The organism is Bacillus sp. WC2507, assembly GCF_052656125.1.
The window spans coordinates 2,512,057-2,627,399 of sequence record NZ_JBQXPN010000001.1; the positions used below are offsets into that span (position 1 = coordinate 2,512,057).

Consider the following 115,343-nt stretch of genomic DNA (forward strand, 5'->3'; position numbering starts at 1 on the left):
GCGGCAGAAGCGTCTGTTAGTCAATATGAAGGAGACGCGAAGTATGCCCTGCAGTCATTTGCTGATGGGGTGAACGCTTTTATACGCGAGGCAAAAGAGGAAAAGAAATTGCCAGTTGAGTTTACTGTATTAGGCTATGAGCCTGCTGAATGGTCAATCGTGGATTCTTTGACGATTGGAAAGTATATGGCGTTTGATTTAGGAGGACATTGGCACGGACAGGCGTTTCGATATTGGGCGCTGAAAAATCTACCGAAAGAGCAAGCAAATGAGCTATTTCCTACATATCCGAAAGATGCGCCTAGATTGCTAGCTGAACTGGAAAATACAAATGTGAATGTAGCACAAAGTTTTGCAAAAACGATCATTCCACCAGAGTTTAATGGAAGTAATAACTGGGTTATAAGCGGTGAGAAGAGTGCGTCTGGTAAGCCAATTTTAGCAGATGATCCTCATTTATCTCTTGCGACGCCTTCTATTTGGTATCAATCAAAACTTGAAATGAAAGATTTACATGTGAGTGGCGTTATTTTCGCTGGAGTACCAGGCGTTATATTGGGACACAATGACAAAATAGCATGGGGCGTTACGAATACAGGTCCTGATGTGCAAGATTTATATATTGAGAAGCGAAATCCTAATAATGAAAATGAATTTCTGTATAACGATAAGTGGGAAAAAGCTACCGTTGTTGATGAATCTATTAAAGTAAAAGGCGGGAAAACAATTCCGTATAACGTTACGGTTACGAGGCATGGGCCAGTTATTTCAGAGTTTGCGGATAAAGGGAAAGAGAAAACGAAAACAGTATTCGCTTTGAAATGGACTGCTTTGGAACCGTCCGCTGAATTAAAGGCTGTATTAAATATGAATAAGGCGAAAGATTGGAATGAGTTTGAAACTGCACTTCAAGATTTTCATACACCAACTCAAAACTTTGTGTTTGCATCAAACGACGGCACAATTGCTTATAAAGCGAATGGAAATATACCAGTGCGTAAAAAAGGAGATGGTAGTTTACCAGTGCCGGGATGGACAGATGGATATGAATGGGAAGGGTATATCCCGTTTGATCAGCTTCCAAAAGTAATAAATCCAAAACAAGGGTTTATTTCAACTGCGAATAATAAAATTGTTGATGATAATTATCCGTACCATATTAGTAATACGTGGGCGCAGCCATATAGGCAAATGCGTATTCAAGAGTTTTTACAAGAGAAGGAAAAGTATACGGTGAAAGATTTAGAAGATTTACAGATGGATCAAAAAAATTTATATGGGAAAGAGTTTGCTCCTATATTTTTAAAAGAGTTAAATAAAGCATCTTTAAATGAAGTAGAGAAAGAAGGCGTAAAACAATTAACAAAGTGGAATTTTTACGATAGTAAAGATGAAGCGGCACCATTACTATTCCATTTGTTAATGAAAGAGATCTCAAATACGTTATTTTCAAAAGAAATACCGAAAGATGTGATGGAGTTATTTGAAGGGAAGTCACAAGTTGTTGACGAATTGATTCGAAAAGAAGTAGCGGGAGAAAATAGCGCTTGGTTTACGAAGTACGGAGGTTTCACGAAAGTTGTGCATACATCGTACGAGAATGTAATGAAGAAATTACAGAAGGAATATGGACCCGATGTTGCGGAGTGGAAGTGGGGCGACTACCATCAGCTTGCTTTTACACATCCAATTTCAAAATCATCTAGTATGTTAGCACTACTTGCATTTAATCGTGAAAAACCAGTTCCAATTGGCGGAAGTCAAGTTACCGTTCAAGCAGCGAGTTACGGAGATAACGGTATTGTAAACCACGGTGCATCTTGGCGATTCGTGATTGATACGAAAGATATGTCAAACGGTTATCATATCGTAGGGCCAGGACAATCAGGACATTTTAGAAGTGATTGGTATCATGATCAAATAGATGATTGGGTAAATGGAACGTATCATATGACTACATTGAATACGAATGGGATAGAAGGGAAAGTGTTAACTTTACAGCCGAAATAATGTTAGAAGAGGCTCTTACTATAGGTAAGGGTCTCTTTTTTGTCATGTGACAAAATTTGACAAAAAAATCTGTAGAACTTTGTTATAATTTTTTTTGGAATATTTTGTTTAAGGTTTTATAGCAATAGGGATACATGTATTCTAAATTAAAGGGTTTTATAGGGGGATAAATACAAGAATGAACGACATGGAGAAATATCGTGAGAAAATTAAAGTGATTTCTTTTGATAGAGAAAAAAATCAAATGGTTGAAGTGGAAGAGAGTAAAATAACTTTTGATGATGTTGGCGGAATGGAAGATATTAAAAAGAAAATCAATATGGACTTTATTATGCCGATTAAGAATCCGGAGTATTTTCAGGCTTTTGGTAAGAAAGTAGGAGGCAGTTTATTATTTTATGGGCCACCTGGATGTGGTAAGACATTTTTAGCGCGAGCAGTTGCAGGCGAGATAAATGCTAATTTTATTCATTTAGAGCTGCAAGCAATACTCTCGATGTGGTCAGGAGAAGCAGAGAAAAATTTACATGAAGTGTTCGAAGAGGCAAGAAAAACAAAGCCTTGTATTTTATTTATAGATGAATTAGACGCATATGGCGGGAATAGACAGAAGATGGGCGCTCATCATCAAAGAACGCTAGTTAATCAATTGCTAGTGGAGATGGACGGAAGCAATTCTTTTAATGAAGGTGTTTATATAATTGGGGCAACAAATACACCATGGTATATTGATCCAGCGTTACGACGACCAGGCCGTTTTAATTCACTTGTTTTTGTGGCACCACCAAATAACGAGGAAAGACTGACAATACTAGAGCTGAAAACAAAGGATAAACCGAGAATGGAATTGCAGTTAGATTTTGTTTCGAAGTATGCAGAGCATTTTTCAGGGGCCGATTTAACGTATTTAGTGGAAGATGCTATTAATGAAGCTATTCAGCGTTCATTTGAAACAGGACAGTTACAACCATTATCTAATGAAGATTTATTAACAGCAATGAAAAAGCGACAACCGACAACTTTAGACTGGTTCTCAACCGCAAAAAATTATGCAACGTTTAGTGATGTAAATAAAGATTTTGACAAAGTATTAGAGTATATGGAAGAACACCAATTGAAGTAAATGATATTAGATTGGGGGAAAGGAATAGATGGAAGAGCAACTTAGGAGAATTTCGCACTTATTGAAGCTTGGTGATGTTGAGCTCGCAAAAGAAGAAGCGGAATGGATGATTAAAGAAGATCCAGAAGATGCTACTGGTTATATTTGTTTAAGTCATGTGTACTACTTTGGTTTTCGTCAAATTGATGAAGCGAGTAAATATTTAGAAGAAGCACTAAAAATAGATCACTTAGATGAAAATGTTTTGTTAACAGCACTAGATATTTTTTATGCGCAAGAAAATTTTGAGAGATTAAAAGAGATAGCAGAAATAGGGATAAAAAATTATCCGGAAGAAGGCGTATATTACTTTTATGTGGGCGAGGCAAAAATACATATCGAATCGCTAAATAAAGGTATTACTTACTATAACAAAGCGATAGAATTAGAACCTGAAAATGATATGTATGTAGGAAGATATGCTTTTATTCTTTTGAGTTATTATCCGAAACGAATAGAAGAGGGTATAAAGGCGGAAAAACGTGCTTTAGAGCTGAATCCGGAAAATGTAACAAATCTAGTCTCTTTTGCAAATGTAGCAAGAGAAAAAGGGAATTTTAAAAAAGCAAGAATGCTAGCTGAAACTGCAATACGATTAGAGCCGAATCATGAAGGTGCCTACAAAATTTATAGAGATACAATCGGAACGAAAAACAAGTATTGTGCTTTTATGGCAAGTTTTACGTATACATTTTGGAATGTTTTTTCTAAGTTTTGTAAAATATTTTCGTTTGCAAGTAAGAGGAATCTTAAATTGCATTATATTTTAGTTATTTTAAGCCTTTTAGGTTGGATAATCCTCCCTGTATATTTAACAGGTTGGTATGCCGGTTCCGTGTATATAGTTATTTTTATGATGTATAGCATTTCATCTATTATAAAAGGACGGATTCATAAAGAAGTAGGATTAGGAACCCCCTTTGATGCTGAATACAATGTGAAAAGAAATAAAATCATTCGAAATCGTGAAATTTCCAATATGGAGAGTACAGTTAAAAAAGAAGAGGCTACTACTATTCCGACTGCGAAACTATCAAAAGAGGAACTGGAAGCACAATTAGAAGGGTTTTGGAGTAAAGGAACTGTGTATGAGGGGCAGCAAGAGGTTGCTGCGGCAGTGAAAGAGCCCGCTTTATCATCAGCTGAACATAAAAAGATTCAATCATATTCAGATATTGAATCACCTAAATATAATAAATGGTATATTTGTTTAATTATCGTTTTATCGATCTCCTTTATATTTAAAGTTGGGAAATTGTATAACTTAAATAATACAAATGCGACGCATACGACACCGAAAATTAGCCAAGAAACGAAGGATATTATTGTGGAGCAACAAGATAAAGCTCTCAAAGATACAAAAGAATCATTCGATAAGTTAGAAGTAGTAACTGTATTATACGTATTAAGAAAAGGTGATTGGAATGGAAGTACAATCGAGGGAGCTATAGAGAAAAGTTATGTACCGGTTATGTTAGAAAAAGTAGGACAGCCAGCCGGGGAGAAGTTAAAAAAAGCAACTCCTATGAAAATATATAAAGAAGATACAAGAACGTATGTATTACTTCAAAATGGAGATAGCTCTTTTATTATTGAAATAACGTCAAGAAAGTTAACTCATATTTATGGTGAGAGCTGGAATAATGCGCAAGAAGAGATGCAAAAATATGAAGAGTTACTTGGGAAAATAGAGTCACAAGGTGTTGAAACAGGGGGGATTTAGCATGAGTATTAAAGTAATAAGGGCAACCGGAATGATGGGAGGAGCAGCAAGAGTCGCTGTAAAGGTAGATAATGAAGTAGTAATGAAACTTGAAAATAACGAAGAATATACGCTTCCTTGCGAGTTAGATGAAGCAAATATAAAAGTGAAACAATTCTTTTTTGGAAGTAAAGAAAAGAAAGTAAAGGATGGCGATGTAGTAGAAATTAAGATAAATAGTATTGCCATGCTATTACTGGTGGTGTCAATGATGGCTGTTTTATTTGGTTCGTCAATTGGTATAAATATTGTTGTTTTTGGTGTTATAGGAGCATTAGTTACGTTAATATATGGATTGAATAACTGGTTTAGTTTAGAAGTTAAATAAGTATGGTATCTGTTTTTGTATTAATTCATTTCATTTACTATATATGAAGTGTAATTATTTTTAAGAGGGAATGGGGAGGATCATTGTGAAGAAAATGATTATAGCATCTAGTTTGGCGTTAATAGTAGGTTTGACAAGTGGTTGTAGTAGTGAGAAAACGAATGTTACAAAACCAGTATCTGTACAAAAAGAAAAAGAATTAGTAGCGAAAGATATTTTTAAAAAAGCAGGTGATAAATTAAAACAAGAGGAATTTCTCACATTAACGTCTCTTATGTCAATGAAGGGGAACAGCCAATCAGAAGAGATTAAAATGAACATTCAAATGGAGCCGAAACGAAAGAATTCTAGAGCAGAAATGAAAATAAGTGGAACAGATATTATAACGTACGAAGTAGATGGAAAGGTCGCTGTTCAAGTGAAAGATCCTAATACAGGAGAGTTAGTTACGATACCAAATGATCAATTTAATGTTGATGACGTAATGGTAAGTAAAAATTTACTTAATGAGTTAGATTTACCGGAAGCTTTAGCTAAAAAAATGAAAGCAAAGAAGGATGGAGATACATATAAACTTACACTTGACTTAAAGGGGAAAGAAGCAGTAGATACATTACAGAAAATTAATGGAGATATGAAAAAATTAACGGAAGGATTTAATATGGATGCGTTAACTGTTGAATATATAATAACGAAAGATTATAAATTTGAAGAGATGCGCACAGCTATAAAACTGAGTGAACGTAATACAGATAAGAAATCTAGTGAGGATAAAGAAAAATTGGATACAGTTGTGAGCATAAAAATTGATTCATATGATAAATTTGATCCAATTAAGTTACCTGAAGGAAGTCAATAAATTCAATCATATAAGGGAAAAAAAGGAGCGGAAATACGCTCCTTTTTTATTTACCTTACTATTTTTAGGAGGTTAGTATGAATAAGGGTTGAATAAAGGATGAATAGCATTTTTATGGATGAAAATTCCCCCCTTTTTTTTATGGAATATATGTGAAACATTGTATAGAATAAGCAAGAATGCCAAAAATTATAGGGGGAAAGTTGTGAAGAAAAATAAGAGTTTAATAAGTTTTTTAGGAGTGTTTATTATGTTGCTTTCTTTTTGTTTTCAAGGAAATGTACAGGCAGATGTAAATACTGTTCAATCTGGAAAAATAAAATCAGGAAACGTAACGGTATGGGAAGTTGGAAATGTGGCGAAAGTGTTAGCTGATGTAGAGCGCTTAAATTTAAATACAGTAAATGTACCGATTCAGGTAGATATTCCGAACGTGACTTCTACGAACATGGTAATTAATCAAGAGCAAAAGCAACAGGCGATTATTTTAATTCGAGAATTATTAAAGCGTAATATTCAAGTTATTGTGGAACCGTTCCCATATATTCAGCAAGGAAATGTTGGGGAAACGGAATGGAATCCAAGTAATATTAATGATTTCTTCTGGAATTGGAAAACGGTAATTCTACAAGACATCTTTCATTCCATTACAAGTAAATACAATGTGTACGGGCTCAAGATTGCTTCTAATTTCGTTAATATGGAATATGCAGAAGGATATTGGAGCGATACGATTGATTTCGTCCGCCAGCAGTATAAAGGAAATATTTTGTATCAAATGAATTGGTGGTTAACAGCAAATTGGGATCCATCTCATGAAGCGAAGTTTGTAGAGAAAATAAACCGTCCGTATTTAAAGAAGGTAGACATTGTTAGTATCGATAGTTGGTTTGAAGTTTCAGGAAATAGAAATCCAACATACGAAGAAGTGAAGAAAAGTTTATATGCGACGACAGTATATAATCGTGGGCAAAACGTTGTTCAGCAATTGGAACAATTACATAAAGCAACAGGAAAGCCAGTTTATTTTGGTGGGTTTAACGTTCCAGCGCGTGAACTTGGACTACAAAATCCGTGGAATCCAGATGTTTCAAATGTGTTTTCAAAAGACGTACAATTAAACGGTTGGCGCGCTTACCGTGATGTATTAGAACCGAAACCGTATTTTAAAGGTTTTTCAATTTGGTTTATTGGCTCTAATGATAGTACACATGCGTATCAAATACATAGTAAAGAAGCCGAAATGGTTATTAATGGCTGGTACCAAAAATAATTTTTATTAAATAGGTAAGTTTTGAATTTCACCACATATATTTCTAGTGAAAGGCCTTTCACCATCTTATCACCTAGGGGGCAATCATAATGAAATTTTTGTCTTACCTTACAGTAATTTTGGTGATTCTTGGCGGTTTGAATTGGTTATTTGTGGCGTTAGATTACAATGTAGTTGAGAAATGGTTTGGTTCTATGCCGGCGCTTGTGGACACTATTTATTGGCTCTTTGGTCTTTCTGCTATTTATCAAATTTTTGATCGGTTCTTTACGAACAATTAGCTATTATTCTTTTATTACTAGAGTGTTAAGTACGATTATGTACTTAACACTTTTTTGTATGTTTGTGAAAAAAGTATTTGCACATGCAAGCGATTCCATTGCTTCTTGCGCCGTAATAATAGAAAACAAATTGACCGTATATTATATTTTGGGTTATAATTCAGAAAGTTTAAAAAATAATAAGAATGAGAAAGAGGGAGGTTATTAGGGTGATGGAGAGAGTATATAATTTTTCAGCTGGACCATCTATACTCCCTTTGCCAGTTTTAGAGAAAGTGCAAAAGGAGCTTGTAAATTATAACGGGACAGGCATGTCTATTATGGAAATGAGTCATCGATCTTCTTATTTTCAAAGTATTATTGATGAAGCGAGTAGCCTAATTCGTGAATTAATGAACATTCCTAATGAGTATGAGGTATTGTTTTTACAAGGCGGTGCGTCATTACAATTCTCTATGATACCGTTAAATGTAATGAATACGTATAAAAAAGCAGGATACGTATTGACTGGCTCATGGTCTAAAAAGGCGATGCAAGAAGCTGAAAAAGTAGGGGAAGTACAAGTGATTGCTTCTTCTGAAAATGCGAAGTTTACGACAATTCCTAAACTGAATGGTTTACGAAGCGATGAAAACCTAGATTATGTACATATTACAACGAACAATACAATTGAGGGGACGAAATATGTGGACATTCCACATGTAGATAAAGTACCGCTCGTTGCGGATATGTCCTCAAATATTTTATCAGAACAATATGATGTTTCGAAGTTTGGTCTTATATATGCGGGAGCGCAAAAGAATTTAGGGCCAGCGGGCTTAACGATTGCGATTATAAAAAGAGATTTAATTGGAGGAGCAGATCGCTCTTGTCCTACAATGTTAAACTATGAAACTTACAGCAAAAATAACTCCTTATATAATACACCGCCATCCTTTAGTATTTACGTAACGAAACTTGTACTAGAGTGGCTAAAAGAGCAGGGCGGGGTATCTGCGATTGAAGAACAGAATAGAATGAAATCTTCACTTCTTTACAATTTCTTAGATGAATCAAAATTGTTTACTTCACCAGTTGATCCTACGTATCGATCACTTATGAATATTCCGTTTACAACACCGTCAGAAGAGCTGAACAATGAGTTTTTACAAAAAGCGAAAGAACGCGGTCTTGTTACGCTAAAAGGACATCGCTCAGTCGGTGGTATGCGCGCTAGTATTTACAATGCGATGCCAGCACACGGCGTACAGCAATTAGTAAATTATATGAAAGAATTTGAGCTTGAGAATAGATAGGGAGATGGGGATATGTTTCGTGTTCAAACGTTAAATCAAATTGCAGAAAAAGGTTTGCAAGTGCTTAGCGGAGAGCGCTATGAAGTAGGGGAGAGAATGGACCACCCAGACGGTATTTTACTTCGCAGCTATTCTTTACATCAAGAAGAGTTTTCAAAAGATTTAAAGGCGATTGCCAGAGCTGGTGCTGGTGTAAATAATATTCCTGTAGATCGCTGTACAGAAAAAGGGATTGTAGTATTTAACACACCAGGGGCTAATGCCAATGCAGTAAAGGAACTTATTATTGCCAGCCTTATTATGTCTTCACGTAACATTATTAATGGAGTAAGCTGGACGAAAAATTTAGAAGGTGAAGAAGTACCTCAGCTTGTTGAAACAGGGAAAAAACAATTTGTTGGATCTGAAATTGCGGGGAAACGTCTAGGGGTTATCGGTCTTGGCGCAATTGGTGCTTTAGTTGCGAACGATGCGTTAGCTTTAGGAATGGACGTTGTCGGATACGATCCTTACATTTCAGTTGAAACAGCTTGGCGTCTTTCTACACATGTGCAAAGAGCATTTAGTTTAGATGAAATTTTCGCAACGTGTGATTATATTACACTGCATATTCCGCTTACGAATCAAACGAAGGGGATTATTGGTGAACACGCTATCGAGACGATGAAAAAGGGAATGCGTCTATTCAATTTCTCTAGAGGAGAACTTGTAGATGAAAAGGTTCTTCAAAAAGCGTTAGAAGAAGATATTATTACACATTACGTAACGGACTTCCCGAATGAAAATGTGATAAAGATGAAAAATGTAACAGCGACGCCACACCTTGGTGCATCTACGTCTGAATCGGAAGAAAATTGTGCAGTCATGGCAGCGCGTCAATTACGTGAATATTTAGAGACAGGAAATATTCGTAATTCAGTCAACTATCCAAACGTCGAACTGCCGTATATCGGAAAAAAACGAATTACGATTATGCATCAAAACGTTCCGAACATGGTAGGACAAATTACAGGATGTTTAGCAGAACATCATATTAATATTGCGGATATGATTAATCGTAGTAAACATTCTTGGGCGTACACGATGATTGATATTGATAACGGAATTGATGATATAATAAAAGAGAACATTGTGGAAAATATAAGCAAAATTACAGGTGTTGTAGCCGTTCGAATGATTGTGTAAAGGAGAGAGGGAAACTTGGCAAAAATCCGACCGTTTCGGGCCATTCGTCCAGTAGAAGAAAAAGCAGCACAAGTTGCAGCTTTACCGTATGACGTATTAAATAGTGAAGAAGCAAAAGAGGTTGTAAAAGGGAATCCATTTTCTTTCTTACACGTTGATAAAGCAGAAATTGATTTAGACCCGGCACTTTCACCGTATGATGATCGTGTATATGAAAAAGCGGGTGAAAATTTAAATCAATTTATACGAGAAGAAGTGTTCATTCAAGATGAAGAGCCAGCGCTATACATTTATGAATTGACGATGCAAGGAAGAACGCAGTCAGGTCTTGTCGTTTGTACATCTATTGATGAGTATGAAGATGATACAATTAAAAAACATGAAAGAACGCGTCATGAAAAAGAACTAGATCGCATTCGTCACGTAGATGTGTGTGACGCAAATACAGGTCCAATCTTTTTAACGTATCGTACAAAAGAAGAAGTGAAACGTTTCATTGCCAGCTGGAAAGAAGAACATGCGCCAATCTATACATTTACAGCAGAAGACGGCGTTAGGCATGTTGCTTGGAAAATAGCTGATGAAGAAGTAATTGCAAGTTTAGTAAACTTATTTGAAGATATTCCTAACTTGTATATTGCAGACGGACATCACCGCTCTGCCTCAGCGGCAAAAGTAGGGCTAATGCGAAGAGAACAATATCCAAATTACACAGGAGAAGAGGAGTTTAATTTCTTCTTATCGGTTTTATTCCCTCACGATGAATTATCCATTTGGGACTATAACCGAGTTGTAAAAGACTTAAACGGCTTATCAGAAGATCAGTTTTTAAAGCAAATCACGCAATACTTTTATGTAGAAGAAGCATCTGGTTCTCCGTATAAACCAAATGAGCCAAAATCATTTGGAATGTATGTAAACGAGAAATGGTATAAGCTTACTGTGAAAGAAGAAACGTTTGATGCAAATGATCTCGTGAAAGGTTTAGATGTATCTATTCTGCAGGATCATTTATTAAGCCAAGTACTTGAAATACACGATCCGCGATCTGATTCACGCATCGATTTTGTCGGAGGAATCCGCGGATTAGAAGAATTAGAACGCCTTGTGAATAGCGGTGCATATAAAGCAGCGTTCTCGTTATATCCGACATCAATGGAAGCTTTATTAGCAATCGCAGACGCCGGAGAAGTTATGCCACCAAAATCAACGTGGTTTGAACCGAAACTTCGCAGCGGGTTGTTTGTACATTCTTTAAAGTAAATATAGACTTCTTTAGATTGAAAAACCGAAATGATTTTTAGTTTCGGTTTTTCTTATTTTAAAAGTGTTTTTGAGGAGGGATAGGGATGAAATTGCAAGTAGGCGAAAAAATCACCTTTGAACGAACTTTTACGAAAGAGGATGTTGTTTTATTTACAGAAGTATCTAAAGATGAAGGTGTTCATCATGTTACTCCAGATGAGCAGGGGAGATTTGTTGTACAAGGGCTGTTAACATCAACGCTGCCTACAAAAATTGGCGGTGATTATAACGTACTAGCTCGCAAGATGGATTTTGAATTTATACGTCCTGTTTTTAGCGGTGATACAATTCGTTGTGACGTAACCATTGAACAATTTGAGCCCGATGAAAAAAATCGAACAAAAATTATTGCGATGTTTACTTGTATAAATCAAATTGAAAAAGAAGTAATGAAGGGGAGTTTTTCTGGGATTATTCTTTAGTTAGTAGGAAAAGTAATGAATAGGTGGGGGCTTCATGCCTCTCAGACTTAGAGTTTTAATTCCTCTCAGAACGAAAATTTTATGTAATATACTCTGTTCTTTTCTTAACTATTAGGAAATAGTTGAATAAGCTCGTCAACAAAAAGGACATTCCTAGTATTACAAGAAATGTCCTTTCCGCTAAAATGTAAGGTATTTTGTTAAAATTCAAACTCTAAAATTAGTTTACTAGTTTGACCTGTAAACTGATAATGATAGGATCCTCTCAGATTTTCTAAGTTACCAGTAGCTTTAATAATTGTTCCTGGGGAATCTAGATTTCCTTTATCAAATATTCCTTGCTCTATAGCTGTAAATGTCCCTTGTTGCCCCTTATAAATTCCTTCAAAGTGTAAAAATCCAGAAATTTTAGCAGTAGCCAAGTGACCATCATTTATATTTGAGTCTAAATAATATAACAAGTATTCAACAAAAGCTTTTCCTTTTAATTCACCATCAATATCATATTCAACATGGGCAATATTGATAGGGAAATCTTTTCTAGTATCATCGATTAGTTTTTCATCCCATTTACTTACTGTAAATGTTACTTCCATACACGTAATCTCCCTCCAATTATATACTTTTAAAAAGTATCAATTCACAGTCATATCTCATAGGAGTAATTTTATTTATTGGGGTCCTTTCATGTCGCTATCAAGCTAACCAAAATAAAATACTCTCTAACATGAAAAAACACGCTATTTTTTCTGTAGGATCAGGAAAATGGCTATACTTATTTAAAGTTTCCCTTTATTCCACGCCACTCTCTAAAATAGAGAAAGACCCATTTTCACAATCAATTTCTGCCATCGCACCGTAAGGTAAAATAAACTTCGGCTCGGTATGGCCAAAATTTAAATTATAAAGAATCGGCAGATCTTCTAAGTTATGTTCTTTCATAACTTGCAGTATTTCATGTTTATATTCTTCATAATACATTTCGTCTTTTGGTTTACCAAAGATGATACCCTTTGCTTTTTGTAGAATGCCTTGCGCTGCGTAATTTCGTAACCAATACTTTATATAACTTGGTTCTGGATGATCTTCAGAAGTTTCAAAGAAGAGAATACTATTCTCCCAATGTTTTTTCTCAGGCCAAAGTTCCGTTCCTTTTGCAAATTCCAATACTTCTATACAACCACCAATTAAGCGCCCTTGTACAGTAGTAGAGCCTTGAAGTAGCTCATATCCACTGTTTTGCTGCATTGTACGTCTTGTATCCTTATTTATCTCTATCCATTCTAAACGCTCACTCGTCCATTCATGAGCTGATTGAATCTCGCCAATCGTTTCATTTGAAAAGAGAGTTCGATTTACCATTTCAATTGTATATGGATCCATTTCTACATTTTCGGCAAAGTCGGTCAAAATTGCCGGACCATAAAAAGAGGAAAGACCTGCTTTATGACAAAATAAATGTGAAACGGTAACGTCAGAGTATCCCATAAAAATTTTCGGGTTTTCACGTATTACATTAAAATCTATATAAGGAAGTAAGCGAATGCTATCTTCACCGCCAATATTCGCAATAATTGCTTTCACGCGCGTATCTTTAAATGCTGTCATTAAATCTTCCGCACGAGCTTGTGGATTGTTATAAATGAATTCGCTACCTTTTAAACTATTCGGCATTGGGACAACTGTAAGACCGAAAACTTCTTCTAATCTTTTTACTCCTTGTTCATATCGCCAGCTTATTTCAGAATCACCTGCGCCTCCCCATGAAGGACTTACTGTTGCTACGATATCTCCTGCTTGTAACCTCTTTGGTTTTATTAACATGTTAACACCGCTCCTACATAATGTAATGGACTACAATTATACAAACTGTATCATTGAAAAAACATGATGCATGACATTAGTTTCTTCATCATCAATCCGTTTACCTGCTGATATGCAAGAATTTAGCAGTAGTGTTGAATATAGGAATAATCGATTTATATTAAAAAGTACAGTATGCATCATTGCATGAGAAAGATGGTTGCTATTTTTCACTAATTGTAACTATATTGGTTGCAGGTTGGTCGTAACCAATCAAAAAATATAATCATCATGAATGGAGAGGTTACAGCTTTTCCTGAATAAGAAAGCTATCGCCTTTAGGCACACTTGGGATGAAAGTGAGATTGGATACGGAGTGTCACTAAAAATCGCAACGTTCGTAGTACTTTAAGTGTCTGAGGCATAGGTAGTTTCTTCGGTTTTTTTGTTGGGATTTTTAGGGGAGTATTCTTTAATTATTAGATAGAGAGGTAAAATAAAAATACACCTAATTACTAGGTGTATTTTTTAGACTTGAAAACCACATATGTATTGGAAATTTCTCTCGGGTAGAGTGTATCACAATAGAAATCATGTATATACATAATATTCGTTACATCGAATGGTTTCCTTGTAAGTATATGAAAATGGTAATCTAAATAGATTTTAATTTTGTTAACTTACCAACCTGTACCATGTTCAGAATTAGCAGGAGCCCCACCAGTGTCACCGATGTTTAATGCAGGAGCGCCGCCAGTATGGCCCTCAGAAAAAGAAGGAGCTGGTGGAGAAGGGAAGTGAGCGTGTCCAGCTTGATTTGTGAAACCTGCATTTAATCCAAATGCAGCAATACCCGTAAATGCAATACCTAAAGCGATTTTACCAATTGTTTTTTTCATTTCTTTAACCTTCTTTCATTTGATTTTTTTGCTATTGTACTATTAAAGAAGTATAAACTTGCTTTCTCATGTTGTTGTTTGTTATAAAACGCAAGAGCTAGTTTTTCAAGATATTCAGAAACGTAACTATATAAGGATTCTCTATTGAAGTATTCAATTCCTTTTAAAACAATCGGTTCAATTTGATCTAATTCATTTTGGTTCGTGAAAACTTCTAATATAGCAAAATGATGTTTATACTCTTCATTACCAAGTTCAGAAATAAGTTGTTTCCCTATTTTAATGTAGTGGTTTGCTTTGTCTATAAGTCCTAATTTTTCATGTTCTTGTGCAAGTAAGAATATAGCTTTGTAGTGAGATGGGATTTTTTCGACGACTTGCGTCAAGTGACGGATTGCTTCTTCAGATAGATTTTGACTTGCGTATAATAGTCCTAAATTACCACGCACAAAAAGTTGTAATGATTCCTCATTTAATTTTTGGAGAATATCTAACGCTTTGTTATAACTTTCTTCAGCTTGTTCAAAATGTCCTACGTCTACATAAGAAGCACCAAGTACACTTAAACAGGAAGAAATATTTCTTTCACATCCGTGTTGCGTTTCAAAAAATTCTAATGCTTTAGAAGCATTTACAATTGCAAAACTTGGTTGTTGTTGATGGTAATGATAAGTTGCAAATCGGTAATAGAAATCAGCATGTTCAATTTGACTGTGTCCGGATAAAAGTGTTTGTGCTTTTAAGAAATATTCGTCTGCTTCCTGATATTTATTGATAGCTGTTAAGTGAATCGCCTTATAATAATGATATAGATAAGATAAGTGTTTATCTTCTGGTTTTTCCTGGTCTTCTATGATTTGAAAACTATCTTTCGTGATTGATAGTCCATCTGTCAGAGCTGTATGGCGGAACTGGAGTAATGCGTAATATAAGTGATAAAGTGGAAATGTTTCTGTTTCTTTCAAAAGCATTTCTTCATGTTCTTTTTTAGCTTCTTGAAACTGAATTTGTGCTTCCTTAACGTTTTGCGTTAAGATTGCATGGTACCAAGCTTCTAAATGTTTTGTTGTATACGTATGTCCCTTTAATGAAATGTTCATATTAGCCCCCTTGTATATTTTTCTATATAATTGTAACTATAATGGTAACATATTAAAAAGTAATTATATGGAATTTTTTCTTGATAAACAATATTCTGAATTTTCGAAGCTTGTAAAACCTGTCAATCCTTGTGTTTTTATAGTGTTTTCCATGTTTTTTGGGGGAAAGGGATCATAATTAACTATAGAATCTTAATAAAATGATGTCACATGCACAGTACTAAAATAAAAGTTGAGAAAGTATGCATGAGGTCTGAATAGGATGAAAAGATAACCCCCTAGTTATATAGCTAGGGGGTGTGTGTTAAATAGTTTCACCGTGAGCTTCTAGTTTTGGAGCAGGGAAATGTTCGTGCCCCTCAAGTTTCGGAGCAGGAGTATCGCCAATATTGAAAGCAGGAGCCCAAGTATCCCCTTTATTATATGATGAAATAGGAGGTCTTCCATGATCATAAGCAGGAGCCCATGAATCTCCATGTGAATCTAATTTAGGAGTAGGAAGATCCCCATGTCCCTCTAATTTCGGGGCAGGAAGATCAGCATGGCTCTCTAGTTTAGGAGCAGGGAAATCCCCATGTCCCTCTAATTTTGGGGCAGGGAAATCAGCATGGCTCTCTAGTTTAGGAGCAGGAACATCGCCATGCTCCGCTTTTACAACACCGCCATCCCCAATATTTACACCAAAAAGACCAAAGCTGAATACCGATAAACCTACAACAGCTGTACTAATTTTTCTTTTCAATCTATATCTCTCCTTTTGCTATGGTTTTCCATTTTGTCTAAACGTGGTAGATAAAATGAAATAAATCGTAAAAAATTACCAATTATATTACGATATACGAATAATTCTGTGTAATATTTTGTAAAACCTCCTTGAAATTTGAATTTTATGAAAATAAAATTCGACATGGTTCATTTTTCAATTCGTTGAATAGATTTTGATTGAGTTTTTATAAAGCTATTCGCTAACTTTAGGACCGAAAGCGGCTCTTAATTTCTTTATACCGTGCCCATAAGGTTATTTTAGCTTTGAATTAAATTAACTATTATAATTCGAGAATTTAGTCCTCTTGCTGCATATTTAAAAGTTACAGTATGCAACATTGCATAAGAAAGATGGTTGCTATTTTCCATAACCTGTAACTGTAATAGTTACAGGTTGGTCGATACCAATCAAAAATAAAATCATCATGAATGGAGATGTTTCATAATGGGTATGAAAAAAATAATTTTAGCAGGTGCTTTAGGGATCGCAGCATTATCAGGAACGAATTTACCAGGGTTAGAACTAACAAAAGCGAGTGCTGCTTCTATTGAATCGAATTTCTCAACATTAGAAGGACGAGTGGTAGAAGTAGATAACGGTGTAATTGTTGTAAAATCTAAGCAATACGAAGAACCTGTTAGTGTATATATGGATTCATTTTCAAATGTGAAAGTAGGGGATGAAGTAAAAGCTACTGGATCTAGGATGCGTAATTTTACAGAATATATGGTTGCAACTGCAGTTGAAAATACAACAAACAAGTTGGGCATGCATATGAAAGAAGACGGTTCTCCTGATTATGTAATTGGTGAAGTATCAAAAATAGGAACGATGGAAGATGAGGGAGACGGTGCTACTACATATGTCGTAGTTGAATATCCATCGCTAAACGGGAAGAAAGTTATTATTGATGTTTTCTTAACAAAGGGGCAAGTGTTTAAAACGGGTGAGAAAGTGAAAGTTGATATGAAGTATGTGGGCTGGGGCGGCAGTTCTATTAACTGGAACACAACGGATCATATCGAAAAGGTTTATGAGGTAAAGAGCAGTGTTGAAAATAATGATGATGTTTGGATTTGGTCTTAATTAGACTTCTGTAAATAACAAATGTATCATGCAGTATCCATCAAATGATCATGTGTATGATTATTTGATGGGTACTTTTTTGTTTTGTATTTTATTGAGAATAAGGGATTTCCGATTTGAATATGATGTTTAAATCGGAGCGAATTTAAAAAATACAATAATGAAAGAGGTGTTTATATATGGAGCGAGATGAGAATTATTTACGAGCTAAAAAAAGGGTGGAGAATTTAAAAGCGTTTTATATTCATTTAACGGTGTATATACTAGTTAACTTAATGCTTTTTTTCATAAATATAAGTTCTGATTCAAGTAAATTATGGTTTTTATATCCACTTGGAGGTTGGGGGATCGGTATCGTTATACATGGTTTGACAACTTTTCCAGTTGGGATATTCGGAAAAGAGTGGGAAGAACGAAAGATTAAAGAATATATGGAGAAAGATAAGTAAATTTATTTCTGGAATGTATGAATATAAATCTCTGGGATCAAATGTTTGATGCGAAGTCTATTCTATAGCTTCGCCTATTTGCTTTGTATTCGAAGTTTGTGCGAGTGAGTGTTCATATTCATTTTTTTAGCATCAACTGCATGTGAAATCAAAACTTTACTTGTAGTACATAATAAATACAGTTGTTTTACTTTTTAAATTACATGTGGATATAGGATAAAGTTGTTTTATCATCCTATATTAAAATAAAAATAAACCACTGTTCGATTTGAATATTCCACGATATAATAGTGAGAGTTTATGACAGAATAAATATTTACATAAGAAGTGAGGTACTGTATGAAAAAAAGAACGACAGACATTATTTTTATTATTATCGGTGCATTTCTTTTTGCGTTAGGTGTCAATTTGTTTGTTATTCCGAACGAGTTTGGTGAGGGCGGGGTAACAGGTATCACGATTATTACGTACTATTTATTTGAGTGGTCACCAGGCTTAGTTAACTTAATTTTAAATGCGATATTGTTAATAGCTGGTTATAAATTTTTGAATAAGATCACAACAATTTATACGATCATCGCTGTAGTTACGAACTCGCTATTTCTTCATTTAACAGAAGGATGGACGATTGCTTCTGATGAAATGCTCGTAAATGCCATTTTCGGTGGAATATTTATCGGATGCGGGATTGGTCTTATTATTCGCGTTGGCGGAACAACAGCAGGTACTACTATCTTAGCAAGGATGACGCATAAATATTTAGGATGGAGCATTAGCTATGGTTTACTGTTCTTCGATTTAATTGTTGCGTTTTCATCTTATTTCATCATTGGTGCAGAAAAACTGATGATAACAATTATTATGCTATATGTAGCAACGAAAGTGATGGAGTTTGTAATTGAAGGTTTAAATCCGAAGAAAGCCATTACGATTATTTCTGATAACCCGAATGAAATTGCCGGGAAGGTAACTACCTTAATGGGCAGAGGGGTTACTGTGTACTCAGGTCATGGTTATTACACGAAAACTCCGAAGGAAATTCTTTATGTTGTTATTAATAAGCAAGAAGTAGTCAAGCTAAAACGGATTGTTCAAACTACAGATCCAGCTGCGTTCATCGCTATACACGATGTTCGTGACGTATTTGGAGAAGGATTCGTTGATATTTCTAAAGCGTAGAAATTACTTTTCATTAAAATAATCTTAATACTAAAACGTGAGAATCTATTTTGAATAATCTTTTTTCAAAATAGATTCTTTTTCTTTTTCTTGCAAAAAATTCAATTGTTTCTTAATGTAGTGATGTAGAAGGATGAACGAGAGAGGGTTTAATGAAGATGATACATATTTTATTAGCTGATGATGATAAGCATATTAGAGAGTTACTACATTACCATTTACAAAAAGAGGGGTTTAAAGTTTTTGAAGCGGAAGATGGGAAGGTAGCGCAAGAAGTATTAGAGAAGGAAAACATTCATCTTGCGATAGTAGACATTATGATGCCGTTCGTTGATGGCTATACGTTATGTGAAGAAATTCGTAAGTATCATGATATCCCTGTTATTTTATTAACAGCAAAGGATCAGTTAGTCGATAAAGAAAAAGGATTCATTTCTGGTACGGACGATTATATTGTAAAGCCATTTGAACCAGCTGAAGTCATTTTCCGTATGAAAGCATTATTGCGTCGTTATCAAATGCTGAGTGCTGACATTATTACACTTCACGGAACGACAATTGATCGTAAAGGTGTTGAAGTGAAGTGTAACGGTCAAACGATTTTACTTCCGTTAAAGGAATTTGAGTTATTATCACAACTTGCTAGTTATCCTGGAAGAACATTTTCAAGAGAAGAATTAATTGAATTAGTATGGGGAATGGATTTTGAAGGAGATGAACGAACAGTTGATGTTCATGTGAAGAGACTACGAGATCGTTTCTCAAAACGAACAGACGATTTTCACATTACAACGGTGCGCGGACTCGGTTATAAGTTGGAGTTGAAATAAAATGAAATCACTATACTCTAGATTTGTATTTATGACGGTTGGGATTATGCTTCTTAGTAGTATTATCGGTTTTTTATTAACAAATGTGTACTATCAAGTGAAGTTAAAACCGTATAACAGTGAAAAGATTTTAAAGTACGCTGAGGAAGTTAAATCGTTATATGAAAAGCAAAGTGAAGAAAATAAAGAGGCGTATTTACATTCTATTGCGAAATTAGGATATGAAATTTATATTGTCGATGATCAAAAGAATGGAAAGCGTATCGGAAATGCGTTTCGTAAGACGTCTATTAGCGACGATACAGTTCATAAAGTATTACAAGGGGAAACGTTTAATGGTGTTTCCACATATCCAACGCGCTTATTTATTACAGGATTTTTCGATAATGAATTAATAAATAGTGTCGGTGTACCAGTGCAACACGGTGATAAACAGTACGCTTTATTTATTCGTCCCGACATTCAGAACCAATTTGGCGAGATGCGAATTTTCTTAGCGGTATTACTTGGATTTATCGTACTATTAAGTATTATCTTTATAGCGATTGCAGCAGGTTACATCGTTCGTCCCATTCGTAAATTTACGAAGGCTACGCAAAAAATTGCGAGTGGTAAATATGAAATTGAATTAGATGTAAAACGAAAAGATGAAATTGGTACGTTATCTACAAGCTTCCAGAAGATGACGAAGAGTATAAAAGAATTAGATGAAATGAGACAAGAATTTGTTTCGAACGTCTCGCATGAATTTCAATCGCCACTTTCTTCTATACAAGGTTTTTCGAAAACATTGCAATCAGAAAAGATGAGTGAAGAAGAAAGAAATCATTACTTACGAATTATTGAGGGCGAAAGTAAGCGAATGTCTAGTTTATGTAAACAGTTACTTACGCTCGCTTCTTTAGATAAAGAAGAGAAAGTATTACAAATAAAAGAATTCAATTTGCAGAAGCAAATTAAAGACGTCATTTTTATGCTCGAATGGAAATGGCGTGAAAAAGATATTGCTGTTGAATTTGATGTGCCGGACATTACAATACAAGGTGATGAAAACTTACTTCATCAAGTATGGAGCAATATTTTTACGAATAGCATTAAGTTTTCAAATGATGCTGGAACGATTGAATTTGTTGTAGAAGAATTAGAATCAAGTGTGATGATCTCTATATCAGATAACGGAATCGGTATGGAGCAAGAAGAAATGGATCGTATTTTTGAACGTTTTTACAAAGTAGATACAGCAAGAGCAAGAAACGTAGAAGGTAGTGGTTTAGGATTATCGATTGTGCAGAAGATTGTGGAACTGCATAATGGAAATGTTTCAGTGTATAGTACGAAAGGGGAAGGGACGACCGTTCAGGTTGAGCTTCCAAAATAGATGGAAGAGGCTGCTTCGGAAGGGCCTCTTCTTTTTGGTTTCTAGTATACGTGTAAAGTGAAAAAATGTGAGTCATTTTCATTACATAATCGGACGAGTTTGTGGAGTGAGCTCAGGAGGAAGTTTATTTAAACATGTAGAATCTCTACAGAGTTATAAGGATTTTATTGAGACTTTAACTATTTAGGGAGGAAATTACTTTGAAACGAATTGACTTGTTATTAAACGTACTAGATTCAACATTCGATAAAGAGAGTTGGTATGCACCGTTTAAACATGCTATAGAAGGACTTACAGCCGAACAGGCTATGTGGAAACCATCTGGTGAGGAAACGAATACCATTTGGGAGAACGTTAATCATCTCATTTATTACAAAGAGAGGCTTGCTGCAAACTTAGAAGGTCGTGAATGGAAACATAATCTTGACGGTAATGACACCTTTTATCTTACTAAGCAATCCAATGATGATGAGGAATGGAAGAAAGTTGTTGAACGTTCTGAAAATGCTCAGCATAATTTAAGACATGTATTGAGTGCAATTTCTGAAAAAGAGGTTGAACAAAATTCACTTGAGGGGAAATTACTAAATATCATGCTTCATGATGCTTATCATACAGGCCAAATTATTCAATTAAGGAAAATGCAGGGGTCTTGGCCATCAAATCGATAATTGAACGTTTTAGTTGGTGCTATTGTTATATTTTTAGTGAAGTATTTTTCATTCAAAATTAAATAACTATATGTTTAACCCCGTTCCAAATTTAGAACGGGGTTATGTTTGTTTCTGTTATAAAGCCGCACCTTTCCCGCACTCTTCTTTAAACCGAACCCCAAAAGTATCCGCTGTAATTTCATCAGCTTTCGGTAATGCCCGTAATTTTGGATGAAGTAGCCATACGAGAGAAATAAATAAAATCCCGATGCTAGCGAGCGCGAAAATGAGTTGGCTACTAAATACATTTGCCGTGTATCCGCCAATTAAAGAACCGAACGGCATAGCAATTGTGCCCATACTTCGCATGACTGAGTTGATACGTCCAATATATTGATTTGGAATTACAATTTGACTAATTGTCGCAAATAATATGTTGGTCGCACCAATTGGTATCCAAGCTAAGCCGAATAAGAGAATAGACAGCCATTGGAACGGTACAATGGTAGAGAGAAACCAAAAGATAGCGCCAGTCGCAAAGCTAATAATGGAGACACGGCCAACATTACGTTTGCCAACCCATGAACTGAATAAAGCACCGATGAGACTACCTGCTGATATAGCAGCTAAGAAGAAGCCATATGATTTCACGCCTCCTAAAGAGTCAGCGAAAGAAGGGAGTATGGCCATCGTCATACCGATAGAAAAATTAGCAACAACTGAACCGATTAAGAAGACACCCATTAAGGAACGAAAGACGATTGAAAAACCTTCTTTTAAATCGGAGAAATATTGCTTAGTTGAAAGTGATGTGCCCGCTTCGGTTTGCTTTGGCATTTTTAATGAAAAGAACAGAAGGGCAGTAATCGCGAATGTTAAGGAGTCGATCACATATAAAGTGATTGCGCCAAGTAGTGCTACTAATATGCCAGAAAGAGTCGTACAAATTAAATCAATGCCTTGATACGCAAATGAAAAGAGTGAATTACCTTTTAATAATTGTGTTTTATGCAGTAGAAGTGGTAAAGCTTTTGATTGTGCGGGATAGGCGAATTGTTCGATAAAGGCTACGATGGGCATAATGATGAGTAGTAGTTGAACTGTTAATAGATCGAAGTAGTGTGTAATAGGAATGATTAATATAAGGACGCATTGCAGGACTTGTGTGATGACGAGTGTGTTTTTGATTGACCATCTATCAACGAATGGCCCAGTAAGAAATTGAAGTGCAGAAGGTAATAATGTAAGGGAACCAGCCAATCCAGAATAGAAAGGATTACCACTCAGTTTATATACGAGCCACATCGCCGCTACATAGTACAAACTATCTCCTATGTTTGTAAAAATTCTCCCTAAAAATAATAAGAGGAAATTCCGGTTTTTTAATATGTCCATTTAATCTACTCCTTTATAATAAATTTATTCGGTAAAATAAAATTGACCGTTGTTGTAAAAAAAATCGTATTACGATTTTTTTAAAATGAAACTATATCGACGTTTCGACAGGGGATATCGACTTATCGACAAACACCGACAAGTTTATTCCTCTTCTTTTTTCACAAAGCGCTGCATTGCTCGCTCATCGATTTGTAGTGCAGTAGTAGAAATGTAATAAGATTTACTATTTGGATCTTTATCTGCGTCTTTTGCAATCTCATTTAATTCAGCCATTAATTCATGAAACTTTTTCACCCATACTTGAAATTGTTCTGGCGTTGCATCAAACTCCCAGCAAGACGAAACGTAATTCCACTCAGCTGGATCTTCGCTTTCTTTTCGTAATGTAAAAGCTTCTTCTGGTGCAGCGAGAATATGGCTTTTCGTTCTTTCTGTCATTTGTAAAAAGATTTGGCGACCTGATTCACTTAATATTTCTAAATGAGGTAATAGTTCAGCAGCAGGGGTAAAACCTCTAGCGACAGATTGATAAAACTTTTGAACGATGCCATTCTTTTCTTCTGTATAAACAATTTCTATAAAACCATTCTTCTCTAATTCTTTTAAATGATAATGAATTTTAGCCCTTGAAATGCCGAATTTTTCAGATAGTAGTTGTCCTGTATAAGGTCGTTCGCATAGACGCATCATCATTTCGACACGTAGTGGATCGCTTATTGCTTTTAGTTGGCTATAAGTAGTTAGTGTTAACATGGGCTTCAAAATGATCAACTCCTCAAATAAAATTACTCGGTCAATATTATTTGACTGAATTGTATCAAGGATTCAAATTATTTTCAATACTTTCTGAAAATTTAACCTTATCCTCTGTAATCTTCTGTTCATATTCCGTTCATATTTCTTTTTTATGATGAGTGCATAGAAAGAAAGAGGAAGGAGCGAGCGAAATGTTTTTAGCTCTGCGTGAATTAAAACAATCAAAATTAAGATACGGATTAATCGGACTGATTATGGTGTTATTATCATTTTTAGTTCTTGTTATTTCAGGATTAGCAAATGGATTATCATATGATAATGCTTCATCGATTCAAAATATGGAGGCAAATAAGTTCGTCTTAGCAGATGATACGGAAAATAAATTACTTCGTTCACAAATTAAGCAAGATGATGTAAATAACGTAGTAAATCAAGTAGGCGAGAAAGAGGCCGTTCCGTTCCGTGTGAAAGTTTCAACGTATGAAAAGAAAGACAGTTCGAAAAAAGTTGATGTTGCTATTTTCTCAAGTGAACGCGATTCATTTTTAGAACCGAAAATTGTAAAAGGTGAGAAATTAGGTACAGCAAACAACGAAATGGTTGCTGATGAATCAATTAAAGAAAAAGGAATCGATATTGGAGATACAATTATCGATCCTGTTTCAAAGAAAGAATTTAAAATCGTTGGATTTACGAAAGATCAAATGTTTAGCCATACACCAGTCGTTTATGTAAATGAAGACGTATGGGGTGCTATTTCACAACCAAACCAAAAAGATTATAGTGCAATTGCGCTGAATACAGATAAAGACATTAAAAATGCACATGTTATCGACAAAAAAGAAGTATTACAAAGTATTCCAGGATTTAAAGAAGAGCAAGGAACATTAACGATGATCATTGCGTTCTTACTTGTTATCGCTGCGTTACTAATCGGTGTATTCTTCTACGTCATTACACTGCAAAAAACACAGCAATTAGGTGTATTAAAAGCAATTGGTACAAAGAACTCTTATTTAGCAAATAGCTTAGTCGTACAGGCGTTATTCTTATCAGTTGTGGCGATGGTAATCAGCATTGTTCTTGTACAAGGATTAGAACAAATTTTACCAGCAGGTATGCCGTTCTTATTAACAACACCGATGATTGCACAATATGCAGCAATCTTTATCGTAATTAGTATTTTAGGAACACTTATTTCGTTATATCAAGTATTAAAAGTTGATGCATTAGAAGCAATTGGAGGCGGGATGTAATGACTTCATTATTAAAATTAGACAAAGTAAGTAAAGTGTACGGAGAAGGGAATACGGAAGTAACAGCCCTTCATCCGATGTCGCTTGATGTGAAAGCTGGAGAGTTTATCGGAATCGTCGGTCCTTCGGGATCAGGGAAAAGTACATTATTATCAATCGCGGGTGCTTTATTATCACCATCAAAAGGGGATATTTACATTCGTGAGCAAAATATTACGAAGTTATCAGAAAAGGAAATGACAGACATTCGTTTGAAAAAAATCGGTTTCATTTTCCAATTCGCAAATCTTGTTCCATACTTAAATGTAAAAGAACAATTGCTTTACATTGCAAAGCTTAAAAAAGATAACAAACAAGAGTCTGAAAAGCGTGCGGATCACTTATTAGCAGCATTTGGATTAGGAGAAAGAAAAAATCATTATCCAAACCAACTATCTGGTGGGGAAAAACAAAGGGTAGCAATCGCTCGTGCTTTCATGAACAATCCAGATTTAATATTAGCGGATGAACCAACGGCAAGCTTAGATTCAAAACGTGCACGTGAAGTCGTTGAAATGATGAAACGCGAAGTGAAAGAAAGTCAAAAAGCAGCCATTATGATTACGCATGATGAAAGAATGCTTGATGTATGTGATCGTATATTGACGCTTCGAGATGGACAATTAATATAAAGAAAAGGGCCAACCGTACATGCGGTTGGCCCTTGTATAATTGTTTTTAATAAGTATAATGGCTTTATTTTGAGAATAACGTTTTAATTTTATTTCGTGTTACTAATAAAATCCCGCCTAATACAGATAACATACCTAAAGCCATATTATTGGATTGCTCATTACCAGCGTTAGGAAGTTCTCTAGCATTATTGTTTGCGTTTGTCGTACCAGTCTTTGTCTCTGTTTGTTTCGATTGAGATACTTCATTAATTTTGTTATCTACATTTTGCTTCGTTGTATGTACCTCAGCTAATTTGTCATCAATTTTTTTCTCAGTATGTTTAAAGTCGTTGATTTTAATATCTAAGTCTTGTTTTTTCTTTGTTAAATCGTCTGAAACAGTTTGTTTCGATTGTTTCATTTCGTTAATTTTATTGATTAATTCTTCTCTAGCTTTTTGTAATTCAGCTAGTTTGTTTTTTACATCTTGTTTAGCCAGTTCTAAGTTAGCGGAAAGGCTATCTAAATTGCCTTTAATTTTCTTAAGTTCCTCTAACGTGTTACCAGTATTCGGTTTGTTTTCTTTTAGCTCAGCAAGTTTGTCCTCAGCAGTTTGTTTCGCTTTCTTTAACTCAGCTAATTTTTCATCTACCTGCTTTTTCACTTCCTTAAGTTCATTAACCTTTTGATCGATGTTCTCTTTATGTTGCTTAATTTCATTCACTTTATTATCGATATTTTGCTTATGCTCTTTTACTTCAGCAACTTTATCTTCTACTTGTTTTTTATGCTCTTTTATTTCCGCGATTTTATCTTCGGCGATTTGCTTGTCTTGCTGAAGTTTTGCATCTAACTCTTGTTTATGTTGTTTAATCTCATTGATTTTTTCATCAGCAACTTGTTTACGTTCATGTAGTTCATTCACCTTTGTATCAACATTTTCCTTAACCTTGTTAAGTTCATTCAATGTTTGATCCACGTTTTCTTTGTGTTGCTGCAATTTCGCATCTAACTCTTGTTTATGTTGCTTAATTTCAGCTAATCGATCTCCCGTACTTTGCTGGGGAGTAGCGTCAGTTACTTCTGCATGAGCAGAGTTTGCGCCAGCAATCATTGCTAAAGCTAGTGTAGAAGCTGCGATTGTTTGTTTTGTTTTCATATTTTGTACCTCTTTTCTTTCATATGCATGAGCTGTTTTGTGTAAAAATGAGCATATAGAAGTAGATTATCTTATCATTATATACCATGTTAGGCGCTTAGAGGAAGGATTTGCATAATAATCTATGATTATGTAATTCTTATAGTCTTTTATTTTTGGATAGGGGACAAATCTTTAGCTAGATGAACAACTTCTTCAATAGTAAAGTTTACATCTTGATTATTGCGAATAACAAACAAATAATCAGCCTCGTTTTCTATAGGATCTACCACATCTTCATGTAGTGATTCAGCTTGTTGTCGATCGAGTACTTCTTTGAAATTGGAATAACCACCTCTAAAAATATTGGTACTTCGCGTGCTTTGAGCTACTCTTTCGTAAAGTACATCATCTGGAATATCAAAATGAACGAGTATGCGTACATATTCATTTTGTGGAAATAATTCGTTTAGTAAATATAACCTTCCGTTTTTACTGCGATTGGAGTTGCAAATGATAAGGTGTAAACTCGTATGTTCTTTTGCATAATCAACAATGAATTTCGAAAGGCCGTGCTTAAAATTATTAGCACCTTCAGCCGGCTGTAATTTTTCGTAATGCGTGTTAATAAATTCAGCTTGGTTATCTTGATCCATAACGAAAGAGTGGGGTAACTCTTTTTCTAATGCTCTTGCAAATGTAGTTTTTCCGCTGTGTGTTTTTCCTACTGTAATAATGACGAATCGTTTCATATTGGCCTCCATATGTATGGTTATAAGCAGGAATATTCAATGTGAATCGACAATTTTCCTGCTAGAGAATATACAAAGTTTCGGAGTGATAGCAGGCTGAAAACTTGACAAAAAAACTTATTTATGCTATAATTTACCAACGTAAAAATAAAGTGTATAATAGGGTTCTCCTGGCCAGGGGAACCCTATTTTTGTTGTGAAAATGAAGGAGTGTATGTGCATGAAAAAAGGTGAATCAAGTGTAACGTCTCTAGTATCAGCTTTCGGAAGGGCGTATCATAGTGAATTTGATCGCCCTAAAATCTTTGATGATTATGTAGCTAAAGATTTCATTCCACAAAAAGAACGTAACGATATTGAAACGAATATGGTTCAAGGAATACAGTTTTTCAATACAGACATTGCACAGCAGTTTCAAGACAATCCGAAAGAAATATTAAAGTGGATTACGCAAGTTCAATTATCACCAACACCTTTAGCGCGTGCGGCATATTGTGAAAGAGTATTACTACATGAAATTACACTGGGAGCGAAACAATACGTCATACTCGGTGCAGGCTTAGACACGTTCAGCTTTAGGCACCGAGAATTAGAGAATAAAATAGAAATATTTGAAGTAGATCATCCTTCTACGCAAGCGTTTAAAATACAAAGAGTGAAAGAAGCAGAGTATGAAATGCCAAGCAATCTTCATTTTGTTTCGATGGATTTTACTAAAGATTTCTCGAAGCAAACATTAGTAAATGAAGGATTTGAAAATAAAAAGACTTTCTTTAGCCTATTAGGTGTTACGTACTATTTAACGAAAGAGGAGCTTTCTAGTTTAATAGAATACTTATTCGAGATGGTTCCAGAGGGAAGCTCTATCTTATTCGATTATCCGGATGAAAACTTATTTACGGAAAAAGGATTGTCCAATCGAGTTGAAAATATGGTAAAAATGGCTGCAGTAGGCGGAGAACCGATGAAATCATGTTTTTCTTTTACCGAAATGGAAGCACTATTAGAGAAGGCGGGCTTACTCATTTATGAGCACTTATCACCAGAGGATATTCATACATTATATTTTGAAGGACGAAACGATTATTTAAAAGCTTTTGAGACGGTGCATTATGTGCATGCGGTGAAGAAGTAGGAATTAGTAGGCACGGGGAGAAATCTCTGTGTCTTTTTTTGTGGAAAAAAAGAGGATGGGATTTATTGAGAAAGATAATGATAGATATATTGCTACATGAGTTACTACATCTAGATGAACATAAAGAAGAATTTTTTTAGAGGATTTATCAAAAAAACAGAATGTTCAACGAATATTCGTAATTATGTTATATAATGACTTTAATAAACCATATTTTAGAAATTAACCCCGATTGTGTAGAAAGTATATTTTGTTTTGGTAAGCTAAAATGTTTAGCTAAAAGAACTTGTAGTGGGGCTTGCTACAAGTTCTTTTATTTGTAAAATTTTCATTAACCAAATTATGAAAAAAAAGGGGGTGCAAGTTTGATCAGAAATTTAAAGAAAGCAGCACTTAATTCGTTAGATGGGAAATGGGGAGTAAGTATAGGGGTATCGGCGTTATACTATTTTGTACCAACTTTAAGTGCATCAGCGATCGCTAGTTTTATATATTTAATATTTGGCCTGTTTATTGGGGTAATTGGTTTGGATGTTTTCTTGATTTATTCAATTGGTGGGCAACCACAAGTAGATCCAACAGCAATAGTTTTACTTATTCTAAGTTATGTTTTTATAGGACTGATTTGTTTCTTAATTTACAGTGTCATACAAGGTATCTTTAATTATGGATATTCTGTTTTCACCTTACGCTTAGGTAAAAATGAAGATGCTAAGGTGGACGATGTATTTGTGGGGTTTAGGAAGAACAATTTGTTTAAATCAATGAAATTAGGAGTGTTGCAGGCTATTTTTCTATTTTTATGGAGCCTGTTATTAATTGTTCCAGGTATTATTAAATATTTTTCTTATTCAATGGCATATTATATTTTAATAGAGAATCCGGATTATACAGCAAGTGAAGCACTAAGGGAGAGTAAAAGAATAATGAAAGGGCAAAAGTTCAAGTTATTTGTTCTTTGGTTATCTTTTATTGGTTGGTTTTTATTAACAGCATTTATAGGTATGTTTACATTTAATCTGTCATTCATATTTATTTCTCCTTATTACAACACAACTGTCTCGCATTTTTACTTAGACTTAATTAAGAAACAGGATGCTAGAGAAGCGAAGGTAAGTATATAAAGAATATAATTAGTAAGAAAATATTTTTAATGCATATTTTCTCGATTGTGGTCATGCAATTAAGCATATCCCTTTTTAATATGATATTGAAAGAAATAAAGTAGCTGCAATTGGATATGTTTTACTTATAATAATTTGGGTAAGGATATTATAACATTGGAGGGATTTAAAATGGGGAAGAGTGAGATATTTCAGGATTTTAATTTTAAATTAGTAGTAATTGATGCTTTATTAGATAAAGAGCCATTATTTTTAAAAGAATTAAAAGACTTAATAGAAAAGTATACGAATAATTTCGAATGGTATTCAGGAGCTGGGCCAATTGTTCAAATTAGAGATTTTTTAGAAGAGTTAATTTTGGAAACAAGTGATTTGGAAAAGATTGAATCCCTTTGCTTTGATGGAGGAAATGAAATTTATCATATCTTAAAGCCAGATTGGGATGGTGAAGACAGTTTGTTTGATGTAATATCTGTTGAAGGATTTCGAAATTTAAACAATCTAAAAACAGTGGAATATATTTCAATGTGTTACCCAAAAGTATTAGAACCATTTAAACAAGCTGGAATTGAAATTGAGGATTAATGAGGGAAAAGTTATAAAATAATGGAAGTGATTCTTATTAAGAAAGAGTCACTTTTTCTTATGCAACGAACAAAGCAGAATGGAGGATATTATGATAATAATTGATAAAGATGGTGAAGGCTACTGGAGTAAAACTGTTGATTTGGGCATTTTAGGTAAATTCAATAGCATTTTTATAGATTTAGATGGATGTGATATAACAGGGGCGAAGGATAATATGACTCAAGAAGAAAAGGTAGAAAAAGCTAAAAAATATTATGGTAATAGATTCAAAGAGTTAGAAACCAATGTTGGATTTATAAATGAGCAATTTCTAATGTGGATTATAACGCATTTATGTGATATAGAATATCCATTTTGGGAATTTGGTGATGAAGATGAAAGTAGTGAAGATTATCCAGATTATATAGTAAAAGAAGAAATAAAAAAATTCGAAGATGAAAATGGACAATTGCAATATGATCCGTATAGTCCAAGTCCGATTTATAGAGAAATTCAGAAATATAATGCATATAATAATGAAGATAATTTATTAAGCTATGAAATCATAACGAAATATTTACCGGTTCTTGATTTCAAAAAACTTGTAGATACAATTAGACCTAATAGTATAGATACATTTGAAGATAACATAAACTTTCAAGTGAGTAGTGAGGTTTGTGGTGGAATGTTATTTTGTGCTACTTACGGAACAATTTATGCTAATAATGACCTAGAAGTTACGCATAATTGTTAATACAAAGATTACTGATAGGTATATGGCTACACATCTATTAACTGAAAAATATTAATTGCAATCAAGCGTAAAAAAAACTCGATTCTTATTAAAAAAATAGCGTTCTTTTACTATTCAAATATGATTACATCTGAAGTTAATGAAGATTTCTTCTGCAAAAGTAGTAGATTTTTTATTTGAATTTACTACCTCAGTTTGATTTATCATATTTCAATCTCAATAGAATAGTAAATAGGTATAAAAGATATGGAGATACATACTTTAGGTTTTAAATTACAGTAACTTTTGTGAAATCAAAATGGGAAATAGAAGATGTTGAAATTACATGTATGTACACTCTATATGTGTATATTCGCTGCCCAATAAACTACCATCTCACGTAAATTCATACCACATTTTCACTTTTATTTACAAAAAATACTATTAAATATTTTCGGATAATTGTTATAATATAATTAAATTGCTATAAAAGTTTTTTCTAGAGTATGTATTTGAAGAATTCTCATGTGAAAAGAGCAAGTTCTCAAGTAGAGAATTTGCTCTTTTTTGAAGAGAAATAGGATTAGAAGTACATAAGGGGATAGCAGAATTTTATAAAAGGACTTTCTGTATGTATCCTCAACGATGTTTAGATGTAAAGGGTTTTTAAATTTATAAAAAGATTAAGAGGCGATAGAAAATGAAAAGATATATTAGTATAAAAGGAATCGGTACATATCTTCCAAAACGAAAGGTAGATTCTTTTGAAATAGATCGTATGCTACATGTGCCAGAAGGCTGGACATTAAAAAAAGCTGGGGTAAAAACAAGATATTTTGTTGATGGGGAAACGTCTTCTTATATGGGGGCTGAAGCTGCAAAAAAAGCTGTAGAAGATGCTAAGTTAACTTGGGATGATATTGATTGTATTATTTGCGGAAGCGGAACGATTCAACAGGCAATTCCTTCTACAGCATCACTTATTCAAGAACAGCTCGGGCTACAGCATTCTGGTATTCCATGTTTTGATATCAATTCAACATGTCTAAGTTTCATAACAGCACTTGATACGATTTCTTACGCAATGGAATGCGGAAGATATAAAAATGTTGTTATCATTTCTTCTGAAATTTCTTCCGTTGGATTGAATTGGGGACAAAATGAAAGCAGCATTTTATTCGGTGACGGTGCGGCAGCTGTAGTCATAACAAAAAGCGATCATACATCTTCTATTATTGCTTCCCATATGGAAACATATAGCTCTGGTGCGCATTTATCAGAAATTCGTGGCGGTGGAACGATGATTCATCCTCGGGAGTATAGTGAGGAACGAAAAGAAGACTTCTTGTTCGATATGAATGGAAGAGCTATTTTTAAACTATCTTCTAAGTATTTGTTGAAGTTTATCGACAAGCTACTTATGGATACTGGTTATTCCCTGGCTGATATTGATTTAATTGTTCCTCACCAAGCAAGTGGACCAGCTATGAGACTCATTCGTAAAAAATTAGGGGTTGATGAAGAGCGCTTTATGACCATTTTTGAAGACTACGGTAATATGATTTCCGCATCTATTCCAGTCGCTCTTTTCGAAGCGATTAAGCAAAAGAAAGTACAACGCGGAAATAAAATATTATTACTAGGTACTTCTGCGGGACTTTCTATCGGGGGCATCCTTCTTGAATACTAAGAAAACAGTATTAATTACAGGGGCACGTGCACCAGCAACTCTGCATGTATGCAGACTGTTTCATAGCGCCGGACATACCGTTATTATTGCAGATAGTATTCCTTATCCATTAAGTAAAGTCTCATCCAGTACGGATTACTTTTATGAAATTCCTTCTCCAAAGTGGAAAACAAATGAAAGTATCCGTGCGCTACTATCCATTATTCAACGTCACAATGTGGATTTGCTTATTCCTACTTGTGAAGAAATATTTTATATATCTAAATATAGAGAAGAGTTAAGCGCGTTTTGTCATGTATTAGTAGATGATTTTCAAAAACTTTCATTACTGCATAATAAGTGGGAATTTATTCAGTTCGTAGCGAATTTAGGGTGGCAAGTACCTGCAACATATAGAATAAATAATGAAGAAGCGATACGTTCAATGATGCACAAAACACCAGCTCATACTCCTTTTGTACGAAAGCCGATTTTCTCCCGTTTCTCTGATAAGGTGGAATTTATTACAAAAGAGGATGCTCTAAAAGAAAGCATGATAGATAAGTCGAATTATATTATGCAAGAGTTTATACAAGGGACGCAGCATTGTTCCTACAGCATTGCACAATCTGGGGAAGTGTTAGCTCACTCTACTTATAAAACGGAATTCACGGCAGGCTTAGGTGCTACCATTGCGTTTAAGCATATGAATCATCCTAAAATTGACCAGTTTGTTAGACATATTGTAAAAGAGCTAAACTTCTCAGGACAAATTGCCTTTGATTTTATCGTTACAGAGGATGGAGACGCGATTCCAATTGAATGTAATCCACGTACTACTAGTGGATTACATTTATTCGATGAGGAAATATTGCCCGCTTTTTTTAATGAAACAGTAAACAATACATTCATTCCAAGACAAAATTCGGAGTGTGCAATTCGGTTAGCGATGCTTTTATATGGATTTCCTTATTTAAAAAGTAAACAAAAACGTAAGCGATGGTTAAAAGTTCTAAGTTCTTATCCAGATATCGTTTATCGTCACAATGATTGGAAACCATTTTTTTATCAGTTCTTTAGCATGTATAAATTATGGCGTGAAAGTTATAAACATGAACGGACTATTTTAGAGCAAACAACATATGACATATCGTGGGATGGTGAAGATGTATGCAAATGCTAGTAACTGGAGGAACGGGATTTCTAGGACAAAAACTCGCCTTTCGACTGAAGAATATGGGCTATGAAGTAACGGCAACGGGGAGAAATAAAACAATCGGTAAGGTATTAGAACAAAATGGAATCGAGTTTGTTCATTGTCCTCTTGAAGACAGGGATCGTGTGCTACAAGTTTGTAAAGATAAAGATTATATCTTTCATAGCGGCGCACTTTCTTCTCCTTGGGGCAAATATGAAGATTTTTATAATGCGAATGTGTTAGGAACGAAACATATTATCGAGGGAAGTCAAAAGTACGGTGTAAAACGCCTTATCCACGTATCAACACCAAGTATTTATTTCTATTATGATGAGCGACAAAATGTAATAGAAAACGCGAAACTTCCTGATACATTTGTAAATCATTATGCAACAACGAAGCACATGGCTGAACAAGCTATTGATCAAGCTTTCACACATGGATTACCAGTTATCACAATACGCCCGCGCGCTTTATTCGGACCAGGAGATAACGCGATTCTTCCGCGTCTTATTAAAGTATGTGAAAAGGGTGCCTTACCGAGAATTGGTACAGAAAATGTTCTTGTTGATATTACGTATGTTGAGAATGTTGTAGATGCTTTACTTCTTTGTATGCATTCCCCAAAATATACATTAGGACAAAAGTACAATATAACAAATGACGAACGTGTAAATTTATATGAGGTCATAGAAAATGTAATGAAGCGTCTGGATAAGGAAGTAAGATATAAAAAAATTTCCTACAAAACTGCTTTTTCACTAGCTGCTATACTAGAAGGAATCTCAAAAACTATTTTATTCGGAAAAGAACCTATTCTTACAAAGTATACTGTTAGTGTCCTTTCAAAAAGCCAGACATTAAATATTGATAAAGCTAAAGAAGAACTAGGATATGCTCCAAAAATCAGTATAGAAGAAGGAATTACAAAATTTGTAGACTGGTGGAAAATACAATGAAAATCAAATCTTTAAAGCTATATGATACAGGATATTGCACACATCCAGAAAAAATTGCATATTCCAAGGGCAGTTGGAAACAAATCCGTTTTCCGGCTACAGTAGGATTACTCCAGCATCCAGTATTAGGTTATATTTTATTTGATACTGGATACGCGGGGCATTTTAAAGAGGCGACAAAAAAATTTCCTTACTCTGTATATGCAAAACTTACGCCTGTTCATTTTACGGAAGAGCAATCTATTAAACAGCAACTTCTTCTTGATGGTATTCAGCCAGAAGAAATTAAATATATTATTCTTTCTCATTTTCATGGCGATCATACAGCTGGTTTACCTGACTTTCCAAAAGCGAAAATAGTAACCTTCGCAAAAGCTTATGAGGATATTAAAAAGAGAAGTAAATTTGGTGCTCTATTAAAAGGGTGTCTAAAAGATACACTGCCGATAGATTTAGAGAAAAGGATGTCATTCATTGATCAAACGCCATCCTTTAACTTACCTTCTACATATGGAAAGTTTGAAGAGGGGTATGATGTATTTGAGGATGGCTCATTATTTGCTGTTGACTTAACAGGACATGCAACAGGACAATTCGGTATATTCGTCCATTTACAGAGTGAAAAAATTGTCTTTCTTTGTGCAGACGCAGTGTGGCTAAGTAAAACGTATCAAAACCTTGTATTTCCTAGTAAGATTGCCAACCTTTTAACGAGCGATCCAAAATCTTACCGAAAGAATATTGAGAAGTTACACCATTTATCACAAACATCACCTGAGATTGAAATTGTACCAACTCATTGTGAACATACATGGGATAAAATTAAAGCAGGGGTGTACTATGAATAAACTACGGATTCTCAAGCAATATTTGAAAACTAAATATGGCTTGCGTTTTTCAAATCGCAAACAATTGGAACAGTTTCATAAACAACAAATAGAAAAACAACTTTTGTTCACGATAGAGGCGTCTCCTTTTTATCGCCAGTTATATACACCGTTTTTAAATGAAATTCAAAAGGGGAATTTGGCTGCACTCCCTATTATTGATAAAGAAGTAATGATGGAACATTTTGATACATTAAATACAGTCCATATTTCAAAGGAAGAAGCGTTTCATGTAGCATTTGAAGCAGAAAAGACCCGGAATTTCTCACCAACCATTCGTAATATAACTGTCGGTTTATCATCAGGCACTAGTGGAAATCGTGGGGTTTTTCTCGTTTCCGAGGAAGAACAAACGTTGTGGGCTGGCTCGATTATAGGAAAGGTGCTTCCTTCTAGCATTCTACATAAACACACGATTGCTTTTTTCTTACGTGCAAATAGCAATTTATACGAAGCGACAAAAAATAAGCGAATCTCATTTCATTTTTTGGATTTACTAGATTCGTTTCAGCAGCATATCACGCGATTAAATGAAATACAGCCATCTATTTTAATTGCACCGCCGTCTATGTTACGGAAAATCGCTTATTGGCAGCAAGAAGGACTGATTACGATTTGTCCTAAGAAAATTATCTCTGTAGCAGAAGTTCTTGAAGATATTGATAGAGACTTTATTCATGCAACTTTCAAGCAAACAGTACACCAAGTTTACCAATGTACAGAAGGTTTTCTTGCTACCACCTGTAAGCAGGGGACATTACACATGAATGAAGACCTCGTTCATATTGAAAAAGAATACTTAGATCAAGAGAAAGGGATATTTGTTCCCATTATTACTGATTTCATGAGGAAAACACAGCCTATTATACGCTATCGTCTCAATGACATATTAATTGAGAAAAAAACGCCGTGCAGCTGTGGCTCACCTTTCTTAGCATTAGAACGAATTGATGGTCGATGTGACGATATATTTATTGGAATAAGTGAATTGGATAAGAGCGAAATATTTATTTTTCCAGATTTCATTAGAAGAGCAATTTTGTTTGCATCTAGTGACATTCAAGAATTTAAAGTGATACAACACAGTGTAGACAAAATTGAAATTAAACTTAAAGCACTACCTGAAGATCTCGAATTATGTCAATCAAAGGTAATGCAAGAATTACAGACACTGTGGTCTACTAAAAAGTGTGCGATACCACATTTTTTCTTTTCGCATTACGATATTCAAGTATATGATAAAAAATTAAAAAGAATAGAAAGTCTTGTAAGGCTTGGTGAACATAAATGATTAAGTTACACGATGTTCATTCCTTGCATAGCATTGATTGGGAATCAAAAAAAGATGGAGCATATGTGCGAGATAGTTTCCTGCCTCTTTTTCAAAAGGGCGTTACAGCATTTATTGAAAATGTTAACACGCAGCTCTTTCTATTAGAAATTGATGATCTCATCTTGCCAGTTACTCTTAATAACGCAGAGTTCGAAAATTCATATGTATGTTCTCCTTATACACATTACGTATCTTATGCGTTAGAAGAGCTATGGGAGTTGAAAAAACCATGGCTAGAGAAGCTATTAACCTATCCAATTCATCTTATGGGAAGTTGGTTACGACGAACAAATATTAATAAAGTAATTGTCGTAAATAATTGGATGCTTTCAACAAACCTTTATCACTCGATCAACGAACAACAAATCGAACAAATAACGAATGTATTAGTTGAGAAATTTCCGGAGCATACAATTCTATTTCGCTCTTTAAATAACGAATTATATCCTGTAACGACAGAAGCACTATCTACGGTAGGTTACAAGAAAATTATGTCTCGTTCTATATACTTATTTGATCCGAAACACTATAAAAAAATGAATCGAAAAAAACGAAAAGACTTATTAAATGATAAAAGTTTATTAGAGAAAAGCAAGTATGAAATCATTACGAATGAAGAATTAACGAAAGAGGATATTTTACAAATTTCCCAGTTATACAACCAACTATATATTGAAAAATATTCCGCCCATAATCCAATGTTTACACCCGCTTATTTATGGAATGCTCTGCAGCATCGCTTATTTGAGATAAAGGCTATAAAAAAAGGGAATACAATTGATGGTGTCATTGCTTATTTTATTAGGGATGGAGTTATGACAACGCCGATCCTTGGCTATAATACAAACTCTGACCAGCAACAAGGTTTATACCGTATACTTTCCCTCCTTATTACAATGGATTCAATCGAAAAAGATTTAATTTGTCATTGTAGTGCTGGGGCTGGAGAGTTCAAACGAAATCGTGGTGCAACACAGCAGATTGAATACAGTTATGTATATAATGCTCATCTACCACCTAGGCAACAAAAGGTATGGAAAGTATTAACGTGGATATTAAACACATATATAGAACCGATGGCAAAAAAAAATCGCTTTTAAGCAAAAAAGTTAAGATTCGTAATATGTAGGAGCTATAAGTGTTTTATATTTATCAACAAAGATAGGAAAAATTAATAATATGAGTTAAATGTTTAATCTTGTTCTGTTAGTTGATTGAACAAAATATTTTTTTAGCAAGCTACATAAAATAATCAATCTTTTTCATAAAAATTTAAGGTGGCCAAAAGAACCTCGCACATTTTAATCAAAATGTGTGGGGTTCTTCTTTTTATAAAATGAATATTTGTAGTGTGTAATATATCCAATTGATTAACCGAACTAGTATTTTAGGGGCATTAACTGAAACCATAAATATAACCTCATGTCTATCTTGTTGATGAATTTCATTGTCCTCGGATAAAAAACAGTAAACCCTTTAAGTATGTAGTACTTTGATTTTTATTACAATTTTGTAAGGTTAAGTAATAAAAATCGATAGAACGGGATATTAGAATGGGATACTCTGATTGACGGGTAGAATATTCTGAAAAAAGGGGTAGAGCAAATGAAGAATAGACAAAAAGCATCGATAATATGCAAAAGTATTTTATGTTTAATGATTTGTATATTCATTACGAATGAAGCATGGTTTACAAATGTGGTAAGGGCAGAATCGGGCACGTTGATTGATAGGAGTATAGAGGATTTCAAAAGAAAGCTGGATGAACAGGTACCAAAATGGCAGGGGAATTATGAGGTACCAGGGGTTGCAATAGGGGTTGTACATGAGGGGCGTATTGCTTATACACTAAACTACGGTTATGTAGATAAAAAGACAAAAAAGGCGGTGAGTGATGATACATTGTTTCAAGCTGGTTCCATATCTAAAAGCCTTACAGCGTGGGGAATCCTACATCTTGTAGATGAAGGTCGTTTATCACTAGATGATCCCGTTGGAAAATATCTGACCAAATGGAAATTACCTAATTCAGAGTTTAATAATAATGAAGTCACGATAAGAAGATTATTAAGTCATACAGCAGGACTGTCTGCACATAAAGGATACCTTGGGATTGCACCAGGGAAACATCTTAATTCTATCGAGGAGTCTCTATCTGGAAAAGGATGGCTTAATGAACCAGTGGAGGTTACCAATAAACCAGGTTCAGAAATAATTTACTCTGGTGGCGGATATACAATTTTACAACTTGTAATTGAAGAGGTTACCGAAATACCGTTTGATCGTTATATGGAAGAACAAATTATGAAACCTTTAGGAATGAAATCTAGTTCATTCTTGCAACGTTCTGAAAACCATAACCTTTCAAAAGCTTATGGATATTTTGGAGAGGAGCTCCCTAGTTATCAATTTACCGAACAGGCTGCTGCAGGTCTCAAGACAAATGTTACGGATATGATGACATTGATACTTGCAAGCATGGATGCAAATAATAAAGGGAGTGGTGTCATCAAAAGTGAATGTGTTGAAGAAATGCAAAAGCCAGTATTAGGGGAGAATGGTTTAGGTATATTTGAAAAAAAACTATCTAATCAATGGAGATTACTTTATCATTCTGGTGACAATCGAGGCTGGCATTCTTTTTATGGTTTCATTCCTAATACAAAGGATGGATTGGTAATCCTTACAAATGGTGAAGGTGGTATAGACTTACGACAGGATATTTACCACGCATGGATTGAATATGAAACGGGAAATTTACCTGAAAGTTACATTTCTCTAGCTGAGCAGAGAAAAAGTAATTCCATTACATCAATTGTTATTGGAGCCATACTTAGTGTATATTTGCTGCTATTTGTAATTAGATTGTACAAAGGTAGAAGAACTTTCATTTTTAAGCAAGAGAAGAGATCCTACATTGGATTAGTAGTTAGGACATTTTTACTTATTATTACTGCTATCCTCGTTTTTTGTGCTGCCTATTTGTGGAGAGTTTTCAGCTTGAATTCCGGTAATACAATAAATTTTATTCTAATAATGGTATGGATTATAACATTATTAATTAGTGGATTTTTCCCGAAAATTAGAAGTAACAAAAAACAACGTATGAAACTAAAAGATTTAACATCAAAATTTACATTTATGTAATGTTAAAGGCTAGAAAGCTAGATTGGCGTAAATCGCTAATTGTGGTTTGCAAAAAAAGACAAAACCCCTTAAAAAACTCTTAATTTTTTACCTAATCAACCTTTACAATCTCTCCCTATAATGTGAATTGGACAAGCACCTAAGAGAAAGCAGAACATGTCAGTTTGTACATTTTATTATTAGGGGGAGAATTTGTATGAAAAAGGCAGTTGCTTCATTAGCTGTTATGGCGGCGTTATTACCGACATTTTCAGCACATGCGGAAGGGAAAGAGCAAATCCGAAAATCAGCTACAACTTTTAACGTTATTAGTGATATTCAAGGGGACTTAGGGGATTTTGATCACGTATTAAAAGATATGAATAAAGTGATGCCGCTTTCTAGAGCACTTATTATGAATGGGGATATAACGTCAACGGGACAACAGTCACAATACGATGATGTGAAGCGTGTGTTAAACAAAAATAAGTATCCAGAGAATGTATGGTCAACTGTTGGGAATCATGAGTTTTATGCTGGTAAATGGACAGCTGATGGGAAACTCTCTCAAAGTACATGGCCAAATGGTGTAACGGAAGAAACGCTATTCAACCGCTACTTACAATTTAGCGGGCAAGAAAAGGTATATCATAAAAAAGAATTAGACGGTTATCCGCTTTTATTTTTAGGAACTGAAAAATATATGAAATACCACGATTCAAAAATGTGGGATGAAGTATTTATGAGTGATGAGCAACTAGGTTGGTTAAAACAAAATTTAGAAGAGTACAGTCAAAAAGATAAAAATAAGCCAATCTTCATTTTCTCTCATCACGTTTTACCTGATACAGTATCTGGATCAAGACAATCACCGTACTTACAAGATTATTTAAATGTTGATAAGTTGTACGATATATTAAAAGACTATCCGCAAGTTGTTTTCTTCACGAGTCACACGCATTGGGATTTAAATTTACCAGACTGGGCTGGTAAAAAGAAAATTGCAGGCGGAGATAAAAAAGGATTTACTGTTGTAAATACGGGCGGAATTGAAACGGGCTGGATGTCAGCTGGACCAAATGGCGGAGAGAAGACTGCTCCTGATGGCTATTCATTTAAACAAGGGTTGCAAGTGAAAGCATATGGTAGCGATGTAATGGTGACAGCTTATGATTACAAACGTGATAAGGAGATAAAAAAATTATTAATTAGTGATTCGAAAATGGCACAAATGGCACCAAATGTAACCGCTGATGATAGTAAAAACGTAATCGTGGGTGCAACAGAATACATGGAGTACTCTATAGAAGGAACGGACGAGTGGCTGACGTATAATCCGGGGAATCCTCCGGAATTTGAGGAGGACAAGGTTGTATACGTACGTCATAAAGGCGAAATGAATTTAGAGCCAGGATTAACGCAGCTACTTCGATTTTCGGCAAATAAGTGATTGGAAGAGGGCCTACTTTTTTTATGAGTGGGTCTTTTTGTTTTGTCGGTAAGTTGATATAAATTTCATGTACCGTACTGTAGTGAAAATCTTTCATGTAAATCCATTCACCAAAACCGAATTTCAATACATTTTTATCTCAGAAAGATGACTTCATCATTTTTACATGTAATAATAGTATCGTTACATACATTGTGAAAGAAGTACAAAAGGAGCGTTATTTATGAATTTAGCTAAATTCCCGAGAAAAAAATATACAGAGTCATATACACCAATTGAAAAATTAAACAATTTTTCTGAAGCACTTGGTGGACCAACTATTTATTTTAAACGAGATGATTTACTTGGTTTAACAGCTGGTGGTAATAAGACGAGAAAGTTAGAATTTCTAGTTGCGGATGCACAAGCAAAAGGTGCAGATACGTTAATTACAGCTGGTGGTATTCAGTCAAATCATTGCCGTCTAACACTTGCAGCTGCGGTAAAAGAAAAAATGAAATGTATTCTTGTATTAGAAGAAGGGCTTGAGCCAGAAGAGAAGCCGGATTTTAACGGAAACTATTTCTTATATCATTTACTAGGTGCTGAAAATGTAATTGTTGTACCAAACGGAGCAGATCTTATGGAAGAGATGCATAAAGTAGCGAAAGAAGTAAGTGAGAAAGGTAGTACACCATATGTAATACCAGTTGGTGGATCAAATCCTACTGGCGCAATGGGATACGTTGCTTGTGCGCAAGAAATTATGGCGCAATCATTCGATCAAGGAATTGATTTCAGTTCAGTCGTTTGCGTAAGCGGTAGCGCTGGTATGCATGCTGGTTTAATTACTGGTTTTGCTGGAACACAAAGTAACATTCCTGTAATTGGAATCAACGTAAGTAGAGGAAAAGCAGAGCAGGAAGAGAAAGTAGCAAAACTTGTAGAGGAAACGTCAGCTCACGTTGGTATTCCAAACTTTATCCCACGCGAAGCGGTTACATGCTTTGATGAATATGTAGGACCAGGTTACGCGTTACCAACGCCAGAAATGGTGGAAGCAGTACAATTACTTGCGAAAACAGAAGGTATTTTACTGGATCCGGTGTATACAGGTAAAGCGGTAGCGGGACTAATCGACTTAATTAAAAAAGATACATTTAATAAAGAAGACAACATTTTATTCGTACATTCAGGTGGTTCACCAGCGTTATATGCGAATACGTCTTTATTTGCGTAAGTATGAAAAGCATTGGGTATCCAATGCTTTTTTGTTATATACTGGAATTATTAGGGGTGAGAGGAGAGGGTATATGAGTTCAAATGTAAAATGGATCATATATACGGTACTTAGCGTTTCTATTCTATTCATTGTATTTGTCGCTTATGGAGTTTATTTATATTTCACTTAAGTGAAATGGTAACCAAACCAAAGGAAAAATAAAATAATTGCTGTGTTAAATAGAGTAAAACATAAACCGATAATTGCTAAAATTTTTTTCTCAGCTCGGCTACAAAAAGAGATGATTGCTAAAAGGATTGCTATAACAGCGGAAACTAATATGAAGTAGGCGAAAGGCACGACATATTCGACTCCAACTCTGTCTAAAATAGGTGTGAAGAGAAAGAGATTAATAGTAACGAATATACTTACAATGAGAAACGTATAACTTTTCCAAGTGTATGTTTTTAATTGCATGGAATGGCACTCCTTCCTTACTATTGTTTATATTTCTAACCAAAAGATAATCACCTTTATTTTACAATGCGTATATTTTTATTGAAAAGAGGTAGATGAATGTGAGGATCAGAAATTTGTCTTTCGTTTTTATTGCCATCTGTATATTCATAATAACCGGCTGTTCAAATATACTAGGAAATGAAGAGCAAAGAATTGAAGTAGAAAAACATATTGGTGATAATGAATATGAGGATCTTAAAGTAGTGACAGATAATGATGAAGTGTTGCAAGTAAAGAAAATATTAAATGATACTAATTTTGAAAATAAAAAAGTGGAAATGTCTCGTCCAGGTGATTATCGCTTTATTTTTCAATTTAAAAATCCGAAAATAGAGGCGAAAGCTGTGTTGTATCAAATTTGGATAAGCCCTAATAAGGATAAAGTGGAAATTAAGGCGGGGGATAATCAGTACGCTCAATTAGAAGGAAAACATGCAGCCACTTTGTTTCGGATTGTTTCGGGGGAGAAGTTAGTTGAATAAACGTATATATAGTTATAGGAATTCAAATCGTACTTTTCATTTTGGGAGATAACGAGTTTGTAATTTACTCTTATTAGCAAGGAATGTATGAATAAATTTCAACAAAAATGGCTATCTTTTTATTTTGGAATAAATATTGAGAATAGGATTAAATAGAAATTGAACCTTGACTTGATGAGCGTGAGGTTTTACCCTTAGAAGTGCAAAAAAGAACTTTAAGGTGTCCAGTAATCTGTTAATTAATAATAAAAACAGGAAATATATTGTTTTTACAAAGGTTCGGTGTTATGTTTAATTTTCTCAATATAATATTTCGCTTATATAGGAGTGGCTATTTGAATAAGTTAATATTATTAGTTTTATTGGCTACATGCTGTCTCACTATTGCAGGATGTTCTAATAATATGATTACACCAAAGAATGAGTCTAAAACTTCAACATCTGTAAAGATTAAACGTATCAACAAAGCGTGGTACAAACATATATAATAGTTTTAAAGAAACTTGAAATTGTTGATGATAACAGGTCATAAGGTGAAATTAGTTAGGCTGATAGTAGATGTTGTGAACCTTGGCGAACAGCGGGAAGCAGTTAAATGTAGTGAAGTAGGGGGGATTATAACTTTATAAAAAATGCGAGATTAAAATATTCACAAAAAAGAGTCTACATGTAGACCCTTTTTTGTGGATATTTTTCATAAATAAAGACATCCTATGGTGCCTTCCTCTGATTTGAACCATCTGAAAATTATTTTACCAAGTTAAGTAGTATCGCCCTTTAAAATTCGGTGAATGCGAGGTGCCTGTAATAGCTCGATTGGTGTGGTCCTTTTTTCACTTTATCTACCATCTTTATATATCTTACTATTAAAAAATCTAACTTTAATCGATTAAATGAGATAAAATTTGGTTAAAAACAATGAAATTTTAGGAAAAATAAGGTACACTATTCAATGGTTTTGGTTTAAAATCGATTGACGTTAATATATACGGGGGAAAAATTGATGAATAACAATACAGTACATGAATCAGTTGAAGAAGTTGAGAAAAAACGGGTAAGATCAAGAAAACGTTTTACAAATTGGAAGCTAATCGCTGCGGGTGGCGGTGTAATTGCACTTCTTATTGGAGGAATGAGTTATTATCAGGCAACTCACTTCAATTCGAATGTTACGATTAATGATACAAAGGTCGGTGGTTTGAGCGCTGATCAGGCAATACAGAAATTAAAAACATCTGGACTAGCAAATAAAGTCTATATTGATCAACAACAAATTTTAGATGAACAAGATACAAAAACGGAACTGACGGAAAAAGATTTGCCACAAGTTAAGAAACTATTAAAAAGCCAGTGGACATTTTTCCCTTCCGCAAAGGAAAAAGATTATTCATTGCTACCGAAAGAAGCGGATCAGTATCGTAGTGAAACGATGAAAAAACTTGTAGAAGAAAAGCTTGTTTCTATGAATGAAAAATTAAAAGCGCCTCAAGATGCTATGGCGAAGCTCGAACAAGGAAAAGTTGTAATTTCGAAGAGTGTTGATGGAAAACAGTATGACGTTACGAATCTACTAAAAGATTACGACAAGCAGAAGCATAAAAGCGAAATTCATCTAAAGTCTGCATACATACAGCCTATTAAAGAAGACGATCCGATTATCAAAAAAGAAGAGAAAGCATTACAAAATCTTCTTAGGCAGTCTGTTGATTATAAAGTGCAGGATGAAGTGTATTCATTAAAAGCAAAAGATTTAATTCAAAATGCCTCTATGTCAAAGGACATGAAAGTGACAATCGATGCGAGCGAAATTAAGAATAAGATTGCTGAAATTAATAAGGCTAAATCTACATTACATAAAGACTTCGCTTTTAAAACACATTCTGGTTCGGTTATATCAGTAAAAGGACAAGGATACGGCTGGGCACTAGATGTGGAAAAAGAAACAAAACAGGTTCAACAAGCCTTTGAGAAAGGCGAAAAATCGCTTTCTGCTTCTAATATTCACGGGAATGGTTGGGAGAAGGAAGGAATCGGCTATAAAACAACATCGAATAATGGCATCGGAGACACATATGCAGAAGTTTCAATTGCAGATCAACAAATTTGGATTTATAAAGATGGGAAATTAGTCGTCACAACAAATGTAGTAACGGGTAAACATAGCACGAGTGAAGATACATCACCAGGTGTGTGGTACGTTCTATATAAACGAACACCATACACGCTGAAAGGAAGCGCAGTAGGTAAAGCTGATTATGCAGTTAAAGTAGATTACTGGGTTCCATTCACAAATAGTGGTCAAGGATTCCATGATGCAGGCTGGCGAAAAGACTGGGGAAATAATGCTTATTTAACAGGGGGATCAGGTGGGTGTGTGAACCTTCTTCCTAATGTTGCAAAAACTGTGTATGATAGTTTGAATACTTATGATCCAGTTATCGTGTACTAAAAAATCGCTATGTATTAAGAACTTATACGAATAAACAAAGCAGAAAATCTTACCTGATGGTCCATGAAAAAAAACACCCCTTGAATTCGCATACTAAGTGTGGGAATTCAATGGAGGTGTTTTTTGTTTGTATACAAGAGTTAATTGCTTATAAGAAACAAAGTAAAAAGAGATTAAAATAAAGAATAAGTATTCAAATAGTCAATAAAATTGACAATGAATATCATTTTCACTTAATATAGAATCGTCGCATTTAATTAGACATGAATTTTTTGTTAATATAATAGATTTCTATTAAATTGTCATATTTAGGAACTATCATTAAATCTTTTAAGAATTTAAACGTAGGAAAGGGTAATATAAAATGAACTGGAAAAAAGGCGGATTATGGGTTATTATTTTTTTCGTTGTAAAAGGCACGATTTCTACACTTTTAATCGTTACTGGTGCTAAATATTTTGATTTGTCATTTATGCAACTTTGCGTACTAATACTGATCTTATTACTGATATCTCTCATAAGTCGAAAATTGCTGCATAGACATAAACAAAACAAAAAGCAAAAAGAGCTAAATATATAATGAAGCCCCAGAGACCTTTGGATTTCTGGGGTTTTATTTCGATCGTTTTTCCCACATGTATATCAGCTTAACAGACCAGGTTGTCCAAAATGATAAAATCGATGCTGTTTAAAATGTTTCCGTTATTTTTACATAAGGATTGAAGAGAGCTTTTGAATCAATCTTTATTCTGAAGCGACAGATGCGCATAAATTATGCTCGTTTTTCAATTGGTAGTTTAAATGTAAAAGTACTGCCTTCTCCTAATTCACTTTCAACCGTAATTTCTCCTCCGTGTAGTTCGACAATCCATTTTACCATCGACAATCCTAAACCTGTGTTTCCAGTGCTTGAAGATGTTCGTGCTGCGTCAACTCGATAGAAACGGTCCCATATTTTATCAATATGTTGCTCGCTGATGCCGATGCCATTATCGGAGACTTTACCTATTATGTTGGTTTCATCACGGAACAGTTGCATATGAACAGTTCCGTTCGCTTTGCTATAAGCAATCGCATTCGTTAGTAAGTTCATTAATAAACGCATCATTAATGTTTGATCTGCTTTCATAAACAGGTCTTCCTCTATAGTAGTTGTTATATCAATTGAAGCTTCTTGAACCATTAGTGAAAGCTCTTCTACAACGATTTCCGTTAATTCACTCATATTGATACATTCAAATTGGAAAGTATTATGGTTTCCTTGATCAGCTCTTGCTAATAATAAGAGTTGTGAGATTAGCGCGGACATTTTGCGTGATTGCTTTAAAATTACTTCTAACGATTCTTCCATTTCTTTCGGATTATTCCTCTGCGATAAAGCGTATTCGCATTGCGAAATAATAACAGATGTTGGTGTTCTTAATTCATGAGAGGCGTCAGATGTAAATTGTTTTTCACTTTCAAATGATGTTTCCAATCGCTCAAACATTTTGTCAAAGGTTTGTGCTAAATGATACATTTCATCTTTCGGTGAACCTTGTAAATGAATTCTCTTCGAAAGGTCTTTACCATCACCAATTTTACTAGCTGAGTCACTCATTTGTTGCACAGGTCGAAACGCTCTTTGCGTAATAAAATATCCTCCTACTGCGGCAATGAGAATCAGTAATGGGAATGAGATGAGTGTTATCACAATAAGCGTATTCATCGTTGATGATAATTGGTTCATAGTCATTATTCCACGAACCCACACTTGCTCATCGCCGCCTGCATTATGGAGAAAATCATATACAATCCATTCTTTATTACCGTCTTTAATAGTTTGTATTTCATCGGATTTAAGCGATATCTTTTTATTAAAGCTTGTTGGACTATGTCCTGCCAACGGCTCACCTTGTTTACTATAAATGATGATATTTACTCCATCTTCAAAGGTTTCAAAATCATCGTCCATCTTTAATTGACCATGCTTATATTCGATATCTTCAATGCTTTCTTTTACTGTGCTCTTCAATTGATCTTTCATATTAAAAAGCAAAACTTTATCTGAAGAAGTTAAAATAAAAGCTAACACGAGTGCCATAATAATTACAATTAGCCCCGTATACCACAGGGTTACTCTCATTTTTATTGATAGTCTTTTCATGATTCTACTCGCAATACGTAACCAGTTCCTCGTACTGTATGAATTAACTTCGTTTCAAACTGGCTATCAATTTTTTTACGAAGATAGCGGACGTAAACATCAATAATATTCGAGCCACCTTCATAGTCGTAATTCCACACATGTTGCTCAATTTTATCTCGTGTCAACACAACTTCTTTATTACGAATCATATATTCTAAAATAGCAAATTCTTTACTGGAAAGAGTGATAACCTGGTCTCCTCTTGTTACTTTATGCATATTGCAATCTACCACTAGGTCAGCGATTTCAAACACATTAGATGTGTTTCCTGTATTTCTTCGCATTAACACTCGAATTCTTGCTAACAGTTCGTCAAAAGCAAATGGCTTTACTAAATAATCGTCCGCACCTAAGTCAAGTCCTGTTACACGATCATCAATTGTATCTTTAGCTGTAAGAAGCAAGACAGGGGTTGTATTATTGTCCGCGCGTAATCTTTGTAATACTTGTAAACCATCTATTCCGGGAATCATAATGTCAAGCACAATCAAATCGTAGGTAGCCAGGTTTATATAATCCAAGGCATCTTCTCCATTCCCACATGCATCGACACTATAATGTTCTGCATTTAATCGTTTTACTAATATATTTTGTAAGTCTTGTTCATCTTCGACAATAAGAACTCGCATTAACATTCTCCTTTTCTTCTTATTAATATGTATCACTATAATTCCAAAACATTAAAGAAAGATTAGAAACGATTTAATTATATCATTTTATTTTTTGTACATTAATCTTCCTTTAATGTTTGTTCAGTAATATAAAGGCAAGGATAAGGTGCACATGTAAAGGGAGGAAAAACAGAATGAGAAAGTGGATGCTGATTGGAGCAATGTCTTGTTTATTCTTAACAGCTTGTTCTACTCAAGCTGATAACAATACAGAAGTACAACAACTGAAAGTGGAAAATGATACATTACAAAAAGAAGTTGCTCAACTACAACAAGAACCAAACAAAACAGGGCCTGCTGTGAATGATACGAAGCCAATACAAGATTTCAAAAACGAAGTCTCATCTATTGTAGAAAAGGCAAATAACACGAAACCAGTTGGAGCAAAAGAAGAAAACTTAAATACGTACTTAGCAGCCAAAAAAGAAATTGATCAATTAGATGACAAGATAGAACGATCTGATAATCAGCTAGAAGCGGATTATCGTGCTGGAACGATAACTATTGAACAATATCAAAAGCAAGAAAGAGAACACGATATACTGGAAGATCAATTAGAGCAAGCAGAAAATGCTCTTGAAGCAAGATTTGGAATAGATGATTAATCATGAAGGAGTGGATGAAAATGTTAAAACATAAAAAGAAAATAATGATAAGTGTAATTGCAATTTTAGTAAGTGGTATTGCTATTGTTGGTGGATATTATGGTATGGGCTACAATTATGCCAAAAAGAATGAAAACTACACAGAGAAACAAGTTCGTGAAATTTCTTTAGCTCATACAAATGGGGAAATTATTAATGTGAAAAAAGAATTCGAATTAGAAGATGAAAACTTAACACAATCTAAATTTGAATATGAAGTGGAAATCAAGACACCTGATAATCTGTTAAATAGTTTAAAAGTTAGTGCTAGAACAGGTACGATAGAAATCAATAATGAGGATTAAAAAAATATCGACAAATAAAATATCGTATATTTGAAAAAATCCAGGCTAAGCAAAAATAAAATAAGCTACCCATATGGACAGCGTATTTACACAATTCTTGTTAAGGGTAGCGAAGAAAAAGAAGAATCCCTACTTTCACAAGGGAATCGTCTTTTTTGTTCTATGGATCTATGCATTTTTTATACATTCCTATCCTGGTGCGGTTTTAGGGTTCTTGTCTGTTATTGGATTAACCGAAAAACTGTATAAAATCTTGTATACTCTTAGCGTGGTTTTTTCCGAAATACTGGCGGTACCCCATGCTCATCAACTTAAGAACGGAAACAAAGTGAACTTTCGTTCAAATAAACTAAAAAACTCTTAAAACACTATTTATCCATTAAAAATGGGCATGGGTCCTGACGTCAAAAAGCGGATATTATACGTTAAGATATTTTTGGAAGTAAAAAACCTGTTTCCTTTTTTGAGATTTATTACAATAGATAATAATTTATAAATAAAAAAAGAGAAAGATTTTTATAATCTTTCTCTTTTTTTATACTAAAAACCGCATTAAAAAACTGCAAGTGCATCAATACATTAGAAATTTTGTGAACATGAAGTACAAGGTCCACCAGTAGGTTGGAATACAACATTATCAACAAAAGCTGTTGCTCCTTCCCCACCTGTAGCAATATTTTGGAAAGCAACACATGCTGTAGTCACACCAGCAGGTATACACACAACAAGAGTATAATGTTGGAAGCTAGATTGCAGTTGATTCGAAGCTGGGACAATATTCGGAATATTCGATGGTCCAAGAGTTGCAGGGAGAGGAGGACATCCATGTCCAAGTTCTGGGAAAGATACAGAAGCTATAAGAAGTGCACCATCCCTTATATCCGCAGCAAAAGAAAACGTAAAACAACAACCTTCGCCAACATCAACCGATTGATTAATACTTCCACCTGGTTCAATTGACGCAGCTAAGATACTAAGTGTCCCATTTGAAAGAATACGACCACTATGGGCGTTTGGAAAACCTACTTCTGTAACATCCCCAATTTGATTCCAACCTGGAACTAGATCGCCTACTAATGGTGGTTCGTCAAATCCAGGGTTATCAAGAATATTAGTACATGGACAACACGCTACTGCCGTAGGTCCAGTCGGCCCAGTCGGCCCAGTCGGCCCAGTTGATCCAGTAGGTCCCGTTGGTCCAGTCGGCCCAGTAGGTCCTGTTGGTCCAGTCGGCCCTATTTGAGGTAGAGGTACAGGGGGGAAAAAACACTCACACGGAATCTCAAATCTCTTTCTAAATTCACTCATTTATACACCAACCTTATCTTTCACCCACTTACACCTTATAACTTATGAATCCGCAAACGTACTAGTATAAGGAAAAAACCTATAAAAATTAAAAAAATATTAAAAACAAGCCCTTATGTCACAATTGTAAACCCATTTCATAATATATAAGGAACACAGATTCACTCCAAATAGCTTTCAATATATAAAAGGGGGTCCCCCTCCTGAAAGTTAACATTTGTGTTAGATATAGCAGTCTGAACTATCTAAGTACAGTAGTTACTGATCCAAATACTAGTTTTATTGCTGTTCCTGTTGGGCCTATTGATAAAAGAGAATGGCAGAATAATGGGGGAGTGTTATTTACAAAAGCACTCTTTTTCTATTTCTCTTTTACAAAATAGGGACTAGCCCCTCCTAATGTCATAAAAATAAAGAATGAGAGGAATTCATCCATATTTCCCCTTAAATAGGTACCACAACATGCCCATCAAGCTAATATTTTGAGAAACCTCCCATAACAAAAATTTTACCTTTTCACAGTTATTTATTAGAGTTTGGCTCAATTTTTCTTTTTTGGGGGTATTTGCTTTTCTTAGCTTGATGGCGATGGGGCGGGCCCCTTATAAAGAAAAGACACTCTAAGGTGTCTTTCTTCAACTTGAACCATCATATGTATTGGGCTCCCATCCAACTATTATTTTACCATGTTAAGTTGTATGGTTTATTGAGAAAAAGCCCTATATAAGGGTACCACATCAGCATTTCGGAAAAAAACTACGCTAAGAAAAAAATATAATAAACTAGCCCATATGGACAGCTTATTTACATCATTCTCGTTAATGGAAGTTAATTATATTTTTCTACGTACTAAATAAAAAGATAAGGCCCCCATAATAACAGGTGCAACGAAATCAAAGAAATGGGAAAAATTAAAAGGAAAAAGAAAAAGGAAGGGTATAAGTGTATAGATAACTGCTAGTCCTATAAATCCAGGAATTCCAAATTGAAATTCTCTACATCGTTTGATTTTCCTGTATAATACTTCCCCAATTAGACAAGCTACAAGAGCCGGTATACTACCATAAGTGACGATCGTTTTAATGAATTCTAATACAACGTTCGGGTGAATAAAGCTAGGATGAGAAATATATGAAATCAAGAACCATCCGAAAATAAAAGCAAACAGACTTACAGCATAACTAATTACAAATTTTATCAACGTAATCATCCTCATAGTTTTCTAATAGTAACTCCATTGTATGACATAACGTCCTATTATTGGTAGCCAGAAAAAAGCGGATTCCTACTCTAAAAAGGCACCCACTCATTCTTCTATACTAGTTTTGTTTTCTTTGCTCTTGCAAACTTCCAAAAAGCTGCAAGTAGTATGAGAAGCGGTATTCCCTGAATGAAGAGAAATCCTCCTAAAAAATAAAGTGCACGACTAACTAGAGAAGGGGCCGTTGCCGACTCACCCGCAAAATAAGCTCCATAATTAGCCGCCACACCTGCATAATCAGTTATCCCACCTATAAGAAGAGCCGCTGGACTTATGATTAGATTTATCCCTAAACAGACCATTATTGATGATAGATTTTTAGCCTTAATTTTTGGTGAAACAGACAAGAAAAACAATAATATTGCAGCGCCGTTTATAAGAAGTAATGTTATTACATAATAAATTCCCATAATATCCCTCCATGACTTTAATTGTACCATCAGCAAGGACAAATTTGTGCGAATTCGGATGAATAGGGTCTTCATGTGAGATTAACATAACGTCTCATTAACAGTAGTCAATGAGGCATATAATTTTCGTTTTTTGGGATTTGCTTTTCTTAGCTTGATAGCAAGGGGGTGAGTCATAAATTGTGGGAAATCTCCATACTTCTATTAACCCGTTAGTTAAAGAAGAATTTCTTCCACAACTCTTAAGTTATTATAATATGAAAAAATGAAATTCTCCTTCTGCAATTCATTCAAATTGGCCAATCATCGCATCTTTTGAATGCCCTGAAGTGCATAAGCAAAATGATTAACATATCCTATGCAAGAAAGTTGGGCTAGTTAATCGCATATGCTTTATTGAAGGGATGTGATTGAATTATGGAACGGCCGAATTGGGGAATTGGAGGATTAGTATTTGTTGGCTGCATGTTTCTTGGCGGAGGAGTGGGATCTATATTAGGCGATACTCATGCTGGATGGCTAATAGGGATGGGGGCTGGATTTATTGGGATGGCTGTAACGAGACTGATCAGAAAGTAATATAATGGGGATTCTTCTTCCGGTAAATAAGGAAATATGTAAGTTATTCATGGCATAAGAGCTCTATAAATTATAGTTAGAAGCTCCTCTTTTCTAAATTTCTCCATACATAGATATGATTCTCAAGTTGGAGGATGGCACCTTAGGGTGTCTTTTTTATGTTCCCTAAAAATGTCTTAACATATAAAGCCGAGTTAATTCAAATAATCCGGAATCATTGAGTTAATAGATTTTGGCGGATTGCCGTCATCTTTTTTGTAATAGAATAGATTCATTACCGTTTCAGACCTATGTATTCATTCATACCCTAACAGTAAAAGGGGAGATGATTCAAGGTATGGCGTGTAATGATGAATTAATTTGTCAACAGTTTGCAAGAATTATCGGTGGCCAAGAAGGATTCGCCGGTGGAAAATGCGTGGCAACAATAAATCGGGATGAAATAAAGGCAACAATTTTAGGAAAACGTTTTAGAGTAACAACTTCCTTCTCATTCGAATCAAGAGATAATAAAACTGGACGGGCATTATGTTTAGGACGAGTAGCGCTCTTACAAAAAGAGGTCAATGGATTTGTTGCTACAATTATTAAACAAGGAATAATCGTTTCGTCTATACACAATGAGTGGTTATGTGATGATCCAAATTTAATTTACGTTAATATCGAAGACGTTGATGATCCGCTAAGCTTTGCAAGGAAAGTTAGAAAAGCGTTATGTAATTAACCAATCTATTTAGTTAAATGAGCAATATAAAAGGATCTTCAATCGAAAGATCCTTTTATACATAAGGTGAAGGTTTTTCTTTGTATTGCATTAATTAAGTTCACTTGACTAGCAAACGGACGTAATTCCTATGCACGAATCGATATAATAATAATCTCCGCCTTTATTGTAGCGTGAGTGTTAGTCAAAATTAAATATATACGACAAATTTTGACAAAGAAATACATGCATTTTTGTTATGCTATGAAAGTTATTGATTTGTAATGTATATATAGGAGGATTTTTTAATGTTAAAGAAATTGTTATTTTTTGTACTTTTGAGTTTGTGTGTAATGTCTTTAAGTGCTTGTAAAGGTGAGGAAGAAAAATTAAAAGTAGCATCAGATGAGCAAAAAATAGATGAAGATAAAAAAGTAGCGGAGGAAGAAAAACGTAAGCAAGAAGAGCAACAAAGAGCAGAAGAAGAGAAGCGTAAGCAAGAAGAGCAACAAAGAGCAGAAGAAGAGAAGCGTAAGCAAGAAGAGCAACAAAGAGTAGAAGAAGAGAAGCGTAAACAAGAAGAGCAACAAAGAGCAGAGGAAGAAAAACGCAAGCAAGTAGAGCAGCAAAGAGCAGAAGAAGAGAAGCGTAAACAAGAAGAGCAGAAGACTCAGCAACAACAGAGAACACAAAAACAAGAAAAAACAACACAAGCAACAGGTGGGAAACCAACAAGATCACAAATTTCAGTTGGTTCACATGTAGTTATTCAATTAGATAATGACTATAGTAAAACTGTAAGTGGTGTTGTGAAAGACATTTTAACACATAGTGAAACACATACATACGGTATTAAAGTTCGATTACAAGATGGACAAATTGGCCGTGTTCAAAGTGTTAACTAGTGAAAAAAGATTTGACTACTTTTCAAATAAATAAAAACTACAAAAAACGGTTCTTTCGTAAAGGAACCGTTTTTTTGTAACGTTTTGCTTAGTGTACGAAATTTGCGTTTTGTTGGTGCCACCACACCTCTATCAAGTTACCACATACAAGGTAATAGATGTTTTTTATAATTTGAAAGGAGAGGAAACGAAACGAGCTTGGAGGGAGTACTGGAACCATACAATAAATACACTCAGGGGGCATATTTGAGAAGATTAAATCAATGGAAAAGGAACTGTTTTTTTAGTCTGGGCTATGGACTTATCCTCCCGTTCTAATTCACTAAAAGAAGAACTTCCCCATACCCATTAGACTACTAAGCATTCCGATTCCATTCATGGTGCCTTTTCCTACTGTAAGTAAGTTTCCAAGCATTCCTGTCTGACTGTAACCTCCGTTATTCCCCCATCCCATGGGACTTATCTGTTCGCCCCATCCTGGAGAGTTTCCGAAAATACCCCAGTTATTGGTACTGAATTTAAAAGCCTTAGCTGGCGGCGATAGTAAAGCGGCAAGATTACCGTGTGCGAACATCCCCGCATGATTGAATGGTTGGGCCCAGGGGAAGGGAGGTTTTTGAAAATTAAAAGCAGCATGGCCTGGTAATGGAGTCCAATTAGCAGGATGACCTTGGGGCATCATCCCTGCATAATGGCTTGGCTGCCCCCAAGAGAAGGGAGGGAATTGGGGATTGAAACCCGTATAATTGGCTGGTGAATCCCAACCAAATGGATAGACTCGACAACTCCAATTCTCAGGAACCTTCAGACTATCCATTCCCTCCGCTTTAGTTATTTGGGGCTGTGAATATAATGACGACATTGAAATTTGGTTATTATATGGTTCACCGTTTCCCTTTGAATTCAAATACCAATATTGGTACATAAGCTTAATCCCCTCACTTTAAAAATGTAATGTTTGACTTAACCTATGTAATATTCCTTTTTATGGATAGTTACATAACTAGATTTACAAGCCTGTATTTAAATGTTTATAAAGGTTTAATCAATAAAAAAATTTTAAAATGTTATGTTGAGCAAATAGAATTGCTAAAAAGAGAATATCCAGTCGAAGAGTTTGGCAAAATACTGCAAGGATAATATATTTTTGTGCAGATATGCAAACGATTTAAACGAATCAATGGAATTTATAATGAAGGGGCAAATAAATATATGAATGAAACATTACATAAAAGAAAACCACCATATTTAATGCTTGTAATCCTTTTTATTGGGGCATTTGTTTCATTTCTAAATAACTCCCTTTTAAATGTAGCCTTGCCATCAATCATGAAGGATTTAGACATTAAAGATTATTCAACGATCCAGTGGCTTTCTACAGGGTATATGCTTGTAAGTGGTATATTAATTCCGGCATCAGCATTTTTAATAACTCGCTTTTCCAATAGGAGCTTATTTATTACATCTATGGTGATTTTTATTTTTGGTACGGCCTTAGCAGCTGTAGCACCGAACTTCGGTTTATTACTTACTGGCCGGATGGTTCAAGCAGCAGGTTCTTCAGTCATGGGGCCTTTGTTAATGAATATTATGCTAGTAAGCTTTCCAAGAGAAAAAAGGGGAACAGCAATGGGGATTTTTGGATTAGTTATGATTACAGCACCAGCAATTGGACCGACACTATCAGGTTATATTGTAGAGTACTATGACTGGCGTTTGCTGTTTGAAATGATTTTACCGCTAGCAATCATTAGCTTACTGTTAGGGATTTGGAAATCGGAGAATGTCATGAGACAAAACAAAAATGCAAAACTTGATTATCTCTCATTACTATTATCTTCTGTCGGTTTTGGCGGTTTGTTATATGGATTCAGTTCTGCAAGCTCCGATGGTTGGACGAATAAAGTGGTCTTAACAGCCTTAATCATAGGCGCTATTTCCCTAATTGCTTTCATTATCCGTCAATTAAAAATGAATGAGCCTTTATTGGATTTACGTGTTTACAAGTACCCAATGTTTGCACTTGCGTCTGTAATTGCAATTGTCAATGCGGTGGCTATGTTTTCGGGTATGATTTTAACACCAGCTTATGTACAAAATGTCCGCGGTATTTCGCCGCTGAGCTCTGGGCTGATGATGCTTCCAGGTGCGGTAATAATGGGGGTTATGTCACCAATTACAGGTAAACTATTTGATAAATATGGCCCGCGAATTCTTGGCATAGTAGGACTTTCCATTACAGCTGTTTCAACTTATATGCTGGCAAACCTGCAAATCGACTCTAGTCACACACATATTATTCTTATTTACACACTGCGGATGTTTGGGATGGCGATGGTGATGATGCCACTTATGACAAATGGCCTTAATCAATTGCCAACTCGCTTAAATCCGCACGGTACGGCTGTTAATAATACAGCTCAACAAGTGTCCGGTTCGATTGGTACTGCTATTCTTGTTACGATTATGAATTCAGTAACAAAAACAAAAGCTGAAAGTCTAATGTCTGAAGTAGATCCAACAACCTTCACAGAAGCTACGAAGGCAATATTAACTCAGAAGGCATTATTATCCGGAATTCAATATTCATTCTATGTAGCGCTTGGCATGAATGTTGTTGCACTACTATTAGTTTTTTTCGTTAAACGTGTAGATACAAGCCCGGAAGCTGTCGAGAGGTTAAATCGGTAGAGCAAAATAAAACGCGAGATAATGATTCCTACAAGTTTTTTTGCTGATTAGTTAGACCATGAAAAAATGCAAATTTCTGCTGCTAAGGCGCTGGTATTTAAACCTGGAAAAGAACCAGTGAAATAATTACACATAGTGAAAAGGATCTGATATTCATATCAGATCCTTTTTCACTAGTAACGCAGTATACTTGCTTATCGTATTTGTTTGAATAGACATTAGAAATTACTGATTTTCCAAATACTACAATCTTTAGCTCTCAATTTCTGATAAACATAATAATAATACGCTTCATTTTCATTTAGTATTTTTTTTCTGCAAGTTATAAATCTAATGTCAACAAACAACTTAGATTACCAACCTTATAAGCAATATCATAATCGTGAATAGTTAGGGAAAAGATAAAATAAGGTAATCAATTACATATCTTTATCCCAGGCGATTCAATGTTATCTTCTTTGTATTGAATGGGATATTTTATTTCATGCTTTTTTGAAAGGGTGTTTTTAATGGATAAAAAAGTATCTGCCATTCCTCAGCCGAAAACATATGGACCGCTGGGGAATCTCCCATTAATCGATAAAGATAAACCGACCTTATCGTTTATCAAGTTGGCGGAAGAGTATGGTCCCATTTTTCGAATTCAAACTTTAAGTGATACCATCATTGTCGTTTCTGGACATGAACTGGTAGCAGAAGTCTGTGACGAAACACGGTTCGATAAAAGTATAGAGGGTGCTTTAGCAAAGGTTCGTGCCTTTGCTGGAGACGGATTATTTACAAGCGAGACTCACGAGCCTAACTGGAAAAAAGCTCATAATATTTTGATGCCTACATTCAGCCAACGGGCAATGAAAGATTACCATGCCATGATGGTCGATATTGCCGTACAACTCGTTCAAAAATGGGCACGGCTTAATCCAAATGAAAACGTGGATGTTCCGGAGGATATGACTCGCCTTACATTAGATACAATTGGTCTGTGTGGTTTTAATTACCGATTCAATAGCTTTTATCGTGAGACCTCTCATCCTTTTATCACTAGCATGACCCGTGCTCTAGATGAGGCGATGCACCAATTACAGCGACTGGATATAGAAGACAAACTCATGTGGAGAACGAAACGTCAATTTCAGCATGATATTCAATCCATGTTTTCTTTAGTAGATAATATTATTGCTGAACGTAAAAGTAGTGGAAATCAGGAAGAAAATGATTTACTTTCCCGTATGTTAAATGTGCAGGATCCGGAAACTGGTGAAAAATTAGATGATGAAAATATTCGTTTTCAAATTATCACTTTTTTAATAGCTGGGCATGAGACAACAAGTGGATTGTTATCTTTTGCAATCTATTTTTTATTAAAGAATCCAGATAAATTGAAAAAAGCCTATGAAGAAGTAGATCGTGTTTTGACAGATCCTACTCCAACATACCAACAAGTTATGAAACTTAAGTATATCCGGATGATTTTAAATGAATCGCTACGTCTATGGCCTACTGCTCCAGCATTCAGTCTCTATGCAAAAGAAGATACAGTGATTGGTGGGAAATATCCAATTAAAAAAGGAGAAGATCGTATTTCTGTTCTTATTCCACAGCTACATAGGGATAAAGACGCGTGGGGAGATAATGTGGAAGAATTCCAACCTGAACGATTTGAAGAGTTGGATAAGGTTCCTCATCATGCTTATAAGCCATTTGGAAATGGTCAACGAGCATGTATCGGTATGCAGTTTGCACTTCATGAAGCCACACTCGTAATGGGAATGCTTCTTCAACATTTTGAATTAATCGATTATCAAGACTATCAGCTGGACGTAAAACAAACATTAACGCTAAAGCCCGGTGATTTTAAGATTAGGATTCTACCCCGAAATCAAACTATCAGCCATCCTACTGTTCTTGCACCTATAGAGGAAAAGCTGAAAAACCATGAAATCGAACAGCAAGTTCAGAAGACTCCTTCTATTATTGGAGCCGATAATCTTTCGCTTCTTGTTCTGTATGGCTCGGATACAGGGGTAGCAGAAGGTATTGCAAGAGAACTAGCAGATACAGCTAGTTTAGAAGGTGTTCAAACGGAAGTGGTAGCTCTTAACGATCGAATTGGAAGTCTGCCAAAAGAAGGGGCGGTTCTTATTGTAACTTCTTCTTATAATGGAAAACCACCAAGTAATGCAGGGCAGTTTGTGCAATGGTTGGAGGAATTAAAACCGGATGAGCTAAAAGGTGTTCAATACGCAGTTTTTGGTTGTGGAGATCATAATTGGGCTAGTACCTATCAGAGAATTCCAAGATACATTGATGAGCAAATGGCTCAAAAAGGAGCAACAAGATTTTCTACACGTGGAGAAGCGGATGCAAGTGGTGATTTCGAGGAACAACTCGAGCAATGGAAACAAAGCATGTGGTCTGATGCGATGAAGGCATTTGGATTGGAACTCAACAAAAACATGGAGAAAGAACGCAGTACATTAAGTTTACAATTTGTCAGTCGTCTTGGAGGATCTCCTCTTGCGCGAACATATGAAGCAGTTTATGCATCTGTATTGGAAAATCGTGAACTCCAATCATCCAGTAGTGATAGAAGCACGCGACATATCGAGATATCCTTGCCAGAAGGCGCTACGTATCAAGAAGGAGACCATCTTGGGGTGCTGCCAATTAATAGCCAGAAAAATGTCAACCGAATTTTAAAACGCTTTGGATTAAATGGGAAGGATCAAGTCATACTGAGCGCAAGTGGACGCAGTGTAAATCACATACCTTTAGACAGTCCTGTTAGTTTAATTGAGCTTCTTAGTTATAGTGTTGAAGTTCAAGAAGCAGCCACTCGAGCACAAATACGGGAAATGGTGACATTCACAGCATGCCCTCCTCATAAAAAGGAATTGGAATCATTATTGGAAGAAGGAGTTTATCATGAACAAATATTAAAGAAACGTATTTCAATGTTGGATCTTCTTGAAAAGTATGAGGCTTGTGAAATCCGATTTGAACGCTTTTTAGAACTTCTTCCTGCGCTTAAACCGCGTTACTATTCTATTTCGAGCTCTCCACTCGTTGCACAGGGTCGTTTGAGCATTACGGTTGGTGTTGTTCATGCACCTGCATGGAGTGGGGAAGGGACATATGAAGGAGTGGCTTCTAATTATTTAGCTCAGCGTCATAATAAAGATGAGATTATCTGTTTCATTCGAACGCCACAATCAAACTTTCAATTACCTGAAAACCCAGAAACACCAATTATCATGGTTGGGCCAGGGACTGGAATTGCACCATTCCGTGGATTCTTGCAAGCGCGTCGTGTTCAAAAGCAAAAAGGTATGAACTTAGGACAAGCACATCTATATTTTGGTTGTCGTCATCCTGAAAAGGATTATCTCTATCGTACAGAACTAGAAAATGATGAAAGAGATGGATTAATCTCTTTACACACAGCTTTTTCTCGCTTAGAAGGACATCCTAAAACATATGTGCAGCATTTAATAAAACAAGATAGAATCAATATCATTTCGTTATTAGATAATGGGGCTCATCTTTATATATGTGGTGATGGAAGTAAAATGGCTCCGGATGTAGAAGATACCCTTTGTCAAGCATATCAAGAAATTCATGAAGTCAGTGAACAAGAAGCAAGGAATTGGTTGGATCGTGTGCAAGATGAAGGGCGATATGGAAAAGATGTTTGGGCTGGTATATGAATGTTTCTTAATTAGATACATATTAACTAATGAACTTCTTTCGAATAAATTTCACTTTATTAGTATAGTGTATTTAGATGAATAGTGATTAACCGGACTATTTAGTATCTACTAAATAAAAAAACAGGACCTGATATTCATCTATCAGGTCCTGTTTCACATAGACATTATACATGGATATTTTCCACACATTATCAATGTTTGTAATGTAGTTAGTCTTGTGGGTCAGCGATAAAATCAGATATTATTTTTTCGATATCAAAAGGAGTAATCCCTTTATCCAAAGAAAAAATGCTTTCTGCTTCTTCGATGTCTTGAACGAGTTCACCTCTAGCTTCAATATGTAATCGGAACAAATCATATAAATTCGGTTTAACTAAATTAGTAAAAGCCTTTCCAACTAGTATCATACCTTTTTGATTAGCCTCGATGGTATTATCATAAGTTAGATCTCTTGTAAGAGACAAATCTGTCCAAATCAATTTTCGTTCCTTTAAGTCTAAGATAACTGGAATAGATATTTGGGTGTCGGCAGTAATATCCACTTTATCTTGAACAGTAGAAGGTTCAAATATTTCACCTGAACCAGGATATTGACGAACCATCCAACCAGTAAAGCATTCTGGTAAATCTTTATATGGTTGGTCTGTGTAAGAAAGCAAAGTCATGACTACATAGCGTCCACCGTATTTCAGCACAGACGGAATATCGAAATCAATGAATTCAGATGCCCCCTTTGGTGCAGAAGTAATATCTCCGCTATGGTAGGCTTTGAAATTTTTTGAACGTAAGTTTGTGAAGGATACATGTTCTTTGTATTGCCAATCTTCGTCGTACATTGCAGCAGACAAATCAATGTCAACGCGTCCTGTATGTTGTCCATTCACATAGCCTTCTTTCCACCATAGGAAAAAACGAATCGTATCTCCTTCTGGCAAATCTACTTTACTTCCTCGAGATAATGTGCGAAGCGCTTTGCTGGCTGAACGTTGAGAGAAGGGAACTAAGTGATTTTTTAACTGTTCATCCAAAAATACTTTTCCGAGACTTGGAAGTTCTGCGAAGCGATTTTTTAAAGTATCTTCACACATTTTTACAATCATTAAACAAATATCCTCTGAGATAAATGGAAGTGTATTTTCAATACCTATAGCTTTTGCTACATTTCCTTTTGGAAAAAAGGTACGAAATTCATTTTTATCATTTCGATGCTTAAAATGAGCCGTGAGTTGAAGTAATACAGGAGTAGAAACGTTTCCTATTATACTTAGAAAATCTTCGAGAATATTGAAAACATCTGTTGACTTATCACTACATAAACGGATTAAATGATCCAAGCGTCTGGCAAATTCCCCCGGGCGAGTTTTTAAAAGATTTTTCGCTGTCATGATATCACGATTCAACAAAGCTGCTTCTATTTTTCCATTAAATGTTTCAACTTTAATGTTGTTGCGAAGAATCTCAAATGCTCGGTGGGTTTTGGAGAAACGAGTATGATATTCTGCTGGATGAAGAATTTCACCTAAACGAATCCAACGTTTTTTGTATCGAAGCATATCTTCGGTAATGTTTCCGCATTGTTCTAACAATCCTAAAAGGAAGCGTCTTTCTGCTCGGTTAAACTTCTTGAATCGAACGGAGGATGCTAAACTCACATCGCCTTCAGATAAAGCAACTGCAAGGCGAAGAACATCAGTTGCTGTTTTAAAATACTTTGCAGCAGCATCGGCTGATATTTTTCTGTTTATTAATAAAACCCCAATTATAAAAGACATATTTTCCTTATGAGGAATTACATTAGGTAGAAAACAGGAAACATCTTCAGTGTGTGTAATAGCCCATTCTACATCTGTCTTATCAGTTGAGGAAATAGAGCTGTTTGCACTAATCAATTGAGAAATCATTTGATTGAAATCTTCTTCACTTCCTAAGTCAATAACTTTCAAATCAACGCTATCTAAAAGAGGAAGTCGTTCTTCTATTTTTGATACAGGTAGGTGCAACGTCACATAATGAATAATGGCATTGATGTATAAATCAGCGTCACTTAAATCCATCATTTGTTGCGGAAAGTTTGGATACATAGGAGTAAACTGAAAATGTGCTCCAACCATTTCTTTTAAATGTTTTACCAACTCTTTGTAAAACGATGTGAATGCATCAACCGAAAGTGTTTGCAACTCTTCTATTAAAGGCTCGGAAAAAGTAAATCCTAAACTTTCCAAGTTTTTTAAAACAGTGGCTAAATAAATGTTCGGTAGTTTATTTTCTTCTCTTTTTATAATTACTTTCAAACTTCTTCTTATATAAATAGAATTTTTCATGAGAACGCCAGCTATTCACTCCTTATAAAAGAGGGGAATAGTCTGACTGTCCTCCTTTCAGTGGTAGATTTTTATTTTTACATGCATAAACACACTAATTGTAGAGAAATGCACAGAGGGTACATAGCTATTTTTTAGTGAAAAATTAGGGGTATAACATTTAGTTGTTAAGTGGTAATTTGTTAATTAAGAAAAGAAAACCTCTACATCAATGGTTTGATAAACTAAAGTTTATTCAGTACCAAAGAAGAAAGAGGTTTTATAGTCTAATTATTTTTCATAGGGAATTGACAACTCTAAAACAATTTGAAATTTCTACAAAGAAGGAAGAATTGTCATAGCCTATGTGTTTAGCAGGAAAGGAACATCCCTATTTCGCCAAAGAAGTTAGAAGGAAGGAACGTCATAGCCTGCTTTATTAGTATATTCTCTTGCGAAGAGCAATGCAAGTATACTGTCTGATTTTTTTGATTTTTCCTAAATGGGAATTTTCATGTTTATCCCGTATTAACGGGCAGCCCGACTGGTGAGGGGGATTAAAGTTTCACTTTATAAATAGAGAGACCATCACATGCTCTTTTTATAATACTATTACGGGAGGATTTTTATTTTTGATATATTATACCATTTATTTAATGGTATAATATGGTATTCGTTCTATGGAATGGAGTTGAATGAGTATTATAAATACAAAAGGTGAAATTAAAAAAACAAAAAGAAATGTATTACTAACTATACTTACTATGTTAGTAATTATAATTGGATTTGGATATTGGAAATTTTTTAGTTTGCAAGGTGTTCCAAAAGGTGAATTAATTCGAACAGTGAAATCTCCAGATGGAAAATATCTCATCAAGACTTATTTTCATAATGCAGGATCATTAAGTGCGGATGCTGTTAGGGGTGAATTAGTTAATCTTGATACAGATTCAGAGAAAAATATATATTGGAACTATCCAGATACCGATCCATATATTGAATGGATAAATAAGAATATTGTTAGAATTGGAGATCAAACTTTAGATATTTCACAGAAAGAAACCTATGATTGGCGTGATGATGATAAGCACGTTAAAGAAATGCCTAAACAGTTTATTAGATAAAACAAGGAAATTTAAATGTATTTAATCTTATTTGTTTAACTATAGATAGTATGATATGAGTGAAAAAGTCCATTTAAATCTTCTAAATGGACTTTTTTAGGTTTCTAGATACGACTACTGATAAAAATGGAACAAACTTGTTGCTTAGGTTGTCTATTAAGTATACGTATAAAACAGGGGCTCATGATAGTTCGCTCATTTTATGAAAAGTGAGATGCAAGAAGAGTGATATCCGATACACTCTTTAATTGTATCGATATGTATAACACCTAGAAAAACCATATATTCTTGAAAGAGGTTGAAAATGTATGATAGTCTTAAACAAGTTTTTTAACATTTTACATTACAAAAAGATGGTACCTGTAGTATTTCTTTCATGTGCAACGCTTATAGGCTGTTCCGATAGTAATACTCAATCTGAATCACCTAAACAAACGAAACAAACAAATCAAATCAAACAAGAAACTACTGGTAATGATTCTTTTGCTAAACTTGAAAAAGAATTTGATGCTAAACTCGGTATTTATGCATTGGACACTGATACGAATCAAACTGTTACGTATCAATCAGATAAACGGTTTGCATACGCATCTACCCACAAAGCTTTAGCTGTGGGAGTACTTTTACAAAAGAAATCAATAGAAGATCTAAATCAAAGAGTTTTGTATACTCGTGAAGATCTTGTTAATTACAATCCAATTACAGAAAAGTATGTTGATAGGGGTATGACTCTGAAAGAGCTTGCAGATGCTTCCCTTCGATATAGTGATAATACTGCACAGAATCTTATTCTTAAACAATTAGGTGGACCTAGTGAATTCAAAAAATCACTGAGAGAAATAGGAGATACCGTTACAAACCCTGAACGTTTTGAACCAGAATTAAACGAAGTGCATCCAGGAGACGTACATGATACTAGTACCCCAAAGGCATTAGCTACTAGTCTTCAGGCTTTCACGCTAGGAGATGTACTTTCAACTGAGAAACGGAATTTATTAATAGATTGGATGAAAAGGAATACTACGGGAGACAACTTAATTCGTGCCGGAGTTCCAGGAGGATGGGAAGTAGCTGATAAGACTGGCTCGGGATCTTATGGAACTAGAAATGATATCGCAATTATTTGGCCACCAAATAAAAAGCCAATTGTTCTTGCGATACTTTCTAATCATGATAAAGAGGATGCTAAATACGATGATAAGCTTATTGCAGAAGCAACCAAAATAGCGTTAGATGCCTTAAAAACTACAAATAAATAATAATAGTAATTAGTTATTGAAATTTTCCTGTTTTTCCGTCACAATACTGTGACGGTCTTTTTATGTATTTTACAAAGAATCGTCTTAAGTAAAGAAAAAAGATAGAAACCATCTCTATTAAGTTTATTAATTAAGTAACAACAAATATATGCTTTATTGTATACTTATTGCATTTAATGTGGAGGAATAATATGGAGTCAAAAATTCTTATTGTTGATGATGATAAAGAGATTAGAAATCTAATCTCTGTATATTTGGAAAATGAAGGTCTAAAAACTCAAAAGGCAGAAGATGCTATACAAGCTTTACAACTGTTAGAAGAAAAGGAATTTGATTTGATTATTTTAGATATTATGATGCCGAATATGGATGGCATTGAAGCATGTATGAAAATTAGGGAAGATCGCAATATGCCTATCATTATGCTATCTGCAAAATCTGAGGATATAGACAAAATTCAGGGCCTAGCCTCTGGTGCAGACGATTATTTATCAAAACCGTTTAACCCACTAGAATTAATCGCTAGGGTAAAATCCCAATTAAGAAGGTTTAAAAAATATAATACGTCCATAGAACATAATAAAAGCATTCTAGAAATTGGTGACTTAACCGTAAATACAGATACACGTCAAGTATGGGTAAGAGGAAAAGAAACAAGGTTAACTCCAAAAGAGTTTGCTATTCTCGAATTACTTGCCCGTAACAAAGGGATTGTCCTGAGTGTAGCAAAAATATATGAAGCAGTTTGGAAAGAAGTTTTTTATAAATCAGATAATACCGTCATGGTGCATATTACAAAAATAAGAGACAAAATTGAAGAGGATTCTAAACATCCTATTTATATTAAAACTGTTTGGGGAATTGGATATAAAATATGAAAAGTGTTAGCTTTAGAAATAAGATCATTATAAAACTTCTTGGTGCTGTTGCAGTTAGTTTTTTTATTTCATTTGGTTTAACAATCCTCATTTTGGCATACGTCATAGATCCATTATTTATAAAACACGAAGAATTTGGTATGTTTGAATTCAATTTGGCATTGTTGTTCTTATTCGCGTTCGCAATCTTTACCTTTATAATCCTTTTTTTAATATTGGTTCGAAAGAAAATAGTATATTTGAAGCTCATTTCTGATAATGTGAATGATATTGCCAATGGAAAACTAGGTCTGACAATTGGGGTTAAGGGGAAGGACGAATTGACCCAACTTGCTCAAAATATCAACTATATGTCTAAGGAATTGGAAAATACATTTGAACAAGAAAGACGATTAGAACGTACAAAAAATGAACTTATCACCAATGTATCTCATGATTTACGCACACCTTTAACATCTATTATTGGCTATATAGATTTATTAAAAAGAGGGCAATACAACAGTAACACACAATTACAGGAATACCTTGAAACCACGTATTCAAAGTCACAGAGACTGAAATATTTAATTGATGAGCTGTTTGAGTATACTCGTTTATCAGGTATAGATGCTAAGTTAAACCTTAATGAAGTTGATTTATCAGGTTTGTTAGAACAAATAGTTGGAGAATACATACCTATATTTGAAAAGGAAAGTTTAATCGTTCAAAGATCTATCGCGGAAGAAACAATACCTATCTTCATAGATGTGGAAAAAATGGTACGTGTATATGAAAATCTCTTTATGAATGCGATAAAGTACAGCATGAAACCATCCGAATTATCCGTATGTCTTGCATTAATGGATAACAAAGCAATTTTGAAAGTGTCAAATAAAGTCGAGAAACCGCCTGTTAGTGATCCAAATAAATTGTTTGAAAGGTTTTTCAGGGGGGACAAGGCAAGAAAAGATGACCAGGGAAATGGACTGGGACTTGCTATCTCAAAAAGAATTGTTGAACTTCATCATGGTAATATACATGCAGAATATAAAGATGGTTGGATGTCTTTTATTGTTGAACATCCAATTAGATAGAAAGCTTATGGAACTACAGGTTCCATAAGCTTTTTTTAAAACTTAAGAAATCTTAAGGATTTTACGGGGTGTTTCCTAATTTTCATAGTTTATCATGGGTGTATTCAAAGTGATGAGGCGAGCAAAGAAGATAAAAGGAAAGATTTCATTGTAGCTTATTGTAATGAAATAAAAAAATGCAGGAGGATATATATGATAAAACCAGTTGTAGATGTAAAAAACATTCAAAAATTGTACGGTAAAAAAGGTGAGAATCAATCACACGCGTTAAAAGGTGTATCATTCTCTATTCAAGAGGGAGAGTTTGTTGGTATTATGGGGCCTTCTGGTTCTGGTAAAACAACATTATTAAATGTAATTTCAACGTTAGATACAGCAACGGGCGGTATGGTTGAAATTGCAGGTACGGATATTACGAAAATGAAGCAAGGTGAGCTTTCTGATTTCCGTTCGCAAAAATTAGGGTTCATTTTCCAAGACTTTAACTTATTAGAAAATTTATCTATCTATGAAAATATCGCACTCCCACTTTCACTTCAAGGTGTTTCATCTCGTAATATTGGAAAGAAAGTAGAAAAAGTAGCTGATATGTTAGGCATTACAGCTATACTTCAAAAATATCCTTCTGAAGTATCTGGTGGACAAAAGCAACGTTCCGCAGCTGCACGTGCGTTAGTTCATGAACCAGCAATTATTTTGGGAGACGAGCCGACTGGAGCTCTAGATTCTAAAAATGCAACGAGTTTACTTGATGCCATGACAAGCCTAAATAAAGAGCAAGGTGTATCCATAATGATGGTTACGCATGATCCTTACAGCGCAAGTTACTGTCAGCGTATTTTATTCATTCAAGATGGTGAGTTATATAAAGAAATTCATCGCGGTGGTACCCGTGAAGAATTCTATAAAGAAATTTTAGACGTGCTTGCAAACTTGGGCACACAAAAAGCGTAAGGAAGGAAGTTCAATCATGTTATTTAAGCTTTCTATGTCAGGCCTAAAAAGTAAGTTGCAAGATTACATTGTTTTACTTGTTGGTCTTATTGTCTCTATTTCAACTTTTTATATGTTTCAAACGCTAGCATCCAATAAAACGTTCCTTGAATCTAACTCTTCTATTAGGGATATTGTGGCTGTCTTTAAAATTGGTTCCGTTTTGTTAGCGATTATCACATTTTTCTATATTTTATATGCAAACTCTTTCTTATCAGCTCTTCGTCAAAAAGAATTTGGTATGTATATGATGTTAGGAGCAAAAAAGCATAAAGTTACATTAATTATGTTTATCGAAACAATCATATTAGGTGCCACCTCTCTTTTGATTGGAATTACAATTGGTGTAGGACTTGCAGAAGGTATCGGTCAGCTATTAATGAAACAACTCGAGTTTGCTGGCGAAGGTTATAAAGCATTTTATCTGCCATCTATAGCTATTACTTGCATCTTCTTCTTTGCACTCTTTGTATTATCTGCAATTATGAATAGTATTAAATTATCTCGTATTTCAGTACTGCAACTTGTACATGCTGATGAACAAACAGAACGTGTTGCCATAAAAGGAAAAATGACAGTTGTAGTTGCATTCCTTGGTATTCTTTTATTGGGTATTGGTTATGCATCACTTATTTATATATCATATGCAAATTCGCTAATTGTTTTGGGATTAATGGCCGTTGGATTAATCTCAGCAACCGTTGGTACTTACCTTATATTTGGATCACTTCTTCCAGTTATGATTAACAAGCTAAAGAGTAATAAAAAACGTAGTGAAAAAGGCCTTAATGCTTTTACTTTTGCACAATTAAATTTCCGCATTAATAGTCTAACAAATGTGCTTGCAACAGTAGCAATTTTAGTGGCTCTTGGTGCTGGTGGAATTGCTTGTGGTATGGCATTTAAAAACAACATCCTAAAAATTACAGATCAAATACAAATTTACGATTCAGTCATTCATAATCCAACAGCGGAAGAAAAGACAATTTTGGATAGTATCTTATTTCAAGAAAAACTTGAATATCATTACAAAGTTGATGATAGGTATGTTTATTATCTTAAAGAAGATGTAGAGAAAAATCGCCCTTTCTTGCAAGGTATGAAAATAGAGAAAGTTTCAGAGGAAATACCTATTGGTGCATTTTCAATAAAACGGGCTGAAGGAGAGACAGACACAAAACAATGGATTCAGGCTTTCAGAACGATCCAGCCCAATTATTTATATCCTGATTATGAAATGAAAATTGTAGATTATAACATATACAATGGATTGAAGGGTAAAGAAAGTATTGTGTTTATGGGGAAAACAGATGATTTTGGATCATACATAAAAGAATGGAAAAAACTTGATGAATTACAGATAGCAAAATATAAAAATGTGAAAGCGGAAGAATTGGGTAGTAAGTATCAAACATATATTATGAGTCATGATTTTGCCAGCGGACTAATGTTTATGGGTTTCTTCGTTGGAATTGCATTTTTAGCAATGATGGCAAGTTGCTTAATGTTTAAAGTTCTGTCGGGAGCATCAAAAGATGTAACACGTTATCAAATGCTTCATAAAATTGGTGTCCGCCGAGAATTATTAACAAAATCAATTTATAAAGAGTTATTCTTCATATTCTTATTCCCAGCAATTGTGGGGATTACTCATATATTAGTTGGTATGAACATGTTTAGCCCTCTTTTAATCGACCCGTACTCTCGCATTTGGTTACCACTTGTTATTTTTGTAGTGATTTACTCGATTTACTACTTGATTACAGTTCAATTATATAAAAGAATTGTACTTCCGAAAGAGAAGTAATAAGTATATAATTTTTAACTATAGATCGTTCAATATTTTCGACTTAATAATTTAAGAATTGGATCAGAAATACTTAAAAAGACCTAAAACTAATTGTTAATGTTTTGGGTCTTTTATATTTAAAAATCTTATTTTAGAATTTCTAGTCTAAATAGTTTGGAGTTTCATGTCCTTGTACAACAAAAAAGGGGAGTAAAAAGACATGAAAGTAGGAACTTATTTTATAGTGTAAAATGCTGAATTATCTACAGATACATTGCATTTAGTACCCATTTTCTTGTCTCGATATAGGAACAAGAAAATGGGTACTTTTTAAAAAATGGAATATACTAATTAAGTGTGAAATTAAAATTCAATTTTATAATTAGTAACAAAAAATATTTATGAAGCATCTACTTTTTTGTCTCATTAGGAGGACATAAAGTTTTATACTTATGTTAATTTTTTTCGTCCTTATGTTGATGGGCATAGGAAAGGATTTCACAAATATAAAATAAGATTGACAATGCGAGATTACAAGTGTAATATTCAGTTACGGATTACAAATGTAATCCGAGGGAGGTGTAATTTAAACTAATGAAAGAATTACCTAAAATTTCAGAAGCTGAGTTAGAAGTAATGAAAGTACTGTGGTCAAAATCTCCACAAACGGCAAATGAAGTGATTGAAGAGTTGGAGAAGAAAATGGATTGGAAACCCAAAACGATTCGAACACTAATTAATCGATTAGTTCACAAAGAAGCAGTTGCTTACCATCAAGATAAAGGGCGTATGTACGCTTATTATCCTTTGGTTTCGCAAGATAGTTATTTACAAGTAGAAACAAAATCTTTGCTTAAACGTTTCTATGGTGCAGCATTTAAGCCCTTGCTAGTAAATTTCCTGAAAGAAGAAAAGCTTTCTTCAGAAGACATTAACGAACTTAAACGTATACTGGATGAGAAGACTGAGGAAAATCAGAGGAAGGATAGATCATAATGATAGAAATGTTTATTAATGTCTATCTACCTCATTTTTTCGATTGGTTGATAGAGACCTCTATTATGGCTAGTATATTAGTGGGCCTAATCTTATGTATCAGGGTCTTGTTTGGAAATAAGTTAACTCCACGTTGGCAATACATGCTATGGATCATATTAATAATAAGACTTGTATTACCTTGGTCCCCAGATAGTTCCTATAGTATCTATTCTGTTCTTACTTACAAGAATGATGATGCATTCATTTCTAGCCGAAACCCTGTAACTATTTTTCTTTCAAAAGAACACATGCAAGAATTGAAAGGTATAGACGATACAAAGGTTCCCACAAAAGAAGATACTTATACCTCAAGTTCAACACAAAATGATCAGGCAAACAAGACACAAACACACAATAATGAAAAGCAGGATGATGAGACGGTTCCATTCTATACAATCTGTATATACATTTGGCTTACAGGCGTTATTCTTCTAAGCTTTGCTACTTTTATAATGAACAGGCGTTTACTACTTTACATAAAAAAGCAACCTGTTATTACAGATGAGAAGATTGTCCAGATTTTTGAAAAGTGTAAGCAATCTATGTCTGTCCAACGAGATGTCCCTTTACTTGTATCTGGAAAGGTTTCCAGTCCAACAGTATTCGGATTTATTTGGCCAAAGTTGTTATTATCAACTGTACATATGAAAATATTAGATGAGCAACAGTTACGATATATTTTCCATCATGAATTAGCTCACATCAAGCGAAGAGATGTTGGTGTGAACTGGCTTATGCATGGCTTACTCATTTTAAATTGGTTTAATCCAATTCTTTGGTATGCCTACTCATGTATGCGGGAAGATCAAGAACTAGCATGTGACGCATTAGCTCTTACATGTATAGATGCAGAGGAACAAATTGCGTATGGACATACTATTATTAGTCTTTTGGAACATTATTCAAGTTATTATCAAGTACCAAGTTTGGCAAATTTCAGTAAAAACAAAAGGATGTTAAAAAGGAGAATTCTAATGATTAAAAAATTCCAAAAAAAATCGTATCGTTGGTCTGCGCTAGGAGCTGTGGCAGTTATTGCTGTATCATCTGTATCCTTATTAAATGCCCGTGCTGATATGCCAACTAATCCTGAGAAACAACAAATAGAAGTGAAAAATAATAGGAAAGAATTAAAAACACAAACCGATATTTCTATACAACAAATTGTAGAAAAAATGATTGGCACAAAAGAACAGGCAGAAGCAGAATTTATTGTTTCAGAAGGGGAGTATAATACTTTACTTACAGAACTTGGAGTGGCACGAAATCTGTTTACGAAAGAGGAATTTGAGCGATTTATTGAATTAGAAACAGACGCATATACTTTGGGTAAAAAAGTAAAGTTAGTAGGAAACCCTGAAAAGTTAAACGCAGAAGAACAAAAAAAATATGAGAAAAATGTTGAAGAAATTGGACCATTTAGACAGAAAATTTATTCGCATTTTAGATTATCTAAAAAGGAAGCACAGAAATATCTTGATTTTCCAATTAAGACACCAACTTATGTAGTAAAAGGGTATAAACTAACTGGAGAAGATGTTCAAACCCCGATGACTACGGAAAAGATATATCCGGATATTGTTTCTCAATATCAAAATGAAGATTCTGTGTATGTTGTGCATCAATCAGCCGTTCGTGATCAAGGGAAAAATTCGTTGAATGAGGGAGTGGAAAATAATGAAAAGATAACAAATTATGAATTAGAAGGTACAAAAATAAGTTTAACTGAAAGTCCCGAAAACAATACAAAATATAACATGAAAGTAATGAAAATGATTGTTCCTGCAAAAGGAAAGAATAGCGCTTATCAAGTCCTAATTCTTACAGATAGTTTAAGTAAAGAAGAGTTAGAAAAAATTATGCTGTCCTTTTTAAAATAAAAATAGAGTCTCAGGATTTCGTGCCTGAGGCTCTATTTTTTTAACATAAACGAAACCATTAAGTGAGAAGAGAAATTGGTATAGTCTATATAATGAGAAAGTAAGATGAAATGTACTTTTGTTAGCTTGATCGAGGTGGAGAAAGATTATATGAAAAATAACAATTAAAGATCTGATAACAGGTCCGTTTTTGTCGTCGTTTTGGCATATAATCAATTATGTTGTTTCCCACGCATTAATATGAGCCAAGATGAAAGAAATAGGGAAACACCCTAAATTTTTTATTTCTATAATAAAATAAGATTATTGAGTCGAATGTGACAATAATAATTAGAAGTAACAAGTGTATAAGTGCATCAGTTTTTCCGTTTAATAAAGACTTTATAAAGAAATCCTATTCTGTTTCATAGGGAGGCTCTGTCCAATTTCGTTGCATTCCTAACACCATTCCATTTATAAAATGGACAATGCTTAATAGAATTCTTCCAACAAATAAGGCAGCTGCTTTTATATTCCACTTCTTTATCAGGGTTATATAAAGAAGTGGAAATAATATAAGTACCCAAAAAACGATAATAAAAACTGTATTCATCAGTTTCTACTCCTTATGTGGATCATAAAGTTATGATCCCGCTAATTGTAGGCTGACTAAAGTTTCACTTTATCTCTCCGTCTCAAAAAACTCAATCCATTCTCCATCAGGACCAGCGAAGAATATGTAACGTGTTCCATCTGGTAATGTTTCAATTTCTTCTCCTAGTAGAAAGGTTACGCCGTGTTTCTGAATTCTTTCAATTTCATCTTCTAATGAATCTACTTTAAAGCAAATGTGATGTACTTTTCCTTCTGCCGGAAGGGAAGAGTTGTAGCCTTCAATTAATTCGAGTATCGTCTCTTTTGATTCTTCTACACCTAAAAAAGCGAGTTTTAAGTCTGGGTTCGGGTGTCCCATACGTTTAATGAGCTGTAAGCCGACTACTTCTTCATAAAAAGCGATAGATGTTTCTAAGTTTGCGACCATAAGTCCAACGTGTTCGATTCTTCTAACTGGCATGTAGATTCCTTCTTTCTGAAAATTATATACAATATATTATTGAAAATTAAGAAAATAAGCAAGATAAAAACCTTACAAATTTTAGCGTGTTATATGGTATAGTGAGAAAGTATGTTTGGGGAGAAGGAAGGAGATTATACGATGAATACACCTACTCAAACTCCTTCATTATCGGCAACGATGAAAGAGTGGCATTATGCATTAGCGTATGAAATTAAACATTGGAAAACGATAGGTGGTAGTAAAATTTCTATCATGAACGGTCGTTTTTTATATACAGATTATGAAAGTACAGTATACGTATTTCAGCTCATATCGGAAGTAAGCTTACCTGAAGGTTCACCAATTCGGATTGAGTTTGATGGTGAGGAAGCGACAGGAGAAGTATTATCTGTACATGGATTAGAAATAGAACTGAAATTAAATGATTATATACAAGGTGAAATGCGAGAAGCTGTTTTATACAGTGAACCGTGGCAATTGTTAGAGCAACTACAAGAGCGATTAAAAGAAGCTCATAAAGATAAGCTAAAACGTAATCGTATAAAGCGTCTTGTTGATGGGACGAGCAGTCCGAAACATATTGAGAAGATGAAAAATCCGAAAAATGAATTGGCGTATCGTTCGTTTTACAATCCGACAACGTACGTGTGGGGACCGCCTGGAACAGGGAAGTCTTACAATTTATCACGTATTATTTCGGCGCATTATCAAAAAGGAAAATCGGTACTTGTATTAGCTCATAGTAATGCGGCAGTGGACGTATTAATGAGTGAAGTAACGAAGCAAATTGAGAAGAAAAAGAAATGGACACCTGGCGAAATTGTTCGTTACGGTTATAGTCAACATGAACATATACGAAATCATGAAACATTACTTACGTCGAAGTTAGTTGAAACGACGAACGGATCATGGGGTGAGGAAAGACTTTATTTAGAGGAAACACGCCAAGATCTTCGTGAAAAGATTTTATCATATAAAGCGACTTCTGCTGATAAGAAGCGTATACAAGAGATTGAAAGTGATCTTCGAAAGCAAAAAGCGAAAATTAAAGAAGTAGAAAAAGAATACATTGAAAATGCGAAAGTAATCGGCGCAACTTTATCGAAATGTGCCATTGATTCACTTATTTATGAGCGTACATTTGATTTAGTTGTCGTAGATGAAGTAAGTATGGCCTATGTTCCGCAAATTGCATTAGCAGCTTCACTTGGAAAACGCATCGTCGTTTGTGGTGACTTTTTACAGTTACCTCCGATTGCGATGGCAAACCATGAACTCGTTCGAAAATGGCTCGGCGAAGATATGTTTTATCATGCCGGGATTGTTGATACTGTAAATAAATCAGAGGCACATCCAAACCTCTTTATGCTGCAGGAACAAAGACGTATGCATGCGGATATATCGAAGTTTACAAACTCATTTATTTATAAAAATAGAGTATACGATCATCCGTCTGTTTCAGAACGTAAAGAACTTGCGCAATTGCAACCGTTCGCAAATGAGGCAAGTGTTTTATTTGATACGAGCTCAATGGGAGCATTTTCTTTAAAAGACGCTGCTTCTGGTTCTCGTTTTAATATTATGTCTGGTTTAGTAGCGATGCAAATGATGTTAATCGGGCTGTTAGATGGTGTTCAATCGATTGGTGTTGTTACACCTTACAGGGCACAATCCCGCTTTTTATCAACGTGTATGAGAGAAATGTTGCAGAGAACGAAATATCAAAACATACCAGTTTTAGCGGCGACGGTTCATAAGTTTCAAGGGTCTGAAAGAGATATGATGATTTTTGATACGGTTGATAGTTATCCGCAAGAACGACCTGGCGTGTTATTCTTTGACCATAAAAACCATCGCCTCGTCAACGTTGCAGTGACAAGGGCGAGAGGGAAGTTCATTCAATTATCAGATTGCCATTATATGCGTAAAAACTTATCGAGAAAACAAGCGTTATCACAATTAACAGCTCATATAGAACGACACGGAGATGTGTATGATCGTACGACATCAAGACAATTGTGGGAACGGAAAATTTCGAAACGTTTACGTTGGTTTATGGAAATGAATCTTGAAGAGCCGAAAGGACTATTGAAAGATATTTTAGCCGCAAAACGAAAAATTATTATTTCACTGCCAAGTACGAAACAAGTAGATAAACGAGTATGGCAAGCGTTAATGCGTACAAATGCACAAATAACAGTTTATAGTGATGGACCAGTTCCGTTGAAAAATGTAAAGTTACAAAGACAAAATAAAGCATTCCCGTTTATCGTAATTGATGATGAAATCTTCTGGGCAGGCGCACCGCTCACATCTCAAATGATATTTGAAGGTAGTACGGAATTTCCGTACGTATGTGCAAGATTACAAGCACCAGAAACAATTGGTGTATTAAAAGGATTTTTAGATATTCGGTAAATTCGGATAGGAATTCCTTGACTTTTAATTGGAATGAACTTAGAATAAATGTAATTTAATATAATTTTATGAAAATTCTTATCACGAGAGGTGGAGGGACTGGCCCTATGATACCTCGGCAGCGGATTCGTTATGAATACTGTGCCAATTCCAGCAAGGTAACTTGAAAGATAAGAAAGAAGCTCATTTTGATTGTATATACAGAAGCCTCTTTCTATCTTTTAGAAAGAGGCTTTTTTACGTGAAAATAAAAGGAGGAAGAAAAATGGGAGCGACAGGAGTAACGTCACAAAGAAAAACAATTGAAGAGAGTATAGAAAGAAATAAGGAAAAGTACATAGAAACAAGTCACGATATTCATGCGAATCCGGAGATTGGTAATCAAGAGTTTTATGCATCAAGAACGTTGAGTTTATTGCTAGGGAGTGCAGGATTCCAGTTGCAGCACAATATTGCTGGACATGAAACAGGTTTTATCGCGCGAAAAAGTTCAGGGAAACAAGGACCAGTCATCGCATTTTTAGCTGAGTATGATGCTTTACCAGGACTTGGTCATGCGTGTGGTCACAATTTAATCGGAACAATTAGTGTTGCGGCAGCAATCGCATTATCAGAGACGCTTGAAGAAATTGGCGGGGAAGTTGTCGTGTTTGGTACTCCAGCTGAAGAAGGAGGACCAAATGGTAGTGCAAAAGCGAGTTATGTAAAGGCAGGTCTATTCAAAAACATTGATGCGGCGCTTATGATTCATCCGAGCGGAAAGACAGCGACAACGAGTCCTTCACTAGCAGTCGATCCACTTGATTTTCATTTTTACGGAAAAACAGCTCATGCCGCAGCTTCACCAGAAGAAGGAATTAACGCATTAGATGCGATCATCCAGCTGTACAACAGTATTAACGCACTTCGCCAACAACTTCCGTCAGATGTGAAAATTCATGGCGTGATTACTGAGGGCGGAAAAGCGCCGAATATTATTCCAGACTACGCAGCAGCAAGGTTCTTCATCCGTGCAGCAACGAGAAAAAGATGTGCAGAAGTAACAGAAAAAGTAAGAAATATCGCACAGGGAGCAGCATTAGCAACAGGCACAAAAGTAAAAATTCATCAATTCCAAAATGAAATCGATGAACTACTCGTAACAAAAACATTTAATGACGTTGTAGCTGAAGAACTAGAATTACAAGGTGAAGATGTAAACCGTAAAGAAAGATTTGGCATTGGTTCAACAGACGCAGGGAACGTAAGTCAAGTCGTACCGACCATTCACCCGTACATCAAAATCGGCCCAGACGACTTAATTGCACATACGAATGAATTTAGAGAAGCAGCACGTTCAGAACTAGGAGACAAAGCATTAATTACATCCGCAAAAGCATTAGCGAATACAGCGTATCGATTAATTACAGAAGAAGGGTTGTTAGAGAAGGTGAAGGAGGAGTTTAGAGAAGCGCAGAGGAATCAGGGGTAGGTGATTAAAAGGAGTGGATGATCCACTCCTTTTTCTTTTTTGGGAAAGCTGGTGCCTGTCAATTTAAATAAAGTGTTCATTTTCACATTGAGATGTCAATTCTCTTATTCCTTTATCAGAACGACAATTTCTCCTCAAACTCACTTTTTAAAACAATTAAAGGAGATGATAATCCGAATCGCATTAAAGAGTCTAAAAATGTAGCGAGAGAATCCATCGAATCGCTCATGACCTTCATCATATAATTAAACTCCCCGCTAATTCGATATAAATCTATTACTTCAGGAGCGGCATTACAATATTGGATAAAATCAGAGCATTGGCTCGTTTTAAACATGATGAATGCTTGAATGTTCTTATTAATTTTAGAAGGCTCAAATTTCGTTCGGTAAGCCGCTATAACACCTTGATCCTCAAGTTTATTAATACGCTCTTTTACAGCAGGCTGCGTCATGGATATGATCCGTCCTATTTCTGAAACGGAAATTCTCGCATTTTCATATAACAAGTTCATAATTTTATGATCGATTTCATCCAGTTTTACTGCGTTTTGCATTGTGTAGCCTCCTTGTTATATTTTCTAAAGTAAATTACAAATTATAACTATAATATCATAAGTAAACGAACTAAATTACCTATAAATCTATATTTAAAATGATTGGTTTTTGCATGAAAATATAAGTATAGAATTTATCTCACATTAACTGCTCGTAAACGCCCGATTGGTGAGGGCTGATTAAAGTTTCACTTTATTAAACGGAAATTTAGGAAGGATGGAAAAAATGAAGAATCTTGATGGGAAAGTAGCGTTAGTAACAGGAGCGAGTCGCGGCATTGGCCGTGCGATTGCGATGAGATTAGCAAACGACGGTGCATTAGTTGCGATTCACTACGGCCGAAATAAAGCAGCTGCAGATGAAACAATTAGTGAGATTGAATCTAATGGAGGAAAGGCATTCTTAATTGAAGCGGATTTCAATTCAATTGATGGTGTCAAAAAGATAGTAGAACAATTGAAGAATGAATTACAAATAAGAGTTGGTACATCAGAGATTGATATTTTAGTAAACAATGCAGGGATAGGTACACAAGGAACAATTGAAAATACGACAGAAGAAGTTTTTGATGAAATTATGTCTGTAAATATGAAAGCACCGTTCTTCTTAATTCAGCAAACATTACCGTTATTACGAGCGGAGGGGCGAGTTATTAACATTTCATCAGCTGAAGTAAGACTTGGTTTTACAGGGTCCATTGCATATGGTTTAAGTAAAGGTGCACTAAATACGATGACACTTCCTCTAGCTAAACATCTTGGAGAAAGAGGCATAACAGTGAATACAATTATGCCTGGATATACGAAGACAGATATAAATGCGAAATTGCTAGATAATCCGGAAATACGAAATTTTGCTACGAATTCATCTGTGTTCGGACGAATAGGGCAAGTTGAAGATATTGCAGATGCAGTAGCATTTCTTGCTTCTTCTGATAGCCGCTGGGTAACGGGGCAGATTTTAGATGTTTCTGGAGGATTTTGTTTATAGGGGCACTACGCCATACCCATCAAGCTAATCAAGTAAATTACTAGTTATGAAACGATCCTTGTTTCATAGCTAGTAATTTATAGAAAGGTAGGCATGCTAAAGAAGCCTATTAAAACGTGATTTTTTCGCTAGACAACTTGAATAAGGGGGCTATTTTTAATTATTCGTAATCTAACATAGTCAAATTTTATTTTACAGTAACAATAAAACAAAATTATTGACCGCGTGGTACAAAAAGGGTATTCTATTCATGTTATCTTTAAAATGAGAGGAGGATACGGGTGAATAAACGCGGCAGACCTCGAGAGTTTGATTATTCCTCAATTGTAGATGTTGCAATGAAAACATTTTGGTTAAGAGGATATGAAGGGTGTTCTACACAAGATTTATGCAGTGATACAGGACTTGGAAAAGGAAGTTTGTACAATACTTTCGGTAGTAAACATGAACTGTATAAACAAGTATTAGAACGCTACCATGAAATTGGGATTAAGGAACAAAGGAAATTGTTACATACTCCAATTCCAGTTAAAGAACGATTAAGTAATTTTTTTGAATGGGCATTGAAAGAAGACTTTCAGAATGTTGATCAAAAAGGATGTTTATTGATTAATGCCAGTATAGAACGTGCTAAAAACGATTTAATGGTACAAGAAATTTTCTCGAAGCATGTTGAACTTCTTAAACAAGCTATTGTAACAGTGATGGAGGAAGGATTGCAAACAGGTGAAATTTCAAAGAAGCAATCAGCTGAGGAATTAGCTAGTCTGCTTTTAAGCAGTTATTACGGATTCCGTGTTCTTAATGTATCGATGCAAAATCGGGTGTTGTCTGAACAAGTTATCAAAGGAACAATAGAGTCTATTTGTGGCGCTTAGTGCGCTCTTTTTTCGCACTATTTTTGTACCAATCATTACAATAATGAATAAGGAGTGTTTTTATGCCATCGATTATTTATTTATTAGCTTTAGCAATCTTTTGTATGACTACATCAGAATTTATGGTTGCAGGTATGATGAATGAACTTGCTCTTGCATTCCAGGTTTCTGTATCATCTATTGGGTATTTAATTTCAGCTTATGCAGGAGCAATGGTAATAGGAGGCCCCATTTTAACTGCAATCCTCTTACGAATGCGCAGCAAACAAGCATTATTGTTTTTAATGTTCGTATTTTTAATTGGTCAATCGCTCGGAGCTATTGCTTGGAACTATGATATTATGATGATTTCACGTATTATAACTGGTATTGCTTCAGCTTCAGCTTTTGGAGTTGCGATTTCCTTTTCTGCGACATTGGTTCACTCTGATTCAAGGGGAAAAGCTGCATCAATTGTACTTGCAGGTTTAATGTTCGCAACTGTATTAGGTTTACCTATAACAACCGTTATTTCCCAATCTTTTGGCTGGCGTATTAGTTTTGGGGCTGTTTCTGTTCTTGTGCTAGTATCAGGGCTTATGATTCAACGGTTGTTACCATCATCTTCAAATAAAGAGCAATTAAATTGGAAAGACGAACTTCTGCGATTTAAGGATATTCATCTTTGGGCAGCGTACGTAACAAGTATGTTCATTATTGGTGGTACGTTTGCAGCATTTAGTTATTTCACTCCGATCTTTACAAATGTCACAGGCTTTTCAAGTGCAAGTATTCCATATTTACTTGCTCTCTATGGTAGTGCGACGGTAATTGGGAATATAATAATTGGCAAGTTCGCTGATAAATTTACAATGAAAATACTTATGGGTGGATTAATTATATTAATCATAGCGTTGTCTTTATTTGCTTTAAGTGCAGAGAATAAATACATTGCAGTTATTTCTACGATTTTTATTGGTTTAACTGGTGTAGCATTGAATCCAGCTATGGTTGCGAGGGTGATGAAAACAGCTAGTAATGGAATAATGATAAATACCGTTCATAGTTCTTTTATTACGCTAGGTATTGTTATTGGTTCGTCACTTGGTGGTCTTGGGATCAGTAAAGGATATGGTTTTGTATCTCCGCTATGGATTGGAGCTTGTTTAGCTATCCTTGGGGTAATTTCGTTATTCCCATATTTACATAAAGGAAAGGTAGATTAAGATGTTTAAAATTTCTTTATATGGGGGAGCAACACATTACTAGCTTGGTAGTACCACACATCCATCAACTTAAAGGACTATTTTTGAACTTGATTTTTATGAAATATGCACCCGGAAATTTATAGTAATAATTCTAATGTTACCTCTCTAGTTAGTAGGATATTTTTTCTTAATATATGCATACTAAACATACTATAAAAAGTACATAGAAAGTGAGAGAATCATGGCTAAATTTTTGAGGCGTTTAAAATATAGAGATAATCCTAAGTCATTTCCAATACTAGACAATACTCATTTTCAGGAAAAAAATATTGAAGATGCCCTCTTAGACGCTGATTTAACCAAAAACATAGCTGATATTCAGAATATATTTCGTCAAGCGCCTGATTTAGTAATTCGGCGGTTTCAAATAACAGTAGATGGATTAGAAGCAGCTTTAGTATATTTGTCTGGATTAACAGATAAAGAATTGATTCAGAATCATGTCCTAAGTCCTTTGATGAATAGTGATTTTGATACCAATACAGAACTTCCAATTCCATTAGGACAAATTAAAATTATTAATACATTGAGTCAGATTGAAAATGCTATTTATGGGGGAGATAGTGTTTTATTAATCCACAGTCGAACAACAGCACATCAATTGGATACAAAAGGATGGCCACAAAGAAGTGTTGAAGATGCACATAACGAAATAGCTCTAAAGGGTACACATCAAGCATTCATAGAAACTGGAAGTCAAAATATCGCAATGATTCGAAGATATATTCCTCATCGTGAATTAGCGATAAAAGAAATAGTAATTGGTGTACGAAGCAAAACCAAAATTTCTATTTTATATTTGAAAGATGTAGCTTCTGAAGATGTGCTGAAGGAATTAGAAACACGAATTCAAAATATTACAATCGACGCTGTGACTAGTAATGGCGAACTTATAGAATTCATTGAAGATCACCCTTACTCGCCGTTTCCGCAATTTATATTAACTGAAAGACCTGATTTGGCTGTATCTCACATTTTACAGGGCAGATTTGTAACTGTAATGGATCATTCACCTAATGTATTAATTACTCCAACAAATTTTATTTCCTTTTTTCAAGGAGTTGATGATTACGGTACAAGGTGGTTAGTTGCTTCGTCTATTCGGTTGCTTCGTTTTATCGCCTTTATGGTTGCTTTATTTCTGCCGGCGAGTTATGTTGCGTTTATTTCCTTTAATTTTGAAGTTATTCCTGTAGAGCTATATTTATCTATTGCTGAATCAAGAACGCGTGTACCCTTTTCTCCAGTTATGGAAGCATTACTTATGGAAATAACATTGGAAACGATGAGAGAAGGGGCTTTACGGATACCTACTCCGATTGGTCAGACAGTTGGAATTGTAGGTGGTATTGTCATTGGTCAGGCGGCTGTTCAGGCGGGAATTGTAAGCAATATTATGATTATTGTTGTCGCTGTTACCGCCATCTCTTCTTTTGTTATTCCTAACTATGATATGGGAGCGGCAGTAAGACTTTTACGTTTTCCAATGATGCTAGCAGCTGCCTTATTTGGAATTGTAGGACTTGTTATCGGGTGGATGACTTTAATTGGGCATCTAAGTAGTCTTAAATCGCTAGGTACTTCTTACGGAACACCATTAGCACCCTTTCGTTTTGCAGATATGAAAGATGCTTTTGTACGCTTTCCTTTATGGACAATAAGAAGGCGTCCTAAGGGGAATGGAACCATTCAATCTATTCGACAAGGAAAGAATCGTAATAAAAGGTGAAATTATGAAAAAGTATGCTTATAATGAAATCTCTCTTATGCAGTATATTGTTTTAATCAATGGAATGCAGGTGGCCACTGGCGTTTTATCGCTTCCCCGTGTGCTTGCAGAAAAAGCCGGAACAGATGGATGGATAGCTATATTGATTGGTTGGATATTCTCCACAATATCAGGTGTATTTATAGTCAAAACTGCTGCAAGATATCCCGAGGACACGATTTATGACATTCTTATACGATTGTTTGGAAAAATAGTAGGGAGAGCATTCGTTGTTATTTACATGATGTACTTCTCTTTTTATTCTTGTGTAGTTCTTGTGAACGCTATGCTTTATCTTAAGGGATGGCTTCTTCCAAAAACGCCTGACTATCTCGTTATCTTTTTGTTTTCGATTCCTACCTTTCTTGTCGCACGTAACGGCCCTCGTATTATAGGGCGGTACTCCGAACTTACTTTTTATACGATGCTTTGGATTCCGTTATTTTTCTTGATACCTCTTAAAGAGAACGGAAGTTGGATGCCATTCTTTCCGCTCTTAAAAGATGGGTGGAAACCTATATTTACAGCTGTACCGACCACTATTTTTGCTTATTTAGGATTTGATATTGCGTTCTTTTTATATCCCTTTTTACAAAAAAAACAGTATGCAGTCCATGGAATGGTTATTGCAAATACTTTAACGATGTTATTTTATTTATTTGCTACTTTTGTTTGCTTTGCCTATTTTAGCCCTGATAGCATTACGCAATTTAACCAACCAGTACTAAATTTACTTAAAGTAATTGAGTTTCGTTTTTTAGAACGTTTTGACATGATTTTATTGGCTCTTTACTTACCCGTTGTTTCCACAGCATGGATTCCCACCATATATTGCGCTGTATTTTGTTCAAGCCAATTACTTGGAAAACAAGACCATAGCTCTCATGTAGTAATTCTCTTATTGCTCATTATCGGATTCATATTTTGGACTCATCCTAGTTGGAATGAAGCCGAAATTTGGCAACAGGTATTATCGAATGCTGGATTAGGATTAACCTATATATTACCTATCATTTTATGGCTGTACTGCTGTCTATATGAGAAGTTTCGCCAGGGGAGGATACATTGAAAAGAAAAGTACTGTGTTGTATTTTGTTATCGGTATTCATGATGACTGGATGCTTTGATCAAACAAATGTTGAAGACGTTTCTCTTACTCTTGTTCTTGGTATTGATTTAGATCGTAATGATAATTTATTAGTGTATATATCAAGCCCTGTTTTTAATAAAGAAGCAAAAGTAAAAGAAGAAACTACTGTTGTAAAATCTGCTACGGTTCGAAAATCTAGAGACCAATTTGATGCTACTGTTATGGCACTTACCTCGGGAAGCAAAACACAGGTTATTTTAGTTGGAAAACGGTTACTGAAACAAAAAAATTGGATGAAATATCTCGATCCATTTTACCGAGATCCCAAAAATACAGTTACCACAAGGGTTGTTGCTGTAGATGGACCTGTTTCAGACGTCATCTATTATAATCCAAATGATAAGCCGCGTCTTCCTCTATATTTAACAAAACTAGTTGATACCGCCTCTTTAAGAAATATAACAGTAAAAACAAATCTTCAAGAACTACATGAACAAATAGCAGACAAAGGGTTAACAGCAAATATGACTGAGATGAAAAAAACGAAAAAAATATTTGTGACAGGTACAGCTTTGCTAGATGAAAAAGGACGGTATAAACTAACACTAAAATACGATGAAAATAAATTATTACGCATTCTGCAACAAAGAACTACAGGCGATTTTCCATTTACAATTGCAATTAAACTAAAGTCGAATAGCCAGGATAAAGATTGGATAAGTTTTACTGCATATAATATTAAAGTAAAGACAAAGGTAAGATATGATAATAAGTTTATATTTAATACAGATATAAAGATGAGGGTCGGCATTACAGAACGGCTTTTTTCGTTCAATACAAGAAAGGATGCAGCAAAATTACAAAAGGCGATCGAAACTAAGCTGGAAGCTGATTTCAAACAATTAATAAAGAAAATACAAACTGCCAATATTGATCCTATTGGGCTTGGGAGATATGCAAGAACTTACACATATCCAGAATGGAAAAAAGTCCAAAATAAATGGAATAACGAATTAGCAAAAGGCGATGTCAACGTCAAGGTTAACATTAAAATTTCCGGAATGGGTACGATTAAGTAACATGAATTCAACTGTGATTCGTACTAAGATTGCAAGTACTGTCTACTTTAGAAGGAGAAATGTCTTTAATAGGAGTACCGTCACATCGCTATGAACCTTAAATTTTATAGTACCCCCAGAACGAAATTTTGTGTTAACTTGTAACAAAAACGCTCATTTTTTCGTCTTGGGGTAATTCTGAATTCTTAAGGTGATGGCGATGGGGTATTGCCCCTACCTATCAACTTAAAAATTTTATAACACCTCAAGCTAAAAATTTCGTGTATTTTTGACAGAAGGCAGCTTATTTTTCGTTTTGGGGGTATTTGCATTTCTTAGCTTGATGGTGATGTGACGGTACCCCAATCGTAATTTATATGAAAAGAACTCCTCAACAGATGAAAGAGTTCTTTTTTATTTTCACATTCATCTTTCATTGATCAATAGACATTCCAACAAATACCTCTAAAAAGAACATAAATTCGTAAATGATCAGAACAAACTTTCAAAAGATCCTTACGCAATCTATTACCATGCGTACTACTCAATAGGAAAAAATGCCTGCCACTCCCTGGGAAATGTCGAATCTGCAAAATTCATTCAACATTTCCAGGATGATGACAATGGATTATTTTTATAATTCTATTTTCTGGTCACCACGTTTCTCTAGGTCTTTAGCAGTTTTACTTTGGGCAACATCTTTTTGGTCTTTAAAGGTTCCCATGAGAAAATCATAGGCTGGATTCGTAACACCATACCAGTAATTTTCATTTTTGAAGTGATGCCATAAATGAACTTTTTTCATCCATCGCCCCCATGGTGATATTGGTTGAAGGGGGCGATGCGCGATATAATGCTTCCACTCATAAAATAATAAAAAGAGCATAATACCTGCAATAAATGCGTTTGTCATGACAAAGCTGGATGAAAGAAAATAAAAAATCGCTCCTGAAATTGCAATGTTTGGCACACTATACCATAAGGGTAAAAATAATAAATGTAATTCATTCGGATTTGTATGATGGTCATAATGTAGGCGCTTAAGCGTTTTTAATAAAAATGCATTCTTTGGTGGCTTTAGATGAAAAATAAACCTGTGAGTAGCGTACTCAGCTAAGGAATACATAATCATTCCCAAAATAAAAGCACCCCAAATTCCGATAGAGGTTAAATGTAAAATCATAAATCCAAAGCTAGTGAGGAAAAGACAGCTCATAATCAAAATATCAGGATAGGAAAAATATTCTTTAAAATATTTTAGTTTCATTTTTCACGCCTCCAGCTTTCTTTATTTTTTTCTATCTTTCCAAAGAGCCAAGCTTTTCTCCAATGTTGTCTTACACAATCTTTCTGCTTCAATCGCATCTCCCTTTAATGCAGCTTTTAATAAATCGTGATAATAGTGGAAGGATAACTCACGATGATCTTTTACAGAAAAATACCTTTTTGCCATATCTACATAAATGGAATCAAAGCTATTTAAAATGAGTAGAAAGATTGGATTGGCAGCAAGCCCAGCACACCTTTTTTGCAAATCCCAATCAAATGCTGCATAGCTTTCTGCACTATCTTCAAGTTGCTCAAGATTAGCAAGGAGAGCAACCACTTTAGGTTGATTAAACGTAACAGCATTACGAATATAAGTCGGAGTCAACGAACTTCTAAATTCTAATAAATACATAATAAATTCATCTGTAATGGTATGATGATTCTCAACAATATTAATAAGTGTCGTTAGATTACCATTGCTCCAATAATCATTAATAATCGATGGCATTCCTTTTCTCCCTGTTATCCATCCACTTCTTCCTAAACGTTGAAGCGCCTCACGAATAGTTGGGCGACCAACACCAAATTCTTTCGCAAGCTCTCTTTCTGGCGGTAAAGTGCTTCCTATAGAATAAACACCGGCCAATATGGATTTAATTAATTCATTCACAATTTTATCTGAGGTGCGTTCCTTTTCTTTCAAGTCATCGTCTCCTTTATTTTATGGTAATACATGTTGAAGACATTGGTAATACCAAAATTATATAATGAATTTGAATTTTTCGTCAATTATAAAGGAGTGAATTTTTATAATTAGGATTGTCGAACTTTCTATATATTTCTATGAAAAGAATAGTTTATTTTCATTGCTTTCGCGCTCAATTTCTTTAATTTTAAGAAAATTCATTTATCAATTCGCTATTTTAGAACAAGGAAAAAACCATCACTATAGAACCAGGAGAAGATCCATTTTATTTATGATTAATGACAATGACAAGATAGAGAATTATGAACTGGAAGGAATATAAAGGGGATGAAAATAATTGTTCCTGCAAAAGGAAAGGACAATGCCTATCAAGTTGTAATTATTGAGGATGTTTTAAATAAAGCTGAATTAGAAAAGATTATACTTTCCATGCTAAATCAAAAAATAGGGTTCTTAAGATACTTATCTTAAGAACCCTATTTTTTGAAAAGAACTTCTAAATTGGACTGAGGAAATTTAGGAATCCTAAAATAACTAAGATCTAATTAACCATAGAAATATAAAATTCCCATTTTGGGCGTACTTCAGAATATTAGCTTGATAGCGATGGGGGAGCACCCCATCACCATCAAGCTAATATTTTCATATCCCCCTAAATTAAAATTTTCTTTCTCTACAGATAGCTATTTTGAGAAGCCGCTCATTTTTTCGTTTTGGGGCATTTCTTTTTCTTAAGTTGATGGGTATGTATGGTGACCCCTATTAGACGATAGTGAATGAACAATTTCGGGGTTCAGTTCAACTTTATTCAACATAAGATTTTTTTGCAGTAAAATCAATGTTAGTGGAACTTTTTTAATCAAACTTTTTTCTAAATTAATATAAATACTTGCAACATTTAAATTAGTACTATATAGTTCTAGTTATGACAAAGGTAAAATTAATGAATCAAAAACGTGTGATTGAAGTAGCTGCAACATTATTTTTAGAAAAAGGGTTTGCTTATACAAGTATGGATGAATTAGTACGTGTAAGCAAAGTTTCAAAGTCTAATGTGTATTATCACTTTTCTAATAAGGAAGTATTATTAGAAGGGGTCGTTGATTATTGGATTGAAATGTATCAATCTGCAATTGATGACGTACTTTCTCAGAACCAATTTTTAGTTGAAGATCGTATCCAACTGTTTTTAAAGCAATTATCACAAGGAGTTCAGTCGAGAGAGTATAAGGGGAGCTGTCCATTTATTACTCTTTATATTCAAAGTCCTACACAGGCCACGCAAATAAAAGAAAAAATAGGTCTTTTTTTTATAGGATTACAAAAGAAAGTTTCTCTATTACTTAAACAAGGGGTAGAGAATGGAGAATTCAGAAATACGATTAATATTGATGAGGTTGCATCACTTTTTATTACAAATCTTGAAGGAGCGTTATTTATTTCAGAAACATTGAAAGATGCAACTGTAATCACGAAAACAGCAGATCATTTTTTAAAATTGCTTCGATAAAAGAAGCATTTTTTTTACATTAAATTAGTACTGATTAGTACTAAAAAGGAGATCTTATATGAGAACAGTATTTTTAATTGGTGGAACAGGCTTTATTGGAAAGCAATTAGTGAAAGAATTAGCCAAAGAGGATGTTAAAATTCTTCTTTTAGTGAGGTCGAAAAGTAAAGCAATACGCCTTTTTCAAGAAAGAGGCATCTTAAAAAAGGAAGTTATGCACTTTATTGAAGGTGATTTGACGAAAATAGATTTAGGTCTAAGTGCTGAAGATAAGGAGAGGGTATTGAAAACGGATGTGATTATTCACGCAGGAGGCCCCATGGATATTCAAGCGACAAGTAAAGAGGCAGCTTCCGTATTTTTAAATGGCGCAAAACATATTAGTGAATTAGCTAAAAGTATTTATCAATTGAAGGGCTTGCAACAATTTATTCATGTTGTAGGTTATATGAGTCCCTTTGATGATAAAAATAGCAAGATTGCAATTGATGTGTTTAAAGAAGGAAACAATTATTTGAAAATGAAAAATCCATATGAGAGAACAAAATTTTTAGCAGATCTTTATATCCGTCACCAGGCATCGGCAGTAGGTTATCCGCTTTCTGTAATTAATCCACCAACTGTAGTCGGTAGTAGTAAAACAGGAAGTACAGAGCAGATAGCAGGATTAGGTTTGCTTGTGATGAGTATGCGAAGAGGGCTCATGCCAGTGATTCCTGGAGGTAAGGGATATAGGTTACCACTTATTTCAAACGATGAGCTTGCGAAGTTTATTGTGCAGGTTTTCAGATTGGAGCAACCGACTATTCAAACATATACACTTGTTGAAGACAAACAGCACGATCAGAACATTGCTGAATTATTAAGTATTATGTCGGAAAGTATGAATATGAGGGCACCAAAAATCTCTGTCCCAATGCCACTTATGAAAGCAATTATGAATAGTGGAGTAAGTAAAATAACAAAAATTCCTTCTGATGGACTGAATTTTATTACAAAACGAAAATTTTCAAATGTTTCAGCGGAAAAAATTATGGGAGGAGATTGGTTTAAGAAGACGAGTGTAATGAAATTTTTCCCTGCCGTAGTAGCTGATCTGGATTATCGAATGATGTATCAAAATGGCCAGCATAATCATTTATTTAAACGAACATTATGCGATAACACTACCCTTTACCAATTACACGGAGAGGGTAAACCATTTATTTTATTACATGGTTTATTGAGTGATGGAGAGGATTTATTTCCTTTAGCACAAGAGCTTCATGAAAAAACTGGTCAACCTGTATGGATCTTGGATCTTCCAGGTTTGGGACGTTCTCCTTTTAAACGAGAGAAAAATATTCTAGATACCTATTTGAATGTAGTGAAAAAGTTATTGGAGAAAGCTACTAATGGTGCACATCTAATTGGCCATTCATTCGGTGCGTTTATTCTTCTGGAAGCATTGGTACAAGAGTACATAGATAAGAAGTATGCAATCACTTTACTTCAGCCACCTGTTGCTAAAAAAAATGCTAAATCGCTAAATGTTCCTCAATTTATGAACAAATGGACATTAAAATTGGCAACTACTAATTTGATAGGGCGTTATTTATTAAGTAATGGTTTGTTTGAAAGTATGGAGAGCATCCCTGAACATTATATCGAAAAAATAAGTAACAGTTTTACTTCTCCTAGAATTTTAAATACTACGGTTCAGCTTAACAGTTTACTATTGAAAAACGATCAAGGTGATTTCAATGAAGTAACAAAGTATAATCTTCACATTATTTGGGGGGATTATGACAGAGGCTTTTCTGCTCCATCGCATCTTGGTAAGGTTGATTTTGTTCCATATGGCCATCATTTTCCTCTTAGCCATCCGAGTGAAACGGCAACATTAGTAATAAAAAATAGTAATACTAGCAGATGAGAGTGTGGGATAAATAAACAGTGTGTAGTAAGATCGTTGTGTCTTTGAAATAAAATCGTACTGTATGGGGTCCCACCCCATATCTATCAAGCTATACTTCTGAAATATCCCCAAAACGAAAATTTCATCCTTTCATAGTTGTCCATAGGATCTTAGGTCGATTTTCATTTTTGAGAAGAATACATTTCTCAAATTGATGGAAATATGGGGGGGAAATAATGTTACGATGTTTATAAAAAAGTAGTTAGACTAGTGTGTTTTACTCCAATTCATTTCAAAATATAATTGAAAATCCATCTTTAAATTAAAAAAGAAGGTGTTACCTTTATATATTAATAACTTCGAAATATTGTATAACAGATAATTTTTATGCATGATTGATTAACATTGCTTATTGTGTTAACGAATCAGGATAGTGTGGCGACCGACAAATTAAATAGTTGCTTATCCTCAATTATTAGAAGGAAAGTTCCATCATTTCGCGAATTTATTCGACATAGACGAGTGCTATAATTTTCTATATGTACATAAAGAGGTGACTACGCATGAATCAAAGACCGTCAGAAGAAGAATACGCCGGGAACTCCGGCGAATATATCCGTTTGGTACCGGACGGTAACATCATCGATATTCTGCTCGCCCAGGAAAAGCAAATGACCGAGCTCCTGGCATCGTTGACCGAAAGCCAGGCCGCATATCGGTATGCGGAAGGAAAATGGACGCTGAAAGAAGTCGTGGGCCACATTGCAGACGCGGAACGTGTCATGACCTACCGCCTGCTCCGGTTCGCAAGAGGGGATCAGACGCCTCTGACTGGTTTCGATCAGGAATTGTTCATGCCTCCTTTCGGAAGCTGGACAACCGCGCAATTGGCCGAAGACTACCGGTCCGTCCGGCAATCAACGATCACATTGCTGCGCGGGCTACCGGCGGAGGCGTGGACCCGTAAGGGCACAGCCAACAACCTAAGCATTACGGCGCGCGCCCTCGCGTACGGCATCGCAGGACACGAACTTCATCACATGGGGGTCATCCGAAATCGGTACTTGAGTTAAGCGTCGGCTGAGGCTTTTGGAATGGAACTAACACCTCTCATACAACCTTAGATACCGTTCTTATTGGGGTCCCGCCCCACAACCATTAACTTAAGGATTTAGACTATTTTTGAAATTTAAAGCACATTACTATTCTCTTATGTTAATGAGAAAGGGTGACGTGCTTTTTATGAATATGCACCAAAAACAAGAGTTATCTTTATTTGCCGAAGAGTTATATCGATTTTTTTCATTTGGGGGTATTTATTTTTCTTAGCTTGATGGTGATGGGGCACTACTCTATAATGGTCAAATTAAAATTTAAAACAGTTATAGAGAATCCATTCCTCGGAAATATTGTAACTATTAAGTTGTAAAAAGAACCGTAGTTTTTCATTTTTGGAAAGGCTATGACCTTTTTTAATGGTGGCATGGATATGATGAGAGGAAGTTGAGTTATTTTAATCAAAAAAAATTGATTAATAAGTTGCATAAAGAACTAAACAGCGTATATACTATAAATATCAAAAAAAGTTGATGAAGGGAGAGTGAACTACAGTGGCACAAGATTTTCAGCTCTATGAGAAAAAATTCAAAGCATTAGCGGATCAAAAGCGTTTAGAAATCATGTATGAACTTTGCCAGCGAGGCCAGACTTGTGTATGTGATTTAACAGAGATTTTTGAAATGACGCAATCTAAGTTGTCCTATCATTTAAAGATTTTATTAGATGCAGGTTTAATTGTAAAAGAAACAAAAGGTACGTGGAGTTATTATGATTTAAATGATGCGGAAGTGAATAATTTATTATCAGAAGAATTGTGCTGTATTTTTAGAAAAACAGGTAAAGGTAGCTGTTGTTAAAATTTTAAACTATTAATCAAAAAAAATTGATTAATAACATATAAAGAGGAGGAATAAGCTATGAGATATGCTCACGTTGGTATAAACGTTACGAATTTAGAGAAGTCTATTGAATTTTATGAAAAGGTATTTGGTGTATCACCAGTTAAGGTGAAAACGGATTATGCAAAATTTTTATTAGAGACGCCAGGACTTAATTTCACGCTGAACGTGCAAGATGAAGTGAATGGAAATCAAGTAAATCATTTCGGTTTCCAATTGGATACAGCTGAAGAAATAACATTACATAAAGAAAGATTAGAAAAAGAAGGTTTCTTTGCGCGTGATGAGATGGATACGACTTGTTGCTATGCGGTCCAAGATAAGTTTTGGGTAACAGATCCTGATGGGAACGAGTGGGAATTCTTTTATACAAAAGCACAGAGTGATGTTCATAAAATTGAAGATCCATCTTGTTGCACGACTTCTAACGTAGTAGAAAAAAATTCTTGTTGTTAATAGGAGATGGAAAATAAAATGAAACGTTTATCTTTTCTAGATCGATATTTAACACTATGGATTTTTCTAGCGATGGCTGTTGGGATTGGTTTGGGGTTTGTGTTTCCTAGTGTAGTAGACGGACTAAATACATTACAAGTTGGAACAACGTCTATCCCGCTCGCTGTCGGTTTAATTGTCATGATGTATCCACCATTAGCGAAAGTTCGTTACGAGGAAATGGGCCGAGTATTTAAAGACGTAAAAGTGTTGGTTTTATCTTTAGTACAAAACTGGATTATTGGACCTGTACTTATGTTTGTTTTAGCAATTATTTTTCTTCCTGATAAGCCAGAATACATGGTCGGGCTCATTATGATTGGTTTAGCACGCTGCATTGCAATGGTGATTGTTTGGAACGATCTAGCAGATGGGGATAAAGAGTATGCAGCAGGTTTAGTGGCTTTTAACTCAGTATTCCAAATGTTATTCTTCTCCGTTTATGCATACGTGTTTGTAACAGTCATTCCAGAATGGTTAGGGATTGAAGGGGCTACTGTCGATATTACAATGGGAGAAGTAGCGAAATCAGTATTTATCTATTTGGGAATTCCTTTTATAGCAGGTATGTTGACACGTTTTGTACTCGTTAAGTTAAAAGGAAGAAAGTGGTATGAAAAGGTGTTTATACCGAAGATTAGTCCACTTACATTACTTGCATTACTATTTACAATCATCGTTATGTTCTCTTTAAAAGGGGAAATGATTGTTAGCGTACCATTAGATGTAGTAAGAATAGCAATTCCGTTATTCATCTATTTTATTGTGATGTTTTTTGTTTCTTTCTTTATGGGAAAAAAAATTGGTGCAAACTATCCAGTGACAACAACGTTAGCATTTACAGCAGGTAGTAATAACTTTGAGTTAGCAATTGCTGTAGCAGTTGGTGTGTTCGGTATTCATTCGGGCGCAGCATTTGCAGCTGTTATCGGGCCATTAGTTGAAGTACCTGTAATGATTGCCCTTGTAAACGTCGCTTTTTGGTTTAAGCGTAAATATTTTAATAATCAACCAGTATAATTTAAAAACAAAGGCGGAAAACAACATGGAAAACAAAAAGACAATCTATTTCTTATGCACAGGAAATTCATGCCGAAGTCAAATGGCAGAAGCATGGGGCAAACAATATTTGGGAGATAAGTGGAATGTATATTCTGCAGGAATCGAAGCGCACGGAGTAAATCCAAATGCTATTAAAGCGATGAAAGAAGTAAATATCGACATAACGAATCAAACATCAGATATGATTGATGCATACATTTTAAATAACGCTGATTTAGTCGTTACCCTTTGTAGTCATGCGGATTCTGTTTGTCCTTCGACACCTCCACACGTAAATCGTGTTCATTGGGGATTCGACGATCCAGCAGGAAAAGAGTGGTCTGAATTTCAACGTGTTCGCGATGAAATTGGTGAACGTATAAAGCGATTTTCTGAAACTGGTGAGTAAATAAAGAAAAGAGTCAATCTTCTATTCCATAGATGATTGGCTCTTTTTTTATTGTACATAGTCATGACTGCATTGGTTTACAAAAATTATCAGAAAAATAGAGGATATTCTGTTAGAGTGATAAAGTTAGAAATGTATTTAATCGTGTAGGTGTTCACAAAAAATAAAGTCATTTAAAAGATAATATAGTTGTTTAGAATTAGAGAAGGTATGATGAATAATCACAATATCTTTCTCGTTTTATGTATAATTAAATAAGAGGATTTTTAGATATTTAAATAAAGGGTAGTATATTAGCGCAAGGGGGAGAAGGATGGATAAGTTGTTACAAGAAATCATAAATTGGTTAAGGATGAGTGATGAACAAATTGTTATTGGTATTTCAGGACATGGTGCAGCTGGAAAAACAACGTTTGCTAATAGACTCGTAAACTTATTAAATCAAAATGAAGTAAATTATATTAATACAGATCCTTACATTGTCAGTTCGGATATTCGTAAGCATGCAGTGATTCACTATACGTATCAAAATGAAAATCATTGTTATAAAATGACAGCTTGTCATCCAGCGGCGCACAATTTGGCAGCTTTAGAAAGAGATATTCAGATGGTTAGATCGGGGCTAGATTTTTATACGATAGATACGCATTACATGAAAAGTAATTTGATTTCTTCGAAAAATAAAGTAACGATTGTGGAGGGAATGAGCGCTGCATTTATTAATCCTGATTTATTTGATTTGAAAATTTATTTTTACACAGATGGCGAAACGGAACTAATGAGAAGATCAAGCCGGGATATAGCTGAAAGGGGAGCTGATATAAATTATTTAAGGCAGTCTCATGAAGAACGCCGGATTCAATATGAAGTATTTATGCATTCGTATAGTCAGCGTTTTGATATCATTATCAAAACTTCTGATGAAACAATATGTTTAGAAAAAAATACATTTGAGTTTTATAAAGTTTAAATGAAAATCCTCAATCTATTAATTTCATTATGACGGTTAATTTTTCTTATTTAGTACTTGTATTAAACAAATGTATTATTTAATCAAAAATACATTCACTATGAAATAATTAGATTTTAAAAAAATTTTAGCAGCCTTCTTTCATCTACATAGATAGAAGGCTATTGTAATTTTGGCGACAAAATTACATAACCTTATTATTATTACACAGTAGAGTATGATTTTTATTTGAATAAATTAGGTGTAACTTAAAAAATCCTCACTTTAAAAAGTTTTTATTCGGAAGTACAAAAATGAATTTTTTACATAAAGGGAGAATCGGATGAAACACATAATAAGAAATGCAGTAATGAGTTATTTTGAAGAAATTCATTCACTAGCAGTGGAGGAAGAATTACATAAGGATAGTTGGAATACCGATCTACACTATAAAATTATGGTGAATGGAAAGCGGTATTCCGCACGGTTTATGAATAGCAAGCGAACAATCAATCCAGCTTTTGGGTCGTTATCAAACGAACAACTGATGGAGCAAGTACGGTTTACGTATTATGTACGCGAACATGAAATTCCTTTTATGCAGATAAACAAGAATAGGGCAGGAGAGCCATTTACACTTGTCGCGTGGGATGATGAACAATACAGATTTGTATTGTCTAATTGGATTGAGGGAGAACATATTACACATTGTACAGAAAATATCGCAAAAGCCTTCGGAAAGGCAGCAAGAAAGATTCATGATATTTCTTACGCATTTCAAAGCTCGATTTTTCAAAAGAAATCTCACTTGGATGGGTATGCCCAGTTTATTCATATGCTAGAAAGTAAGGCAAGCACATGTGGAGGATTACGAGAGTATATAGATCTCGCTAAATATCATATAGAGTGCGCATATACGAGTGAATTAGAATTTATCGTACAAACAGATTTGAATCCTTTGAATGTTTTATGGGACTCAAGTGAACAGGTAAAAGGAATTGTAGATTTTGAATCTATTAGTTATGTAGACCGTATTGAAGGATTGTCCTTTTTAATAAAATGGTATTCTCGAACAGAAGGAATACATTCGCATGAAGTATGTTCAAGTGTCGCTAGTGCATTTTTAGAAGGGTATAAGGCTCATAATATTGTAACATCAAATGATTACAAAAGACTTTCTTCGTTACTGTGGCTATCCGGTAGCTTGAATTGGAATTTTGTGAAGAAAACGCTAAGTGTAATAAGTGATGAAAGGGAATTAGAAGAACATTTGGAAGTTTATAGAGTGAGGGGAGAAAGGCTATCTTCATTGTTAATTTGTACATAACATATATTCTCCTAATTTGGGATTCAAATAAGAAAAAATAGGAGGTGTTCTAAAAATGAAAATACAAATTGTATTATTTGACGGCTTCGGAGAGCTCGTCTCCTTTGCACCTTTTGAAGTATTAAACAGAGCGATAGAAGAAGGGGCTCCATTTACAGTTGAATTCGTTTCAAGTGAACCAAAACAAGAAGTTACTACTTCATTTGGAGTTACGGTTAAACTACATGATTTTTTAAGGATGGATAATCGTCCAGATTTGTTAATTGTGCCTGGTGGTGGCTGGAATCATAAAGCTGAGCACGGGGCACGAAAGCAAGCTGAGCTTGGCACTTTAACTAAAATAATTAGAGAGATGCACAACGAAGGAACGATTGTTGCTGGAGTTTGTACTGGAGGTATGTTATTAGCTGCATCTGGTATATTGAATGATAAAAAGGCAACAATGCATCATTTGGCGCAGAGTGAAATTCGTACATATGGGGCAGAGCCTCTTCCATACAGAATTGTGGATCAAGGGAATGTTATTACTGCAAGAGGAGTTACTTCAGGACTTGATTTAGGACTTTGGATCACGGAAAGATTTGCAAGTCCAAAAATTGCAGCTGCTGTTGAATATAGAATGGAATATGAGCGGCGAGGTGTCGTTTGGAAGTGATTTGACTGTAATCATAGTTTTTTTTGCTGTAGAGTGTATTAGATATTGTAAAAGAGAAAGAGCTAACTCATACGAGCCGGCTCTTTCTTTTATGTATTCATTTTCTATGTTTAATAATTTGGCTGAATATAACCTAATTTTATTCCCTTCGTGACAGCTTCTAAAATGAGAGGAGTTCAACATAATGGACATAAACGTTGCTTATACATGTAAAGGAAGATGTCATAAAATGAATAAAGACTGCTAATTTTTGTGTACTTTGATTATGTAGAAATAGGGGAGATGACATGAAAGACAATACGCCTAAGAAAATTTTATTTATTCAATCAGGCATTCCTTTTTATTATCCAATGATCGAAGAAGCAATTTTGAATAGTTTACAAAAGGTAAACAGTAATACAATTATGGTGAACCCAGAACGAGCGATAGAAACCGCATTAAAAATGAAACCGGATTTTATTTTGGTACTTGGTGGTTTAAACGAGGGAATTATTAGTGTCATGCCAGTACTAAAGAGTGCAGGTTTTACTACTGGACTTTGGCTGACAGATGATCCGTATTATACGGATGTAACACAACATCTTGTGCCGTACTATGATTACATATTTACGCAAGATTTAAATTGTATCAAGTTTTATAGAGGATTAGGATGTAAGAATGTATTTCATCTTCCGTTAGCAGCAAATCAAGATGTGTTTAAACCTTCTCAGGAAGAAGATACATATAAATATGATCTTAGTTTTATAGGTACAGCATTTGAAAATAGACTTACCTTTGTTGATTCTATTTCAGAGTATTTAGCAGAAAAAAATATAAAAATTGTGGGGTTCGGTTGGGAGAAGTTAAATAATTATGAAAGATTAAAGGATAAAATACAACTCTTGCCACTTGCGAAGTATGAGGATGCATTGCAATATTACGTAGCTACTAAAATTAATATAAATTTACACCGTTCACCAAATGATCAGGAATTGAATTGTAATGCAGCAAATATCCAAGCATATTCAGTAAATAATAGAACGTTTGAAATTAATGCTGTAGGCTCTTTTCAATTAACTGATATACGACCAGATGTAGCAAAACATTACATACCAGGTGTTGAAATAGAAACTTTTTATAGTGCACCAGAGTTTATACAAAAAGCAGAGTATTATTTGGAACATGTACAAGAAAGAAAACAAATAGCAAGAAATGGACTGGATAGAACTTTGAAACATCACACATATGATAAACGTATATTACAACTATTAAACTATATTAATTTCATAGGCGTGAAGATGTAGTCTAATCATTAACTTAAATGATAAGCGGTCATTAGAAGAAGAAATCACCCATTACGAGAAAGATTTTGATGAATATATTTTTGACAGTAAAGAAGCATTCATCCAATCAGAAAAAATGGTTTACAGCAGGTGGTCACCATTAATAGAACATGCGGTTTATGATTTAATGAGAGAAGAAGATAATAAAGTGAAATGGCATGCTACTGGCGATACCGCTAGAAGTGTAATTAAGTTTCAATATACGGTGTATAAAACGTTGAAATCTAATAAAATTAAAAATGATATTTTATTATTGTATTGTGATCTTCCGGATAATTATTTAAAAATAAGAGAATTGCAGATTGCGGAATTGAAGAAGCGTATTGATATTACGACTAAGCTGTATAGAGATACAGGGCACTTAATGCATTGGGATAGACCAGAAGAGATTGCTGAGGATGTTTTAAATTGGTTCATATAAAGGAGGTCCGTTGTTCGAATTTGAGCAACGGATTTTCTTGATACGTTACCTGAAAAAGAAACTAGTATCTCTAAACTAGAGGAAAGTAAAAAATAAAGAAAAGAGGTTGCCTAAAAGTAACTATTTAGCGACTTTTGGGACAACCTCTTCTTTTGGTTATGGATTTTAAAGAAAATTTAGAATAAAATAAAAATATAGTCACCTACCTATTATTCACTAATGAAAAGAAAAGAGGCTAGCGAAATGCAATTGAAGTATGGGAAGCACATTAATATATTATCTATTGTTCTAACTTTGTTCTCCTTTTCTGTAATTGTAAGTTTCTCTACCTGGTTGAGTGGATATTCAATTCCCAACCTTTCTACAATGCTTAAGGTAACAATGTTGAGTGCATTTATTCTTGGAATTATAGGGTTTAGACAAGAGAAAAGCGCACTAGCGATTATAATTATGGGAATATGTGCCTTTGCTCTAGTCGTTCTATATATTTATGCGGTTATAAGTTTTCTTGAGCATTAAACACCATAAAAAAGAAACGAACATTTTTGTTCGTTTCTTTTTTATGGGATGATTATTATAAAATAGCCTCTTCTAATGATTGAGTGCTGAATCCAAGAATTAATTTTTGAATGTTATTTTCATGATCTTTTACAATGATATATGGAACGCCCTGTACGTTAAAGGATTCAACCTCTTCTTTTTCTTATGGGGTATTAGGGGTACCCCCCATGCCCATCAACTTAAGAATTCAGAATTACCCCAAAACGAAAAAATGAGATTTTTGTTACAAGTTAGCACAAAATTCTGTTCCGGGGTACTATAAAATATTAGCTTGATGGGCATGGGGGCCGAACAAATACGCAGAACTATGGATATTTGTGTTAAAGTTCGGGTTCTGGGCATAGGTTATTTGAGTTGTAAGACAATTGTTTTTTTAGAAAATTAACTAGATTAATGATTCAAAACTTCAGGAACTAGAGGAGTTGATGATGCTTTCGAATCTCATACAGTGGTTATTCAATAGTCATTTTTATAATTATCTGCAATATTTAAATCTCTATATAAAACTTAAAAAATTTGTTCTGCTACCAATTCTGAAAGAGTTTTAATTCCGTAGTCAATTTCATTTAAGGATGCATAAGAATAAGAAATTCTTAAATATTGATCAGAGTGAAACTCATACAAATCTCCAGGGTGAACAAGTATTTTCCGACTTAAGGCTTTAGTAAAAAGCTGGTACATGGATATACCTTCATTTAACTTAAGCCAGATGAAATATCCGCCCTTAGGAATATTCCATGTACCGATACTGGTAAAATATTTCTTTAATGCTCCAAGAGCAACATCTCTTCGGAGCTTAACATTTTTCCTCATTATATCGTTATGCTGATAATAAAGACCACTAGAAAATAGTTCTGTGATTACATTCTGGGAGAGTGAGCTGGTTCCATAATCAGTTTGCATTTTTATATCTGCCAATCTTTCAATGACTTTTTCTGATCCAACAATCCATCCAATCCTAAGACCAGGACTTAAATTCTTCGATATCCCACCAATATATAATACAAGTCCATTGTTATCAAATGCCTTTATTGGCTGTGGAGGTTTTTCATCAAACCAAAGCTCCCTATATACATCATCCTCGATAATGGGCAAACGTTCCCTATCACACGCATCAACAAGCGTTTTTCTTCTTTCAAGTGACATGACGCTTCCGGTAGGATTTTGAAAAGTAGGTATTGTAAAAAGCATTGCTCCTTTTCTCCGCCTATGTCGATCAATCAATTCTTTTATTTCTATACCTTCTTCATCCAGCTTAATTCCCGAAAGCTGCATTCCGAGGGATTGAAAGGTTCTAAGAGAGTATAGGTAGGATGGCTTTTCAACATATACTACTGAGTTCGTTTGCAAAAGGCCAAGGGAAATAAGCTGCAGTGCCTGCAAAACACCAGAGGTAATCAAAACTGAGGATGGATCAGCTTCTATTCCTATTGTTTTAAGGTATGTGCATACTTCTCTTCTTAGATGGATATTTCCTTTTGGTTCTTCATAACCCAGCGATCCCATAGAATTAGAGAGTTTTTTTAGTACTCCCTGAATCATTTTGTTAGGTATTAATTCGGGGGAAGGTTCGCAGGACCCCATTCGGATGATATCAGGTTGGAATTCAGCCTGATTGATCTGCTGCATTATCTTTTGATTTGTTTGATGTAATCCCGAAGAAATATAGGGAAGCCAATTATGTGAATGATTAATGGACATTAATGTCCATGTATTGTTTATTACTCTTGTACCTCCACCAGCGTTACCGTTAATAAGGCCTTCAGCTGCCAGCTCTTCAAGGGCAGATACTACGGTACTTCTGTTTACACTGAAAATTTCAGAAAGTGTCCGCTGACTTGGCAATTTGAAACCAACCGGCCATTCTCCAGTTGCTATTTTGTCCTTTATGAAGTTAACAATCTGTATATTCAATCGAGTAGGATTATTTCTATCAGGTCTCCAGTTGATATCTAACATGAAATTCCTCCAAAATCATAGTACTTTTACCATATCATTTGGTTGGTTAAATAACAACCAAGGATGGTTGGAGACTTTTTGTTGTTGTTCAAATACAATTACATTAACAGATATTAAAATTTTAAAGGAGAATGATAACTATGGTACCAATAAGAATTCTAAGTGATAATGATGTTAAGAACATTCTTGATATCAAGAATACAGTAGCATGTGTAGAAAAAGCCTATGCGCTTAAAGCCAACAATCAAGCGAGACTATTCTCCATGGTATCTGAGGTGATTTTTGAGGATAGGGCAGAAATGGATATTAAATCAGGGATGCTTAATGAAGAAGATGTGTTTGGATTAAAACTCGTTTCATGGTTTGGTGATAATAAAAATCAAGGACTTCCAGCTATAACAGGGATGACTATGTTATTTGATTTGAAGAATGGATTTCCTAAGGCAATGATCAACGCAAGTTATTTGATAGGAATGCGTACTGGAGCAGCAGGTTCAATAGGCGTGAAACACCTGTCAAAACAAGATTCAAAAACACTAATGATTGTTGGGACAGGAGTTCAGGCGATTTTTCAAATAGCAGCCACTCTATCTCAAGTTCAGACAATAACCAAGGTATATATATATGACCCCATAAAATATGAAAATGCATCAAAATTCCAGTATTCAATAAAGACGGAACTAGAAAAAATTATAAATGATATCAACGATACTTATAATAAGAGCTGGAAACAAAGAATTGAGTCAGTTCAGTTTGTAGCTGTAGAAAATCCAGTGAAAGCTTTGGAAGAAACCGATGCAGTAATTACGATAACGCCTTCTCGAAAACCACTGATTTTTAAGGAGTGGATTAAGCCAGGCATACATTTCAGCTGTGTGGGGGCAGACATGACTGGAAAACAGGAAATAGATGAAAAGATCTTTGAGGTAGCTTCTGTATATGTAGATGATATTACACAAGCATCGACAGTCGGAGAAACACAAAGTGCTATAAGGGCTGGTATATTAGGCAAAAACAATTTGACTGAAATCGGACAATTCATACTTGGAAATGCGAAAGGACGTACAAGTGATGAAGAAATTACGATTTTTGATAGTACTGGCATAGCATTGCAGGATCTTGCAGTTTCAAATTATATTGTATCAAAAGCAGAAGAAATGAATGTTGGGACAATCGTGCAAATATAAAATCGATATACAATTTGGAGGGATCATATTATGAAGGTAAAAGTTTATACATTAAATTCATTTGCAAAATCCATTGAGGGAGGGAACCCTGCCGGAGTGGTACTTAGCGCTGATTATCTATCAGATGAGGAAATGAAAAAAATAGCAGGTATCATCGGTTTTAGTGAGACTGCTTTTGTCATGAAGTCAGACCTTGCTGACTTCAAGGTTAGATTCTTTACACCTAATGAAGAGGTTGATCTTTGTGGCCATGCAACGATAGCAGCGTTCTATATACTTTCAAGCCAAGGATATATTAAACCAGGAAAATATTCTCAAGAAACAAAGGCTGGAATTTTAAGTGTAGAAGTAATGGAAGACCTATCAATTATGATGGAGCAAAATGCTCCAAGCTATTATGAAATAATAGACAAGGAGGAAATTGCAGATTCCTTAAATATTACTATAGATGAAATGTTGGGGGATCTATCAGTGCAAATTGTATCTACTGGCCTTAGGGATATACTTGTACCGATTAAAAACTTAGATATATTAAATTCTATAAAGCCAGATTTTGAAAAAGTAACAAATATCAGCAGTAAATATAATACCATTGGTTATCATATTTTTACCCTTGAATCACTAAAGGGTTCAAATGCTCACTGTAGAAATTTGGCACCTTTATATGGAGTTCCCGAAGAATCTGCAACTGGTACATCCAATGGTGCCCTTTCATGTTATCTATATAAATATGGTAAAATCAAACCTGAACATGTTATTAATATATCTGTTGAGCAAGGTTACTCTATGAAAAAACCTTCGGAAATAGTTATAGCGTTAACCACTCAAGGGAAAGAAATTATTGAGGTAAAGGTAGGCGGAAAAGCATTGAATTTATCTGAAACAGAGGTTGAAATATAATTGGGGTACCGCCACATCACTATCAACCTAAGATAAATTTATATCCATAATTCAAAGAAAACGTTATTCTTTTTGTAGAAATATACAGAAAGAATAACGTTTTTGTATGAATTTATCGATTTTAGATGAACTAGAATTGTTTTCTAAAGAATTACAACGATATATGTCACCGCATGCTTTAGAACAATTAGCTAGAGAGATAGGGGTTGTTCAACGAAAAAGTAAATACAGTATTAGAAAAAAATATATTTTGATGCAAATTTATGGTGTAAGCAAGAGCATGAAAGTTCTATCGCCAATTCTTTTTTTGATATAATGGATGCGTGGCAGAAAATAGATAGAAAGATACTGCTAGTAATTTATACTTAAAATGTTGGGAGATTGAACAGAGTTATGGGGACAGAAAAAGAAATTAGTTCCGCTAAATTAATATGGAAGATGACGCGCCCGCATACATTAACGGCGACGTTTTCTCCTGTAATTTTAGGGACAGTGGCATCACTTTATGTTGCCGAAATTCATTGGCTTTTATTTATTGCGATGATGGTTGCATGTTTAGCATTGCAAATAGCAACGAACTTATTTAATGAGTACTATGATTTCAAACGTGGATTAGATACAGCTGAGTCTGTTGGAATTGGTGGCGGAATTGTCCGTCATGGATTGAAACCAAAAAATGTGTTAACAGTTGCACTTTTATTGTATGTAGTAGCAGCACTTATTGGAATTTATATTTGTATGAATAGTAGCTGGTGGTTAGTCGTCATCGGTTTAATCGGGATGGCGGTTGGCTATTTATATACAGGCGGTCCATTACCAATTGCGTACACTCCGTTTGGAGAATTAGTTTCTGGCTTGTTAATGGGGACATGTTTTGTACTCATTGCTTTCTTTATTCAAACGAATACGATAACGATTGAAAGTGTATTGATTTCCATTCCAATTGGAATTTTAGTCGGTGCAATCAACATGTCGAATAACATCCGAGATATCGAAGAAGATATTAAAGGTGGAAGAAAGACATTAGTAATCCACCTTGGGAGAGAAAAAGCTGTAGTAACACTAGCTGTAGCCTTTTTCGTTGCTTATTTATGGATTGCGGTAATTGTATTAATGGGTTATATAAGCCCTTGGGCATTAGTTATGTTCCTAGGTTTGAGAAAACCAATCTCTGCCATTCAAAGTTTCCAAAAAGGGGCAAAGGATCCCGGGTATATGCGCATCGCAATGAAATCAACAGCGATGACAAATACAATTTTCGGCTTCTTATTATCAGCAGGATTATTAATTAGTTACTTGTTTTAAATAAAAACCCCCAGTTTCTCAATTTTAATTTAGAGAAACTGGGGGTTTTTATTTTTGTTTCTTTAATGTTAAAAATACGCTTCGTACTATAAAACTAGAAACTACTTAGTTATTTCCTCCTTGAAATGAGGATAAAACAAGTCTATTAACAATTACAAGAAACTTGGTTAGTGTAGAGTGTATTGGTTCTATAGACGAAAAGTATTTCGTGCTGTCGTAAGGAATTATTAAATTATAGGGCGCTATAAAATAAAAACAGAATTTTCAGACTTATATTTAGCGATAATTTATATGTTTTTTAATCTTAACATATTATCCAATAAATGTTATTTTAAAAATTCGAATATATGTTTTCGGTTTAATTAATCAGAATTTTTAATTTTTTGTTTATGTTTACTAGTTTACATTTTTTATAAAAAATGTTATTTTATTGGTAATAATTTGAAGGGGGTGAAAAGTGTGAAAAAGAACACAAGTGTAATTCATGGAACACAACCGGCTTTTAACAACTGTGGCTGTCAAAAACCACCGTCACCACAAAAATAGTAAATTTAAACATTATTAGACATAATAACTTTTAAATCCACTGGGGCTACTTAGTTCCCAGTGGATTTAAAAAATAATTAAAAATATATTCTGTAAGGAGGAAAGAATAATGTACATAATCCTTTCTAAGGATGTTATATTACGTGATGAGCATCACTATATAAATTCAGAAGCTCGTTTTTTTTTATAATGCTAAAACTAGACATTCAGAATTCCTTTCAGCAGCAGCCTTTGAATTATTAGTATACCTTTCGAAATCACGAACTATAGAGGACGCCTGGGAGTTCTATCATAAGCGCGCTATGGAACTAAATGAATTACCTCAACGGGAGGAATTCAATCAGTTTATCAATGAAATGATTTTAGGAAATACAATTTTAAAAACCAGTAAAAAAGAAAATGTTACTAAGCCACTTTCAAACTTAAAAATATCACCACCCGCTTCTTTTAAATATACACCAATGACATTTCCTACAAAGGTTAATATAACTAGTACTATGAGATGCAATCTTGCATGCAAACATTGTTTAAGAGAATCATCTCCATTTGTAGATATTTCTGATGAACTTAATACTGATGAGGTAATTCAATTGTTTTCTGAATTAGACAATTTAGGCGTTATAGAGCTCGCTTTTTCAGGAGGAGAAACAACAACCCGAAAAGATATATGTACAATTTTAGAACATGCAGGTACCTTAAGATGTTTTTTTGAATTTTTCACTAATGGTCATAGAGTAAGTGATAAAGTTTATCAAACTTTATTAAAAGTAAAAGAAAAAAAACAAAGAGGGCTACAAATACACCTCTCCTTAGATGGTGATGAATTTTATCATGATCAAATGCGTGGAAAAGGTTCATATAAACGCGTTATGGATACTTTAAAGCGATTTGCACAAGATAAATTTTATGTAATTGTTGAATCAGTATTAGTTCCGGATTGTGTAAAATCTGATGGAGTTAGAAAAGTTGTAGAAGCTTGTATAGAAAATGGGGCAAATGGAATAAGTTTTCACCCAGCATCTGTATCTGGAAGGGCTAGTTTAAACCCTGATTATTTTCAATTTACTTTGTCTGAATTAGATTATTTTCATAAACAAGTAATACAAATAACAAAAGAATATCCTTCTACTAAAATTGAATTTCAGACTTATTATTATCCAGGCCCTAAAAATAAAGATAATGATTTCGAATTACCACCCAATGTTGGGCCGCAAGGAATGTACTTATTAGCAATTGGAGCAAATGGAGATATTTATCCTTGTACAGAATCCATAGGTGATACATCACAAATTATTGCTAATGTAAAAGATGAAGGTGGTGTTCTTTCTGCATGGAATAGTCGAAAATGGGATTTTTATCGTGGAGGCTGGGAGTTAGATGAATTAACTGCTTGCATAGGTTGTAAATTCCATGGAGATTGTACAATGCAAACTTGTAGATGCTATGCTCAAAGAGTTTTATTAAACAAATACGACGCTATGCCAGAATGTTATAAAGTGAGGGATGAAATATGGGGAAAATCAAAGATCTAAGTTTTCCAGAATTAAGTAACAATATAGAAGAACTTTTAACATTAAATAAAGAGGACTTTTTGCATCTATGTTCAAAACCAGAAGATTGGAATACGCCTAAAACTTATTCGACATTTGTTAATGAAAATGAACAAATGATATTAAAATACAAAGAATTCCTAGCATATCGTCCAATGCATTGGGCATGGTTCTTACGAATGCTGAAACAACAGGGGATAAATAAATCTTTTATATCTATTCCTCCTAATCTTTCAGAAATTATTAAAGAACCATGTATATTTGTAATCCCGCATTTTGGACTACATATGTTAGTACCTCATATTCTCGGACATTTTATTAAACCAGAATCACATATACTAGCATCAGGGTACATAGATGCAGAAAGTGTTAATAGTAGCATTAATAATATTTTACCAAATGTTCAGGTGGAATTTATGAAAATTCCAGACATATGGATTTTAAGAAAACTTATTCGTGGCTATAACAATGGAAATTACCCTATAATATATCCTGAAATTTCTTCATCAGAAGATAAAACTTTCTTTGAATTAAAATTGTTGGGAGAAAAAGTATATGTTCCAATGGGAGTTGAACATATAGGTCGTTTATGTAAAAGTAAAGTAATTCCTATAGCAATGACATATAATGAAAAATATGAATTACATCTTGGTCCTACTCTTAATTATACTGAAACAGGGAGCATTCTCTTACCTCTTTTTTCTTGGATCGAACAGCTTATTCAAAATACTCCCTACCAATGGTTTGGTTGGCAATTCATGGAAGAGATGATGGTGAGTAAGGCGATTAAAAATGAACTCTCTTTAGTACAAAAACAATGAACAAACAAATAAATTCTATTATCATTGCAATGGGAGTTCAATCATTTCAAAGCAGTTTAGTCTTTTTAGCCATGGCATGGTATTTTACTAATATAACTCAATCACCACTAATATATGGGTCTCTTATGGCATTTCGTTATGTTCCAGGAATTTTATTTACGATGTTAAGTGGTATAGCAGTTGATAGAATGAAAAAAATTCCTCTTGGAATTTCAGCAAGTATTTGTAATATAATTTCACATTGTTTTTTATTAATTGCGGGTCTTCTTAATCTTTCAACAGAAGGAATGGGATATTGGATTTATGCTGTAATTGTAATTTTAATGGGCATCTCTTCCGCTATATTAACGCCTCTTGAAAGGACATTAATTCCGTCCTTGGCTCAACCAGAAAAACTAAAATCTATTAATAGTATTATTAGTATTGTCACACAAAGTATTGCTATTATAGGAACAAGTTTAGCGGGTGTTTTCCTTTTGATAGGAGGATTCTCTTTAGCTATGGCCGTCGCAATTTTTATGGCCATTATATCATTAGCTTGTTATATTTTTCTGTTCCTTACTGTTAAATTAACGGAATCACCATCAAATTCTAGAGGGGTAATTAATGCGTTCAAATCTACTATAAAAATATTAAATCACCAGCGGTGGATATTTAGTGCTATTGCATCTTCAATATTTACCAACATGGCATTTGTTATGATTATGGATGTTTTGTTGCCAAATCTTTTTTCTGGATTGAAATTCAACGGTTCTGCTGCATTAGGAATTTGTTTTACAGTAATGGGAATTGGAACTTTACTAGGTGCGGCAATGACATATAAAGTAAAAAGAATAAATTTTAACATAGCAATGGTTCTCTATGTTTTCTCAACAATATTTGGTGCAATAGGCGGTCTTATGACAAACTCAATCATAATAAGCATTGTATTATTTGGTCTATTTAGTTTATTCGCCGCTCCTGTATCAATAATATATCAAACCGAACTTCAACAAATAATACCGAATCAACATCTTGGAAGTACTATGGGATTTATTGCTTCAGGAGTAACAATGGCTCAGCCATTAGGTGTAATTTTAGCTGGATTTCTTTTACTCAAATTAAGTGGAGAAATTATTTTAATTATGGCTTGTGGGATTTCATTAATCTCAGTTCTAATTGGTTGGTGGCATATATATATACAAAAAGGTAGAATCATGAACCAACATGTCAAAAGAGAAACTAGTATGTAAATCGTTCTATCAAATAACTTTACATTATGATTGGAAGGGAATGCTTGTATGCTGACCTGTACTGCACTCCCTTTTTGAAATCCCCCCATGTCTATTAACTGAATAAGCAAATCTTTACTAAACGGAAACATGAATTGTTAAGTAAGTTTTTTATAAAATCATCAGCGTGTTCGTTCTTATTCCATATCCTTCCTCATTTCCACATGCCCCAACACTTTTTTAGTTAGTACATATCTCTTCGCAATGACATATACATTTTTTTCTGCGGCAAGCGGATTAAATATGTATGAATCTTTACATTCCCTATATATAACCATTAGAAAAAAATCGCACTTAAAATTGACTTTTCATAAGTTTAGCTAGATAACGATATGATGATATTTTATGCCTATCAACCCAACAGAACAAGTTATTCAAAAATAATAAAAATGAATTTCATTATTATAAAAGATGCCAATTTTTCGTTTAACTAGAAGAAGCAAAGTGGAAAATAATTGAGATGAAAAAAATAGTTATTCAAATCGTCTCATTATGGAGAGGTTCAAAATAAAAAATGTTCAAGAATGTCATCTTAGTAATTGAAAATAGAATCAATCAAGATTATTATATTGTTATTGTAATTATAAATGTAATTACATTTTATTGAAGGAGGATACATAGATGAAAAACTCAAAAGGCTCTATTGAATCAGAGATAAGCAAAGCAATTACGCACTGGGAGAAGGACTACCTAGGACGTGGATCTATATCCGTTAAGACAGATATATTACGAGATATGATTATCGTAAATTTACAAGGTATTTTAACACCGGCTGAATATACTGTTTGCGAAACGAAAGACGGTATGCTAACGATAAAGAAAAATCGTTCGGAGCTAGTTGAATCTGGAATTGACGATTTGAAAGAGATCATACTAGAATTAACTGGAGAAAAAGTGAAAAGTTTTCATACGGATATAAGTTCGCGTACAGGTGAGCGAGTAATGATTTTTAAATTGTTTCATAATCTTGAGGAAAAGTTTTAAAAATTAAAACCACCGTAGTGTTAGTGGGAGATAATTAAGAAACCTAAAAGTTTTGCACTTTATTTATATTTATTAACATGATAATAATTAAAAACTTGAAATTATTTACGTATAATGAATTTTGATTGAAATAACGCTTGAAAAAATGGATAAATAAATTGACAAACAGCTTAATATGGTTTATCTTATAATTGTTTTAAAAATTAATAGATGCTTATTTTAACTGTTTGCTATAATTAAGGCTTTAGCATTTTTTTAATATGTAATATTGACTAAATGAAAAGGTTTCTTAATTGAAAGATAGCGCATAACATAAATTGATATATTGATTGCATAATCTAGGAGATCAGAGATATACTGTTATTTTTAATAGGAGTAATACATACATTATTATCCGCTATAAAATGGGAGCTCTTCAAAAAACTTTATTGAAGTTAGTTGAAGTGAAACCGACAATCTCCATAATTCAATGATGATATAAAATCATTGAATTATGGAAGTTGTCGGTTTTTTTTATGGAAAAAACGATGTACGAAAAAGAGTGAATGAAAATTGAAATTAAAAAAATCATCGTAATGAAAAGGCATTTTTATAGGTTATTTTCGTTTGGAAGGGAGTATTTTACATGTTAATTTCGCTGAGTTCATCAACACTGTTAACATTATTTTTTATCGCGCTTAGTGCTTCTTGGTTAAGTGGATTGTTGTTTTTACATGCAAGGATGCCTTTACGTTTGGTTCATATCCATATTGGTATTGCTGCTTTGCCTTCATTGGTTTCTTTACTTGCACTTGTTAATAACAATGGAGATAGAGTTGTGGGGCCTTGGCATCTAGATACTTTAGCTTGGTTAATGGCTTTCTTTGTTCTTACAATTGGTTTAATCATTCAGCGCTTTTCTGTACGTTACTTAATGGGGGATCGCTCATATCGAAAATACTTTGCACTTTTTACATTTACTACAGGTGTATCTTCAGTTGCATGGTTAAGTGATGATCTTCGCTTCATGATTATTTGTTGGGGCGCAACTCTTATAGGATTGGTACTACTCATAGGGCTAAATAAAGGGTGGAAAGTAGTTAGTGAAGCAACAAAAATCTCAGGCTATTTATTTACAATAAGTTGGATTGTCTTACTAGCAGCTATCATTTGGTTGTTTCAAATAACTGGACAGTGGCAGTTAACATCCGTTTTAACGAATGAAAATGTAGCTCAATTTGGAACATTGGAGAAAACAGGAATTAACTTATTGATTATAGTAGCTGTGATGATTCCAGCAGCACAATGGCCTTTTCACAGATGGTTAATTGAATCAGCTGTTGCTCCAACTCCTGTTTCTGCTATTATGCATGCGGGTTTAGTAAATGCTGGCGGTATCATATTAACTAGATTTTCGCCACTTTTTCATGATGATATTGCACAAATCATTTTACTAATTTTCTCTAGTATTTCTGTCTTAATAGGAACAGGAATTAGTTTAGTTCAAGTTGATTATAAACGTCAGCTAGTAGGATCCACTATTGCACAAATGGGATTTATGCTGATTCAATGTGCATTAGGCGCTTATTTAGCAGCTGTTATTCATTTAATTTTACACGGTTTATTTAAAGCCACACTGTTTTTACAAGCTGGTTCTTCCGTACAACGTTTTGAGGGAGTGAAGCAATCTAATAATGAAAAGATGTCCAATTTATGGATTATGTTCGGACGTGTTTTAGGATTATTTATAGCAATTGCTTTCTGGTTTACGACTTCTGGAGAGGGGTATGAATTAGTTAGTGCGTTAATCTTAGGGTGGTCATTATACTTCTCGTGGAAACAGCTTGTTGTTTTTGGAGAGGGAAGAATGGGACGAATTGCCGGCTTAATAGTTTTGAGTGGATTTTCTCTCATTTACTTTACTGTTCATAACTCTCTTTATAAATGGTTGCATACTGACATTTTTCAGAATGCTCAACCGTCGGCTTCAGCCGTTATTTTTGTTATAAGTCTCTTATTATTTGGTAGTGCTATTAGTACTCTCGTTACTCGTAATCAATCTTCTACAATATTTGCTGTAATGTATCTTTGGTTCGTTCGAGTAGGTGAAGCGAGACAAAAGTCAGTAGAAAGTCATCCAAGCTATCTGAAACATTATGTATCAAAGGGAGGTAATTCGTGATGAGCATACAGTCAATCGTAACGAAAGAAACTTTAAAAAAGAAAGATACAAACATTGATATACAAGAAAATAATATAAATGATCTAGTTACATCTGCTAGCCGAGTTATTGCGCCACTTTGGCCTATCTCTACATTTGCGGCTCATCACCCTTGGATGGGGCTTGAAAAGCAATCATTTGAACAAGTCGCAAATTGGTTAAAAGAAGCTCGTAATGTAGATATTTATCCTAGTGCCTCCATGATTCATTCGGCAAAGGCGAAAGGTGAGATTGAGGAAACATTTTTACAAATTGGCTTGTCTCGTTGGCTTGATTCACAATCTTTTCATATTCCGCGAGAGAGAGAGGAGCGTTTTTGCCAAGAAGCTTTAAAGTTAGAGAGATTACCTTCTAGTTTATTATCATCGCCAGAATTAAATAAATTCGCAAAGGAAATGCGTTATGTAAATACAGGGAGTATAGAAGACTCTTCTATGCAACCAATCAGTTCACTTATAGAGAATCAAAATGGTGACAACTTATCTGATATTCTTAATTATCACATCATTAAATGGTGTAAATTATATCTTGATGACTCCGGGGCAAGTTGGACGATGCCAAACCGTGAGAAAGGTTTTTATCGTGCATGGCACCACCTTATTACATTTGATCCAGCGCTCAGTAAAAATGAGCGTAAAGTTTTAAAAGATTGGCCACAGGATGCCCAGGGAGCTTTAACAAAAGCATTATCTGAACTAGGAATTCCTGAATCTAACAGGCAAGCTTACCTTGAAGGGCACTTACTTTCTTTGCCTGGGTGGGCAGGAATGATACGATGGCGCTCCCAACAATCAATTAAGGAACAGGCACTCGTTATAGAATATTTAGCAGTTCGAATTTCAATGGAGCTGGCTATTGTAAAACCTTATTTACCTTTAAAAAATCAAAAGGCTGAGAAAAAAGTTTCGATTGTCCCACTTATAGCTTCTTGGATCTATTGGGGGGATATTTCAACACGGGAATGGTTACAAATGTCTGCCGCTGAACAAAGCGAATTATTAGCATTTGCTTATCGTTTTGATGAAAACATTCGTAAGAAACTTTGGC

The 115,343-nt window shown here is 34.6% G+C and carries 102 protein-coding genes, 2 pseudogenes and 1 riboswitch (2 of these 105 only partly in view); of the genes and pseudogenes, 81 read left to right on the forward strand and 23 right to left on the reverse strand.

The annotated features are described in order from the left end of the window. The 11 genes from ACUN28_RS13500 to ACUN28_RS13550 form a co-directional block, all read left to right on the forward strand. Nucleotides 1–2,010, forward strand: the 3' portion of a protein-coding gene (locus ACUN28_RS13500; protein WP_016087177.1) for a penicillin acylase family protein. It extends 381 nt beyond the left edge of the window; the window shows 2,010 of its 2,391 coding nt (coding positions 382–2,391); the start codon falls outside the window, past its left edge; it ends in the stop codon at nucleotides 2,008–2,010. A 178-nt stretch (nucleotides 2,011–2,188) separates the two neighbouring features. Continuing rightward, nucleotides 2,189–3,133, forward strand: coding sequence for an ATP-binding protein (locus ACUN28_RS13505; protein WP_016087178.1), 945 nt, complete (start codon nucleotides 2,189–2,191; stop codon nucleotides 3,131–3,133). 28 nt (nucleotides 3,134–3,161) lie between these two features. Further along, nucleotides 3,162–4,895, forward strand: coding sequence for a tetratricopeptide repeat protein (locus ACUN28_RS13510; protein ID WP_016087179.1), 1,734 nt, complete (start codon nucleotides 3,162–3,164; stop codon nucleotides 4,893–4,895). A gap of 1 nt (nucleotide 4,896) precedes the next feature. Beyond that, nucleotides 4,897–5,262 (forward strand): hypothetical protein, encoded by a 366-nt coding sequence (locus tag ACUN28_RS13515; RefSeq protein WP_016087180.1) that lies wholly within the window; start codon nucleotides 4,897–4,899, stop codon nucleotides 5,260–5,262. 85 nt (nucleotides 5,263–5,347) lie between these two features. Beyond that, nucleotides 5,348–6,121: a DUF6612 family protein gene (locus ACUN28_RS13520; protein WP_016087181.1), complete on the forward strand. Its 774-nt coding sequence runs from the start codon at nucleotides 5,348–5,350 to the stop codon at nucleotides 6,119–6,121. Nucleotides 6,122–6,326: 205 nt separating this feature from the next. Continuing rightward, on the forward strand, nucleotides 6,327–7,394 hold the full coding sequence (locus ACUN28_RS13525) for a glycoside hydrolase family 113 (protein ID WP_016087182.1): 1,068 nt from the start codon (nucleotides 6,327–6,329) through the stop codon (nucleotides 7,392–7,394). A gap of 89 nt (nucleotides 7,395–7,483) precedes the next feature. Further along, nucleotides 7,484–7,675: a DUF378 domain-containing protein gene (locus ACUN28_RS13530; protein WP_000670802.1), complete on the forward strand. Its 192-nt coding sequence runs from the start codon at nucleotides 7,484–7,486 to the stop codon at nucleotides 7,673–7,675. 212 nt (nucleotides 7,676–7,887) lie between these two features. Continuing rightward, the gene (gene serC, locus ACUN28_RS13535) at nucleotides 7,888–8,970 is read left to right on the forward strand and encodes a 3-phosphoserine/phosphohydroxythreonine transaminase (RefSeq protein WP_016087183.1); all 1,083 of its coding nucleotides are present in this window, start codon (nucleotides 7,888–7,890) and stop codon (nucleotides 8,968–8,970) included. 12 nt (nucleotides 8,971–8,982) lie between these two features. Continuing rightward, the gene (locus ACUN28_RS13540; protein ID WP_016087184.1) at nucleotides 8,983–10,155 is read left to right on the forward strand and encodes a 3-phosphoglycerate dehydrogenase family protein; all 1,173 of its coding nucleotides are present in this window, start codon (nucleotides 8,983–8,985) and stop codon (nucleotides 10,153–10,155) included. 15 nt (nucleotides 10,156–10,170) lie between these two features. After that, nucleotides 10,171–11,418: a DUF1015 domain-containing protein gene (locus tag ACUN28_RS13545; protein WP_016087185.1), complete on the forward strand. Its 1,248-nt coding sequence runs from the start codon at nucleotides 10,171–10,173 to the stop codon at nucleotides 11,416–11,418. An 86-nt stretch (nucleotides 11,419–11,504) separates the two neighbouring features. Then, entirely contained in the window at nucleotides 11,505–11,882 is a 378-nt protein-coding gene (locus ACUN28_RS13550; RefSeq protein ID WP_016087186.1) for a MaoC/PaaZ C-terminal domain-containing protein, read from the forward strand. 200 nt (nucleotides 11,883–12,082) lie between these two features. Here the strand turns inward: ACUN28_RS13550 and ACUN28_RS13555 are convergent, their stop codons facing one another. From ACUN28_RS13555 to ACUN28_RS13575, 5 genes are all read right to left on the reverse strand, one after another. Next, on the reverse strand, nucleotides 12,083–12,478 hold the full coding sequence (locus tag ACUN28_RS13555) for a DUF3224 domain-containing protein (RefSeq protein WP_000454078.1): 396 nt from the start codon (nucleotides 12,476–12,478) through the stop codon (nucleotides 12,083–12,085). A gap of 196 nt (nucleotides 12,479–12,674) precedes the next feature. Then, entirely contained in the window at nucleotides 12,675–13,706 is a 1,032-nt protein-coding gene (locus ACUN28_RS13560; protein WP_016087187.1) for a S66 family peptidase, read from the reverse strand. Between the two features lie 659 nt (nucleotides 13,707–14,365). Next, on the reverse strand, nucleotides 14,366–14,584 hold the full coding sequence (locus tag ACUN28_RS13565) for a hypothetical protein (RefSeq protein ID WP_016087188.1): 219 nt from the start codon (nucleotides 14,582–14,584) through the stop codon (nucleotides 14,366–14,368). Further along, the gene (locus ACUN28_RS13570; RefSeq protein WP_016087189.1) at nucleotides 14,581–15,684 is read right to left on the reverse strand and encodes a tetratricopeptide repeat protein; all 1,104 of its coding nucleotides are present in this window, start codon (nucleotides 15,682–15,684) and stop codon (nucleotides 14,581–14,583) included. Before ACUN28_RS13570 ends, ACUN28_RS13565 begins: the two co-directional genes overlap by 4 nt. Nucleotides 15,685–15,988: 304 nt before the next feature. Continuing rightward, a complete protein-coding gene (locus tag ACUN28_RS13575) occupies nucleotides 15,989–16,426 on the reverse strand; it encodes a hypothetical protein (protein ID WP_016087190.1) in 438 nt (145 codons plus the stop codon). 468 nt (nucleotides 16,427–16,894) lie between these two features. On the opposite strand from ACUN28_RS13575, the gene ACUN28_RS13580 reads away from it, so the two are divergent. From ACUN28_RS13580 to ACUN28_RS13605, 6 genes are all read left to right on the forward strand, one after another. Beyond that, nucleotides 16,895–17,536, forward strand: a complete 642-nt coding sequence (locus ACUN28_RS13580) for a F0F1 ATP synthase subunit alpha (protein WP_016087191.1) — start codon at nucleotides 16,895–16,897, stop codon at nucleotides 17,534–17,536. 179 nt (nucleotides 17,537–17,715) lie between these two features. Continuing rightward, nucleotides 17,716–17,985, forward strand: coding sequence for a 2TM domain-containing protein (locus tag ACUN28_RS13585; RefSeq protein WP_000438995.1), 270 nt, complete (start codon nucleotides 17,716–17,718; stop codon nucleotides 17,983–17,985). A gap of 339 nt (nucleotides 17,986–18,324) precedes the next feature. Next, the gene (locus ACUN28_RS13590; protein ID WP_000747488.1) at nucleotides 18,325–19,164 is read left to right on the forward strand and encodes a YitT family protein; all 840 of its coding nucleotides are present in this window, start codon (nucleotides 18,325–18,327) and stop codon (nucleotides 19,162–19,164) included. A gap of 152 nt (nucleotides 19,165–19,316) precedes the next feature. Continuing rightward, the gene (locus ACUN28_RS13595; protein WP_000781965.1) at nucleotides 19,317–19,994 is read left to right on the forward strand and encodes a response regulator transcription factor; all 678 of its coding nucleotides are present in this window, start codon (nucleotides 19,317–19,319) and stop codon (nucleotides 19,992–19,994) included. A 1-nt stretch (nucleotide 19,995) separates the two neighbouring features. Next, entirely contained in the window at nucleotides 19,996–21,372 is a 1,377-nt protein-coding gene (locus ACUN28_RS13600; protein ID WP_016136779.1) for a sensor histidine kinase, read from the forward strand. Between the two features lie 200 nt (nucleotides 21,373–21,572). Then, a complete protein-coding gene (locus ACUN28_RS13605; protein ID WP_016136778.1) occupies nucleotides 21,573–22,043 on the forward strand; it encodes a DinB family protein in 471 nt (156 codons plus the stop codon). Between the two features lie 117 nt (nucleotides 22,044–22,160). Here the strand turns inward: ACUN28_RS13605 and ACUN28_RS13610 are convergent, their stop codons facing one another. Both ACUN28_RS13610 and ACUN28_RS13615 read right to left on the reverse strand, forming a co-directional pair. Next, complete coding sequence (locus ACUN28_RS13610; RefSeq protein WP_016136777.1) at nucleotides 22,161–23,420, reverse strand: MFS transporter; 1,260 nt, start codon at nucleotides 23,418–23,420, stop codon at nucleotides 22,161–22,163. Nucleotides 23,421–23,564: 144 nt separating this feature from the next. Then, on the reverse strand, nucleotides 23,565–24,185 hold the full coding sequence (locus ACUN28_RS13615) for an ArsR/SmtB family transcription factor (protein WP_016134904.1): 621 nt from the start codon (nucleotides 24,183–24,185) through the stop codon (nucleotides 23,565–23,567). Nucleotides 24,186–24,370: 185 nt separating this feature from the next. On the opposite strand from ACUN28_RS13615, the gene ACUN28_RS13620 reads away from it, so the two are divergent. Both ACUN28_RS13620 and ACUN28_RS13625 read left to right on the forward strand, forming a co-directional pair. After that, on the forward strand, nucleotides 24,371–25,435 hold the full coding sequence (locus ACUN28_RS13620; RefSeq protein WP_016136776.1) for an ABC transporter permease: 1,065 nt from the start codon (nucleotides 24,371–24,373) through the stop codon (nucleotides 25,433–25,435). Next, nucleotides 25,435–26,106 carry an ABC transporter ATP-binding protein gene (locus ACUN28_RS13625; protein WP_016087196.1) on the forward strand — a complete coding sequence of 224 codons (672 nt, stop codon included), beginning with the start codon at nucleotides 25,435–25,437 and terminating at the stop codon, nucleotides 26,104–26,106. The genes ACUN28_RS13620 and ACUN28_RS13625 overlap by 1 nt, the downstream gene beginning before the upstream one ends. A gap of 64 nt (nucleotides 26,107–26,170) precedes the next feature. On the opposite strand, the gene ACUN28_RS13630 is transcribed toward ACUN28_RS13625, so the two are convergent. Together ACUN28_RS13630 and ACUN28_RS13635 are read right to left on the reverse strand one after the other, a co-directional pair. After that, entirely contained in the window at nucleotides 26,171–27,247 is a 1,077-nt protein-coding gene (locus tag ACUN28_RS13630) for an LPXTG cell wall anchor domain-containing protein (protein ID WP_016087197.1), read from the reverse strand. Nucleotides 27,248–27,396: 149 nt separating this feature from the next. Continuing rightward, a complete protein-coding gene (locus tag ACUN28_RS13635; protein WP_098405510.1) occupies nucleotides 27,397–27,990 on the reverse strand; it encodes an ATP-binding protein in 594 nt (197 codons plus the stop codon). A 208-nt stretch (nucleotides 27,991–28,198) separates the two neighbouring features. On the opposite strand from ACUN28_RS13635, the gene ACUN28_RS13640 reads away from it, so the two are divergent. The 13 genes from ACUN28_RS13640 to ACUN28_RS13700 all read left to right on the forward strand — a co-directional run bounded on the left by ACUN28_RS13640 (nucleotide 28,199) and on the right by ACUN28_RS13700 (nucleotide 43,378). Then, nucleotides 28,199–29,113, forward strand: coding sequence for a class I SAM-dependent methyltransferase (locus ACUN28_RS13640; protein WP_016087199.1), 915 nt, complete (start codon nucleotides 28,199–28,201; stop codon nucleotides 29,111–29,113). A 365-nt stretch (nucleotides 29,114–29,478) separates the two neighbouring features. Then, on the forward strand, nucleotides 29,479–30,237 hold the full coding sequence (locus ACUN28_RS13645) for a DUF975 family protein (RefSeq protein ID WP_016087200.1): 759 nt from the start codon (nucleotides 29,479–29,481) through the stop codon (nucleotides 30,235–30,237). 171 nt (nucleotides 30,238–30,408) lie between these two features. Then, nucleotides 30,409–30,822 (forward strand): DUF6892 domain-containing protein, encoded by a 414-nt coding sequence (locus ACUN28_RS13650; protein WP_016087201.1) that lies wholly within the window; start codon nucleotides 30,409–30,411, stop codon nucleotides 30,820–30,822. A 91-nt stretch (nucleotides 30,823–30,913) separates the two neighbouring features. Further along, nucleotides 30,914–31,558 carry a hypothetical protein gene (locus ACUN28_RS13655; RefSeq protein ID WP_016087202.1) on the forward strand — a complete coding sequence of 215 codons (645 nt, stop codon included), beginning with the start codon at nucleotides 30,914–30,916 and terminating at the stop codon, nucleotides 31,556–31,558. 679 nt (nucleotides 31,559–32,237) lie between these two features. Next, nucleotides 32,238–33,227: a beta-ketoacyl-ACP synthase III gene (locus tag ACUN28_RS13660; RefSeq protein WP_016087203.1), complete on the forward strand. Its 990-nt coding sequence runs from the start codon at nucleotides 32,238–32,240 to the stop codon at nucleotides 33,225–33,227. Further along, nucleotides 33,217–34,389, forward strand: coding sequence for an ATP-grasp domain-containing protein (locus tag ACUN28_RS13665; RefSeq protein WP_016087204.1), 1,173 nt, complete (start codon nucleotides 33,217–33,219; stop codon nucleotides 34,387–34,389). Before ACUN28_RS13660 ends, ACUN28_RS13665 begins: the two co-directional genes overlap by 11 nt. After that, nucleotides 34,377–35,363, forward strand: a complete 987-nt coding sequence (locus tag ACUN28_RS13670) for an NAD-dependent epimerase/dehydratase family protein (protein ID WP_016087205.1) — start codon at nucleotides 34,377–34,379, stop codon at nucleotides 35,361–35,363. Before ACUN28_RS13665 ends, ACUN28_RS13670 begins: the two co-directional genes overlap by 13 nt. Next, nucleotides 35,360–36,211, forward strand: coding sequence for an MBL fold metallo-hydrolase (locus ACUN28_RS13675; protein WP_016087206.1), 852 nt, complete (start codon nucleotides 35,360–35,362; stop codon nucleotides 36,209–36,211). Before ACUN28_RS13670 ends, ACUN28_RS13675 begins: the two co-directional genes overlap by 4 nt. Beyond that, complete coding sequence (locus ACUN28_RS13680) at nucleotides 36,204–37,541, forward strand: F390 synthetase-related protein (protein ID WP_016087207.1); 1,338 nt, start codon at nucleotides 36,204–36,206, stop codon at nucleotides 37,539–37,541. Before ACUN28_RS13675 ends, ACUN28_RS13680 begins: the two co-directional genes overlap by 8 nt. Then, nucleotides 37,538–38,683 (forward strand): hypothetical protein, encoded by a 1,146-nt coding sequence (locus ACUN28_RS13685; RefSeq protein WP_016087208.1) that lies wholly within the window; start codon nucleotides 37,538–37,540, stop codon nucleotides 38,681–38,683. Before ACUN28_RS13680 ends, ACUN28_RS13685 begins: the two co-directional genes overlap by 4 nt. Before the next feature lie 505 nt (nucleotides 38,684–39,188). Continuing rightward, nucleotides 39,189–40,730, forward strand: coding sequence for a serine hydrolase domain-containing protein (locus ACUN28_RS13690; RefSeq protein WP_016087209.1), 1,542 nt, complete (start codon nucleotides 39,189–39,191; stop codon nucleotides 40,728–40,730). 196 nt (nucleotides 40,731–40,926) lie between these two features. Further along, the gene (locus ACUN28_RS13695; RefSeq protein ID WP_016087210.1) at nucleotides 40,927–42,159 is read left to right on the forward strand and encodes a DUF4073 domain-containing protein; all 1,233 of its coding nucleotides are present in this window, start codon (nucleotides 40,927–40,929) and stop codon (nucleotides 42,157–42,159) included. A gap of 223 nt (nucleotides 42,160–42,382) precedes the next feature. Continuing rightward, nucleotides 42,383–43,378, forward strand: a complete 996-nt coding sequence (locus tag ACUN28_RS13700) for a D-cysteine desulfhydrase (RefSeq protein WP_016087211.1) — start codon at nucleotides 42,383–42,385, stop codon at nucleotides 43,376–43,378. A gap of 168 nt (nucleotides 43,379–43,546) precedes the next feature. On the opposite strand, the gene ACUN28_RS13705 is transcribed toward ACUN28_RS13700, so the two are convergent. Beyond that, the gene (locus ACUN28_RS13705) at nucleotides 43,547–43,837 is read right to left on the reverse strand and encodes a hypothetical protein (RefSeq protein WP_016087212.1); all 291 of its coding nucleotides are present in this window, start codon (nucleotides 43,835–43,837) and stop codon (nucleotides 43,547–43,549) included. Nucleotides 43,838–43,938: 101 nt separating this feature from the next. Here ACUN28_RS13705 and ACUN28_RS13710 point away from each other — a divergent pair, with 101 nt between their 5' ends. The 3 genes from ACUN28_RS13710 to ACUN28_RS13720 all read left to right on the forward strand — a co-directional run bounded on the left by ACUN28_RS13710 (nucleotide 43,939) and on the right by ACUN28_RS13720 (nucleotide 47,390). Then, nucleotides 43,939–44,361: a hypothetical protein gene (locus ACUN28_RS13710; RefSeq protein WP_016087213.1), complete on the forward strand. Its 423-nt coding sequence runs from the start codon at nucleotides 43,939–43,941 to the stop codon at nucleotides 44,359–44,361. Between the two features lie 1,003 nt (nucleotides 44,362–45,364). Then, the gene (locus ACUN28_RS13715) at nucleotides 45,365–46,810 is read left to right on the forward strand and encodes a L,D-transpeptidase family protein (RefSeq protein WP_016087214.1); all 1,446 of its coding nucleotides are present in this window, start codon (nucleotides 45,365–45,367) and stop codon (nucleotides 46,808–46,810) included. A gap of 364 nt (nucleotides 46,811–47,174) precedes the next feature. Continuing rightward, on the forward strand, nucleotides 47,175–47,390 hold the full coding sequence (locus tag ACUN28_RS13720; protein ID WP_016087215.1) for a hypothetical protein: 216 nt from the start codon (nucleotides 47,175–47,177) through the stop codon (nucleotides 47,388–47,390). A gap of 192 nt (nucleotides 47,391–47,582) precedes the next feature. On the opposite strand, the gene ACUN28_RS13725 is transcribed toward ACUN28_RS13720, so the two are convergent. Beyond that, nucleotides 47,583–48,956 carry a sensor histidine kinase gene (locus ACUN28_RS13725; RefSeq protein ID WP_016087216.1) on the reverse strand — a complete coding sequence of 458 codons (1,374 nt, stop codon included), beginning with the start codon at nucleotides 48,954–48,956 and terminating at the stop codon, nucleotides 47,583–47,585. Beyond that, on the reverse strand, nucleotides 48,953–49,627 hold the full coding sequence (locus tag ACUN28_RS13730; RefSeq protein ID WP_016087217.1) for a response regulator transcription factor: 675 nt from the start codon (nucleotides 49,625–49,627) through the stop codon (nucleotides 48,953–48,955). Before ACUN28_RS13730 ends, ACUN28_RS13725 begins: the two co-directional genes overlap by 4 nt. A 176-nt stretch (nucleotides 49,628–49,803) precedes the next feature. On the opposite strand from ACUN28_RS13730, the gene ACUN28_RS13735 reads away from it, so the two are divergent. Both ACUN28_RS13735 and ACUN28_RS13740 read left to right on the forward strand, forming a co-directional pair. Continuing rightward, nucleotides 49,804–50,274: a lipoprotein gene (locus ACUN28_RS13735; RefSeq protein ID WP_016087218.1), complete on the forward strand. Its 471-nt coding sequence runs from the start codon at nucleotides 49,804–49,806 to the stop codon at nucleotides 50,272–50,274. Between the two features lie 20 nt (nucleotides 50,275–50,294). Further along, nucleotides 50,295–50,618: a PepSY domain-containing protein gene (locus tag ACUN28_RS13740; protein WP_016087219.1), complete on the forward strand. Its 324-nt coding sequence runs from the start codon at nucleotides 50,295–50,297 to the stop codon at nucleotides 50,616–50,618. Between the two features lie 579 nt (nucleotides 50,619–51,197). Here ACUN28_RS13740 and ACUN28_RS13745 read toward each other — a convergent pair. The 3 genes from ACUN28_RS13745 to ACUN28_RS13755 all read right to left on the reverse strand — a co-directional run bounded on the left by ACUN28_RS13745 (nucleotide 51,198) and on the right by ACUN28_RS13755 (nucleotide 53,597). Next, entirely contained in the window at nucleotides 51,198–51,926 is a 729-nt protein-coding gene (locus ACUN28_RS13745; protein ID WP_016087220.1) for a hypothetical protein, read from the reverse strand. 832 nt (nucleotides 51,927–52,758) lie between these two features. Then, nucleotides 52,759–53,136, reverse strand: a complete 378-nt coding sequence (locus ACUN28_RS13750) for a hypothetical protein (protein WP_033659860.1) — start codon at nucleotides 53,134–53,136, stop codon at nucleotides 52,759–52,761. A 104-nt stretch (nucleotides 53,137–53,240) separates the two neighbouring features. Beyond that, entirely contained in the window at nucleotides 53,241–53,597 is a 357-nt protein-coding gene (locus ACUN28_RS13755) for a hypothetical protein (RefSeq protein WP_016087222.1), read from the reverse strand. 417 nt (nucleotides 53,598–54,014) lie between these two features. Here ACUN28_RS13755 and ACUN28_RS13760 point away from each other — a divergent pair, with 417 nt between their 5' ends. The 3 genes from ACUN28_RS13760 to ACUN28_RS13770 all read left to right on the forward strand — a co-directional run bounded on the left by ACUN28_RS13760 (nucleotide 54,015) and on the right by ACUN28_RS13770 (nucleotide 55,784). Further along, nucleotides 54,015–54,176, forward strand: coding sequence for a hypothetical protein (locus tag ACUN28_RS13760; RefSeq protein ID WP_016087223.1), 162 nt, complete (start codon nucleotides 54,015–54,017; stop codon nucleotides 54,174–54,176). A gap of 337 nt (nucleotides 54,177–54,513) precedes the next feature. Next, nucleotides 54,514–54,900, forward strand: coding sequence for a DUF1259 domain-containing protein (locus tag ACUN28_RS13765; protein ID WP_016087224.1), 387 nt, complete (start codon nucleotides 54,514–54,516; stop codon nucleotides 54,898–54,900). A gap of 287 nt (nucleotides 54,901–55,187) precedes the next feature. Beyond that, nucleotides 55,188–55,784 (forward strand): YwbE family protein, encoded by a 597-nt coding sequence (locus ACUN28_RS13770; protein WP_016087225.1) that lies wholly within the window; start codon nucleotides 55,188–55,190, stop codon nucleotides 55,782–55,784. A gap of 322 nt (nucleotides 55,785–56,106) precedes the next feature. Here the strand turns inward: ACUN28_RS13770 and ACUN28_RS13775 are convergent, their stop codons facing one another. Further along, entirely contained in the window at nucleotides 56,107–56,709 is a 603-nt protein-coding gene (locus ACUN28_RS13775; protein ID WP_016087226.1) for a hypothetical protein, read from the reverse strand. 287 nt (nucleotides 56,710–56,996) lie between these two features. Here ACUN28_RS13775 and ACUN28_RS13780 point away from each other — a divergent pair, with 287 nt between their 5' ends. Next, nucleotides 56,997–58,475 carry a DHA2 family efflux MFS transporter permease subunit gene (locus ACUN28_RS13780; RefSeq protein ID WP_033660094.1) on the forward strand — a complete coding sequence of 493 codons (1,479 nt, stop codon included), beginning with the start codon at nucleotides 56,997–56,999 and terminating at the stop codon, nucleotides 58,473–58,475. A gap of 509 nt (nucleotides 58,476–58,984) precedes the next feature. Continuing rightward, complete coding sequence (cypD, locus tag ACUN28_RS13785) at nucleotides 58,985–62,182, forward strand: bifunctional P-450/NADPH--P450 reductase (RefSeq protein WP_016087228.1); 3,198 nt, start codon at nucleotides 58,985–58,987, stop codon at nucleotides 62,180–62,182. Nucleotides 62,183–62,394: 212 nt separating this feature from the next. On the opposite strand, the gene ACUN28_RS13790 is transcribed toward cypD, so the two are convergent. Continuing rightward, on the reverse strand, nucleotides 62,395–64,506 hold the full coding sequence (locus ACUN28_RS13790) for a TerD family protein (RefSeq protein ID WP_033660093.1): 2,112 nt from the start codon (nucleotides 64,504–64,506) through the stop codon (nucleotides 62,395–62,397). A 674-nt stretch (nucleotides 64,507–65,180) separates the two neighbouring features. On the opposite strand from ACUN28_RS13790, the gene ACUN28_RS13795 reads away from it, so the two are divergent. The 8 genes from ACUN28_RS13795 (at nucleotide 65,181) to ACUN28_RS13830 (ending at nucleotide 74,519) form a co-directional block, all read left to right on the forward strand. Continuing rightward, nucleotides 65,181–65,609 carry a DUF5412 domain-containing protein gene (locus ACUN28_RS13795; RefSeq protein ID WP_016087230.1) on the forward strand — a complete coding sequence of 143 codons (429 nt, stop codon included), beginning with the start codon at nucleotides 65,181–65,183 and terminating at the stop codon, nucleotides 65,607–65,609. A 308-nt stretch (nucleotides 65,610–65,917) separates the two neighbouring features. Continuing rightward, nucleotides 65,918–66,868 carry a class A beta-lactamase gene (gene bla, locus ACUN28_RS13800; RefSeq protein WP_016087231.1) on the forward strand — a complete coding sequence of 317 codons (951 nt, stop codon included), beginning with the start codon at nucleotides 65,918–65,920 and terminating at the stop codon, nucleotides 66,866–66,868. A gap of 191 nt (nucleotides 66,869–67,059) precedes the next feature. Beyond that, a complete protein-coding gene (locus ACUN28_RS13805) occupies nucleotides 67,060–67,746 on the forward strand; it encodes a response regulator transcription factor (protein WP_016081007.1) in 687 nt (228 codons plus the stop codon). Further along, on the forward strand, nucleotides 67,743–68,819 hold the full coding sequence (locus ACUN28_RS13810) for a HAMP domain-containing sensor histidine kinase (RefSeq protein WP_016087232.1): 1,077 nt from the start codon (nucleotides 67,743–67,745) through the stop codon (nucleotides 68,817–68,819). The genes ACUN28_RS13805 and ACUN28_RS13810 overlap by 4 nt, the downstream gene beginning before the upstream one ends. A 192-nt stretch (nucleotides 68,820–69,011) precedes the next feature. Continuing rightward, nucleotides 69,012–69,773 carry an ABC transporter ATP-binding protein gene (locus ACUN28_RS13815; RefSeq protein WP_016087233.1) on the forward strand — a complete coding sequence of 254 codons (762 nt, stop codon included), beginning with the start codon at nucleotides 69,012–69,014 and terminating at the stop codon, nucleotides 69,771–69,773. Between the two features lie 16 nt (nucleotides 69,774–69,789). Then, a complete protein-coding gene (locus tag ACUN28_RS13820; protein ID WP_016087234.1) occupies nucleotides 69,790–71,619 on the forward strand; it encodes an FtsX-like permease family protein in 1,830 nt (609 codons plus the stop codon). 576 nt (nucleotides 71,620–72,195) lie between these two features. Next, complete coding sequence (locus ACUN28_RS13825; protein ID WP_000661427.1) at nucleotides 72,196–72,597, forward strand: BlaI/MecI/CopY family transcriptional regulator; 402 nt, start codon at nucleotides 72,196–72,198, stop codon at nucleotides 72,595–72,597. Then, a complete protein-coding gene (locus ACUN28_RS13830; protein ID WP_016087235.1) occupies nucleotides 72,597–74,519 on the forward strand; it encodes a M56 family metallopeptidase in 1,923 nt (640 codons plus the stop codon). Before ACUN28_RS13825 ends, ACUN28_RS13830 begins: the two co-directional genes overlap by 1 nt. A 235-nt stretch (nucleotides 74,520–74,754) precedes the next feature. Here ACUN28_RS13830 and ACUN28_RS13835 read toward each other — a convergent pair. Then, nucleotides 74,755–75,111: pseudogene (locus tag ACUN28_RS13835) on the reverse strand (hypothetical protein). Between the two features lie 69 nt (nucleotides 75,112–75,180). Beyond that, nucleotides 75,181–75,573, reverse strand: a complete 393-nt coding sequence (locus ACUN28_RS13840; protein ID WP_001145272.1) for a VOC family protein — start codon at nucleotides 75,571–75,573, stop codon at nucleotides 75,181–75,183. Nucleotides 75,574–75,684: 111 nt separating this feature from the next. Here ACUN28_RS13840 and ACUN28_RS13845 point away from each other — a divergent pair, with 111 nt between their 5' ends. Both ACUN28_RS13845 and ACUN28_RS13850 read left to right on the forward strand, forming a co-directional pair. Then, on the forward strand, nucleotides 75,685–77,994 hold the full coding sequence (locus ACUN28_RS13845; RefSeq protein WP_016087237.1) for an AAA domain-containing protein: 2,310 nt from the start codon (nucleotides 75,685–75,687) through the stop codon (nucleotides 77,992–77,994). Between the two features lie 75 nt (nucleotides 77,995–78,069). Beyond that, nucleotides 78,070–78,171, forward strand: a riboswitch (SAM riboswitch). Nucleotides 78,172–78,259: 88 nt separating this feature from the next. Continuing rightward, a complete protein-coding gene (locus ACUN28_RS13850; RefSeq protein WP_016087238.1) occupies nucleotides 78,260–79,465 on the forward strand; it encodes a M20 family metallopeptidase in 1,206 nt (401 codons plus the stop codon). Nucleotides 79,466–79,580: 115 nt separating this feature from the next. On the opposite strand, the gene ACUN28_RS13855 is transcribed toward ACUN28_RS13850, so the two are convergent. Continuing rightward, nucleotides 79,581–80,021: an Lrp/AsnC family transcriptional regulator gene (locus ACUN28_RS13855; protein WP_016087239.1), complete on the reverse strand. Its 441-nt coding sequence runs from the start codon at nucleotides 80,019–80,021 to the stop codon at nucleotides 79,581–79,583. Between the two features lie 226 nt (nucleotides 80,022–80,247). On the opposite strand from ACUN28_RS13855, the gene ACUN28_RS13860 reads away from it, so the two are divergent. The 6 genes from ACUN28_RS13860 to ACUN28_RS13885 all read left to right on the forward strand — a co-directional run bounded on the left by ACUN28_RS13860 (nucleotide 80,248) and on the right by ACUN28_RS13885 (nucleotide 87,074). Further along, nucleotides 80,248–81,012 (forward strand): SDR family oxidoreductase, encoded by a 765-nt coding sequence (locus ACUN28_RS13860; RefSeq protein ID WP_016087240.1) that lies wholly within the window; start codon nucleotides 80,248–80,250, stop codon nucleotides 81,010–81,012. A gap of 281 nt (nucleotides 81,013–81,293) precedes the next feature. Next, a complete protein-coding gene (locus ACUN28_RS13865; protein ID WP_001042189.1) occupies nucleotides 81,294–81,890 on the forward strand; it encodes a TetR/AcrR family transcriptional regulator in 597 nt (198 codons plus the stop codon). Between the two features lie 62 nt (nucleotides 81,891–81,952). Beyond that, complete coding sequence (locus tag ACUN28_RS13870; RefSeq protein WP_016087241.1) at nucleotides 81,953–83,095, forward strand: MFS transporter; 1,143 nt, start codon at nucleotides 81,953–81,955, stop codon at nucleotides 83,093–83,095. 223 nt (nucleotides 83,096–83,318) lie between these two features. After that, complete coding sequence (locus ACUN28_RS13875; RefSeq protein WP_001051402.1) at nucleotides 83,319–84,866, forward strand: spore germination protein; 1,548 nt, start codon at nucleotides 83,319–83,321, stop codon at nucleotides 84,864–84,866. 4 nt (nucleotides 84,867–84,870) lie between these two features. Then, nucleotides 84,871–85,974 (forward strand): GerAB/ArcD/ProY family transporter, encoded by a 1,104-nt coding sequence (locus ACUN28_RS13880; protein WP_033659858.1) that lies wholly within the window; start codon nucleotides 84,871–84,873, stop codon nucleotides 85,972–85,974. Beyond that, nucleotides 85,971–87,074 carry a Ger(x)C family spore germination protein gene (locus ACUN28_RS13885; protein ID WP_000824428.1) on the forward strand — a complete coding sequence of 368 codons (1,104 nt, stop codon included), beginning with the start codon at nucleotides 85,971–85,973 and terminating at the stop codon, nucleotides 87,072–87,074. The genes ACUN28_RS13880 and ACUN28_RS13885 overlap by 4 nt, the downstream gene beginning before the upstream one ends. A gap of 613 nt (nucleotides 87,075–87,687) precedes the next feature. Here ACUN28_RS13885 and ACUN28_RS13890 read toward each other — a convergent pair. After that, entirely contained in the window at nucleotides 87,688–88,320 is a 633-nt protein-coding gene (locus ACUN28_RS13890; protein ID WP_000770119.1) for a sterol desaturase family protein, read from the reverse strand. Nucleotides 88,321–88,341: 21 nt separating this feature from the next. Beyond that, nucleotides 88,342–89,025 carry a GntR family transcriptional regulator gene (locus ACUN28_RS13895; RefSeq protein ID WP_000659654.1) on the reverse strand — a complete coding sequence of 228 codons (684 nt, stop codon included), beginning with the start codon at nucleotides 89,023–89,025 and terminating at the stop codon, nucleotides 88,342–88,344. 330 nt (nucleotides 89,026–89,355) lie between these two features. Here ACUN28_RS13895 and ACUN28_RS13900 point away from each other — a divergent pair, with 330 nt between their 5' ends. The 14 genes and pseudogenes from ACUN28_RS13900 (at nucleotide 89,356) to ACUN28_RS13965 (ending at nucleotide 101,531) form a co-directional block, all read left to right on the forward strand. Then, entirely contained in the window at nucleotides 89,356–89,499 is a 144-nt protein-coding gene (locus ACUN28_RS13900) for a hypothetical protein (protein WP_002108101.1), read from the forward strand. 472 nt (nucleotides 89,500–89,971) lie between these two features. Continuing rightward, complete coding sequence (locus ACUN28_RS13905; RefSeq protein WP_016087243.1) at nucleotides 89,972–90,538, forward strand: TetR/AcrR family transcriptional regulator; 567 nt, start codon at nucleotides 89,972–89,974, stop codon at nucleotides 90,536–90,538. A 58-nt stretch (nucleotides 90,539–90,596) separates the two neighbouring features. Beyond that, nucleotides 90,597–92,453 (forward strand): alpha/beta fold hydrolase, encoded by a 1,857-nt coding sequence (locus tag ACUN28_RS13910; protein ID WP_016087244.1) that lies wholly within the window; start codon nucleotides 90,597–90,599, stop codon nucleotides 92,451–92,453. Nucleotides 92,454–92,998: 545 nt separating this feature from the next. After that, nucleotides 92,999–93,508, forward strand: coding sequence for a DinB family protein (locus ACUN28_RS13915; protein ID WP_016087245.1), 510 nt, complete (start codon nucleotides 92,999–93,001; stop codon nucleotides 93,506–93,508). Between the two features lie 537 nt (nucleotides 93,509–94,045). Beyond that, nucleotides 94,046–94,351, forward strand: coding sequence for an arsenical resistance operon transcriptional regulator ArsR (gene arsR, locus ACUN28_RS13920; protein ID WP_000046014.1), 306 nt, complete (start codon nucleotides 94,046–94,048; stop codon nucleotides 94,349–94,351). 60 nt (nucleotides 94,352–94,411) lie between these two features. Continuing rightward, on the forward strand, nucleotides 94,412–94,849 hold the full coding sequence (locus tag ACUN28_RS13925) for an ArsI/CadI family heavy metal resistance metalloenzyme (RefSeq protein WP_016087246.1): 438 nt from the start codon (nucleotides 94,412–94,414) through the stop codon (nucleotides 94,847–94,849). Nucleotides 94,850–94,867: 18 nt separating this feature from the next. Then, entirely contained in the window at nucleotides 94,868–95,908 is a 1,041-nt protein-coding gene (gene arsB / locus ACUN28_RS13930; protein WP_016087247.1) for an ACR3 family arsenite efflux transporter, read from the forward strand. A gap of 25 nt (nucleotides 95,909–95,933) precedes the next feature. Beyond that, a complete protein-coding gene (gene arsC / locus ACUN28_RS13935) occupies nucleotides 95,934–96,338 on the forward strand; it encodes an arsenate reductase (thioredoxin) (protein WP_016087248.1) in 405 nt (134 codons plus the stop codon). Between the two features lie 313 nt (nucleotides 96,339–96,651). Then, entirely contained in the window at nucleotides 96,652–97,308 is a 657-nt protein-coding gene (locus ACUN28_RS13940) for a uridine kinase family protein (RefSeq protein ID WP_016087249.1), read from the forward strand. 322 nt (nucleotides 97,309–97,630) lie between these two features. Continuing rightward, nucleotides 97,631–98,614 (forward strand): phosphotransferase, encoded by a 984-nt coding sequence (locus tag ACUN28_RS13945; RefSeq protein ID WP_016136769.1) that lies wholly within the window; start codon nucleotides 97,631–97,633, stop codon nucleotides 98,612–98,614. A 55-nt stretch (nucleotides 98,615–98,669) separates the two neighbouring features. Next, nucleotides 98,670–99,269, forward strand: a complete 600-nt coding sequence (locus tag ACUN28_RS13950) for a DJ-1/PfpI family protein (protein ID WP_016087251.1) — start codon at nucleotides 98,670–98,672, stop codon at nucleotides 99,267–99,269. A 287-nt stretch (nucleotides 99,270–99,556) separates the two neighbouring features. Beyond that, a complete protein-coding gene (locus ACUN28_RS13955) occupies nucleotides 99,557–100,552 on the forward strand; it encodes a CgeB family protein (protein WP_016087252.1) in 996 nt (331 codons plus the stop codon). Nucleotides 100,553–100,577: 25 nt separating this feature from the next. Next, nucleotides 100,578–101,012 (forward strand): annotated as a pseudogene (locus ACUN28_RS13960) (alpha/beta fold hydrolase); the annotation flags it as partial. Nucleotides 101,013–101,255: 243 nt separating this feature from the next. Then, nucleotides 101,256–101,531: a hypothetical protein gene (locus ACUN28_RS13965; RefSeq protein ID WP_016087254.1), complete on the forward strand. Its 276-nt coding sequence runs from the start codon at nucleotides 101,256–101,258 to the stop codon at nucleotides 101,529–101,531. A gap of 549 nt (nucleotides 101,532–102,080) precedes the next feature. On the opposite strand, the gene ACUN28_RS13970 is transcribed toward ACUN28_RS13965, so the two are convergent. Beyond that, a complete protein-coding gene (locus ACUN28_RS13970; protein WP_016087255.1) occupies nucleotides 102,081–103,532 on the reverse strand; it encodes an aminotransferase-like domain-containing protein in 1,452 nt (483 codons plus the stop codon). Between the two features lie 140 nt (nucleotides 103,533–103,672). Between ACUN28_RS13970 and ACUN28_RS13975 the strand changes: the two genes are divergently transcribed. The 9 genes from ACUN28_RS13975 to ACUN28_RS14015 all read left to right on the forward strand — a co-directional run. Further along, nucleotides 103,673–104,719, forward strand: a complete 1,047-nt coding sequence (locus tag ACUN28_RS13975; RefSeq protein ID WP_016087256.1) for an ornithine cyclodeaminase family protein — start codon at nucleotides 103,673–103,675, stop codon at nucleotides 104,717–104,719. 30 nt (nucleotides 104,720–104,749) lie between these two features. After that, on the forward strand, nucleotides 104,750–105,619 hold the full coding sequence (locus tag ACUN28_RS13980) for a PhzF family phenazine biosynthesis protein (protein WP_016087257.1): 870 nt from the start codon (nucleotides 104,750–104,752) through the stop codon (nucleotides 105,617–105,619). 393 nt (nucleotides 105,620–106,012) lie between these two features. Continuing rightward, nucleotides 106,013–106,924 (forward strand): 1,4-dihydroxy-2-naphthoate polyprenyltransferase, encoded by a 912-nt coding sequence (gene menA, locus ACUN28_RS13985; RefSeq protein ID WP_016087258.1) that lies wholly within the window; start codon nucleotides 106,013–106,015, stop codon nucleotides 106,922–106,924. 848 nt (nucleotides 106,925–107,772) lie between these two features. Continuing rightward, entirely contained in the window at nucleotides 107,773–109,002 is a 1,230-nt protein-coding gene (locus ACUN28_RS13990) for a radical SAM protein (RefSeq protein WP_016087259.1), read from the forward strand. After that, complete coding sequence (locus ACUN28_RS13995; protein ID WP_016087260.1) at nucleotides 108,981–109,841, forward strand: LpxL/LpxP family acyltransferase; 861 nt, start codon at nucleotides 108,981–108,983, stop codon at nucleotides 109,839–109,841. Before ACUN28_RS13990 ends, ACUN28_RS13995 begins: the two co-directional genes overlap by 22 nt. Continuing rightward, nucleotides 109,838–111,073, forward strand: coding sequence for an MFS transporter (locus ACUN28_RS14000; protein ID WP_016087261.1), 1,236 nt, complete (start codon nucleotides 109,838–109,840; stop codon nucleotides 111,071–111,073). The genes ACUN28_RS13995 and ACUN28_RS14000 overlap by 4 nt, the downstream gene beginning before the upstream one ends. A gap of 660 nt (nucleotides 111,074–111,733) precedes the next feature. Continuing rightward, complete coding sequence (locus tag ACUN28_RS14005; RefSeq protein WP_000798158.1) at nucleotides 111,734–112,096, forward strand: DUF2294 domain-containing protein; 363 nt, start codon at nucleotides 111,734–111,736, stop codon at nucleotides 112,094–112,096. Nucleotides 112,097–112,721: 625 nt separating this feature from the next. Further along, nucleotides 112,722–114,257 carry an NADH dehydrogenase subunit 5 gene (locus ACUN28_RS14010; RefSeq protein WP_016136768.1) on the forward strand — a complete coding sequence of 512 codons (1,536 nt, stop codon included), beginning with the start codon at nucleotides 112,722–112,724 and terminating at the stop codon, nucleotides 114,255–114,257. After that, nucleotides 114,257–115,343, forward strand: partial view of a DUF2309 domain-containing protein gene (locus ACUN28_RS14015; protein ID WP_016136767.1) — the start only. It continues 1,538 nt past the right edge of the window; the window shows 1,087 of its 2,625 coding nt (coding positions 1–1,087); the start codon lies at nucleotides 114,257–114,259; its stop codon lies beyond the right edge, outside the window. Before ACUN28_RS14010 ends, ACUN28_RS14015 begins: the two co-directional genes overlap by 1 nt.

Coding starts and splice junctions, on each gene's coding strand:
- ACUN28_RS13590 (WP_000747488.1), top strand. CDS start 18,325: ATGAAAAAAAGAACGACAGACATTATTTTTATTATTATCGGTGCATTT.
- ACUN28_RS13820 (WP_016087234.1), top strand. CDS start 69,790: ATGTTATTTAAGCTTTCTATGTCAGGCCTAAAAAGTAAGTTGCAAGAT.
- ACUN28_RS13660 (WP_016087203.1), top strand. CDS start 32,238: ATGAAAAGATATATTAGTATAAAAGGAATCGGTACATATCTTCCAAAA.
- ACUN28_RS13585 (WP_000438995.1), top strand. CDS start 17,716: ATGGAGCGAGATGAGAATTATTTACGAGCTAAAAAAAGGGTGGAGAAT.
- ACUN28_RS13915 (WP_016087245.1), top strand. CDS start 92,999: ATGAATCAAAGACCGTCAGAAGAAGAATACGCCGGGAACTCCGGCGAA.
- cypD (WP_016087228.1), top strand. CDS start 58,985: ATGGATAAAAAAGTATCTGCCATTCCTCAGCCGAAAACATATGGACCG.
- ACUN28_RS13840 (WP_001145272.1), bottom strand. CDS start 75,573: ATGCCAGTTAGAAGAATCGAACACGTTGGACTTATGGTCGCAAACTTA.
- ACUN28_RS13620 (WP_016136776.1), top strand. CDS start 24,371: ATGTTTTTAGCTCTGCGTGAATTAAAACAATCAAAATTAAGATACGGA.
- ACUN28_RS13550 (WP_016087186.1), top strand. CDS start 11,505: ATGAAATTGCAAGTAGGCGAAAAAATCACCTTTGAACGAACTTTTACG.
- ACUN28_RS13700 (WP_016087211.1), top strand. CDS start 42,383: ATGAATTTAGCTAAATTCCCGAGAAAAAAATATACAGAGTCATATACA.
- ACUN28_RS13515 (WP_016087180.1), top strand. CDS start 4,897: ATGAGTATTAAAGTAATAAGGGCAACCGGAATGATGGGAGGAGCAGCA.
- ACUN28_RS13565 (WP_016087188.1), bottom strand. CDS start 14,584: ATGAAAAAAACAATTGGTAAAATCGCTTTAGGTATTGCATTTACGGGT.
- ACUN28_RS13770 (WP_016087225.1), top strand. CDS start 55,188: ATGTTAAAGAAATTGTTATTTTTTGTACTTTTGAGTTTGTGTGTAATG.
- ACUN28_RS13625 (WP_016087196.1), top strand. CDS start 25,435: ATGACTTCATTATTAAAATTAGACAAAGTAAGTAAAGTGTACGGAGAA.
- ACUN28_RS13940 (WP_016087249.1), top strand. CDS start 96,652: ATGGATAAGTTGTTACAAGAAATCATAAATTGGTTAAGGATGAGTGAT.
- ACUN28_RS13875 (WP_001051402.1), top strand. CDS start 83,319: ATGGCTAAATTTTTGAGGCGTTTAAAATATAGAGATAATCCTAAGTCA.
- menA (WP_016087258.1), top strand. CDS start 106,013: ATGGGGACAGAAAAAGAAATTAGTTCCGCTAAATTAATATGGAAGATG.
- ACUN28_RS13695 (WP_016087210.1), top strand. CDS start 40,927: ATGAAAAAGGCAGTTGCTTCATTAGCTGTTATGGCGGCGTTATTACCG.
- ACUN28_RS13745 (WP_016087220.1), bottom strand. CDS start 51,926: ATGAGTGAATTTAGAAAGAGATTTGAGATTCCGTGTGAGTGTTTTTTC.
- ACUN28_RS13880 (WP_033659858.1), top strand. CDS start 84,871: ATGAAAAAGTATGCTTATAATGAAATCTCTCTTATGCAGTATATTGTT.
- ACUN28_RS13740 (WP_016087219.1), top strand. CDS start 50,295: ATGTTAAAACATAAAAAGAAAATAATGATAAGTGTAATTGCAATTTTA.
- ACUN28_RS13890 (WP_000770119.1), bottom strand. CDS start 88,320: ATGAAACTAAAATATTTTAAAGAATATTTTTCCTATCCTGATATTTTG.
- ACUN28_RS13860 (WP_016087240.1), top strand. CDS start 80,248: ATGAAGAATCTTGATGGGAAAGTAGCGTTAGTAACAGGAGCGAGTCGC.
- ACUN28_RS14005 (WP_000798158.1), top strand. CDS start 111,734: ATGAAAAACTCAAAAGGCTCTATTGAATCAGAGATAAGCAAAGCAATT.
- ACUN28_RS13850 (WP_016087238.1), top strand. CDS start 78,260: ATGGGAGCGACAGGAGTAACGTCACAAAGAAAAACAATTGAAGAGAGT.
- ACUN28_RS13795 (WP_016087230.1), top strand. CDS start 65,181: ATGAGTATTATAAATACAAAAGGTGAAATTAAAAAAACAAAAAGAAAT.
- ACUN28_RS13765 (WP_016087224.1), top strand. CDS start 54,514: ATGGCGTGTAATGATGAATTAATTTGTCAACAGTTTGCAAGAATTATC.
- ACUN28_RS13780 (WP_033660094.1), top strand. CDS start 56,997: ATGAATGAAACATTACATAAAAGAAAACCACCATATTTAATGCTTGTA.
- ACUN28_RS13685 (WP_016087208.1), top strand. CDS start 37,538: ATGATTAAGTTACACGATGTTCATTCCTTGCATAGCATTGATTGGGAA.
- ACUN28_RS13595 (WP_000781965.1), top strand. CDS start 19,317: ATGAAGATGATACATATTTTATTAGCTGATGATGATAAGCATATTAGA.
- ACUN28_RS13725 (WP_016087216.1), bottom strand. CDS start 48,956: ATGAAAAGACTATCAATAAAAATGAGAGTAACCCTGTGGTATACGGGG.
- ACUN28_RS13760 (WP_016087223.1), top strand. CDS start 54,015: ATGGAACGGCCGAATTGGGGAATTGGAGGATTAGTATTTGTTGGCTGC.
- ACUN28_RS13555 (WP_000454078.1), bottom strand. CDS start 12,478: ATGGAAGTAACATTTACAGTAAGTAAATGGGATGAAAAACTAATCGAT.
- ACUN28_RS13530 (WP_000670802.1), top strand. CDS start 7,484: ATGAAATTTTTGTCTTACCTTACAGTAATTTTGGTGATTCTTGGCGGT.
- ACUN28_RS13805 (WP_016081007.1), top strand. CDS start 67,060: ATGGAGTCAAAAATTCTTATTGTTGATGATGATAAAGAGATTAGAAAT.
- ACUN28_RS13705 (WP_016087212.1), bottom strand. CDS start 43,837: ATGCAATTAAAAACATACACTTGGAAAAGTTATACGTTTCTCATTGTA.
- ACUN28_RS13975 (WP_016087256.1), top strand. CDS start 103,673: ATGGTACCAATAAGAATTCTAAGTGATAATGATGTTAAGAACATTCTT.
- ACUN28_RS13900 (WP_002108101.1), top strand. CDS start 89,356: ATGAAAATAATTGTTCCTGCAAAAGGAAAGGACAATGCCTATCAAGTT.
- ACUN28_RS13670 (WP_016087205.1), top strand. CDS start 34,377: ATGCAAATGCTAGTAACTGGAGGAACGGGATTTCTAGGACAAAAACTC.
- ACUN28_RS13925 (WP_016087246.1), top strand. CDS start 94,412: ATGAGATATGCTCACGTTGGTATAAACGTTACGAATTTAGAGAAGTCT.
- ACUN28_RS13980 (WP_016087257.1), top strand. CDS start 104,750: ATGAAGGTAAAAGTTTATACATTAAATTCATTTGCAAAATCCATTGAG.
- ACUN28_RS13650 (WP_016087201.1), top strand. CDS start 30,409: ATGGGGAAGAGTGAGATATTTCAGGATTTTAATTTTAAATTAGTAGTA.
- ACUN28_RS13970 (WP_016087255.1), bottom strand. CDS start 103,532: ATGTTAGATATCAACTGGAGACCTGATAGAAATAATCCTACTCGATTG.
- ACUN28_RS13750 (WP_033659860.1), bottom strand. CDS start 53,136: ATGATTACGTTGATAAAATTTGTAATTAGTTATGCTGTAAGTCTGTTT.
- ACUN28_RS13845 (WP_016087237.1), top strand. CDS start 75,685: ATGTTTGGGGAGAAGGAAGGAGATTATACGATGAATACACCTACTCAA.
- ACUN28_RS13965 (WP_016087254.1), top strand. CDS start 101,256: ATGCAATTGAAGTATGGGAAGCACATTAATATATTATCTATTGTTCTA.
- ACUN28_RS13715 (WP_016087214.1), top strand. CDS start 45,365: ATGAATAACAATACAGTACATGAATCAGTTGAAGAAGTTGAGAAAAAA.
- ACUN28_RS13635 (WP_098405510.1), bottom strand. CDS start 27,990: ATGGAGGCCAATATGAAACGATTCGTCATTATTACAGTAGGAAAAACA.
- ACUN28_RS13570 (WP_016087189.1), bottom strand. CDS start 15,684: ATGAACATTTCATTAAAGGGACATACGTATACAACAAAACATTTAGAA.
- ACUN28_RS13995 (WP_016087260.1), top strand. CDS start 108,981: ATGGGGAAAATCAAAGATCTAAGTTTTCCAGAATTAAGTAACAATATA.
- ACUN28_RS13560 (WP_016087187.1), bottom strand. CDS start 13,706: ATGTTAATAAAACCAAAGAGGTTACAAGCAGGAGATATCGTAGCAACA.
- ACUN28_RS13655 (WP_016087202.1), top strand. CDS start 30,914: ATGATAATAATTGATAAAGATGGTGAAGGCTACTGGAGTAAAACTGTT.
- ACUN28_RS13990 (WP_016087259.1), top strand. CDS start 107,773: ATGGAACTAAATGAATTACCTCAACGGGAGGAATTCAATCAGTTTATC.
- ACUN28_RS13830 (WP_016087235.1), top strand. CDS start 72,597: ATGATAGAAATGTTTATTAATGTCTATCTACCTCATTTTTTCGATTGG.
- ACUN28_RS13815 (WP_016087233.1), top strand. CDS start 69,012: ATGATAAAACCAGTTGTAGATGTAAAAAACATTCAAAAATTGTACGGT.
- ACUN28_RS13580 (WP_016087191.1), top strand. CDS start 16,895: ATGGGTATGAAAAAAATAATTTTAGCAGGTGCTTTAGGGATCGCAGCA.
- arsB (WP_016087247.1), top strand. CDS start 94,868: ATGAAACGTTTATCTTTTCTAGATCGATATTTAACACTATGGATTTTT.
- ACUN28_RS13775 (WP_016087226.1), bottom strand. CDS start 56,709: ATGTACCAATATTGGTATTTGAATTCAAAGGGAAACGGTGAACCATAT.
- ACUN28_RS13855 (WP_016087239.1), bottom strand. CDS start 80,021: ATGCAAAACGCAGTAAAACTGGATGAAATCGATCATAAAATTATGAAC.
- ACUN28_RS13540 (WP_016087184.1), top strand. CDS start 8,983: ATGTTTCGTGTTCAAACGTTAAATCAAATTGCAGAAAAAGGTTTGCAA.
- ACUN28_RS13600 (WP_016136779.1), top strand. CDS start 19,996: ATGAAATCACTATACTCTAGATTTGTATTTATGACGGTTGGGATTATG.
- ACUN28_RS13825 (WP_000661427.1), top strand. CDS start 72,196: ATGAAAGAATTACCTAAAATTTCAGAAGCTGAGTTAGAAGTAATGAAA.
- ACUN28_RS13910 (WP_016087244.1), top strand. CDS start 90,597: ATGAGAACAGTATTTTTAATTGGTGGAACAGGCTTTATTGGAAAGCAA.
- ACUN28_RS13640 (WP_016087199.1), top strand. CDS start 28,199: ATGAAAAAAGGTGAATCAAGTGTAACGTCTCTAGTATCAGCTTTCGGA.
- ACUN28_RS13790 (WP_033660093.1), bottom strand. CDS start 64,506: ATGAAAAATTCTATTTATATAAGAAGAAGTTTGAAAGTAATTATAAAA.
- ACUN28_RS13610 (WP_016136777.1), bottom strand. CDS start 23,420: ATGGACATATTAAAAAACCGGAATTTCCTCTTATTATTTTTAGGGAGA.
- ACUN28_RS13755 (WP_016087222.1), bottom strand. CDS start 53,597: ATGGGAATTTATTATGTAATAACATTACTTCTTATAAACGGCGCTGCA.
- bla (WP_016087231.1), top strand. CDS start 65,918: ATGATAGTCTTAAACAAGTTTTTTAACATTTTACATTACAAAAAGATG.
- ACUN28_RS13675 (WP_016087206.1), top strand. CDS start 35,360: ATGAAAATCAAATCTTTAAAGCTATATGATACAGGATATTGCACACAT.
- ACUN28_RS13510 (WP_016087179.1), top strand. CDS start 3,162: ATGGAAGAGCAACTTAGGAGAATTTCGCACTTATTGAAGCTTGGTGAT.
- ACUN28_RS13735 (WP_016087218.1), top strand. CDS start 49,804: ATGAGAAAGTGGATGCTGATTGGAGCAATGTCTTGTTTATTCTTAACA.
- serC (WP_016087183.1), top strand. CDS start 7,888: ATGGAGAGAGTATATAATTTTTCAGCTGGACCATCTATACTCCCTTTG.
- ACUN28_RS13720 (WP_016087215.1), top strand. CDS start 47,175: ATGAACTGGAAAAAAGGCGGATTATGGGTTATTATTTTTTTCGTTGTA.
- ACUN28_RS13810 (WP_016087232.1), top strand. CDS start 67,743: ATGAAAAGTGTTAGCTTTAGAAATAAGATCATTATAAAACTTCTTGGT.
- ACUN28_RS14000 (WP_016087261.1), top strand. CDS start 109,838: ATGAACAAACAAATAAATTCTATTATCATTGCAATGGGAGTTCAATCA.
- ACUN28_RS13870 (WP_016087241.1), top strand. CDS start 81,953: ATGCCATCGATTATTTATTTATTAGCTTTAGCAATCTTTTGTATGACT.
- ACUN28_RS13730 (WP_016087217.1), bottom strand. CDS start 49,627: ATGCGAGTTCTTATTGTCGAAGATGAACAAGACTTACAAAATATATTA.
- ACUN28_RS14010 (WP_016136768.1), top strand. CDS start 112,722: ATGTTAATTTCGCTGAGTTCATCAACACTGTTAACATTATTTTTTATC.
- ACUN28_RS13630 (WP_016087197.1), bottom strand. CDS start 27,247: ATGAAAACAAAACAAACAATCGCAGCTTCTACACTAGCTTTAGCAATG.
- ACUN28_RS13950 (WP_016087251.1), top strand. CDS start 98,670: ATGAAAATACAAATTGTATTATTTGACGGCTTCGGAGAGCTCGTCTCC.
- ACUN28_RS13680 (WP_016087207.1), top strand. CDS start 36,204: ATGAATAAACTACGGATTCTCAAGCAATATTTGAAAACTAAATATGGC.
- ACUN28_RS13905 (WP_016087243.1), top strand. CDS start 89,972: ATGAATCAAAAACGTGTGATTGAAGTAGCTGCAACATTATTTTTAGAA.
- ACUN28_RS13690 (WP_016087209.1), top strand. CDS start 39,189: ATGAAGAATAGACAAAAAGCATCGATAATATGCAAAAGTATTTTATGT.
- ACUN28_RS13505 (WP_016087178.1), top strand. CDS start 2,189: ATGAACGACATGGAGAAATATCGTGAGAAAATTAAAGTGATTTCTTTT.
- ACUN28_RS13955 (WP_016087252.1), top strand. CDS start 99,557: ATGAAAGACAATACGCCTAAGAAAATTTTATTTATTCAATCAGGCATT.
- arsC (WP_016087248.1), top strand. CDS start 95,934: ATGGAAAACAAAAAGACAATCTATTTCTTATGCACAGGAAATTCATGC.
- ACUN28_RS13945 (WP_016136769.1), top strand. CDS start 97,631: ATGAAACACATAATAAGAAATGCAGTAATGAGTTATTTTGAAGAAATT.